This window comes from Rhodococcus sp. NPDC003348 (assembly GCF_053589375.1).
Map to the genome: position 1 here is coordinate 1 of NZ_JBSFRT010000015.1, position 115343 is coordinate 115343.

At 68.3% G+C, this 115343-nt stretch carries 97 protein-coding genes and 3 pseudogenes (1 of these 100 running past the window's edge); 52 read left to right on the forward strand and 48 right to left on the reverse strand.

Annotation, left to right across the window (positions count from 1 at the left end; all coding sequences use genetic code 11):
- Nucleotides 1-378 precede the first annotated feature (378 nt).
- Together ACWDU4_RS12200 and ACWDU4_RS12205 are read right to left on the reverse strand one after the other, a co-directional pair.
- Complete coding sequence (locus ACWDU4_RS12200) at nt 379-1410, reverse strand: phosphotransferase family protein (protein WP_450114166.1); 1032 nt, start codon at nt 1408-1410, stop codon at nt 379-381.
- A gap of 176 nt (nt 1411-1586) precedes the next feature.
- The gene (locus ACWDU4_RS12205) at nt 1587-1994 is read right to left on the reverse strand and encodes a hypothetical protein (protein ID WP_450114167.1); all 408 of its coding nucleotides are present in this window, start codon (nt 1992-1994) and stop codon (nt 1587-1589) included.
- A 220-nt stretch (nt 1995-2214) separates the two neighbouring features.
- Here ACWDU4_RS12205 and ACWDU4_RS12210 point away from each other — a divergent pair, with 220 nt between their 5' ends.
- From ACWDU4_RS12210 to ACWDU4_RS12230, 5 genes are all read left to right on the forward strand, one after another.
- The gene (locus ACWDU4_RS12210) at nt 2215-3600 is read left to right on the forward strand and encodes a cytochrome P450 (protein WP_450114168.1); all 1386 of its coding nucleotides are present in this window, start codon (nt 2215-2217) and stop codon (nt 3598-3600) included.
- A 103-nt stretch (nt 3601-3703) separates the two neighbouring features.
- Nucleotides 3704-4789 (forward strand): pyruvate dehydrogenase (acetyl-transferring) E1 component subunit alpha, encoded by a 1086-nt coding sequence (gene pdhA / locus ACWDU4_RS12215; protein WP_450114169.1) that lies wholly within the window; start codon nt 3704-3706, stop codon nt 4787-4789.
- Nucleotides 4789-5766, forward strand: coding sequence for an alpha-ketoacid dehydrogenase subunit beta (locus ACWDU4_RS12220; protein WP_450114170.1), 978 nt, complete (start codon nt 4789-4791; stop codon nt 5764-5766). Before pdhA ends, ACWDU4_RS12220 begins: the two co-directional genes overlap by 1 nt.
- 11 nt (nt 5767-5777) lie before the next feature.
- A complete protein-coding gene (locus tag ACWDU4_RS12225) occupies nt 5778-7076 on the forward strand; it encodes a dihydrolipoamide acetyltransferase family protein (RefSeq protein ID WP_450114171.1) in 1299 nt (432 codons plus the stop codon).
- A gap of 108 nt (nt 7077-7184) precedes the next feature.
- The gene (locus ACWDU4_RS12230) at nt 7185-8366 is read left to right on the forward strand and encodes an MFS transporter (protein ID WP_450114172.1); all 1182 of its coding nucleotides are present in this window, start codon (nt 7185-7187) and stop codon (nt 8364-8366) included.
- 160 nt (nt 8367-8526) lie between these two features.
- Here the strand turns inward: ACWDU4_RS12230 and ACWDU4_RS12235 are convergent, their stop codons facing one another.
- The 3 genes from ACWDU4_RS12235 to ACWDU4_RS12245 are packed head-to-tail and all read right to left on the reverse strand — an operon-like array spanning nt 8527 to nt 11398.
- Complete coding sequence (locus ACWDU4_RS12235) at nt 8527-9951, reverse strand: NAD(P)(+) transhydrogenase (Re/Si-specific) subunit beta (RefSeq protein WP_450114173.1); 1425 nt, start codon at nt 9949-9951, stop codon at nt 8527-8529.
- Nucleotides 9951-10283, reverse strand: coding sequence for an NAD(P) transhydrogenase subunit alpha (locus ACWDU4_RS12240; protein ID WP_378427185.1), 333 nt, complete (start codon nt 10281-10283; stop codon nt 9951-9953). Before ACWDU4_RS12240 ends, ACWDU4_RS12235 begins: the two co-directional genes overlap by 1 nt.
- Entirely contained in the window at nt 10283-11398 is a 1116-nt protein-coding gene (locus tag ACWDU4_RS12245; protein WP_450114174.1) for a Re/Si-specific NAD(P)(+) transhydrogenase subunit alpha, read from the reverse strand. Before ACWDU4_RS12245 ends, ACWDU4_RS12240 begins: the two co-directional genes overlap by 1 nt.
- A gap of 369 nt (nt 11399-11767) precedes the next feature.
- Here ACWDU4_RS12245 and ACWDU4_RS12250 point away from each other — a divergent pair, with 369 nt between their 5' ends.
- The 4 genes from ACWDU4_RS12250 (at nt 11768) to ACWDU4_RS12265 (ending at nt 13928) form a co-directional block, all read left to right on the forward strand.
- The gene (locus ACWDU4_RS12250; RefSeq protein ID WP_450114175.1) at nt 11768-12142 is read left to right on the forward strand and encodes a DUF488 domain-containing protein; all 375 of its coding nucleotides are present in this window, start codon (nt 11768-11770) and stop codon (nt 12140-12142) included.
- Nucleotides 12143-12213: 71 nt separating this feature from the next.
- The gene (locus ACWDU4_RS12255; protein WP_450114176.1) at nt 12214-12363 is read left to right on the forward strand and encodes a hypothetical protein; all 150 of its coding nucleotides are present in this window, start codon (nt 12214-12216) and stop codon (nt 12361-12363) included.
- Between the two features lie 27 nt (nt 12364-12390).
- The gene (locus tag ACWDU4_RS12260) at nt 12391-13287 is read left to right on the forward strand and encodes a maleylpyruvate isomerase family mycothiol-dependent enzyme (protein WP_450114177.1); all 897 of its coding nucleotides are present in this window, start codon (nt 12391-12393) and stop codon (nt 13285-13287) included.
- Entirely contained in the window at nt 13287-13928 is a 642-nt protein-coding gene (locus tag ACWDU4_RS12265) for a Type 1 glutamine amidotransferase-like domain-containing protein (protein ID WP_450114178.1), read from the forward strand. The genes ACWDU4_RS12260 and ACWDU4_RS12265 overlap by 1 nt, the downstream gene beginning before the upstream one ends.
- 72 nt (nt 13929-14000) lie before the next feature.
- Here the strand turns inward: ACWDU4_RS12265 and ACWDU4_RS12270 are convergent, their stop codons facing one another.
- Together ACWDU4_RS12270 and ACWDU4_RS12275 are read right to left on the reverse strand one after the other, a co-directional pair.
- A complete protein-coding gene (locus tag ACWDU4_RS12270) occupies nt 14001-14324 on the reverse strand; it encodes a hypothetical protein (protein ID WP_450114179.1) in 324 nt (107 codons plus the stop codon).
- 217 nt (nt 14325-14541) lie between these two features.
- Nucleotides 14542-14856: a hypothetical protein gene (locus ACWDU4_RS12275; protein ID WP_450114180.1), complete on the reverse strand. Its 315-nt coding sequence runs from the start codon at nt 14854-14856 to the stop codon at nt 14542-14544.
- 425 nt (nt 14857-15281) lie between these two features.
- Between ACWDU4_RS12275 and ACWDU4_RS12280 the strand changes: the two genes are divergently transcribed.
- The 5 genes from ACWDU4_RS12280 to ACWDU4_RS12300 are packed head-to-tail and all read left to right on the forward strand — an operon-like array spanning nt 15282 to nt 21494.
- Nucleotides 15282-16763: a wax ester/triacylglycerol synthase domain-containing protein gene (locus ACWDU4_RS12280; RefSeq protein ID WP_450114181.1), complete on the forward strand. Its 1482-nt coding sequence runs from the start codon at nt 15282-15284 to the stop codon at nt 16761-16763.
- Nucleotides 16764-16803: 40 nt separating this feature from the next.
- Nucleotides 16804-19089 carry a glycerol-3-phosphate 1-O-acyltransferase gene (locus tag ACWDU4_RS12285; RefSeq protein WP_450114182.1) on the forward strand — a complete coding sequence of 762 codons (2286 nt, stop codon included), beginning with the start codon at nt 16804-16806 and terminating at the stop codon, nt 19087-19089.
- Nucleotides 19086-20519 (forward strand): HAD-IB family hydrolase, encoded by a 1434-nt coding sequence (locus ACWDU4_RS12290; protein WP_450114183.1) that lies wholly within the window; start codon nt 19086-19088, stop codon nt 20517-20519. Before ACWDU4_RS12285 ends, ACWDU4_RS12290 begins: the two co-directional genes overlap by 4 nt.
- Nucleotides 20516-21133: a DUF4232 domain-containing protein gene (locus ACWDU4_RS12295; RefSeq protein ID WP_450114184.1), complete on the forward strand. Its 618-nt coding sequence runs from the start codon at nt 20516-20518 to the stop codon at nt 21131-21133. Before ACWDU4_RS12290 ends, ACWDU4_RS12295 begins: the two co-directional genes overlap by 4 nt.
- Nucleotides 21134-21143: 10 nt before the next feature.
- Nucleotides 21144-21494 carry an iron chaperone gene (locus ACWDU4_RS12300; RefSeq protein WP_450114185.1) on the forward strand — a complete coding sequence of 117 codons (351 nt, stop codon included), beginning with the start codon at nt 21144-21146 and terminating at the stop codon, nt 21492-21494.
- A 234-nt stretch (nt 21495-21728) separates the two neighbouring features.
- On the opposite strand, the gene pip is transcribed toward ACWDU4_RS12300, so the two are convergent.
- The 3 genes from pip to ACWDU4_RS12315 all read right to left on the reverse strand — a co-directional run bounded on the left by pip (nt 21729) and on the right by ACWDU4_RS12315 (nt 26214).
- Entirely contained in the window at nt 21729-22739 is a 1011-nt protein-coding gene (gene pip / locus ACWDU4_RS12305; protein WP_450114186.1) for a prolyl aminopeptidase, read from the reverse strand.
- Between the two features lie 381 nt (nt 22740-23120).
- Nucleotides 23121-24356 carry a threonine--tRNA ligase gene (gene thrS / locus ACWDU4_RS12310; RefSeq protein WP_450114187.1) on the reverse strand — a complete coding sequence of 412 codons (1236 nt, stop codon included), beginning with the start codon at nt 24354-24356 and terminating at the stop codon, nt 23121-23123.
- Between the two features lie 319 nt (nt 24357-24675).
- Nucleotides 24676-26214, reverse strand: coding sequence for a DUF222 domain-containing protein (locus ACWDU4_RS12315; protein WP_450114188.1), 1539 nt, complete (start codon nt 26212-26214; stop codon nt 24676-24678).
- Nucleotides 26215-26582: 368 nt separating this feature from the next.
- Between ACWDU4_RS12315 and ACWDU4_RS12320 the strand changes: the two genes are divergently transcribed.
- Nucleotides 26583-26897: a hypothetical protein gene (locus ACWDU4_RS12320; protein ID WP_450114189.1), complete on the forward strand. Its 315-nt coding sequence runs from the start codon at nt 26583-26585 to the stop codon at nt 26895-26897.
- 226 nt (nt 26898-27123) lie between these two features.
- Complete coding sequence (locus ACWDU4_RS12325) at nt 27124-27975, forward strand: PHP domain-containing protein (protein ID WP_450114190.1); 852 nt, start codon at nt 27124-27126, stop codon at nt 27973-27975.
- Between the two features lie 374 nt (nt 27976-28349).
- Here the strand turns inward: ACWDU4_RS12325 and ACWDU4_RS12330 are convergent, their stop codons facing one another.
- Complete coding sequence (locus ACWDU4_RS12330) at nt 28350-29096, reverse strand: DUF429 domain-containing protein (protein ID WP_450114191.1); 747 nt, start codon at nt 29094-29096, stop codon at nt 28350-28352.
- A gap of 61 nt (nt 29097-29157) precedes the next feature.
- On the opposite strand from ACWDU4_RS12330, the gene ACWDU4_RS12335 reads away from it, so the two are divergent.
- Entirely contained in the window at nt 29158-30552 is a 1395-nt protein-coding gene (locus ACWDU4_RS12335) for an FAD-binding oxidoreductase (protein WP_450114192.1), read from the forward strand.
- Between the two features lie 3 nt (nt 30553-30555).
- On the opposite strand, the gene ACWDU4_RS12340 is transcribed toward ACWDU4_RS12335, so the two are convergent.
- The 5 genes from ACWDU4_RS12340 to ACWDU4_RS12360 form a co-directional block, all read right to left on the reverse strand.
- Nucleotides 30556-32025: a hypothetical protein gene (locus ACWDU4_RS12340; protein WP_450114193.1), complete on the reverse strand. Its 1470-nt coding sequence runs from the start codon at nt 32023-32025 to the stop codon at nt 30556-30558.
- Between the two features lie 151 nt (nt 32026-32176).
- On the reverse strand, nt 32177-32566 hold the full coding sequence (locus ACWDU4_RS12345) for a hypothetical protein (protein WP_450114194.1): 390 nt from the start codon (nt 32564-32566) through the stop codon (nt 32177-32179).
- Between the two features lie 18 nt (nt 32567-32584).
- Complete coding sequence (locus ACWDU4_RS12350; RefSeq protein ID WP_450114195.1) at nt 32585-33130, reverse strand: DUF3558 domain-containing protein; 546 nt, start codon at nt 33128-33130, stop codon at nt 32585-32587.
- Nucleotides 33130-33507 carry a hypothetical protein gene (locus tag ACWDU4_RS12355; RefSeq protein WP_450114196.1) on the reverse strand — a complete coding sequence of 126 codons (378 nt, stop codon included), beginning with the start codon at nt 33505-33507 and terminating at the stop codon, nt 33130-33132. Before ACWDU4_RS12355 ends, ACWDU4_RS12350 begins: the two co-directional genes overlap by 1 nt.
- A gap of 7 nt (nt 33508-33514) precedes the next feature.
- The gene (locus tag ACWDU4_RS12360) at nt 33515-34039 is read right to left on the reverse strand and encodes a DUF3558 domain-containing protein (protein ID WP_450114197.1); all 525 of its coding nucleotides are present in this window, start codon (nt 34037-34039) and stop codon (nt 33515-33517) included.
- 166 nt (nt 34040-34205) lie between these two features.
- On the opposite strand from ACWDU4_RS12360, the gene ACWDU4_RS12365 reads away from it, so the two are divergent.
- The 6 genes from ACWDU4_RS12365 to ACWDU4_RS12390 all read left to right on the forward strand — a co-directional run bounded on the left by ACWDU4_RS12365 (nt 34206) and on the right by ACWDU4_RS12390 (nt 41512).
- Nucleotides 34206-35276 (forward strand): TY-Chap domain-containing protein, encoded by a 1071-nt coding sequence (locus tag ACWDU4_RS12365; RefSeq protein ID WP_450114198.1) that lies wholly within the window; start codon nt 34206-34208, stop codon nt 35274-35276.
- Nucleotides 35277-35310: 34 nt separating this feature from the next.
- Nucleotides 35311-36249, forward strand: coding sequence for a GTP pyrophosphokinase (locus ACWDU4_RS12370; protein WP_450114199.1), 939 nt, complete (start codon nt 35311-35313; stop codon nt 36247-36249).
- Between the two features lie 136 nt (nt 36250-36385).
- Nucleotides 36386-39616 carry a DEAD/DEAH box helicase gene (locus ACWDU4_RS12375; protein WP_450114200.1) on the forward strand — a complete coding sequence of 1077 codons (3231 nt, stop codon included), beginning with the start codon at nt 36386-36388 and terminating at the stop codon, nt 39614-39616.
- A 375-nt stretch (nt 39617-39991) separates the two neighbouring features.
- Entirely contained in the window at nt 39992-40123 is a 132-nt protein-coding gene (locus ACWDU4_RS12380) for a hypothetical protein (RefSeq protein WP_450114201.1), read from the forward strand.
- Between the two features lie 462 nt (nt 40124-40585).
- Entirely contained in the window at nt 40586-40864 is a 279-nt protein-coding gene (locus ACWDU4_RS12385) for a GNAT family N-acetyltransferase (protein WP_450114202.1), read from the forward strand.
- Between the two features lie 78 nt (nt 40865-40942).
- Nucleotides 40943-41512, forward strand: coding sequence for a DUF4334 domain-containing protein (locus tag ACWDU4_RS12390; protein ID WP_450114203.1), 570 nt, complete (start codon nt 40943-40945; stop codon nt 41510-41512).
- Nucleotides 41513-41601: 89 nt separating this feature from the next.
- On the opposite strand, the gene ACWDU4_RS12395 is transcribed toward ACWDU4_RS12390, so the two are convergent.
- On the reverse strand, nt 41602-42675 hold the full coding sequence (locus tag ACWDU4_RS12395; protein ID WP_450114204.1) for an AAA family ATPase: 1074 nt from the start codon (nt 42673-42675) through the stop codon (nt 41602-41604).
- Nucleotides 42675-43304: a nicotinamide riboside transporter PnuC gene (gene pnuC, locus ACWDU4_RS12400; protein WP_450114205.1), complete on the reverse strand. Its 630-nt coding sequence runs from the start codon at nt 43302-43304 to the stop codon at nt 42675-42677. Before pnuC ends, ACWDU4_RS12395 begins: the two co-directional genes overlap by 1 nt.
- 181 nt (nt 43305-43485) lie before the next feature.
- On the opposite strand from pnuC, the gene ACWDU4_RS12405 reads away from it, so the two are divergent.
- The 6 genes from ACWDU4_RS12405 to ACWDU4_RS12430 all read left to right on the forward strand — a co-directional run bounded on the left by ACWDU4_RS12405 (nt 43486) and on the right by ACWDU4_RS12430 (nt 48285).
- On the forward strand, nt 43486-44181 hold the full coding sequence (locus tag ACWDU4_RS12405) for an SIMPL domain-containing protein (protein WP_450114206.1): 696 nt from the start codon (nt 43486-43488) through the stop codon (nt 44179-44181).
- Nucleotides 44182-44242: 61 nt separating this feature from the next.
- The gene (locus ACWDU4_RS12410; protein ID WP_450114207.1) at nt 44243-45013 is read left to right on the forward strand and encodes an 8-oxoguanine DNA glycosylase OGG fold protein; all 771 of its coding nucleotides are present in this window, start codon (nt 44243-44245) and stop codon (nt 45011-45013) included.
- A 34-nt stretch (nt 45014-45047) separates the two neighbouring features.
- Nucleotides 45048-45350, forward strand: coding sequence for a hypothetical protein (locus ACWDU4_RS12415; RefSeq protein WP_450114208.1), 303 nt, complete (start codon nt 45048-45050; stop codon nt 45348-45350).
- Nucleotides 45351-45402: 52 nt separating this feature from the next.
- Nucleotides 45403-45783: a hypothetical protein gene (locus ACWDU4_RS12420; RefSeq protein WP_450114209.1), complete on the forward strand. Its 381-nt coding sequence runs from the start codon at nt 45403-45405 to the stop codon at nt 45781-45783.
- A 301-nt stretch (nt 45784-46084) separates the two neighbouring features.
- Nucleotides 46085-46273 carry a hypothetical protein gene (locus tag ACWDU4_RS12425; protein WP_450114210.1) on the forward strand — a complete coding sequence of 63 codons (189 nt, stop codon included), beginning with the start codon at nt 46085-46087 and terminating at the stop codon, nt 46271-46273.
- Nucleotides 46274-46404: 131 nt separating this feature from the next.
- Nucleotides 46405-48285 (forward strand): DNA/RNA helicase domain-containing protein, encoded by a 1881-nt coding sequence (locus tag ACWDU4_RS12430; RefSeq protein WP_450114211.1) that lies wholly within the window; start codon nt 46405-46407, stop codon nt 48283-48285.
- 166 nt (nt 48286-48451) lie between these two features.
- Here the strand turns inward: ACWDU4_RS12430 and ACWDU4_RS12435 are convergent, their stop codons facing one another.
- A complete protein-coding gene (locus ACWDU4_RS12435; protein ID WP_450114212.1) occupies nt 48452-49609 on the reverse strand; it encodes a DNA cytosine methyltransferase in 1158 nt (385 codons plus the stop codon).
- Nucleotides 49610-49858: 249 nt separating this feature from the next.
- Between ACWDU4_RS12435 and ACWDU4_RS12440 the strand changes: the two genes are divergently transcribed.
- From ACWDU4_RS12440 to ACWDU4_RS12460, 5 genes are all read left to right on the forward strand, one after another.
- The gene (locus tag ACWDU4_RS12440) at nt 49859-52459 is read left to right on the forward strand and encodes a Z1 domain-containing protein (RefSeq protein WP_450114213.1); all 2601 of its coding nucleotides are present in this window, start codon (nt 49859-49861) and stop codon (nt 52457-52459) included.
- A complete protein-coding gene (locus ACWDU4_RS12445) occupies nt 52456-53448 on the forward strand; it encodes a PD-(D/E)XK motif protein (RefSeq protein ID WP_450114214.1) in 993 nt (330 codons plus the stop codon). Before ACWDU4_RS12440 ends, ACWDU4_RS12445 begins: the two co-directional genes overlap by 4 nt.
- Nucleotides 53445-55319, forward strand: coding sequence for a hypothetical protein (locus tag ACWDU4_RS12450; RefSeq protein ID WP_450114215.1), 1875 nt, complete (start codon nt 53445-53447; stop codon nt 55317-55319). The genes ACWDU4_RS12445 and ACWDU4_RS12450 overlap by 4 nt, the downstream gene beginning before the upstream one ends.
- A gap of 284 nt (nt 55320-55603) precedes the next feature.
- Nucleotides 55604-56209 carry a hypothetical protein gene (locus ACWDU4_RS12455; protein WP_450114216.1) on the forward strand — a complete coding sequence of 202 codons (606 nt, stop codon included), beginning with the start codon at nt 55604-55606 and terminating at the stop codon, nt 56207-56209.
- An 89-nt stretch (nt 56210-56298) separates the two neighbouring features.
- Nucleotides 56299-57000 (forward strand): DUF6339 family protein, encoded by a 702-nt coding sequence (locus ACWDU4_RS12460; protein WP_450114217.1) that lies wholly within the window; start codon nt 56299-56301, stop codon nt 56998-57000.
- A gap of 199 nt (nt 57001-57199) precedes the next feature.
- On the opposite strand, the pseudogene ACWDU4_RS12465 reads toward ACWDU4_RS12460, so the two are convergent.
- Nucleotides 57200-57457 (reverse strand): annotated as a pseudogene (locus tag ACWDU4_RS12465) (integrase core domain-containing protein); the annotation flags it as partial.
- Between the two features lie 699 nt (nt 57458-58156).
- Here ACWDU4_RS12465 and ACWDU4_RS12470 point away from each other — a divergent pair.
- Nucleotides 58157-58377: pseudogene (locus ACWDU4_RS12470) on the forward strand (ISL3 family transposase); the annotation flags it as partial.
- A 122-nt stretch (nt 58378-58499) separates the two neighbouring features.
- Here the strand turns inward: ACWDU4_RS12470 and ACWDU4_RS12475 are convergent.
- Complete coding sequence (locus tag ACWDU4_RS12475) at nt 58500-60083, reverse strand: sigma-70 family RNA polymerase sigma factor (RefSeq protein WP_450114218.1); 1584 nt, start codon at nt 60081-60083, stop codon at nt 58500-58502.
- A gap of 147 nt (nt 60084-60230) precedes the next feature.
- Between ACWDU4_RS12475 and ACWDU4_RS12480 the strand changes: the two genes are divergently transcribed.
- Genes ACWDU4_RS12480 through ACWDU4_RS12490 form a run of 3 tightly spaced genes read left to right on the forward strand, consistent with a single transcriptional unit; the run spans nt 60231 to nt 66471 of the window.
- Nucleotides 60231-63512, forward strand: a complete 3282-nt coding sequence (locus ACWDU4_RS12480) for a helicase-related protein (protein WP_450114219.1) — start codon at nt 60231-60233, stop codon at nt 63510-63512.
- Nucleotides 63509-65386: a DrmB family protein gene (drmB, locus tag ACWDU4_RS12485; protein WP_450114220.1), complete on the forward strand. Its 1878-nt coding sequence runs from the start codon at nt 63509-63511 to the stop codon at nt 65384-65386. Before ACWDU4_RS12480 ends, drmB begins: the two co-directional genes overlap by 4 nt.
- The gene (locus ACWDU4_RS12490; RefSeq protein ID WP_450114221.1) at nt 65383-66471 is read left to right on the forward strand and encodes a hypothetical protein; all 1089 of its coding nucleotides are present in this window, start codon (nt 65383-65385) and stop codon (nt 66469-66471) included. The genes drmB and ACWDU4_RS12490 overlap by 4 nt, the downstream gene beginning before the upstream one ends.
- A gap of 645 nt (nt 66472-67116) precedes the next feature.
- Here ACWDU4_RS12490 and ACWDU4_RS12495 read toward each other — a convergent pair.
- On the reverse strand, nt 67117-67269 hold the full coding sequence (locus ACWDU4_RS12495; RefSeq protein ID WP_450114222.1) for a hypothetical protein: 153 nt from the start codon (nt 67267-67269) through the stop codon (nt 67117-67119).
- A gap of 149 nt (nt 67270-67418) precedes the next feature.
- Between ACWDU4_RS12495 and ACWDU4_RS12500 the strand changes: the two are divergent.
- The 3 genes and pseudogenes from ACWDU4_RS12500 to ACWDU4_RS12510 form a co-directional block, all read left to right on the forward strand.
- A pseudogene (locus tag ACWDU4_RS12500) lies at nt 67419-67733 on the forward strand (IS30 family transposase); the annotation flags it as partial.
- 213 nt (nt 67734-67946) lie between these two features.
- On the forward strand, nt 67947-69233 hold the full coding sequence (locus tag ACWDU4_RS12505) for a T3SS (YopN, CesT) and YbjN peptide-binding chaperone 1 (RefSeq protein WP_450114223.1): 1287 nt from the start codon (nt 67947-67949) through the stop codon (nt 69231-69233).
- A gap of 147 nt (nt 69234-69380) precedes the next feature.
- The gene (locus ACWDU4_RS12510; RefSeq protein ID WP_450114224.1) at nt 69381-69977 is read left to right on the forward strand and encodes a T3SS (YopN, CesT) and YbjN peptide-binding chaperone 1; all 597 of its coding nucleotides are present in this window, start codon (nt 69381-69383) and stop codon (nt 69975-69977) included.
- A gap of 138 nt (nt 69978-70115) precedes the next feature.
- Here the strand turns inward: ACWDU4_RS12510 and ACWDU4_RS12515 are convergent, their stop codons facing one another.
- Genes ACWDU4_RS12515 through ACWDU4_RS12530 form a run of 4 tightly spaced genes read right to left on the reverse strand, consistent with a single transcriptional unit; the run spans nt 70116 to nt 74116 of the window.
- Nucleotides 70116-70859, reverse strand: a complete 744-nt coding sequence (locus ACWDU4_RS12515; RefSeq protein ID WP_450114225.1) for a glycerophosphodiester phosphodiesterase — start codon at nt 70857-70859, stop codon at nt 70116-70118.
- A complete protein-coding gene (locus tag ACWDU4_RS12520) occupies nt 70859-72226 on the reverse strand; it encodes an ABC transporter substrate-binding protein (protein ID WP_450114226.1) in 1368 nt (455 codons plus the stop codon). Before ACWDU4_RS12520 ends, ACWDU4_RS12515 begins: the two co-directional genes overlap by 1 nt.
- Nucleotides 72227-72272: 46 nt before the next feature.
- Nucleotides 72273-73136 carry a carbohydrate ABC transporter permease gene (locus tag ACWDU4_RS12525; RefSeq protein ID WP_450114227.1) on the reverse strand — a complete coding sequence of 288 codons (864 nt, stop codon included), beginning with the start codon at nt 73134-73136 and terminating at the stop codon, nt 72273-72275.
- On the reverse strand, nt 73136-74116 hold the full coding sequence (locus ACWDU4_RS12530; RefSeq protein ID WP_450114228.1) for a carbohydrate ABC transporter permease: 981 nt from the start codon (nt 74114-74116) through the stop codon (nt 73136-73138). Before ACWDU4_RS12530 ends, ACWDU4_RS12525 begins: the two co-directional genes overlap by 1 nt.
- A gap of 311 nt (nt 74117-74427) precedes the next feature.
- On the opposite strand from ACWDU4_RS12530, the gene ACWDU4_RS12535 reads away from it, so the two are divergent.
- Complete coding sequence (locus ACWDU4_RS12535; protein ID WP_450114229.1) at nt 74428-75258, forward strand: DeoR/GlpR family DNA-binding transcription regulator; 831 nt, start codon at nt 74428-74430, stop codon at nt 75256-75258.
- The gene (locus ACWDU4_RS12540) at nt 75255-75932 is read left to right on the forward strand and encodes an HAD family hydrolase (protein ID WP_450114230.1); all 678 of its coding nucleotides are present in this window, start codon (nt 75255-75257) and stop codon (nt 75930-75932) included. The genes ACWDU4_RS12535 and ACWDU4_RS12540 overlap by 4 nt, the downstream gene beginning before the upstream one ends.
- 194 nt (nt 75933-76126) lie before the next feature.
- Here ACWDU4_RS12540 and ACWDU4_RS12545 read toward each other — a convergent pair whose 3' ends face one another.
- From ACWDU4_RS12545 to recC, 5 genes are all read right to left on the reverse strand, one after another.
- The gene (locus ACWDU4_RS12545) at nt 76127-77209 is read right to left on the reverse strand and encodes an ABC transporter ATP-binding protein (protein ID WP_450114231.1); all 1083 of its coding nucleotides are present in this window, start codon (nt 77207-77209) and stop codon (nt 76127-76129) included.
- A gap of 141 nt (nt 77210-77350) precedes the next feature.
- Entirely contained in the window at nt 77351-77833 is a 483-nt protein-coding gene (locus ACWDU4_RS12550; RefSeq protein ID WP_450114232.1) for a hypothetical protein, read from the reverse strand.
- An 82-nt stretch (nt 77834-77915) separates the two neighbouring features.
- Nucleotides 77916-79748 carry an exodeoxyribonuclease V subunit alpha gene (recD, locus tag ACWDU4_RS12555; RefSeq protein WP_450114233.1) on the reverse strand — a complete coding sequence of 611 codons (1833 nt, stop codon included), beginning with the start codon at nt 79746-79748 and terminating at the stop codon, nt 77916-77918.
- Nucleotides 79745-83209 (reverse strand): UvrD-helicase domain-containing protein, encoded by a 3465-nt coding sequence (locus ACWDU4_RS12560; protein ID WP_450114234.1) that lies wholly within the window; start codon nt 83207-83209, stop codon nt 79745-79747. The genes recD and ACWDU4_RS12560 overlap by 4 nt, the downstream gene beginning before the upstream one ends.
- A complete protein-coding gene (gene recC / locus ACWDU4_RS12565; RefSeq protein WP_450114235.1) occupies nt 83209-86493 on the reverse strand; it encodes an exodeoxyribonuclease V subunit gamma in 3285 nt (1094 codons plus the stop codon). The genes ACWDU4_RS12560 and recC overlap by 1 nt, the downstream gene beginning before the upstream one ends.
- Nucleotides 86494-86931: 438 nt before the next feature.
- On the opposite strand from recC, the gene ACWDU4_RS12570 reads away from it, so the two are divergent.
- Entirely contained in the window at nt 86932-87933 is a 1002-nt protein-coding gene (locus ACWDU4_RS12570) for an MBL fold metallo-hydrolase (protein ID WP_450114236.1), read from the forward strand.
- 101 nt (nt 87934-88034) lie between these two features.
- Nucleotides 88035-89573 carry an acyl-CoA synthetase gene (locus ACWDU4_RS12575; protein WP_450114237.1) on the forward strand — a complete coding sequence of 513 codons (1539 nt, stop codon included), beginning with the start codon at nt 88035-88037 and terminating at the stop codon, nt 89571-89573.
- A gap of 40 nt (nt 89574-89613) precedes the next feature.
- Here the strand turns inward: ACWDU4_RS12575 and ACWDU4_RS12580 are convergent, their stop codons facing one another.
- Nucleotides 89614-91023: a plasmid pRiA4b ORF-3 family protein gene (locus ACWDU4_RS12580; RefSeq protein ID WP_450114238.1), complete on the reverse strand. Its 1410-nt coding sequence runs from the start codon at nt 91021-91023 to the stop codon at nt 89614-89616.
- Nucleotides 91024-91103: 80 nt separating this feature from the next.
- On the opposite strand from ACWDU4_RS12580, the gene ACWDU4_RS12585 reads away from it, so the two are divergent.
- A complete protein-coding gene (locus ACWDU4_RS12585) occupies nt 91104-91889 on the forward strand; it encodes an enoyl-CoA hydratase/isomerase family protein (RefSeq protein WP_450114239.1) in 786 nt (261 codons plus the stop codon).
- Between the two features lie 470 nt (nt 91890-92359).
- On the opposite strand, the gene ACWDU4_RS12590 is transcribed toward ACWDU4_RS12585, so the two are convergent.
- From ACWDU4_RS12590 to ACWDU4_RS12605, 4 genes are all read right to left on the reverse strand, one after another.
- Nucleotides 92360-97369, reverse strand: a complete 5010-nt coding sequence (locus ACWDU4_RS12590; protein WP_450114240.1) for a putative T7SS-secreted protein — start codon at nt 97367-97369, stop codon at nt 92360-92362.
- Nucleotides 97366-97902: a hypothetical protein gene (locus ACWDU4_RS12595; protein ID WP_450114241.1), complete on the reverse strand. Its 537-nt coding sequence runs from the start codon at nt 97900-97902 to the stop codon at nt 97366-97368. Before ACWDU4_RS12595 ends, ACWDU4_RS12590 begins: the two co-directional genes overlap by 4 nt.
- Nucleotides 97899-98276 (reverse strand): SseB family protein, encoded by a 378-nt coding sequence (locus ACWDU4_RS12600; RefSeq protein WP_450114242.1) that lies wholly within the window; start codon nt 98274-98276, stop codon nt 97899-97901. The genes ACWDU4_RS12595 and ACWDU4_RS12600 overlap by 4 nt, the downstream gene beginning before the upstream one ends.
- Before the next feature lie 70 nt (nt 98277-98346).
- Nucleotides 98347-98970: a GntR family transcriptional regulator gene (locus ACWDU4_RS12605; RefSeq protein WP_450114243.1), complete on the reverse strand. Its 624-nt coding sequence runs from the start codon at nt 98968-98970 to the stop codon at nt 98347-98349.
- A gap of 190 nt (nt 98971-99160) precedes the next feature.
- On the opposite strand from ACWDU4_RS12605, the gene ACWDU4_RS12610 reads away from it, so the two are divergent.
- Genes ACWDU4_RS12610 through ACWDU4_RS12630 form a run of 5 tightly spaced genes read left to right on the forward strand, consistent with a single transcriptional unit; the run spans nt 99161 to nt 103671 of the window.
- On the forward strand, nt 99161-100006 hold the full coding sequence (locus tag ACWDU4_RS12610; RefSeq protein WP_450114244.1) for an ABC transporter permease subunit: 846 nt from the start codon (nt 99161-99163) through the stop codon (nt 100004-100006).
- Nucleotides 100006-100761 carry an ABC transporter ATP-binding protein gene (locus ACWDU4_RS12615; RefSeq protein ID WP_450114245.1) on the forward strand — a complete coding sequence of 252 codons (756 nt, stop codon included), beginning with the start codon at nt 100006-100008 and terminating at the stop codon, nt 100759-100761. Before ACWDU4_RS12610 ends, ACWDU4_RS12615 begins: the two co-directional genes overlap by 1 nt.
- 26 nt (nt 100762-100787) lie before the next feature.
- Nucleotides 100788-101867, forward strand: coding sequence for an NrtA/SsuA/CpmA family ABC transporter substrate-binding protein (locus tag ACWDU4_RS12620; RefSeq protein WP_450114246.1), 1080 nt, complete (start codon nt 100788-100790; stop codon nt 101865-101867).
- A gap of 14 nt (nt 101868-101881) precedes the next feature.
- A complete protein-coding gene (locus ACWDU4_RS12625) occupies nt 101882-103246 on the forward strand; it encodes an LLM class flavin-dependent oxidoreductase (protein ID WP_450114247.1) in 1365 nt (454 codons plus the stop codon).
- Entirely contained in the window at nt 103243-103671 is a 429-nt protein-coding gene (locus ACWDU4_RS12630; RefSeq protein ID WP_450114248.1) for an OsmC family protein, read from the forward strand. The genes ACWDU4_RS12625 and ACWDU4_RS12630 overlap by 4 nt, the downstream gene beginning before the upstream one ends.
- A 54-nt stretch (nt 103672-103725) precedes the next feature.
- On the opposite strand, the gene ACWDU4_RS12635 is transcribed toward ACWDU4_RS12630, so the two are convergent.
- From ACWDU4_RS12635 to ACWDU4_RS12645, 3 genes are all read right to left on the reverse strand, one after another.
- Nucleotides 103726-104190 (reverse strand): MaoC/PaaZ C-terminal domain-containing protein, encoded by a 465-nt coding sequence (locus ACWDU4_RS12635; protein ID WP_450114249.1) that lies wholly within the window; start codon nt 104188-104190, stop codon nt 103726-103728.
- A gap of 45 nt (nt 104191-104235) precedes the next feature.
- Nucleotides 104236-105384, reverse strand: a complete 1149-nt coding sequence (locus tag ACWDU4_RS12640; RefSeq protein WP_450114250.1) for an acyl-CoA dehydrogenase family protein — start codon at nt 105382-105384, stop codon at nt 104236-104238.
- Between the two features lie 95 nt (nt 105385-105479).
- The gene (locus tag ACWDU4_RS12645) at nt 105480-105845 is read right to left on the reverse strand and encodes a VOC family protein (protein ID WP_450114251.1); all 366 of its coding nucleotides are present in this window, start codon (nt 105843-105845) and stop codon (nt 105480-105482) included.
- 73 nt (nt 105846-105918) lie between these two features.
- On the opposite strand from ACWDU4_RS12645, the gene ACWDU4_RS12650 reads away from it, so the two are divergent.
- Nucleotides 105919-106215, forward strand: coding sequence for a DUF2470 domain-containing protein (locus ACWDU4_RS12650; protein WP_450114252.1), 297 nt, complete (start codon nt 105919-105921; stop codon nt 106213-106215).
- A gap of 17 nt (nt 106216-106232) precedes the next feature.
- Here ACWDU4_RS12650 and ACWDU4_RS12655 read toward each other — a convergent pair whose 3' ends face one another.
- From ACWDU4_RS12655 to ACWDU4_RS12695, 9 genes are all read right to left on the reverse strand, one after another.
- The gene (locus tag ACWDU4_RS12655) at nt 106233-106997 is read right to left on the reverse strand and encodes an ABC transporter ATP-binding protein (RefSeq protein ID WP_450114253.1); all 765 of its coding nucleotides are present in this window, start codon (nt 106995-106997) and stop codon (nt 106233-106235) included.
- Nucleotides 106970-107797, reverse strand: a complete 828-nt coding sequence (locus ACWDU4_RS12660; RefSeq protein WP_450114254.1) for an ABC transporter permease — start codon at nt 107795-107797, stop codon at nt 106970-106972. Before ACWDU4_RS12660 ends, ACWDU4_RS12655 begins: the two co-directional genes overlap by 28 nt.
- The gene (locus ACWDU4_RS12665; RefSeq protein WP_450114255.1) at nt 107794-108828 is read right to left on the reverse strand and encodes an ABC transporter substrate-binding protein; all 1035 of its coding nucleotides are present in this window, start codon (nt 108826-108828) and stop codon (nt 107794-107796) included. Before ACWDU4_RS12665 ends, ACWDU4_RS12660 begins: the two co-directional genes overlap by 4 nt.
- Nucleotides 108829-108935: 107 nt before the next feature.
- Complete coding sequence (locus tag ACWDU4_RS12670) at nt 108936-110426, reverse strand: aldehyde dehydrogenase family protein (RefSeq protein ID WP_450114256.1); 1491 nt, start codon at nt 110424-110426, stop codon at nt 108936-108938.
- Nucleotides 110423-112042: a GMC family oxidoreductase gene (locus tag ACWDU4_RS12675; RefSeq protein WP_450114257.1), complete on the reverse strand. Its 1620-nt coding sequence runs from the start codon at nt 112040-112042 to the stop codon at nt 110423-110425. Before ACWDU4_RS12675 ends, ACWDU4_RS12670 begins: the two co-directional genes overlap by 4 nt.
- 47 nt (nt 112043-112089) lie before the next feature.
- Nucleotides 112090-113037 carry an ABC transporter substrate-binding protein gene (locus tag ACWDU4_RS12680; protein ID WP_450114258.1) on the reverse strand — a complete coding sequence of 316 codons (948 nt, stop codon included), beginning with the start codon at nt 113035-113037 and terminating at the stop codon, nt 112090-112092.
- A 24-nt stretch (nt 113038-113061) separates the two neighbouring features.
- On the reverse strand, nt 113062-113769 hold the full coding sequence (locus ACWDU4_RS12685) for a class II aldolase/adducin family protein (RefSeq protein WP_450114259.1): 708 nt from the start codon (nt 113767-113769) through the stop codon (nt 113062-113064).
- Between the two features lie 11 nt (nt 113770-113780).
- Complete coding sequence (locus ACWDU4_RS12690; protein ID WP_450114260.1) at nt 113781-114938, reverse strand: LLM class flavin-dependent oxidoreductase; 1158 nt, start codon at nt 114936-114938, stop codon at nt 113781-113783.
- Nucleotides 114935-115343, reverse strand: the 3' portion of a protein-coding gene (locus ACWDU4_RS12695) for an LLM class flavin-dependent oxidoreductase (RefSeq protein ID WP_450114261.1). Its footprint extends 635 nt past the window's final position; the window shows 409 of its 1044 coding nt (coding positions 636-1044); its start codon lies beyond the right edge, outside the window; it ends in the stop codon at nt 114935-114937. Before ACWDU4_RS12695 ends, ACWDU4_RS12690 begins: the two co-directional genes overlap by 4 nt.

A 115343-nucleotide genomic window follows, 5' to 3' on the forward strand; every position in this document is an offset into this window, starting at 1 on the left:
CTCCGGCCACCCCCTCTATCTACAGGGGACTGACCACACTCTTTCCCACACGCCTCTCTTCCGATCTGCGGGGCGGACGTAACATGGTTGGGGTCGGGGCGCGCCCCGAGCGCGAGACCTACTCCGTGGTGGTGGGGGTCTCGGTGGGCGTCTCCCCCGCGTCGGCGGAGAAGCTGCTGAGGAGGCCGGTGAGCAGGGCGACGATCTGATCCATGACGATCTCCATTCTGTCCTGATGTTCCCGATAGCCGGATTCGGCTGCGAACGAGTGTGCACCGCACTTCCGTACCGCGCGTCCGGTTTCGAGAATCAATTTTGCAAGACCGAAAAGAACACGATTCCGCAACTATCCCGGCGTTGCGTCTGCTAGCGGCTCGTTCAGTGCAGCCCGGCCGAACGCGCCGTGTCCACCGCGCGGGCGACGATGTCGTCGATGATCTTGATCGACGGTGCCCCGACCTCGGCGGTGTTGCGCGGATCCTCCATCGTGCGACGCAGCACGCCCTCGGCGATGATCGCCAGCTTCCACAGGGCCAGCGTGTGCCAGAACCCGAGCGCAGAGCGATCTCGCCCGGTCTCCCGGAAGTACACGTCCGCGAGCTCGGCACGCGTCGGGAAACCCTCCATCGTCGACGCGACGAACGGTCCCGGCAGCTCGTCATCGGCCTGCGACCAGTAGGCGAGCAGGGCGCCGACGTCGGCCATCGGGTCGCCGAGCGTGCACAGCTCCCAGTCGAGGACCGCGACCACCCGACCGTCGTCACGTGCGGTGATGACGTTGCTCAGGTGAAAGTCCCCGTGCACCAGTGTTACTTCGCTCTGCTCCGGAATCGAACGTGACAGCAGCGCCGTCAACTCCTCCACTGCCGGCACCTCACGAGTCTTCGACTTCGCCCACTGCCCGGACCACCGCCGAATCTGCCGCTCCGCGAACGGCGAACGACTCGACAGGTCGTCGAGCCCGGCGAGTTCGAGGTCGACGCGGTGAATGCTGGCCAGTGCCTTCGGCATCGACAGGCCGGTGGCACGTCGCCGTTCCGGTGTCAATTCCTTGGCCACACCGATGCTGTCGACGACGACACCGTCGACGTAGCTCATCAGCATCAGCGGCGCGTCGGTCACCGCCGGATCCTCGGTCAAGGCAAGTGCTTTCGGAACCGGAACGCCCGTGCCCTGCAGGGCGGAGATGATCCGGTACTCACGGGCGACGTCGTGCGCGGACGCGAGCAGATGACCGAGCGGGGGCCGACGCAGCACCCAGGCGGAACCGCCCGAGTCGGTCACGATGTACGTCAGGTTGGACTGGCCGTTGCCGATCCGCTTGAAATTCAGCGGCGCGAGGGCACCGACCCCCAGATCCGCGATCCACGCGGAGACCGCACGCTCGTCCAGACCCACGGCGTTGCTCATCGGCTGCTCCCTTCGCTGCTGCTCCAGCGGACCCGTCCGCGCGGACGAGGCCCGACGGTGACGTACCACTGGCTCCGACCCGTCGATGCTAGTGGTTACCCCGCCTGCCTGGGCCGATTCGGCGTCACCGCAACAGGATCGGTAGGGTTCGCACCCTCCGATCCGGGCGGACCGGGTTACGAGGAACTCCCACCCGCCAGCGGGGAGGGGACCGCATCGAACCGAAGCGTCGCCTCGGCGTGATCACCGCCGGGCGGGTCGAAGGTGAATGTGGCCACGTATCGGCCGGGCTCGTGGACCGGCGTCGCAGCGGTCGCCACCCCCAATGTCAGCGGCATCGTGACGGTCCGCTCGTCGCCGTCGGGTTCGGTCACCGTCAGCACGACCGGGGTGGTGGCGTCCGCTCCGGTCGGGACCGGACCGACCGAGACACCGAGAGTCACCAGGTTGTTCGCGTAGACCGTGCCGATCGGCGGCACGGTGGCGATCTGGTAGACGGTCGCGGCGGACGCCGTCGGCGCCAGGGCGAGGGTCACGGCCCCCGCAAGCACTCCCGCGGTCACAAGTCCCTTGCTGCGCAACATGGACAATCCCTCCGGGTCGACTGATCACATTCCGAGTCCGATCACACTCCGAGTCGGGCTCCCGCCAGACTAGGACGGACCGACTCGAAACCTGCGGTACCGAATCGCCCTCGGTGCATCACGAATCGGCAGCAGACTTCCACCGACGACCGCGGGACAATTGCAGCGGGACAACTGCAGACGCACGCGCCACCACGATCCCGAATCGAAGTGAATCGCGATGACCACAACACTCCCGCACCCGCCGCACCGACTCCCGCTTCTCGGCGATCTGCTCACCGCCGACCCGAGCAGACCCTCCCAACATCTGGCCGAACAGGCGCGGGCCCTGGGCCCGATCTTCGACACCCAGGTGTTCCGGCAGCACCTCACGGTGGTGTCCGGCACCGACCTGTACGCGGACCTCTGCGACGACAAGCGGTTCGGCAAACGTATCGGGTTCAGCACGGCGTACACCCGCGAAATGCTCGGCGACGCCCTCTTCTCGGCGTACACGACGGAGCCGAACTGGTCGCGGGCGCACAACATCCTTCAGCCGGCCTTCTCGCTGTCCGCGATGAAGAACTATCACGACACGATGGTCGAGACGACACGTGAACTGATCGCGTACTGGGACGAGAACTCCCGGTCGGGGCCGGTGGACGTGCACACCGACACCAGCAAGATGACGCTGCAGACGATCGGGCGGATCGGCTTCGGCCACGACTTCCACTCGTTCGAGTCCACCGAACCGGATCCGTATGCGGCCGCAGTGATGCGCGTGTTCGCGTACATGGGACGGTCCGGGTACCGGATTCCGGTGCACTGGCTCGACCACCTGGTACATCGTCAGGCGATCGCCGGCGTGGACGCCGACCTCGCGTATGCGCGCGGCGTCGTCGACGACGTCATCCGGACCCGGCGCGCACACCCGGACGATGCGCCCGACGACGACCTGCTGGCGCTGATGCTGACCACTTCCGACCCGGCGACCGGGCGATATCTCAGTGACGAGAACATCCGCAACCAGGTGCTCACCTTCTTCGCAGCAGGACACGAAACGACCTCGGGCACACTGTCGTTCGCCCTGCACATCCTCTCCACCCACCCCGAGGTCGCGACCCGCGCCCGGGCGGAGATCGAGTCGATGTGGCCGGCCGGGACCGATCCCGATCCGGCGTTCTCCGACGTCCACAAGCTCAAGTACCTGCGGCGGGTCGTCGACGAGACGCTGCGCCTGTGGCCGATCGGGCCGGGGTTCCTCCGGGAACCGCTGCAGGACACCCTGCTCGGCGGTCGCTACCTGCTTCGAGCCGGGCAACCGGTGCTCGCGCTCACCTTCGCCGTGCACCGCGACCCGGTGTGGGGGCCGAACCCACTGGCCTTCGACCCCGACCGCTTCCTGCCGGAGCGTTCCCGCACTCGCCCGCCGGGGATCTACAAGCCGTTCGGCACCGGACTGCGGCAGTGCATCGGACGACAACTGGCCCTGCACGAGTCGGTGCTCGCACTGGCGCTGATCCTGCACCGTTACGACCTCGAACCCGACCCCGGCTACACCCTCGAGGTCGCAGAGGAGTTCACCCTCAAACCCGCGAACCTCCGCCTCGGACTGCGCCGCCGCTGACCCTTGCGCCGCCACGCCAAAAGGGGATGCTGGTGGGTGAGGGCACAGCGCGTCGGGGCCTGTCTCACGAGGACCTCCCCGGCGACAGCACGAGGAGGTCCCGGTGGCCGACAAGAAGGTCTACCCGGTCCAGCTCGTCCAACCGGACGGCAGACGGGTGCACGGTGCACGGTATGCGGAGGTCGTCGCCGACGTCGGCGCACAGCAACTCCGCGCAATGTACGAGGACATGGTGGTGGTCCGGCGCGTCGACGCCGAAGCCACCGCGCTGCAACGCCAGGGCCAGCTCGGGATCTGGGTACCCAGCCTCGGCCAGGAAGCCGCCCAGGTGGGGTCGGCGCACGCGCTCGATCCCGACGACTACGTCTTCACCAGCTACCGCGAGCACGGTCTGGCGTACTGCCGCGGCGTCGATCCGGCGCAGTGGCCACGCCTGTGGCGCGGTGTCGCGCTGTCGTGCTGGGATCCGAACGCGCTCGCGCTGACGAATCCGGCGATCGTCGTCGGCGCGCAGGGCCTGCACGCCACCGGCTACGCGATCGGCGCGCACTTCGACGGCGCCGAGATCGCCACCGTCGCGTACTTCGGCGACGGCGCGACCAGTCAGGGCGACCTGTCGGAGGCACTGGGATTCGCCACGAGCTTCAACGCCGGGGTGGTGTTCTTCTGCCAGAACAACCACTGGGCGATCAGCGAACCCGTTCGGCTGCAGAGCCCGAACCCGCTGGCACAGAGGGCAGCCGGCTACGGCATGCCGTCCGTGCAGGTGGACGGGAACGACGTGCTCGCGGTCCTCGCCGTCACCCGGACCGCGGCCCGGCGGGCCAGGGAGGGCAGCGGTCCGAGCTTCGTCGAGGCGCTCACCTACCGGATGGGTCCGCACACCACGTCCGACGACCCGACCCGCTACCGGACCGGCGCCGACCTCGAGCCGTGGCGGGCGCGCGACCCGATCGATCGGATCCGTCGACTCCTCGAACGCGAGGACGCGTGGGACGGCGAGTTCGACGGCCGGGTCCGGGAGAAGGCCGAAGGCGCGGCCGCCGCTTTCCGGGCCGGTACCCTCGCCCTGCCCGACCCGGAACCGCTGCGCCTGTTCGACCACGTCTATGCGCACGGGCACACCGTCCTCGACGAGGAACGGGACAGCTACGCCGCCTACCTGCACGACATGGAGGGGGCGCGCTGATGACCACCATGACCCTGGCCGGTGCGATCAATGCCGGACTGCGGCGCGCACTCGACCACGATCCGAAGGTCGTGCTGATGGGCGAGGACATCGGTGCCCTCGGCGGCGTCTTCCGGGTCACCGACACCCTGCAGAAGGACTTCGGTGACGCCCGCGTCATCGACACCCCCCTCGCCGAATCCGGAATCGTCGGCACCGCATTCGGACTCGCACTGCGCGGCTACCGCCCGGTGTGCGAGATCCAGTTCGACGGCTTCGTCTACCCGGCGTTCGACCAGATCGTCTCGCAGGTCGCCCGGATCCACTACCGCACCGAGGGGCGGGTCCGGGCACCGTTGACCATCCGCATCCCGTTCGGAGGCGGAATCGGTGCGGTGGAACACCATTCGGAATCCCCCGAGGTGTACTTCGCGCACGCCGCCGGACTGCGCGTGGTCAGCCCGTCCACCCCGTCCGACGCCTTCACGATGATCCAGCAGGCGATCGCCGACGACGACCCGGTGGTGTTCTTCGAGCCGAAACGCCGGTACTGGGACCGCGGCGAGGTGGAGCCCGACGCTCCGCCCGCGCTCGACCTGTATTGCGCCCGCGTCGCCCGCCCCGGCACCGACGCCACGATCGTCGCGTACGGACCGATGGTGGCGACCGCGCTCGCCGCGGCCGCCGCGGCCGAGACGGAGGGGCATTCGTTGGAGGTGATCGACCTGCGGGCACTGTCCCCGATCGACTTCGACACCGTCGAGGCATCGGTCCGCCGCACCGGGCGGCTCGTGATCGTGCACGAGGCACCGGTGTTCGCCGGACTCGGCGCCGAGATCGCCGCCCGCATCACCGAACGCTGCTTCTACCAACTGGAGGCGCCCGTGCTGCGGGTCGGCGGGTTCGCCACCCCGTACCCGCCGGCGAAACTCGAGAAGTACTACCTGCCCGACCCCGATCGCATCCTCGATGCGGTCGACCGGACGCTCGCCGCCTGACGGGGACCACCGTGACCGGCGAGGTGCACGAGTTCCGGCTGCCCGACCTCGGTGAGGGCCTGACCGAGGCGGAACTCATGTCATGGTCGGTGACCGTCGGCGACACGGTTGCACTCAACCAGGTGATCGCCGAGGTCGAGACCGCGAAGGCCGCCGTCGAACTGCCGTCGCCGTTCGCGGGCACCGTCCTCGCCCTGCTCGCCGCCCCCGGTGACACGGTTCCGGTCGGTGCGCCACTGATCCGGATCGGGGATGCAGGCGCCACCTCCGAACCCCTTCCTCCCGCACAGGGTTCGGTGCTGGTCGGGTACGGCCCCGCCGCCCAGCCTGCGAGCCGACGACGCACACGACGGCGCGACGGCGGCGCCGTCACCGCGGACACCGACGGCGGCGCCGTCACCGCGGACACCGATGGTGGCGCCGTCACACCCGGTGGCACCCGGGACGAGGCGGCCCGGCCGGACGCGAAACCGTCCGCTCGTCGACTCGCGCGCGAACTCGGCGTCGACCTGGCGACGGTGCCGGGCACCGGTTCGGGCGGGGCGATCACCGTCACCGATGTCGAAGCCGCCGCGACCGGGGGCGGCCGGGATTCCGCGCCTCGGGCGGGCCGGGAGTCCCGGACCCCGATCCGGGGCGTCCGCAAGCAGACCGCCGCGGCGATGACGCGCAGCGCGTTCACCGCACCACAGGTCACCGTATTCGTCACCGTCGACGTGACGGCGTCGATGGAACTGCTCGACCGGCTACGGAAAACGGCGCCGTTCGCCGGCCTCACCCTGACGCCGCTGTCGCTGGTGGCGAAGACGATGCTGGTGGCACTGCGGAGTCGCCCGGAACTCAACGCGAGCTGGGACGAGGTCCGCCAGGAGATCGTCACCAAGCACTACGTGAACCTCGGTGTCGCGACCGCGACGGAGCGGGGGCTGCTCGTGCCGACGGTCAAGGACGCGCACGACATGACACTCGTCGACCTGACCCGCGCGATCGGTGAGTCGACGGCGACCGCCCGAGCCGGTCACGCGACGCCTGCGGACCTGACCGGCGGCACGATCACGATCACCAACGTGGGGGTGTTCGGAGTCGACGCGGGCACGGCGATCCTGACGCCCGGGGAGGCGGCGATCCTGTGCCTCGGCGCGATCGCCCGCCGTCCGTGGGTGGTCGACGACGAGGTGGTCCCCCGCTGGGTGACGACGCTGGGGTTGTCGTTCGACCACCGTCTCGTCGACGGCGAGCAGGGTTCGCAATTCCTCGCCGACGTCGCCGCGATCCTCACCGACCCCCTCACCCTGCTGGCCCGCAGCTGAGCGACTCTCCTGGCCCGCAGCTGAGCGGCTTCGCCGCCCGTGAGTACTTTTGGCCCGCGTGGGGACCAAGAGTGCTCACGGGCGGCGGTGCCGCCACAATGGGACCCGATGCTGCTGACCACGCTCGACGCCGCCCGTCTCCGCCGTGCCCGTGCCGCCGTCTTCGGCGTGTTCGCCGTCAACGGTTTCCTGCTCGCCGCGTGGGTGGTGCACATCCCCGCCATCTCGGAGCGGACCGCCATCAGCCACGCCACGCTGGGCTGGTTGCTGCTGGTCCTCGCCGGCGGCGCCCTGATCGGCATGCAGATCGCCGGACCGCTCGCGGACCGGTGGGGCAGCCGACGCATGATCGCGGCGGCGGGCCTGCTGCTGTCCGCGGGTGCGATCGGACCGGCGCTGGCCACCGACGCGGTGAGCCTGGGCGTGGCGCTCACCGTCTTCGGGCTCGGCAACGGCGCGCTGGACGTGTCGATGAACTCGCAGGCGGTGCACGTCGAGCGGGCCTACGGCCGACCGATCATGTCGGCGTTCCACGCCCTGTTCTCCCTCGGTGGGGTCGCCGGGTCGCTGCTCGGTGCGGCGACGCTGGCCGCGGGCGTGGCGCCGTCGACGGCGCTGCCGGGGGCGGCCGTACTCGGCGCCGTCACCATCCTCGCCTGCCTGCCTGCGCTGCTGCCGCACGAAGTTCACGAACCCGATGAACGGACGGCGGCCACCGGTTCGGCGAGGTCACACGAGCGACCGGCGACCGCGAAGGTCCTGGCCCTCGGCGCGATCGCGTTCGCCGTGTTCCTCGCCGAGGGGGCCGCGAACGACTGGAGCACGCTGCAGGTCAAGGAACACCTCGGCACGTCCGACGCGACCGCGGCGCTGGCGTTCGGCGCGTTCGCGGTGATGATGACCGTCGGCCGGTTCACCGCGGACCGGGTCGCGGCGGCGCTCGGACCGGTCGCGGTGGTGCGCTACGGCACCCTGATCGCGGCCGTCGGGATGGGTGCGGTGATGGCGTCGAGTTGGGTTCCGCTCACCCTGTTCGGCTGGGCGCTGTTCGGACTCGGGCTCTCGGGCTGCATCCCGCAGATCTTCACCGCCGCCGGCAACCTGAACGCGGGCTCGCCGGGCGTGAACATGTCCCGGGTGGTGGGCATGGGGTATCTCGGGTTGCTGGCCGGTCCGGCACTGCTGGGATGGTTGACGCAACTGATGCCGTTGACCGCGACGCTCGCGGTGCCACTCCTGTGCGTCCTGCCGGCGTGCCGGTTCGCCGGACTGCTCCGGCCCACCCCGTGATCAAGGCCTACGCCGCGGCGAACGGCGTCGATCCGGCCCGACGACGAGGGACGGGCACCCTCGCGCGGTCCAGCCGCGCGAGGGTGCCCGTGTCATTGCCGAGCCGGTGGTGTCACAGCGCCGTTGATGTGACACCACCGGTGGTGTTGCAGCGCCCGTGTTACAGCGCCTTGAGTTCCTCGGTGACCTCGGAGACCATCTTCTTCGCGTCACCGAACAGCATCGAGGTCTGATCCGCCGTGAACAGCGGGTTGTCGATGCCGGCGTAGCCGGACGACATGGACCGCTTGAGCACGATGACGGACTTCGACTGGTCGACGTTGAGGATCGGCATGCCGTAGATCGGGCTCGACGAATCCTGACGCGCGGCCGGGTTGGTGACGTCGTTCGCGCCGATGACGATGGTGACGTCGGTGCGAGAGAACTCGCCGTTGATGTCGTCCATCTCCTTCATCGCGTCGTACTCGACGTCGGCCTCGGCGAGCAGGACGTTCATGTGACCGGGCATCCGGCCGGCGACCGGGTGGATCGCGTACTTGACCTCGACGCCACGCTCCTCGAGCATGCTGGCCATCTCCTTGACCGCGTGCTGCGCCTGCGCGACCGCCAGACCGTAGCCGGGCACGACGATGACCTGGTTGGCGTACGCCATCTGGATCGCCGCGTCGGAGGCGGAGGTGGCCTTGACGGTGCCGCCCGCGGCGGAGCCCGCGGCGCCACCCTCGTCACCGCCACCGAAGGAGCCGAAGATGATCGCCGGGATGGACCGGTTCATCGCCTTCGCCATCAGGTTGGTCAGAATCGAGCCGGACGCGCCGACGATCATGCCGGCGACGATCATCGCCTGGTTGTTCAGGGCCAGACCCGCCGCGGCGGCTGACAGGCCGGTCAGGGCGTTGAGCAGCGAGATGACGACGGGCATGTCGGCGCCGCCGATCGGCAGCACCACGAACAGGCCCATCACACCGGCCGCGACGAGCAGCCCGACGATCAGCCACGGCGACTGCGGGTCACCGTCGGCGCCCACACCGATGTAGATCGCGAGACCGATCGACACCACCGCGAGGACGATGTTCGCGAGCTGGAACAGCTTCGCCGAGGCGACGACCTTCTTTTCCAGGTTCTTGTTGAGCAGTTCCTGCAGCTTGGAGAACGCGACCAGCGAACCCCAGAACGACACCGAACCGATGATCGCGGCGAACAGCGACCCGACGATGAACGGCGCCGACGGCACCGCCTCGACAGCGGTGAAGCCGTCGGAGTTGAGGAACTCCGCCCACGCGATCAGCGCGACCGTGCCGCCGCCGACGCCGTTGAACAGCGCGACGAGCTGCGGCATCGCGGTCATCTTGGTGCGCAGCGCGGGCGGGACACCGAGGATGACGCCAACGGCCAGGCCGCCGATGATCAGGCCCCAGTTGTCGGTGTCGCGGATGTCGATCAGCACCGCGATCACGGCGACGAGCATGCCGACCGCGGCGATGTAGTTGCCGCGCACCGCGGTCTTCGGGCCGGTCAGACCCGAGAGACCGTAGATGAACATCGAGAACGCGACGATGTACAGGATCGTGACGAGGTAGCCCATCAGGCGTCAGCCCCCTTCTTCTCGACGACCTTCTGGGCGTCCTTCTTGGGCTTGAACATCGCGAGCATGCGGTCGGTGACCACGAAACCGCCGACGACGTTCAGGGTGCCGAACACCAGCGCGACGAACAGGATGATCTTGATCGACCACGGCGCGTCGCCGGGCAGATGCCCGAGCACGACCAGCGCGCCGAGCACGACGATGCCGTGGATGGCGTTGGTGCCCGACATCAGCGGCGTGTGCAGCGTGTTCGGGACCTTGGAGATGACGGCGAATCCGACGAACCCGGCCAGGACCAGGATCGCGATGTTCGCCAGCAGTTCGTTGTACATCAGGCGTTCGCCCCCTCACGGGTGACGCAGGCGGCGGCGAGGATCTCGTCGTCGAAGTCGGGCGCGAGCGCACCGTTCTCGTCGAGCATCAACTCGATGACGGCCTGCAGGTTCTTCGAGTACAGCTCCGAGGCGTGCTCGGGCATCGTCGCGGGCAGGTTCAGCGGCGAGCAGATCGTCACGCCGTGCTTGACGACCGTCTGACCGGGCTCGGTCAGCTCGCAGTTGCCACCGGTCTCACCGGCCAGGTCGACCACGACGGAGCCGGGCTTCATGCCCTGCACCGCGGCGGCGGTGACCAGACGCGGCGCCGGACGACCCGGAACCAGCGCGGTCGTGACGACCACGTCGAAGCCCTTGATGGCGTCCTCGAGCGCCTGCTGCTGCTGCGCGCGCTCGTCCTCGGTCAGCTCGCGGGCGTAGCCGCCCTCACCGGCGGCGTCGATGCCCAGGTCGAGCCACTGCGCACCGACCGAACGCACCTGGTCCGCGACCTCCGGACGCACGTCGTAACCGGTGGTCCGGCCGCCGAGCCGCTTCGCCGTGGCGAGGGCCTGCAGGCCGGCGACACCGACACCGAGGACCAGCACGGTCGCCGGCTTCACGGTGCCCGCGGCGGTGGTCAGCATCGGGAAGTACCGGGTGGACTCCGATGCCGCGACGACGACGGCCTTGTAGCCGGCGACGTTCGCCTGCGACGACAGCGCGTCCATTACCTGAGCGCGGGAGATGCGCGGAATGGCCTCGACCGCGAACGCGGACACGCCCGCGGCCTTCAGTGCGGCGATCCCGTCGGGGTTGGTGCGCGGCGCCAGGAAACCGATCAGGACGGATCCCGACTTCAGCTTCGCGGTTTCGGCGTCGGTGGGCGGCGCGACCTTGACGACCAGGTCAGCCGACCACGGGTCGCCGATGGTGGCACCGGCCTCCTTGTACAGCTCGTCCGGGATCAACGCCCCGAGACCGGCACCGGCTTCGACGACGACGTCGAGGCCCTTGCCGATCAAGGTCGTCACGACCTTCGGGACCAGCGCCACCCGCCGTTCACCGTCGTTCGTCTCTCGAACGACGCCGACCGTCGGGCGCGCCTGGGGCGTGCTCTTCGATGTGTCCAATGTGACTACTTCCTGCGATTGGTGGTTGTCGGGCCGGGACGGGCGGCGGCCCGCGTGCGACGAGCGGACGATGGTCCGGGTAGCACGAAGTAGCCAATGCTGACACGCTTTCGCTCACGGATACATCTCAAAATCCCCAAAACAGGCACTGAATCGAATCCGATCAAGGGCAAGTGGCGTAGATTCCTACGGAATTGTGTCACCGGTCACAGCATTGTCGGGGCGTCAGCGGCGTTCCACGGCGCCCGTGAGGCCCGAATTCCCGCACGCGCCGACCGCCCACCGCTCGTTCATCCCGCCTCGCCGACCGGCCGTCGAACCTAGACTGGGCCACAGGGCCGGGTCACTGCTTCTGCCGCGGAGGTGACGATGACCAGTCGGACGACACCGGACGTCACGGTCGAGCGCGTGTACGACCACCCCGAACCGGAACCGGGCGCGGTCCGCGTCTTCATCGACCGCCTGTGGCCGCGGGGCGTCCGCAAGGACGATTTCCACTACGACGACTGGGCCAAGGACCTGGCACCGTCGACGGAACTGCGGCGCTGGTACAGCCACGACGCCGCGCATTTCCGCGAGTTCCGGGCCCGCTACCGTGCCGAACTCGAATCCGACGAGGGCCGCGAGGCCATCGCCCGCGTCACTGCGCTGGCGAACGGCAGGCCGCTGGTGCTCCTGACCGCCACCCACGATCTGGAACACAGTCACGCGGACGTGCTGGCCGAGGTCCTGAACGAGGCGTGAGCACCCGCCGCGGGAACGACGAGAACAGCAGCGAACAAGAAAAGTGGCGAACAAGAAAAGTAAGGAGAGACGTGGGCGACGACGTCGGGGGCGACCCGGCCTGCTGGCTGGACCGGGTGTGCCCGGAGTGCGGCGCGTTCCTGCCCGACGGCCCCGACCACGACTGCCCCCGCTGCGAGTTCGGGACCGCCGAGATCGGCGATCACGAGATCGGCACCTGAGCTCCCCTACGCCTCTACAGTGGCCGAATGAGCGACAGTGGCCGGAAGAGCGAGACCAGGACCCCGACGCTGCTCGACCGGGAGCCGCTGACCGCAGCCCTGATCGAACAGTGGGACGTGATCGGCGCCCTGCTCGCACGGTTGACGCCGGAGCAGTGGGCGCAGCCGTCGGCGCTGCCGGGCTGGTCGGTGCATGACGTCGTCGCGCACCTCATCGGTACCGAGTCCATGCTCGAGGGCATCGACCCGCCGGTCGAGGCGGACGCGGTCCCCGACTCCCCGCACGTGCACAACCCGATCGGCGCCTTCAACGAACGCTGGATCCACGGCCTGCGGGACCGATCCCCCGCGGAGATGCTGGCCGCGTACCGGGACATCACGGCACGCCGGGCCCGGGCCCTGGGTGCGATGTCGCAGGACGATTTCGACGCGCCCGCGATGACCCCGGTCGGGCCGGACAGTTACGGGCGGTTCATGCGTACCCGCCTGTTCGACTGCTGGTTCCACGAACACGACATCAGGGACGCGCTCGCCCTGCCCGGCGACGAGGGCGGTCCCCGCGGCGAGTACGCGTTCGCCGAACTACTGAACGGTGTCGGGTTCGCCGTCGGGAAGAAGGGCCGGGCGCCGCAGGGTTCGTCGGTGACGTTCGCACTGTCGGGTCCCCTGGCGTTTGCCGACGACCGTCCGCGGGAGGTCCACGTCGTGGTCGGCGACCCCGCGCACCCGGAGCGCGGCGGCCGCGCGGCGGTGGTGCCTACTCTGCCCGGGCCACCGACCGTCACCCTCGGCCTGGACTCGCGGCTGTTCACCCGGTTGTGCGGCGGCCGGGTCTCGGGCGCCGACCGGATCGACGAGATCACCTTCGTCGGGGACGAGGCCCTGGGCAGGCAGATCGCGACGAACCTCGCGTTCACCATCTGATGCGGCTGTTCCTCGCGTCGTACCGTTTCGGCGCCGACCCCGACCGACTGCTCCGGTTGGTGGGACGCCCGGGCCGCGTCGCCGTGATCGCGAACGCCGCCGACTCGTGGGGATCCGCGCGGAAGTCCGCGGTGGTCTCGGACCTGGTCCCGTTGCGACGGCTGGGTTTCGACCCGCGGGAGGTGGATCTGCGGAAGTTCGTCGGGGCACCGGACCGGCTGCGGGCGGAATTGTCCCGCCACGATCTGGTGTGGGTGCGAGGAGGCAACACCTTCGTGCTGCGCGCCCAGTTCGCGCGCAGCGGCGCGGACGAGGTTCTGACGGATCTGCTGCGCGAGGACGCTCTGGTGTACGCCGGCTACAGCGCGGGGGCGTGTGTATTGACGCCCAGCCTGCGGGGCCTCGAACGCGTCGACGACCCGGCCGAGGTCGCATCCGCGTGCGGGGTGCCGGTCATCTGGGACGGCCTCGGACTGGTGGACCACGCGATCGTCCCGCACTACCGGTCACCTGGGTACACCGCGACCGAGTCCGCCCTGATCGAGGAGATCGCCGACGGCTACCGGCGCGACGGTGTGAAACACCGAACCCTCACCGACGACGAGGTGATCGTTGTCGATGAGGGTTCAGCGGAAGGGTGACTGTGTCCCGAGGGTGACTGTGCACCGAGGGTGTCCCGCAGGGTGGACTCCGCGTTCCGGCGGAGAACCGGCTCAGCCGAAGACGACCCGGCGGTCGGACCGCAGCGCCGGCAGGAGCGAGAGCCGGCGCGGCGTCTTGAGGCGACGCCGCGAGACCTCGTCGGCTCCGGCGAGGAGGGCGTCCACGAGCAGCTCCGGGTCACGACGCCAGGCTCCGACGATCGCGACCAACGCCTCGTCGGTGAACAGGCCGCTCTCCGAAAGGGCTTCTTTCCACTCGGCCATCTCGCCGTCGCGCACCTGGTCGATGGCGTGGACGTCGATCTCGCCGCCCTCCCATTCACAACACAGCACCGCGTTGACCAGGTCTTTCGTCGGGGATGCCAGATCGTTCATGGTGCCGGTCCCTCCGTCGGGTGCGACTTCTCGCGCCGGTGTAACACTTTGGTGCGCTCGAGCGATTGGAGCCCAACCTAGCCGGAATCGAGGGCGGTGGCGAGGACCAATCACCACAATCAGGTAACAGAGTGACAGTTGTGACTGCTGTGACAAACGAGACGACGAGTGGCGCCCGGATCGGACACCGGGCCGACGTGCTCCGTCACCCCCACGGTCAGACCGCGGACACCCGTTCCGCCGCGACAGGCAGGGACGCCACGCGCGAGGCGGTCAGGCGACGGCGGGTGATCTCGTCGACACCGTCGAGGAGGGCGTCGACCAGCAGTTCCGGGTCCGCTCGCCAGGCCGACTCGAGGTCGCGGACGGCACCGGCCGACAGCATCCCGGAGTCCGCAACCGCGGACACCCAGTCACCGAGTAGTCCCGCGCGGATCGCGGCGACGGCGGCGGCGCCGTCGGTGTCGAGGTCATCGAATTCGTACGCGAGGATCGCGCGAACCATGCCGTCTGCGGCTGTGGGGTCGCTCATCTCGTAACTCCGTTCACGCATGCCGTGCGCGCACGCCCGGCGGTAACACCCTGTCCGTCACTCGACGGACATGCCCGCTCGACCTGTAACGCCTCCGCGATGTCGAGCGATAGACGCGAATCTAGCCCCTGGCGAGGGATGTTTGTATAGCTAGGAGCGAAACATCGCGTTAACTCGCCTGTGGGTTGCCCCACATTGACGTGCCTGGAAATGTAATCTGCGTCACTACCAGCACCCTTGCGATTCCGCTTCACTCTCGGGCGTGTCGCCACCCGTCCCGCCCCCGGTCCCGCCCAGTGGGACCGGGGGCGGGACGCCACGACACGACCGCGACCCCGAAGCCGGAAACGACCCCGACAGTCAGGGGCCGGGTACAGACTGGGAGCCGACGACCGCGGGCAGTGGACAACCGTAGGGAGTGCGACATGGGCAGCGTTGGCGACACCGGCGGCCAACCCCTGGTTCCACCGAGTGCGGTCGACGTCGACCTGTCCGGGCTCGCGCAGGGCTGGAACCGCACGATGTCGGACCTCGAAGCCGGCATGTGGCGGATGGAAGAGGCACAGCCGAAGCTCCGCTCCCCGATCGTCGCCGTGGACGTCCTCGACGGCCCACCGGACTGGGATCGCCTGGTCCGCGCGCACGAATGGGCTTCGCACATCGTGCCCCGGATCCGCATGCGTGCGGTGGAACCCGTGTTCGGACTGGGCAATCCGGTGTGGTCGGTCGACCCCGAGTTCGATCTCGACTACCACCTGCGGCGGGTGCGGTTGCCCGAGCCCGCGACGTTCGATCACGCGCTGCGGATCTGCCGGCACCTGGCGACCGAGCCGTTCGACAAGGCCCGTCCACCGTGGACGGCGATGCTGATCGAGGGCCTCGAGGACGGCCGAGCCGTGTACGTGGTCAAGACCCACCACAGCATGACCGACGGTATGGGCGGCATCGGCCTGATGACGCTGCTGCACAGCCGGCGCCGCGAGCCGACCCCCGACAAGCCGGACCGCCTGCCCGCGCCCCCGGAGAACCTCAACACCGTCACCGCGTTCGGTGAGGAGGTCGCGACGCAGCTGCGCCGGGCCCCGGGCCGGATCGCCGGACTCCTCGGCGGGGCGGTGCGGACCGCCACCGCGACCGTGACGAACCCGCTCGGTGCAGCCACCGAGGCTTTCGAGTACGCGAACTCGCTTCGGCGGGTGGTCACTCCCCCACCCGCGACCGGGTCGCCGTTGCTGCGCGACCGTGGGCTCGGCCGCTGGTTCGGTGCGCTCGAGGTGGGCCTGGACGAGCTGAAGGCCGGCGCGAAGGCGGCGGGCGGGTCTCTCAACGACGCGTACGTCGCGGCGTTGCTCGGCGGCTTCGCGCGCTACCACGACCGGCACGGTCAGCAGATCGGCGCGGTCCCGATGGGGATGCCGGTGAACATGCGGACCGCGTCGGATCCGTCCGGGGGCAACAGGTTCACCGCGGTGCGGTTCGCCGGCCCCGCCGCCGAACGTGATCCGGTCGCGCGGATCGCGAAGGTCCGCACGATCGTCCTCGGGCTGCGGGAGGAGCCTGCGCTGGACGCGCTCGACCTCGCGGCGCCTCTGCTGTCGCGGCTCCCGACGTGGCTGCTGGCGAACTGGTACCTCTCGCAGTCCACCGGACTGGACCTGCAGGCGAGCAATGTCGCCGGGGTGCCGGTCCCGGTGTATCTGGCCGGGGCCCGGATCGAGCGGATGTTCCCGTTCGGTCCGGCACCGGGATGTGCGGTGATGGCGACGCTCGTCTCGCACAACGGGGTCTGCTGCATCGGCGTCAATCTCGACACCGCCGCGGTCACCGCGCCGGCGATGTTCATGGAGTGTCTGCAGGAGGGGCTCGACGAGGTGGTGGCCCTGGGCACGGCGAAGGGCTCCGAGTGACGGTGACGGGCGTGGTCACGGCGAGGATGGGAGTGTCACGATGACGGCGAACACGGCACGGCCCCGGGTGTACCTGACCGAGGCGATGACCGAGACCGAGTCGGGGGTGCTGCACACCTGGCTCGGTGAGCGGATGAGCACCTCCTCCGTGCCTGCGAGCGCGGTGACGATCACCGATCAGACCCTCGCCGAACTGACGACGCGGGAGGACGACCCGCTGCTGACGCCGGTGCGGGTGGTGTGGCTCCCCCGCGACCCGCACGAGCCGGGATCGACACGACTGCGCGAGGCTCTGTCGCCGCGGGATCCGCTGCACCCCGGCCGGGGTGCGCAACGTCGGGTGCTACGCACGGACCCGTCCCGCTGCCGGGTGATCGAGGGCGAACCGGCGCCGCTCAGCGACCTCGAACGCCGTCTCTCCGAGGGCGGTGGCGGGTCGTTGCCGGAGTTCATCCGCCGCCAGGCCGCCCTCGCCCTCGAACGCGCGGAGCGCACCCTGCTCGGCGACCAGTACAAGGTGTCCCGGTTCGTCGTCGACGAGATCACCGACAGCCGGCGCTATCGCGACGGCATCCGAAATCTGGCTTCGGACCTGCGTACCGATGTCACCCAGGTGGACGAGCAGGCCCGTGAGGCACTGGACGAACTTGTCGCCACGCAGAGCCGACGGGCGATCGCGGTGTGGGATCGCCTGGGGCGCTATTTCTCCCGCGCGTACCGGCTCGACGTCGACGCCGCCCGGTTCGACGAGTTGCGCGAACTGAACCGCAGGCACTCGCTGGTGTTCCTGCCCAGCCACCGCTCGTATCTCGACCCGCTGGTGCTGCGGCCTGCGTTGCTGGCCAACGATCTTCCGCTCAACCACGTGATGGGCGGCCTGAACATCAACTTCTGGCCGATCGGCCCGATCAGCAAGCGCAGCGGCACCGTGTTCATCCGCCGCAAGTTCGGCGACGACGAGATCTACAAGTGGACGTTGCGCGAGTACATGCGCTATCTGGTGACCAAGCGGTTCAACCTCGAGTGGTACATCGAGGGTGGCCGCACCCGCACAGGGAAGCTGCGGCCGCCGCGGTTCGGTCTGCTGACGTACCTGGCGCAGGCGTTCCACAGCTCCGTCGCCTCCGACGTGTACCTGGTGCCGGTGTCGATCACGTACGACCAGTTGTACGAGGTGAAGGCGATGGCCGCCGAGGCGCACGGCGAGGTCAAGCAGAAGGAGGGACTGCGCTGGTTGGTCGGATACGTGCGCGCGCAGGGCAACCGGCGTGGAGTCGCGCACGTGACGATCGGCCGGCCGTTGTCGCTGGCACAGGCGCTCGCCCAGGATCCCGACCAGCGCCTGGCTATCCAGAAGACGGCCTTCGAGGTGTGCCACCGGATCAACGAGGTCACTCCGGTCACCGCGTCGTCGCTGGTGATGCTCGCGTTCCTCGGCATCGAGGACCGCGCGCTCACGGTCAATGAGCTCGAGTTCATCCTCACCCCGCTGATCGAGTACATCCTGGTGCGCAAGCTGCCGACCGCAGGCGACGTCGACCTGACCAACCCGCAGGTGATCCGCACGGCACTGCAGACGCATCTGGACTCGGGAGTGCTACGCCGCTTCGACAAGGGCGACGAACGCGTCTACTACCTCGGTTCCGACCAGCATCTCGTCGCGGCGTTCTACCGCAACAACAGCATTCATTTCCTGATCGTGAGGGCGATCGCCGAACTGGTTCTCGAAGCGGCGGTCGAGGAGCGGTTCACCGACCCGGTAGCGGACGGATGGGCGGAGGCGCAGCGGATCCGGGACCTGCTCAAGTTCGAGTTCTTCTTCTCGGACAAGGACACCTTCCGGCAGCAGCTGCGGGACGAGCTGCAACTGATCTGCCCCGGATGGGAGGACCTGCTGAAGGACCCTCACCAGGTGGAAACCATTCTCGGCGCGGTGCGGCCATACCTCGCGCACCGAGTGCTGCAGCCGTTCCTTGAGTCCTACGAGGTGGTCGCCGACCGGTTGATTCTCGCCCCGGTCTCACCCACCTTCAACGAGAAGTCGTTCGTGACGGACTGTCTCGCGATCGCCAAGCAGCGCCGGTTGCGACAGCAGATCTCGAGCAGTGAATCCATCTCGGGTGAACTGTTCGGCACCGCGCTGGCCCTGGCGCGCAACCGCGGTCTGGTGGAGGCCGACGACGGCGACGTCGCGCAGCGCCGGGCACGGTTCGCCGCGGAGATCGGGGTCCTGGTCCGCCGGGTGCGACGCATCCGCGATCTTGCCCACGACCGCCTCGACAGCCTCGCCGAACCGGTCATCGAACAGAAGGGCCCAGAGCAGTGAACGCCCTCGACGCGCTGTACCGGTCCATCGCGGAGGCGCCGCCGGGACCCGGCACCCTCGCCGCGTTCGACCTCGACGGCACCCTGATCGCCGGGTACTCGGCGACGGTCGTGTACCGGAACCGGTTGCGCACCCTCGACATCAGCGTCGGCGAACTGCTGAGGACGACCGGCGCGGTGATAGACACCCAGTTCCGCGGCGCCGATGTCGGCGGGCTGATGGACATCGCCGTGCGGGCGCTCGCCGGGCGCCAGGACGACGAGCTGCGCGAGTGGGGTCTGCGCCTGTTCCGCCAGGAGATCGCGGGCATGATCTACCGCGACGCACGCGCCATCCTCGCCGCACACCGCCGGGCGGGGCACACGGTGGTGATGGCGACATCCGCGACGCCCTATCAGGCCCAGTTCGTCGCCGACGACCTCGACATCACCGACGTGCTCTGCACACAGCCGGAGGTCCGCGACGGCATGCTCACCGGGAAGCTCGCGACCCCGCCGCTGTGGGGCGCAGAGAAGGCGAAAGCCCTCGCCGCGTATGCGACCGAGCGTGGCGCGGATCTGGCCGACGCGTTCGCGTACTCCAATGGCGCCGAGGACGTTCCGATGCTCGAGTCGGTGGGGTATCCGGTGGCACTGAACCCGGACGGCGAACTGACCAAGCAGGCGCGCAGACGCGGATGGCCCGTGGTTACCCTGCCGAAACCGCAGCGGGGCGCCACCCCGCTGTCGACCGCGCGGACGGCGACCGCGATCGGCGCGCTGATGACCACGGCGGCAGCCGGGGTGGGTGCGGGATTGCTCACCCGGAACCGGCAGACGGCCGCGAACCTGGTGGGCTCGGTGGGTCCGGACGTCGCGTTGGCGATCTGCGGGATCACCGTCGATGTGCAGGGCCGGGAGAACGCGTGGCGCCAGCGACCGGCGGTGTTCATGTTCAATCACCAGAGTTCTCTCGACGTCCTAGTGCTCGGCAACGTGATTCGCCGCGACGTGACCGGGGTCGCGAAGCAGGAGGCCTCGCACGATCCCCGGTTCGTCCCGGTCGGTGCGTTGCTGGACGTGGCGTACATCGACCGGTCGAACACCGTGAAGGCGAAGGCCGCGCTGGCGCCGGCGGTCGAGAAGCTGCAGTCGGGGACGTCGCTGGCGATCGCACCGGAGGGCACCCGGTCCCCGACCCCGAAGCTCGGCCGGTTCAAGAAGGGCGGGTTCCACCTGGCGTTGCAGGGTCAGGTGCCGATCGTCCCGATTGTCATCCACGACACCGGCGAGCTGATGTGGCGCAATTCGCTTGTCGCGCACCCGGGCACGGTACACGTCGATGTGCTGGAACCGGTGCCGACGGACGACTGGACCGTCGAGACGTTGGACAAGCACGTGCAGGAGGTGCGCGAACTGTTCGAGGCGTGCCTGCACCGGGGGCCGCAGTGACGCGAACGCTCCGGACGTGGCACGTGCTGGTGACGGTGGGCGCTGCGGCGATGCTCGCGGCGTGCGGTTCCCCCGGTGCCCCCGACTCGCCGACCACGGTGTCGCCGCCGGCCGCGACGACGGCAGGGCCGACTACCGGGGGCGCCGCGTCCGGAGGCACCACATCCGGAGACACCGCGGCTGCGGTGGCCGACCAGGACCGGTGCACCACCCAGGAACTGTCGGTGAACGAGGGCCGGGTGGAAGGTTCGGCGGGATCGGTGACGATTCCGCTGGTGTTCACCAACACCGGGAGCCGCACCTGCACCCTGTACGGGTTCCCGGGGGTCTCGTACGTCGACGGTGCGGACGGCGTCGAGATCGGAGCTGCCGCGACCCGGGCCGGCGGCAGTGGCGAACCGGTCGTCCTGGCACCGGGCGGACGCGCGACTGCCACGGTCCGGGCGGTCCAGGTGCTGAACTATCCGGCGGAGCAGTGCAACCCGACACCGGTCGCGGGTCTGCGGGTGTACCCGCCGAACGACACCGCAACCCTCTTCGTGTCCCGCGCGGGCACCGGCTGCGCGCAGCACGGGGTGGACCAACTCGAGGTGACCGCGGTCGACGGTCGATGAAAGGATCATCATGGCAGTCGATTTCGAGTCCGTGGACGCCTATCTGGAAACGTTCTCCGGGGAGACGCGCGCCGTCCTGGACAAGGTGCGGACCACCCTTCACGACGCGATTCCCGGCACAGGCGAGAAGATCAGCTACCAGATTCCCACCCTCACGCTCGACGGCAAGAATGTCGTGCATTTCGCCGGGTGGGCGAAGCACGTCAGCGTGTATCCCCTGCCCGCGGGCGACGAGCAGTTCACCGCGGACCTCGCGCCCTACCGGTCCGGGCCGGGCACCGCGAAGTTCCCGCTGAACAAGCCGATCCCGTACGAGCTGATCGGACGCATCGCGTCCTTCCTCGTCGCCGAGCGGGCGTGACGGTGGCACGTGGGCCCTGGCCCGCACGACGGATCCATCGGCCGGGCGCGCTCGATCCGTGCGCCGTCCACTCGACGACAACTCCCGGTCGGAGGCTTCCCCGCCTCTCCCCATCTCCTCCGCGCATGTGGGACAGCGCTCCCGACAGTGCGTGCCCGGTCAACACTGCGGACCTCGGGTTCCGCTGCGTCGATGGGCTGAATTCTCCAGCAGGTTGACGGCGGTCGTGGGCGGTCAGCCCAGAGGGTCCGCCCTCACGCATTCGGCTCGATCTGGATCGGCTTGGTGTGTCGTGGCCGTCTCGGCGAATGAGTTGATCGCTTCGACGAGCCGGCCGGTGAAGCTGCCGCCGCCGTGGCCCGCATCCTCGATGACAACGAGGCGGCTGCCTTCCCACCGGCGTGAGAGTTCCCACGCGGTGTCGAGCGGACCGGAGATGTCGTATCGACCGTGAACGAGAATCGCTGGGATTCCCGCGAGGCGATTCATGCCGTCGAGCAGTTGGTTTTCGGCTAGGAAGTGGTCGTTGCCCCAGTAGTGGGTGACCAGGCGCGCGAACACCATCCGGAACGTGGGGTCCCGGTATCTGCGGGAGGGCGCCCATCCGGGAACGAGCGAGACGTGGGTGTCTTCCCACTCGCACCAACGTAGTGCCGCGTTCTCACGGACAGCGGTATCGGGGTGTGCGAGTAGGCGTGCGTACGCCGACGCCAGGTTTCCGTCGCGCTCCGCTTCCGGCACCGGTTCGACGAACCGCTCCCACTCGCGTGGAAATATGCGCCGCATGTCGCGGGTGATCCACTCGACTTCCATGCGGCGACCGGATGTGATTGCACCCAAAGCCATCCCGACAACCCGGTCGGGGTGCGCTTGCGCGTAGGCCAAGCCGAGACACACGCCCCAGGACACACCAGCCACGACCCATCTTTCGATTCCGAGGTGTTCGCGAAGGCGCTCGATGTCGGCGATGAGGTGGTCGGTCGTATTTGCGGAAAGGTCGGTCGCCGGATCATCAGCGCGGGGCGTGCTGCGCCCGCAACCACGCTGATCGAACAACACAGCGCGGAATACGCTCGGGTCGAAGTACCGACGCATGCCCAAGGTGCAACCCGACCCCGGGCCTCCGTGGAGATACACGACAGGAAGGCCCGTCGGGGTACCGATGGCCTCCCAGTACACAGTGTTTCCGTCAGATACCGCGAGATGGCCCGAGTCGTACGGTTCGATCACTGGAAACAGATCCATTCGGGTGAGTCTGTCACGGCCACACCCACCCCATCGAGAGACCGGCAAGCATTGGTCCTCAATTAGCGAAAGATCCTGCGGTCTCGGATGAATCGGGCGAGTGCGGCTCGGGTAGCTGTCGCGACGACCCCGTGTCCGACGACAGCAACGTTCAGCTGGGTGCATGCGGCCATGACGCTGGTGACACCGGTCGGGTCGTTGACGGCCGGTCCCCGGCGGCAGTGAGCTGCCGTCTCGCGATCGAACGCCATGCGACCCTGGCCGGAGGTGCTGGATTCGAGGGTTCCGGGCGTCTTCGATGATGCCGGTGGATGCACGCGAGCGTGTGGGGTTCTTCTCGGCGTACTCGCTCGGCACACCGCCGAGCGAGTACGCGACATTTCAAAGGGACCAGTCGAGGGCTGTTCGGCGGTTGCGGTAGGCGTCATCCATCAGCTCGAGAAGACGTTCCGGCGTGACCTCGGTGCGGATGCCGCTGGCGATGTCGGTGATCTGAACACTGTTCCGTGCGATTTCGGTCGGACCGATGGCCGCGATGAGGTGGTCTCGCGTCTTGCGAGCGTTTCGAACGCGCGCTCCCAATGACCCGTCGTGGTCGACTCGGCTGCGAAGTCCTAGGTGGCGAGCCCTTTCGGCGAGTGTGCGCGCTGCTCCGTCCTGGTCGGGACTTACGGGCAGGACTGTGATGTGGATCGGAGAGAGCCAGAACGGGAGGCGACCTGCATAGCGTTCGAGTAGTGCTGCAGTGACGCGCTCCATCGACCCCACCGTCCCTCGATGGATCATGACGGGGCGGTGTTCGCCGCCATCTGCGCCGACATAAGTGAGACCGAATCGTTGGGGCTGATTGAAGTCGAGTTGCACGGTGGCAATGGTTTCCTCGCGGCCGCGTCCGTCCTGAACTTGCAGATCGAACTTGGGGCCGTAGAACGCGGCTTCACCCGGGGCTTCGACCAATTTCAGTCCGCGCTCGGCGAGGACGGACTGCCCGGCGGTGCGAAGGTTCTCCTGGGCGTGCTCCCACTGTGCGACGGTGCCGAGCCATGTCGAGGAGTTGTCTCTCGTCGACAGTCGGACGTAATCGACGGGAAGCCCCAAGATTTCCTGAGCACGCAGTGCTGCACGCAGCCCAAGTTCAGCTTCGTGCAGGACCTGGTCCGGTCTGCAGAAGACGTGAGTGTCGTCGAGGTTGATCTGCCGGACGCGACTCAAACCAGAGACAACACCGGAACGTTCGGCCCGGAACATGGAGGCGAGTTCGTTGAATCTGAGAGGCAGTTCACGATATGAGCGTTGAGTCGATGCGTAGATCAACGCGTGATGAGGACAGTTCGCTGGCCGCAGCATCAACTCGTCGTCGCCCATGCGCATGGCGGGGAACATGTCCTGGCTGAACTTGCTCAGATGACCGGAACGCTCGTACAGTGCCCGCTTCCCGAGCACCGGCGAGAACACACCGAGGCAGCCATCGGCTGATGCGAGTTCCTTGGCCAGCTTCTGCAACTCCTCCCGAATTACGGCCCCGGCGGGGAGCCACATCGGAAGACCGGAACCGGCAAGCGGATTGGTGGCGAATATGTCCATGTCGAGATTGAGATCTCGGTGGTCGGCGACCATAGGTGTCTGCTCCTGTTGGTTTGTACCGGAACAGGCGGGGAAAGGACGAAGCCCCGGAAACTGTTCCGGGGCTTGAGATGTCTGAGGGAGGTCAGTCCATCGCGAAGGCGCCGGAAGTGTCCGGCGTCGTCGTGGAGATGCGGCGGCCCTGCATGGGGCAGGAGTCTACCTGATGGGCGCACGGTTGCGCGTTCAGTTACAACGTCATGACCCGCAACAGCCAGGCACGGCTATCGATATGTGCACGTTTCAGCGAGCGGGCACGCAGGGACCCGGCAGGGTGGTGACCAGCATTTGCTGCGAATGACACACTGCGGTGTCACGGGCCGCCGTCGCCCGGCTCTCGCGTTCCACGCGCTCTGCCGTGGCTCGCGTTCGCTCCCTTGCGGTTACGGCTGCCATCGAAGGTGGGATCCCACTTCGTCCGCCATTCATGCAGTTCTCGTTCGTCGCGGGCACGGATCGTGCCATGCAGGATCCCGAACAACTCGTCCAGGTGATGGCGATGATTGATCCGCGGCGTGCGGGTGGAGTCGATGTGCGCCGGCGGCGTCCACTCCGTTCGACCGGCATGCGCCGAACCATCAGGGACGACCGTGGTTTTCCAGCCGCCGGGCCCGTCGTGGATCAGGGCGTGACAACTGTCGCACGCCAGATCCAGGCCGGCGATGTCGGTGCGGCCACCCTTGTCCCACTCACGAATGTGATGGACCGCGGTCATCGACGCCGGCGCTTCACACCCGGGTCTGGTGCAGCCCTTCGATGCCGCAATGAGCGCGAGGCGTTGGTCCGGAGAGGCGAGGCGTTTCGTTCGACCGAGATTCAAGGGCCTGCCGTTGTGGTCGAACACGACGAGTATCGGATGGGCCCGCTCGGCCAGACGCAGCGCGTCCGCGATCGGAACGATCCCACCAGATGCCGTCGTCACCACACCCGAGGCATCCTCCAACTGGGACAGAGTCATGGTGATAATCGCCGTCACCGGCAAGCCCCGATGCGAACCCAGGACCCCAGAGCCCAACAGGTACCGCAGCCCGACCTTGAGCGCATCATGGTTACGCTGCGCCGTCGTACGAGTGTCCCGGGCCGCGGCCTTCGCCAACGCGTCTCGATCGACGGCAGCGGATTCGCAGTCCCCCGACGGCGATTCCGGATCATCCGGGTTGTTCATCCCCGGCCGCGCCATCTTCGCCAACAACGGCTCCAACAGCGCTCGCGCCTCCGGATCCAGCAGGCCGGCCACCGGAGTCATGAGATCAGCCCGCTGCCTGCCGATCCGCAGCCCGCGCTGCCGCCGCCGATCCGACTCGGAGAAATCACCGTCCGGGTTCAGATACGCCAACAGATCCAGTCCGGCGTTGATCACGTACTTCGGATCGGCATGCCGCGCCAACAGCGCCAGGATCGACTCCGCCGTCTCCCGCTGAGCGTTGTCGACGTGGGCGGGAATCTGCCGCATGATCTCTCGCACCGCCTCCACATGCTTGAGCCCGATCGCGCCCTCCCGCAAGGCTTTCGCCGTGTGGGGATGGTCCGCGGGCAGATCCTCACCACGAAAGTCGTGCCACGTGCCGGTCCGCTTCGCCGACCGCAACCGTGACTGTGCCTGCGCCTCCGAGATCCGCACCGTCTTCACCAGGAACTCGACTGGCGACTTCAGATCGAACACCCCGTGCAACGACCGCTCCACGGATTCGACGACCACTTGCTGGTCGACCGCCACCAGCTTCCGCATCGAGCACTCGAGGCGCTGCAACACCTCCACCACGTCATCGTTCGACAGCCCGCCGAGCCGATCCGAAAGCAGGGCATCGACGGCAGCATCCAGGGCGGTCAGGTGCTCGTCCACCAGCGTCATTCCCGCCGCTGCCGCATGACCCATCCCCGTCACCCCCGTCGCATCCTCAGTCACCCCTACCTCGAATGTTTGTTCGAATTCTACTACCAGCCGCCGACAAGTTTCGGAGAATTGGGATCTCAGGGTGAGTCGTGGCCCACCCACCGCTCGCACCATCTACACCGGGTGGCCACCCACCCTCACCGCAGTCGCCGATCCGTCAGCGGCGCGCGCCGCCAGCGCCTGAAGGTGGGACAGAAATCGGACGTCGTGAGATCTTGAGATCGTCAAACAGGACAAGCCCGAGTGAACATCCGGTCTCGCTGGTCGCCGAACGTCGACCTTCTCCTTCAGTCGGAGTGGACAAACTCATCGGTATGCTCGCGGACATGGGTGGGGACCTGGCACTTCTGCTCGTTACGGTCGGACCGCTGATGGTGTTCGGGTGGGCAGCTCTCCGGGCGAAGCACCGTGGGCTCGGAGGGTCGTTCGTCGGGCCGTTTCAGGAAATGTTTGATCCCGGTGGGGCGCGCGCACAGATCGTCATCGAGGAGATGGCGGAACTGCCGGATCCTTCGGATTCCGGCGATCCGGATAACGACGACAATGTGCCCTATGTCGTGGTGTATGACACCGTTCGGCTGTACATCAGTCCTGGCAAGAATCGACGGCGCGAAGGTGGCGGGACCACCGGCCGTGCCTGAGTGAGCGCCCACCTGGAAGCCCCGGCAATACCGACCCTGACGCTCTCACATTTCTTGAAGACCCCTGCCAGCCTGAACCTCTGTCCTCGACCGCGACCCGTCCAACTCAATGATCCCTCAAACAGGACACGCCCTGTATGTCGCGGCAAGCGTCTATCCATGAAGATGAACCGGCCAAGGACTCCGGGAGATCCGCGAACGAGTTCACACATGCAAGCATCGAGCCATGCCCCTGCCTGCAGACAGCCACGTCCACAGCGAATGGTCCTGGGACACCGGCGGCCCGACTTCGTTCGCCGCCGGCCGGATGGAGCTGATGTGTGAACGTGCCGTCGCGATCGGCCTCCCAGCAGTGGTCTTCACCGAACACCTCGACTTCGACGATGCGTGGCGCACCACACCCGACGACCTCATGTCCCACCAACAAGCGATGCTCGATCCCGACGGGTACCTGCGGCCACCACCGCTGGAAGTGGCCGGCTACCTCGCGAGCATCGATCGATGCCGTCATCGGTTCCCTGACCTGACAATCCTCGCCGGAGTCGAGTTCGGCCAACCCCACCTGTTCGGGCATCAGGCATCGATGCTGGTCGACCTGTCAACCCTCGATCGGATTAACGGGTCCCTTCACACCCTGAAGGTCGGTGACGACCGCTACGAGCCCAACACCCTCTTCCGCATGTGGCCTGCCGACGAGGTGATGTGGGCGTACCTCGAGGAGATCCCCCGGATGGTCGCTGGATCCGATCAGTTCGAGGTGTTCTGTCACATCGACTACGCGGTCCGTGCGTGGCCGAGTGTCACGGAAGGCCCGTTCGATCCCCGACGCTTCGAGGAGGGATTTCGAGCGGCGATGCGATCACTCGCCAACAGTGGGCGCGCTCTGGAGATGAATACTCGCAGGTTGTGGCCGTGGATACCTCAGTGGTGGACCGAGGAAGGCGGACGTGGGGTCACTTTCGGTAGCGATGCGCACGTGCCGGAGGCTCTTGCCGAGAACTTCCCCGAAGCTGCAACGATGGTGGAGCACTTCGGGTTCCGGCCCGGACGGCGCCCAGAAGACATCTGGACCCTATAGCGAGATCCGTCCGTCTCAACCATCCTCCTGCAGGACGGATTTCCGGCACTCGGCTCGATACTCGACGGCACGACTCGAGGAGATCCCCGGATGAATCCAGACTCTCGGGCGATCCGCACCGTCTCCGCCAGTCAGAGGGAGCACCACGTCGGTGGTGGTGTCGGGGCCGAAGGCGCCGTCAGAAAGTTCGGCGGCCGCACCGAGTTCGAGCCGGGGTCGAAGAGGCCACTCTGACTGATGTGCTTGTCCACGCCCCGGCCGTACGCTCCGAGGCCGACCATCACCCCGATCACGGTGAACGCAGTCGGTAGGTTGTCAGTCCAGGCACTCGTCTCAGATGTCCACGCCAGAGGCAGCGCGCGGTTCGAATCGCATCAGCCCGACACGAGGTCGCCGAGATCCCCTGTCGGGAAGTGGATCCACCCCTCACGCTCGGCGACGTCCCGCTCCGCCGGGTCGGGTCGTGCGGTCAGCCCGAGTGCCGCGGCCCGCGCGATCACGGCCGCGATGACGGCATCGAACGCGTCGTCCGACACGACGCAAAGCCCGCGATGCACGCCGAGGTCGAACCCCGGCACATCCTCCTCGAATCTCCGCACCAGCGTGGCCAGCCCTGGCGCGTTCACCATTCCCTTGTATCCGCGAAACGGCAGGCCCCAGCGCTTCAGGGCCGCCGCGGGGTACACCTCGACCACCGTTCCGTCGACGCGACCGACGTCGTGACCCGCGTCCCCGAGGTCGGCGAGCAGTCCGGCGCAGCGCATCGCCACGTGCGCGATCAGGTCCGCCGAGACGCTCAGCGGGACCAGACCCGTCGCGGCGTGCACCACCCGATCCGTGTGGCGGCGCACCAGCGGTAGCCGCCCCGGCCTGGTGTCGAGGCCCAGGTTTCGGACGTGATCGCGCCGATGGTGTGCGGCGATGAAATCGACGAAGGCGTCCGGCCATCCGAACGGGGCGTCGATGCCGATGCGCTCCGCACCCGCCGCGGCCGCGACGATGTCGGCGTCGGCGGCGCCGAGCCTCAAGTCGACCAGACGGGCCGAGCCAGCGCGCCAGTCCACCGTCGCGACCGCCGTCTTGCCCGGCTCGGCCGCGAGATCGACCCCCACTGTTCGCATTGGTGCACCGTACGTCGCGCGCCTCGTGGTCGCGTGGCGCCGACGGGCGAATGATGGGGGCATGACCGCCGATCTCACCGCGCTCGCCGCCGAACTGCCCGACGGCGCCCTGCTCACCGACCCCGACATCGTCGCCGGGTACCGCCACGACTGGGCCGCCGACCCCAACGCGGGCACCCCGCTCGCCGTGGTCCGCGCGACCCGCACCGAAGACGTGCAGGCGGTGTTGCGCTGGGCGAGCGCACACCGGGTTCCGGTGGTGCCGCGCGGCGCGGGGTCCGGGCTGTCGGGCGGCTCGTCGGCGGTGGACGGCGGGATCGTGCTGTCCACCGAGAAGATGCGCGCGATCGACGTCGATCCGGTGACGCGGACCGCGGTCGTGCAGCCAGGACTGTTGAACGCTGAGGTGAAGAAAGCCGTCGCCGAGCACGGGCTCTGGTATCCGCCGGATCCGTCGTCGTTCGAGATCTGTTCGATCGGCGGCAATGCCGCCACCAACGCGGGCGGCCTGTGCTGCGTCAAGTACGGCGTCACCACCGACTACGTCCTCGGATTACAGGTGGTGCTGGCGGACGGCACCGCGGTCCGGCTCGGCGGTCCGCGCCTGAAGGATGTCGCGGGTCTGTCGCTGACGAAGCTGTTCGTGGGTAGCGAGGGCACGCTCGGCGTGATCACGGAGATCACCCTGAAACTGATTCCCGCGCAGCCGCCCGCCTCGACGATGGTCGCGTCGTTCACCACGGTCGACGCGGCCGCGGAGGCGGTGCTGGCGATCACCCGGACGATGCGGCCGGCGATGCTCGAGTTCATGGACCAGGCGTCGATCAACGCGGTCGAGGACTCGCTGCGCATGGGTTTGGACCGGGACGCCCGCGCGCTGCTGCTGGCGCAGTCCGACGCGCCCGGCGCGGCGGCGGAGCAGGAGATCGCGGCGATGGTCGCGGCGTGCGAATCCTGCGGCGCCACCGAGGTGTTCGCCACCGACGACCCCGCCGAGGGCGAGGCGTTCACCGCGGCGCGGCGGGCGGTGTTCCCCGCGGTGCAGGCATTGGGGACGCTGTTGCTCGAGGACGTCGGGGTGCCGATGCAGGCGCTGCCGACGCTGATCTCCGGGGTCGAGCAGATCGCCGCCGACTGCGGGGTGCGCATCTGCGTGGTCGCGCACGCCGGCGACGGCAACACCCATCCGCTGATCGTCTTCGACAAGGACGACGCCGACGAGACGCAACGGGCGCACCGCGCGTTCGGTGCGGTCATGGACCTGGCGATCGGGTTGGGCGGCACCATCACCGGCGAACACGGCGTCGGCCGGCTCAAGCGGGACTGGCTGCCGAATCAGCTCGGCCCGGACGTGATGGAGTTGACCCGCCGGATCAAGACCGCGCTCGATCCGGACGGGATCCTCAACCCCGGCGCCATCCTGGCGGACGTGCCGGCGCCCCCGGCGCAGCGGTAACTGTCAGGCCCCGAGCACGGGCGGCGCGACCAGCGGCAGGTTGCGGACCAGGTCGTTGCCGTTGTCGACGTTGACCAGGTAGCCGGGAGTGGCGTGTTCGGTGTCGTCGTCACCGCGACCTCGCGCGCCGGCGGGCATCATGCCCGCGCCCGGCATCCCGGGCCGGCCCGCCGCGCCCGCGGCGGCGGCCGGGGCGGCGGCGCTTCCCGCCGCGGCGGCTCCTCCGGGGACGCCGACCATGCCGGTGCCGCCACCGAACGATCCACCACCCGCCCCCGAACCGGCCCCACCGGAGCCGACGCCTCCCCCACCGACGCCGCCCGACCCGACACCTGCGTGGGCGCCGCCCGATCCCGCCCCAGCGGCCCCTGGTGTTCCCGTTCCGGCGCCGTACCCACCGGATCCGGGCACCGCACCGTCCACACCGGCCCCTGCGGGCCGCGTCCACACCGACGACGGATCCGTTTGTGCGAAAGCAGAATCCGCATCTTGAACGCCTGCGAAGGAGTCGGCGTTGCCGGGATTCGAGGCGGATTCGGCGTACGGATCGGATGCGGCGGCATCCGCGGTCTCAGCGCCAGTGCCGGGCGTCGTACCTCCGGCGGGTGCGAACGTTTCCCCGGCGTCGGCTGCACCGGGAGTGCCATAGCCGGTATTGCCGTAACCGGCGGAACCTGTCGTGTCGGTGACGTCCCCGCCGGGGTTGCCGGTGGCGGCCCCGTCGGTGACGCTCGTCGGTGATGGCAGCGTCGGCACCTGGGTGTCCGCCTGCCGCATGACGGGGCTGTAGACGGTCTTCATGATCTGCACGGCCTGTTCGCGGGCCTCGTTGCGCTCGTGCAGGAGACCCTTGATCATGGCGGCTTCGGGGCTGACGAAGTTGAACACCTTCTCCGCCAGCGACGTGTGCTCGGGCGGCGGCACCGTCGCCTTCACCTGCGTGATCCCCGTCGCCGCCTCGGCCACCTTGGAACCGACGAGGCTCCCGGCGGCCGCCAGCTGGTCGGACGCCTTCACGTAGGCATCGGTCGCCTTGGCCGCGCTGGCCGCGGCGACGCCTTCCCAGCCGGCCCCGATCTCATTGAGTATCGCGGACTTGAATCCGTCGAGGCCTTCGGCGAGCGCGGACCCGATCGCGGTCCACCCCTGCGCGCTCGCGCTGACGGCTGCGGGATCCATCCGGTCCACCGACGCCATGATCTGCTCGTGGGACATCGAGTCGAAACTCTCCTCGACGAACTGCTGAGCGTCCCAACCGCCGGCGAACCTGCTCCGCAGATCGGCCTGCTCGCCGTAGATACCCTCACGCTGCTCGTTGCCCAACGCCTGCGCATCACCCACCCGGCTGCGCTCGGCGAGGTCGAACCCGGTGGATAGTTCGATCACCGAGTTGCCGACATTCAGTGCCGCGTCCCCGAGCCCGTCGGCGATGCTCCCCAACTTCTCCGCGACCTCGTCAAGGCTGATGCCCATCCCGATCCCCCCATGTCATCTCGAAAGTTCAGCCATCCCGACCGTTCAGTCACCCCGGCAGTTCAGCCATCTCGGCAGTTCAGCCATCCCGGCAGTTCAGCCATCCCGGCAGTTCAGCCATCCCGGCAGTTCAGTCATCTCGGCAGTTCAGTCATCTCGGCCAGTCCAAGCCGGAACCCACACTCGTGATCCCCTGCACCGCAGAGTCTTCCGCGGCGCCGTACATCGCCTCGATCTTCTCGAACACCTGCTGCATCCGCTGCACTTCCACAATGTGATCGGCCAGCGCCTGATCCATCGAATACGCCCCACCCGACGCCTTGAGCCCGAACTTCGCCGCCAACGCGATGCCGGACGGGAACGTCCCCATGCCCTCCACTGTCGCGAGTTGGCGAGTCTTGGCCCTCAGCACTTCAAGGTCGGCCACAAACTCGGCGCAACGCATCGCACAACGTCCGGCAGTACCCGCCTCGAGGTAGAGATCCCCTGCATCGACACGGTTGCCGAGTTCTGCCCAACTCATCTCGGGGTACTCAGGCATTTCCACTCCCACCAAAGGTCATTCCGGAATCACCGAACTGATAGTGCGCATCGCCCGTTCCGCAACCTCACAGGACTCCTGTGCATCACGAGCGGGCGTCAATACATGGAATCCAATCGAAACCAGAACCGCTCCCGCCGCAGACGGAACCGCGACGTCGCATCCTTCCCGTTTCTCATCTGCCACCTCACGAAAACCCACACCTCCCCGTCCGTTCACGTCCACATCCACGAACTCTTCGTAGCGCTCATTCGCTCGAAAATCGTCGACTGCGTAGGTGGTCGCGAACACGCTCAGTGAGTATCTGTCTCCCTGCCACCCGCAGATGTTCCATCGCGGCTGCTTTACCCCGAGGATGTCCCGATCCTCGGTCGCCGGATCAACCCCGATCTGCCGCAGCGCATCATCCGGAATGTCGTCACACGGACTGAACACCGGCTCCCCCACCACCGCCCCCTCGGCACCCGCCTGCCCCGCCACCGACTCCGAACCACATCCCACGACGGACACCACAGCAACCACGCCTGCCAGCGTCGCCGCGAACCGCACCCCAGTCCTGCTCATCAGAACCCGGCACCCGCACTCACGATCCCCTGCACCGCAGACTCTTCCGCGGCGCCATACATCGCCTCGATCTTCTCGAACACCTGCTGCATCCGCTGCACCTCCGCAATGTGATCGGCCAGCGCCTGATCCATCGAATACGCCCCACCCGACGCCTTGAGCCCGAATTTCTCCGCCAGCGCGATGCCGGATGGGAATGTCCCCATCCCGCTGACCTTGCTCATGTACCGGACCGACTTCTGTATGTCTTTCAAAACCGCCTCGAACTCACGGCAGTGCTGCGCGCATCGTGCCGCTGCACCCGGCTTGAGGTAAAGCACTCCCGATTCGACGGCAGTCGCCAGCTCGCCCCACGACTCTTCACCAAGCTCGATCATGTTTTGCCTACTCCGGTATGTACGAATCGAGTTGATTGGCGGTTCGGACTGCGATCGCACACGGGTCCTCGACAATCGGGTCCACGCCGGCGAACATGATCGTCACCAACGCGACCCCGCCGCTAGCGTCGACCGCGACGTCGCATTGCCTGCGGTCCCTGTCGGCGACCTCTCGGTATGACAGCGCAGAGCGCTCACCGACGGTCACCTGCACGAACTCTTCGTTGCGTGTGTTCGCGCGAATGTCATCCATCGTCTTCGTGGTACCGAAGACTCCAACGAAATAGCCGGGCCCGTCCCAGCTGCAAATCTTGAAGCCGGGTTGCTTCACCCCGAGAATCTCCGGCGACTCGGTGGCCGGGTCAACGCCAACACCGCGCAGCGCCTCGTCCGGAATGTCGTCGCACGGGCTGAAGGCCGGCTCCCCTGCCGCCGCCCCTTCGGCCCCGGCCTGTCCCGACACCGATCCGGACCCACAACCTGCGACGACCAGCGCCGCGCACGCCATCCCCACTGCAACGCCGACGCGCATGCCACCCCCTACTGTCGCCCGGCTCACCCTGGTTTGGACGCACCGGCTCCGCCGTCGGTTCCACCTCCGACGAATCTTCGCTCGAACACCCCGTCCGGCTCCCAGCTTGTGGGCCTTCTGCGCGCTAGCGTGGAGTCGACAGGCGACACGACGGATTGGGGGGAGTATGTCCGACTTCGAGGACTTCGACGCCGGCGTGGATCGTGCCTGGTCCGAGCACCAACAGCGGCTAGCGGACGTGATCGCGGCGATGCGGGAGGACGACCTGCTGGCGCTGGAGTTGGGCGAGGAGTCCAGCGTCGACGGGTTCGTGCCGTGTGTGCAGTTCCTGGCCTGGGGTGACGGGCAGATCCGCTGCGAGGTGCCGTCGAACGACTACCTCGATCCGCGGTACCAGCTGTCGGAGGAGGACGAGGCCCGGCTGGTCGAGCTCGGCTGGCAGCGTCCCACCCGAACCCCGGACGACGAACCCGACGCCGGGTCTCCCGCGTTCTTCGTCGACAAGCCCTCGAACTGGGCGGATCAGCTGGCGGCGATGGCGGTCGCGGCGTTCCGCGAGGTGTGGTCGGTGCCGCACCCGACGTTCCTGCGGATCGACGCGTCGGAGGCGAGCACGCACGACACCCTGGCGCCGACGGAAGACGAGGGCGACGACGGGTACAGCCTGGACCTGCAGCGGGCGGTGACGCCCCGCGACGACGCGCACCTGCACGACCTGGTGGCGTCGACCCTGTCGGAGCTGTTCGACGAGCCGAGCGGCGTGGACGACACCGGCGACGAGGACGACGACTTCATGCTGGCGATCGGGCCGCTGGTCGGGTTCGTCGGTCCGCATCTCGACGGCGGCGAGGTGCAGGTGCGGATGCCGCTGCTGCGCGACATCAGCGACCGGACGCGGGCCAGTGAACTGCTCAGCGACCTGAACCGGCGCTGGCCGCACCTGAAGTTCACCCTGGTCGCGGACCGGGTGGACGTGTGGGCGGCGGTGCTCGCCAACCCGTACGTGCCGCAGCACCTGGTCGACACGCTGCAGCAGTTGTTCGCGTTCGTGCGGACCATCGATCCGCGTTTCGCGTCCCGGTTCGGTGGGCATCTCGACGGGTTGGCCGACGACGATCCCGACGTCGTCGAGGTGGAACGCGGCGAGTTGCTGCCGCCCCCGTCGTCGGCGCCGCGGCGCCAGCTGGAGTTGTTCACCGATCCCGGCGAGCAGACGCTGTTCGACGACCCGAGCTGAGCCGCGGGCGCGATCGGGTCGTATTCGAGTGGTCATGCGGAGATCGAAGAGGGCGGACGCCGTCGAGACGCTGGTCGACAGGCTGTACGACCAGCGCGAACGCGCGTGGGCGGCGGCGCTGGTGACGACGCAGACGTTCCTCGACACCTTGGCCGATTCGGTTCTCGAGGGTCAGGATCGGGACCGGTTGAATGCCGAGTCGGCGCGCATCAAGGATCGGGCGCGCACGGTCGACAAGATTCTCCGCAAGGTGGCGTCGGGGCAGATCACCCGACCCACCACGCCGGAGGGGGTCGCCGAGGCGATCCACGATCTGCTTGGCGTCAAGGTGCTCTGCAAGACCCCGAGGGACCTGACGGCGTTCACGGAGAAACTGCAGCGGGCGTGCGTGTCTCCGACGTGTTCGGTGCGGTTCGCGCATCCGCCCACCGACTACGTGGCCGACCCCAAGGACAGCGGGTATCGCGCCTTCCACGCGGTGCTGCTCGTCAACGTCGCCACCCACGAGGGCGATCTGCCCGTCAAGGTCGAGGTGCAGGTCAAGACGCGGCTGCAGGACGCGTGGGGTGAGCTGACCCACGAGGACATGTACAAGCCGGGCAAGGCCCTCAAGCCGAACGAGTTCCACCGCGACGTGGCGCGGCGGATGGCCGAACTGCTCGACAACGTCGACACGATGGCGGACCTGCTGGCGGCGGAACTCGACCGGCAGACCGCGCCCGAGAACGACATCGGTCCCGGGCCCGACGCGTCGACGGTGTACGCGCGGGTCACCCGGACCGGCCGGCGGTACGCGCTCGCGATCGCGCCGGACGGGCGGCAGGGTCTGATTCCGGCGCGCTCGGTGCGGGCGGCGCTCGGGTCCAGCACCCGGATCAACGTCGACGATCATCTGCATGTCGGGGACACCGTGGACGTGCGGATCGAGGAGACCGACTCCGCGCTGTACTTCCACCCGGCGGCGCTGGGGTGAGTGCAACGGCCCGGCCGCGCAGCGGAGCCCCTACCAGCGGCGGGGCGCAGCACCCCGGCCGCCGGGAACGCTCCGTGCCCTCGCCCGTCCGTCGGCGCCGACCCGTGTCCCGAGGCCGCCCCGGTACCGTCGACTCATGAGCTCCGATGCCCATTCCGCGTACACCCTCGCCTCGTTGGCCCGGGTGGTGGGGCAGGCGGCGTTCGAGCGCGGCTCCCGGTACGCGCGGTCGGGGGCGGTCGCGGGCATCGACTGGCATGCGGACGACCTGATGGCCGTCGGGACGGTCGAGGGCACCGAGTCGTACCAGGCGATCGCCCATTTCCAGCAGTTCGGGGAGGAGCTGGAGTTCACGTTCGGGCGGTGCTCGTGTCCGGTGCGGATGAACTGCAAGCACGTGGTGGCGTTGACGGTGGTGCTGGTCGAGTCGGCGGCCTCGGACGCGGTGACGGCGCCGCCGAATTGGGAGTCGGTCCTCGACGCGGCGCTGCCTGCCGACACCGAGCCGACCGCCTCGATGCCGTTGGGTGTGCAGTTGTCGCTGCTGCGCGGGCCGCGGTCGGATCGGTGGGGGCTCAGCGCTCGGCTGGTCCGTCCCGGCAAGACCGGCTGGGTGAACGGCAACATGACGTGGTCGAGCCTCGGGCACCAGCCGGGAGCCGACCCGCGGCACCTGCTGCTGCTCTCGGAGCTGTGGTCGACGTACCAGGTGGGCCGGCGCGGCTACTACGGGTACGGCAACGACAAGGACATCGACCTCACGTCGGTCACTCCGGCGCGCCTGTGGTCCCTGCTCGACGAGATACGCGGCGCGGGAATCGAATTCCTCTACGCCCGCAAGGGCATGGGCGCGGTGCCGCGGCCGTCGGAGGCGGAGCTGGTCGTCGATCTGGACCGCACCGACGGCGGTCTGGAGCTCACCCCGACGGTGCACGCGACGGACTCGGAGCGGCCGGTGGTCGTGCTGGGGTTCTTCGGGTCGGACCCGCACGGCGTGCTGTACCTGCGGCCCGAGGACGCCGGCGACGTGGACCCGGACCGGTGGCCGTTCCGGATGGCCAGGCTCTCCGGTGATGCGCCGCGCGCGATGCAGGACCTGCTGATCGGGAACGGGTCGGTGACGGTGCCGCCGCAGGACGCGGATCGCTTCGCCGCCGAGTATTACCCGCGGCTGCAGCGCGCGGCGACGATCCGCTCCGCCGGGGACGGGTTCACCCCACCGACGGTGGAGGGCCCGGACCTGGTGCTCGAGGTCACCTACTCCCCCGATCACCGCGCCGACCTGGCCTGGTCGCTGCGCTACCGCATCGACCGGGCCGAGCGGTTGTTCCCGCTCGACGGCACGGTCCGGGCCGCGTACCGGGACGCCGACCGCGAGCACGCCCTGTTCGCCGGCCTCGACGCGCCGCTGGAGGACTACGGCCTGCGCGGCGGTCCGGACGGGCGCCCGCACCCGAGGGTGACGCTGCACGGTCTCGACACCGCCCGGCTGACCGGTGAACTGCTGCCGCTGCTGCGCGGCCGCGACGACGTGGAGGTGCGGGTGGTCGGCACGCCCGCCGAGTACCGCGACGCCGGCGAGTCGCTGCAGATCGGTGTCGGCACGGACTCGACCGACGACGGCGACTGGTTCGACCTGTCGATCACCGTCCGTGTCGAGGACCGGCCGGTGCCGTTCAAGGACGTCTTCACCGCGCTCAGCGCCGGCGACTCGCACCTGCTGCTGCCCGACGGTGCGTACCTGTCGCTGGACAAGCCGGAGCTGCAGCGTCTCAAGTCCCTGATCTCCGAGGCCCGCGACCTGCACGACCAGGATCCGAACCGGTTGCGGCTGAGCCGGTTCCAGGCCGGGCTGTGGGAGGAGCTGGCGGCGCTCGGGGTGGTGGAGCGGCAGGCCGCGCGGTGGCGCGAACAGGTGCAGGGGCTGCTGGACCTGACCGAGACCGCCGAACTGGACCCGCCCGCCTCCCTCGGGGCGACGCTGCGGCCGTATCAGCTCGACGGGTTCCGCTGGCTGGCGTTCCTGTGGTCGAACCGGCTCGGCGGCATCCTCGCCGACGACATGGGCCTCGGCAAGACGGTGCAGTCACTGGCGCTGATCTGCCATGCGCGGCAGGAGAATCCGGCGGACCACCCGGTGCTGATCGTGGCCCCGACGTCGGTGGTCCCGAACTGGGCGTCGGAGGCGGCCCGGTTCGCGCCGCACCTGCGGGTGGTCGCGATGTCGGAGACGGCGATGAAACGCGGTGCGGCGCTGGCGGAGTCGATCGACGGCGCGGACGTCGTCGTGACCTCGTACACCCTGGCCCGCCTCGACGCCGACGAGTACCAGGCGCTGCCGTGGTCGATGCTGCTGCTCGACGAGGCGCAGTTCGTCAAGAACCATCGTTCCAAGGCGTATCAGGCGATGCGGCAGATCGAGGCGCCGACCAAGGTCGCGATCTCCGGCACCCCGATGGAGAACACCCTGATGGAGCTGTGGTCGCTGCTGTCGATCACAGCGCCGGGGCTGTTCCCCAACCCGACGAGGTTCCAGGAGTTCTACCGCACCCCGATCGAGAAGAACGGTGACGCCGACCTTCTCGCGCAGCTGCGCCGCCGGATCCGGCCGTTGATGTTGCGCCGCACCAAGGAGCAGGTCGCCGCGGACCTGCCCGCCAAGCAGGAGCAGGTGCTCGAGGTGGAACTCTCGCCGCGGCACCGCCAGCTCTACGACACCCGCCTGCAGCGGGAGCGGCAGAAGATCCTCGGCCTGGTCGAGGACCTCGACTCCAACCGGTTCACGATCCTGCGGTCGCTGACCGTGCTGCGCCAGCTGAGTCTGGACCCGGCGCTGGTGGACGACGGGCACGGTGCGGTCGGGTCGGCGAAGGTGGACGCGCTGCTCGAGCAGCTCGAGGACGTCGTCGCCGGCGGGCACCGGGCGCTGGTGTTCAGCCAGTTCACCAGTTTCCTGGACCGGGTGCGCCAGCGGCTGGACGCCGAGGGAATCGGCCACGCCTACCTGGACGGCAGCACCCGCGGCCGCGCGAAGGTGCTCGACGACTTCAAGAACGGGGACGACCCGGTGTTCCTGATCAGCCTGAAGGCGGGCGGGTTCGGGCTCAACCTCACCGAGGCGGACTACTGCTTCCTGATGGACCCGTGGTGGAACCCGGCGACCGAGGCGCAGGCCGTGGACCGCACGCACCGGATCGGGCAGACCCGCAACGTGATGGTGTACCGGCTGATCGCGAAGGACACCATCGAGGAGAAGGTGATGGCGCTCAAGGCCCGCAAGTCGGAACTGTTCTCCTCCGTCGTCGACGACGGCGGCGCGTTCACCACCGGCCTTACCGCGGACGACATCCGCGAGCTGCTGGCCTGACCGACCCCGAAACCTGGCGTCCCCACCCGGACGATCAACCTGTTAGCATGCCCTTAGTTCCCGGGCACCCCGCGCGAGAACACCCCGAAAGCCTTGCCGCTCACCGTATTCACGGTGAGCGGTAGCTCTTCATGCGAAGGAGAACATCATGGGATCGGTCACGGACCTCCTGGAGCAGAGCGAGACCCTGTCGGCGCTCGAGCACCTGCTCGGCGTGCTGTCCGGCGTCTTCGGCAGCTGATCACCGAGCCGCTCCATCGATTGAGCGGCTCGCCGCGGCTCTGACGTCGCGGCACCCGGCCCGAACGACCCCACGTCGGGCCACATACTCGCAGGGCTCGCCGTCGCGCCCTGCCACTTCACGGAGGTATTTCCATGGGTTCCCTCGAGACTCTCGTCATGATCCCCGTCGGCAGCGCCGACCTGGTCGGCGCCGGCGTCGTCAAGTCGATCACCAACACCGTCAACAGCCTGGTGCTGATCGTCGGCGAGCTCGGCCTGAGCTGATCTGATCACCCCGAAGGCCCGTGCGCACCCTGTGCCGCACGGGCTTTCGTCGTATTCGCTTCACCCGGCCGCGCGAGCCCACCCGACCGTGCCGACCCCTCGACGACACCCCCAGGTGGGACAGCTCCCGGTGCGGGGTGTCGCTGACATGCACTCGCCACAAGCCTGAGCCGCATCTCCCTGTTCCCGGGCGCCCTGCAGGTCAACGGCTTCGCCGATGTCGACGACGGCGACCAGGTCCCCGCTGCGGTCGCCGTGCACCGACCGCGGGTCGTGCTGATGGACCTGGAGATGCGCCGAGCGCATCTCGTCGCTGTTCACCACGATCGGGGCACGGAAACGTGGAGGCCGCGCGGGGCTGGTCACCCGACCGGAATAGCGGCGCCTGCCGGGCGGTTGGACCGGGCAGTGCTTCGCATCGGTAACGTGCGGGGCAATCACGCAGACGAAGGGACACAGGCCGTGGCGCACACCATCGAGCACAAGCCGGAGCAGAACCGTTTCGAGATCCTCGTCGACGGCACCGTCGCCGGGCACGCCGACTACACGGTGATCGGCAACGTCCGCGACTTCGACCACACCGTCACCGATCCCGCGTTCCGCGGTCAGGGCCTGGCCGGCAAGCTCGTCGCCGCCGCGCTGGACGCCACCCGCGCCGACGGTGCGCAGATCGCCACCTCGTGCTCGTACGTGGAGAAGTTCGTCGCGCAGAACCCCGAGTACCAGGACCTGGTCGCCTAGTTTCCACCGCTCGATCCCTTCCGCCGAGCCCCACCGCTGTGGAGAATGGCCGTTAACTACGGCCAGGAGGACAACAGCATGTCGGTAGCGGAACGGATCATCGCCGAGCAGCGCGCAACAGTCGACGAGGCACGTACCGTCTTCGACGACGCCGCCCCCGCCACCCCGGATTTCATGATCGGGACGTGGCGGGGCGCGGAGCTGCGGACCGGCAACAAGATGGACGGCATGCTGGACGCCAGCGGCTGGTGGGGTAAGCAGTTCGTCGACGCCGAGACGGTGCACCCACTGCTGTTCCCGTCCGCGGGCGGTGCGTCGCTGTGGGCGCTGGATCCGCGGCGAGTTCCGTTCAACCTGCTGATGAGCAGCGCGGTCCCGTCGTTCGAGGGCCGGGATCTGTCCCGTCTCGTCACCACTGCGCGTCCGCTGGTTGCGACGCGGAAGCCGAAGGCGCGACTGCGCAACACCGCCTTCCGCGGCGTCGACACCGCCACCATGATCTACGACGCACACCCGATCAACGACGTGTTCCGCCGGATCGACGACGACACCGTCATCGGGTGGATGGACCTGCGCGGTTCGGATCGCCCCTACTTCTTCTCCCTGCGCCGCGACGAGTCGCTGCCCGTCACCGCCGGGACGCGCTGACCGCTCGCCTACTTCTGACCGAATGTGGGATCCGGTAATTCCGACTGACCGAATCCCACATTCGGTGAGCCCGTGTGGGATCCGGTCGGTCACATCGGGTCGGCGAACCTGAAGCTCAGCCGCAGCGCCTGGTCGACCACCCGCACCGCCAGCGCCACCCGCTTCTCCAGCGTGCCGGTGAGCAGCACCCACGACCGCCCGGATCCGGTGAGGGCGTCCTCGAACCAGCCGGTCATGTCGGCGCGCAGGTGTTCCCCGTCGCGAATCCCGTCCTGCACGAACGGGACTCCCACGTGGTCGGTCAGCAGATACAGCGCCCGGCGGTCCGGTTCGACGGCATGTCCGTGCGCGGCGCCGAGGTAGCGACGCTCCCACACCGTCGTCGCGAACGCGTCGGTGTCGCAGATCAGCACCGGTGAACCCGCCCGTGCAGCCCGCTCCTCCAGTTGCATCTGCCTGGCGGCAATGGCGGCGAAGTCGGCTCCGGTCCAGACGATGTCGTCCATCTCGGCGTCGGATCGACGACGACGGAGGGCGTCGAGCCTGTCGACAGTCGCCTGCCTGCCATACTCGGGCACCCACCGCGTTCGCTCCCACACGCCGCCGCGGTCGCGGTAGTGGTGGGCGACGGCGCGGCTGACGGTGGTGGTGCCGGTGGATTCGGCGCCGAGGAAGACGATCCGCGTGGTCAACCCGGCGCGGGTGGCGGCTGCGAGGTCGTCCCAGTGACCGGCGAGTTCGGCGCGGCACGCGGTCCCGGAGACGGGGTGCGCGACGCGCCCGGGGTCGACACACACATGGGTCGCACCCATTCGAGCGGCGAGTTCGTCACCGTACTTCTCACTGGAGACCACGGCGTCGACCGGTTCGGCGGTGACGGCGCGGACCGCCGCCCGCATGCAGGCGACCTGCGCCGCCCACACGGTCTCCGACTCGAGGTCCATCGGCGCGTCGCAGGTGACGCCGGTGACCGCGACACCGGTGTCGGCGCGGTGGGTCTCCCGCATCCAGGACACCCTGTCCGCCAACGGGATCGACTCGGCCGCCGACGCCATCACGAGGACGGTGACCCGGTCCGCGACCGCGGCAGCGGAGCGCACCAGGTGGTGATGTCCGACGTGCGGTGGGTAGAACTTGCCGATCACCAGGGCATGCCGGTACATCAGATCACCTCCACGAGAGCCGGTTCTGCAATGAGGCGCGAGCGGCGCCATGCGATCAGGCCGCGCACGCAGAGCAGCAGGAAGCCGGCGTACAGCATCGCGGTCAGCGTCAGGCCCTTGTGCAGGTAGAGCGGAACGTAGATCAGGTCGGCGGCGATCCACAGCAGCCACGACTCCCAGCGCTTGGTCGCCTGCCCCCAGGTGGCGAGCAGTGACAGCACAGTGGTGACGGCGTCCCAGAACGGGACGGTCGAGGAGGTCGCGGTGTCCAGCAGGACGGTCAGCGCGGCGGTTCCGGCGACGCCCGCGGCCACGAGGCACGCCCATTCGTGCGCGTTGGTTCCGGTGACCGGCAGCGTCGCGCCGTCCGTTCCGCGCACCCAGTTCGACCATCCCCACACGGCGAGAGCGATGTACACGATCTGCAGGCCGGAGTCCGCGTAGAGGCCGGCGGTGGCGAACAGCAGGATCCACACCAGGTTGTTGGCGATGCCGACGGGCCAGTTCCACGCCGACTGCCGGGCCACCAGCCAGACGCACACCGCGCCGGTGACGAAACCGAGGACCTCAGCCCACGTGGTCGGTGCACCGAACGCGGTGAATGCCGTCGAGTTCAAGAAGGTGATCATTGCGGTCCCTTTCCGTTGCGAGCCTGATTAGATCATTTCTGCGCTAATCGACGCAATCGGCGAGGCTCACGCTGGCGGGGATGCTTCCCCGGCTGCGGACTCACTCCCCCGCGCCACCGGACCCGCGCGACGCGCGCCCGAGCGACACCGGAACGTCCGGCCTGCCTGGCACACTTTGCTGATGACCTCTCACTCCGTGACCATCACCGTCACCGGCCATGCCGAACGCGAGTTCGTCCCGAACCGCTGCACGGTGATGCTGCGGGTGCACGCGGACGGCGCCACCCGAGAGGCGGCGGCCGAGCCCGCCCAGACGGCGATCACCGCGGTCACCGACCTGATCACCGCGCTGCGCGAGCACGAGAACAGCCCCGTCAAGCGGTGGACGCTGGACCAGGTGCAGCACAACCGGCACCGGCCCTACAACCCGGAAGGCAAGAAGCGGCCCTGGCTGTACCAGTCGTCGGCGGCGATCACGGTCACGTTCACCGACTTCCGCGCCGTCGGCGCGTTCGTCAATCGGGTCACGGAGGTGGAGGCCGTGAGCGTCGAGCACCTGCGCTGGTGGATGAGCCGCAAGGCGGAGGCGAAGCGCGTCGCGAAGGTCCGGCACCTCGCCGTGCTCGACGCGCTCGCGAAGGCGCAGGGGTACACGGAGAGCCTGGGTTTCAGCATGTTTCAGGCCGTCGCGATCGCCGACCCCGGCATGCTGGGACCGCCGACCACTCCGACCCCGGTTGGCGGCGGAATGCTGCGGTCGGCGATGCCGATGAAGGCGATGGCAGCCTCCCTCGACGGTGCCGGCCCCGAACTGGTCCTCGAACCCGACCGCGTCACGATCAGCGCCGATGTGGAGGCACGGTTCGAGGCGTCGTAACCGTCGGGATTCTCGCCGCGCCTCCCCGATCCTGGCGACACGCGCTGCCATCATGAGCGGCATGCATTCGTTCGACGAGGGGTTTGAGCCGCCCGAGGACTGCGTGCTGTGGTGCAAGTCCCGGACTTACGACATCCACATCCTCGATGACGGCGCGCTCGTCGACCTGGACTGGTGGAACCGGCACCTCGAGGACGACGAGCAGGAGATCCGACTCAAGGGGCGCGACCTCGACGGCCGGATCGTCGAAGGCGGCAAGGCAACGGTGCTGCGCAACGACCTGCGCCTCGGGAGCGAGCTCGTCGACGCCGACCACAAGGGTCTTGGCCTGCTCTACCTGTGCGCGGCGTGGCGGAGTGGCCACCCGAAGCGTCGTGCGGCGAAACGGTTCCCGGACGTGTCGAACCGGTTCACCGCGCCGAACGTGCATCGGCACGCCGCGGTCAAGGCCACCATCGACCAACTCGTGCACGACAGGCGACTCCCCAACTATGACTACACGTCGGGCACCGGATGGCCCGAGCTACCGAACGTCGGGGTCCCGCTGACGACGGTGTTCCTCTGGGCCGTCGGCGTCAAGGTCTCCGGCATGCGCGCGCAGATTCTCGACCAGTACGGCGTCTCGACCCTCCTCCACCAGGGCTGGCTCGAGGATCCGGCGGTCAGCAGCTTCACTCGCCGGCGGTACGACCGCTACCTCGAGCTGATCCAGCACTGGGCGCGGACGGCCGAGACGTTTCCCGAGATCGTCGAGCGCTGGCTGGTGGAGCGCTGGAACGCTCGCGTGGAGGAAGCGCGCAGCGGGGCGCTGGCGGAGCCGACGCTATTCTGACGCAGGGGAATTGCGGTGAACTCAAGGGGGAAGCATGAGTGAAACGGTCATGTTCGGTTCGGAGCACGAGAGATGCCGTGAACTGAGCGACTGGCTGCAATCCATCACCAGCGACCTGTCCGACGATCTCGGTGCGGTTGAACTCGAAGCACGTGCAGCGACCTGCAGCCGGGACGGCGCTGCCTCCAACACTCTCCTGGCCGTTGTGGACACGCTCGAGGCCAGCGGGCACCACCTGATCGAGGCCTTGAGATCGGTCACTGCGGCCCTCCGCCAGGCTGCCTGGGATTTCGCGGCCCACGACAGCTTCGCGGCGATGTCCTTGTTCGGATCTTGACCTGTTTCCCAACGTGTTCCGACAGATCCAGATCGTCCTGATAGGGGCTGGCATGACAGGCCATTATGCAGATCTTCCCGAGTTGGTCGAGGTGTATCTCGAAGACAGCTACGTCCTGTCGATCGAGGAAACAACGCGCCAGTTCTCGTTCACGCTCGACGCAGTGCTGAGGCCCGAACACCCGCGCTTTCGCCCGCCAGCGCCGGGCGAACAGTACTGCTACACGCGAGCCCGCATGATCTTTGACGACGCAGCCGAGGTTGTGTGGCTGTCGCGCTCACCGAACCGGTTCACCGACGCCACCGGTGAACCGGACCTCGGCAATATCGACAGCCTCACAGTCGAAGGCGAGGACCGCTACCGAGCAGAAGGTGACTGGGGCCAAGTCCAGATCCGGTGCCCACACCCGCCACGGCTTGTGATCACCGGATGAGTCATCGACGCCGCACTTCATCGTCGCAGCGTCGGTGTTACGGCCTCGTGCTCGACCAACGGATCACCCATTCCCTGTCGCCATTCTGATATTGCTTCGGAACGGCTGCCTCTTCCTCGGTCTGACCGACGAGGCCACATCTACTGGAAACGGCGCCAGGTGTTCGTGGAGAACACCGACCTCCAGGGACGGGCAAAGTGGATGTCGCTCCCCGACGGCGCGTCGTTCGAGATCACCCATGGCGTGCTTGAGGTCCTGCTGGGCACCCAGCCGGCGGGGGATGACCCTCACCCGCCGAGCCGTGGCGACACTCAACGAAGTGTGGCTGCAACGCGCCGACCATGTCACCGCGGGCGCATTCGTCATCGCACGCGACGGGCGGGACGACTGGCGCTGGTGGACGTGGGCAGGCGCGAAGGCCAACCACACCCCCGCCCCGTGGGCACCGGATCAGCTCTTCGACGTCCTAGAACTGCTTGCTGCAAGGTGACCGCGACCGTGCGCTGTCGGCAGTGTCCGATATTCTGCTACTCGCGGCCCGACGGACTTCCGCTGTGATTCACAGCCACGGACATGCCCCCACCCGCACGACTGGATTCGTGCTGCCCGGGGGACCCCACTGTGACCTTGCTTCGTACGTCGGCGAAACGCGTCGCCGGCATCGCTCACCCTGACTCACTGGTCGAGCAACTACTGGAGCAGATGCTGTTCACCACTGGACGACGAGCGAGCGAGGCCGAGCAGAAGTCATGGGGCCGCAGCCTCCCCGTCTTCGCTCGAGATCTCGTCGATGCTGGTCTCGGCGACGTCGAGATGCTCATCGAATATCACCTGCCATTGACGTCGCAGCGCGCCGACGTGGTGCTCGCCGGGGTCCACCCCAACACCGGCGCACCGTCGTACGTGGTCGTCGAGCTCAAGCAGTGGTCGTCGGCCTACCGTTTCGAGGGCAGCCCCGAGCTCGTCGAGGTTCCCGGCATGCCCGGCGGACCGAAGCTGCACCCCGTCGCCCAGGTGAAGGGCTACTGCGACTACCTCGCCGACTTCGCGAGAGCGATCGAGAATCAGCCGGATGCGCTGGCAGGCATGGCATACCTCCACAACGCCACGGATCCATCCATGGTGTCCGACCTTCGTAGCTTCCCGACTGGTGTCACCGGTCGCCTGTTCACAGGCGCCGACCGCGCGGACATGTTCGCGTTCCTCCAGTCGCGCCTGTCCCACGACTCCGCCGGCCACTCCGCCGGGGACACCTTGATGCGGTCCGCGGTTGCGCCGTCGCAGCAGCTGCTGAAGGTTGCCGCGGCCGAGGTCCGGGACCGTCCCCAGTTCCACCTGCTCGGGAACCAGCAGCTGGCTGTCGACCTCGTCCTCCATTCGGTCGAGCAAGCACGTTCTGCCGACAGCAAGCGGATCGTGGTCGTCACCGGCGGCCCCGGCAGCGGCAAGAGCGTTATCGCCCTGTCCCTCGTCGGCGAGCTCGCCCGCAGGGGCCGAACCGTGCTGCACGCCACTGGCTCCCGCTCCTTCACCCAGACGCTCCGCAAAGTCGCCGGCTACCGAGCGCCACGGGTGCAGAAGATGTTCAAGTATTTCAACCAGTTCATGGCGGCGGAACGGAACGGTCTCGACGTGCTGGTGCTGGACGAAGCACACCGCATCCGCGAGACCTCGGTCGACCGGTACACCAAGGCCGAGCTCCGCACCGATCGGCCGCAGATCGACGAGTTGATCGCCGCCGCCCGCGTGCCGGTGTTCCTGCTCGACGAACACCAGATCGTGCGGCCAGGCGAGATGGGCTCGCTCGAGCAGATTCAACAGCACGCCCGGTCACTCGGACTCGACGTCCAGCACGTGCATCTCGGCGAACAGTTCCGGTGCGGCGGCAGCGAAGAGTACGTGCTGTGGGTCAAGCGGCTGCTGGGCCTCGTCGAAGGCGACCCGTACAAGTGGAAGGACGATCCGCAGTTCGCGGTCCGTGTCGCCGATACCCCGCAGGAGCTCGAGCACCTGCTGACCCAGCAGATCGAACGCGGCTACGGGGCACGCATCACCGCCGGCTACTGCTGGCCGTGGAGCGATGCTCGGAAGGACGGTACCCTCGTCCCCGACGTCGCGATCGGCGACTGGGCACGTCCGTGGAACAGCAAGAGCGACAGGCGTATCGGCGATGTGCCCCCGGCGCCGCTCTGGGCCACCGAGGACGGCGGGTTCGATCAGGTCGGCTGCGTCTACACGGCGCAGGGCTTCGAGTACGACTGGAACGGCGTCATCCTCGGACCTGACCTGGTGTGGCGCGGCGGACGCTTCACCACCGTTCGCGCGGCCAACCGAGATCCCGACTTCAAGAACTCGAAGAAGATCAGCGACGTCCGCTTCGACAAGCTGGTCCGCAACGTCTACAAGGTCCTGCTGACCCGCGGCATGGTCGGCACCGTCATCTACTCGACGGACGAGCAGACAAGGGATGCGCTCCGCGCATTGATTGACCAATCCCCCTGATCGATCGGCGAAGCAGAACAGGACGACGTCCGAGCAGACGGCTCACGCTCCACTGCTCTACATGTTCTCCACCCCGAGGCCATGCTGGCCAGGAGCAAAGGCTGTGGATTCGGCGACGGGCACACCTCCGGACTGAATCATCAGCCACGTGTCATAGCTGACACGATCATGAATCAAGCTCGTGTGCGAGGACCTCTCCAATTGCACGTCCGAGTGGAATGGGTACAGCATTGCCGATTTGTCTAGCGATTGCAGTCTTGGAGCCGACCCACTGATGATCCTCCGGAAAGCCTTGGATTCGCGCCGCTTCATAGTGCGTGATCGCCCGATTCTCCGACGGATGGAGATAGCGCCCCTTTTCCGGCTTGAAGAACTCGGTGCGAATCGTGACCGAAGGTCGATCCCAATTCAGTCGGCCCATGACGTCTGCGGAGCCGGTTTTGTGGTTGCGCCAGCAGTTCGCCAGTAGCGCATCCGGGATGTCGAAACGGTTTCCCCCAGACGGGATGTAGCCAAACCTCTTCAACGAAATCTCCTCGTACCGTCGAGTGAGGTGAAGCTGGGATGACTTGAAGGCTCCGGGTAGTTGCTTCCCATTGAACTCGACGAAGGATTCAGGAAGCTCGGTATCACGGACGGTCGGCACCACGCCGTCGAGGGCCTCTCGCACGGTCACGGGGGTGTCGACATGCGTTCGTTTGGGCGTCCCGGGCTTGGCGAGGTCACGATGCCATCCGATAACGATGGTTCGCTTGCGTACTTGGGCGGCGCCGAAATGCGCAGAGTTCAAGACGTCGACGTCGAAGGTGTAATCCTGCAATTTTCCGCCGGCCTCCGTGCTACGACTGAAGAGGCCCATCTCGGGAGACTTCATGAACTGGGGGACGTTCTCCATGATGAAGTACTTAGGCTTCGCACGACGGACCGCTTCGGCATAGTGCGACCACAACTTGTTTCGTGCATCTGCGGCGTCTTGCCGCCCCAGGGATGAAAACCCCTGGCAGGGCGGTCCGCCGACCACCACGTCGACTTCAGGTACGTCTTCCTCGATTAGCCAGTCCTCGATCTTGCCGGCATAGACGTGCGTGCGGAAGTTGGTGGCGTATGTCGCAGCTGCAGCTATATCCATCTCAACTGCGGTGACTGGCTCAAAGCGCGTGCTGGCAGCGTGCAGACCTGCGGAAAGACCCCCAGCTCCGGCAAAGAGGTCAAGAGTCCGGAAGGCTGGCGCGCACGACATGGGACAGACCCTAGCGTGAGACGGCGACAAGAACCGAGGCGCACATCGGGCCGCCACGAATCGGTGTCTGCTTGCGGGAACCATCAGCTACCACCAGCACTGGATACGGGCAGCACGAATGCCAGCAGACGATACGCCCCTCTGCGTATATCCCAACCTCATCGGAAGCGTTCGATAAAGTTCTTCCCTGAAGCGAAGCCGGCCGCCAAGATCAGGCTTTGAGCTGCGACAAACCTCTGTCTGTTGCTCGAAGACGACCATCGCGACCGACGTGGTGCACCTCACCGTAACCGCGGTGGAGGTATGTGACGAGAACGTGCAATGGGGGAGCAAGTGACAACCGAGGAGATCTCCGAAGATCAGGTCGATCACCTCTACAAGGTGTTCCTCAAGTTCGCAGAATCCATGACTCCGCACGACGCCGTGAAGAACCTGAGGCTGTTCGGCGCAGACGAGGCCGTCATCAAGATTGTCCGCGCGAAGCACGACGCGGAGAGTCTCCGGATCCGTGAACTCGACGAACCGCCGTCAGTGTTCCTCAATGGTCGCCCCACCTGGTACACGGGCCCGGACATGGAGAACGACAAGAACTGGCCGGCGCTCGTAGCAACCATGAGGAAGAAGTCCTTCGGCGACGAGAACATCCTGTCGGTAGACGAGTCGTCGACGAAGGTCGTCGCACTGCTCGACCACCCGAAGCAGGATGAGTTCCGGACTCGAGGTCTCGTGGTCGGCTTCGTACAGTCCGGAAAGACCACCAATTTCACCGCAGTCATGGCGAAGGCCGCAGACCGGGGCTACAAGCTGTTCATCGTGCTGTCCGGCATCCATAACGCGCTGCGTCGGCAGACGCAGATTCGACTCGTCAAGGATCTCGTTGACGCGAATCCAGGTCAATGGCACCAGGTCACCAGTGAGACCCACGACTTCGTTCCGCCACCGAACCCGAAGGCATTCTTCGCGGTGAAAGACCAGTGCCTGCTGCTGGTCGTCAAGAAGAACGCGACGGTGCTCCGCAAGCTCAGCAAATGGCTGGGGTCAGCCGGGGAGTATCTCGAGAAGTGTCCCACGCTGATCATCGACGACGAGGCCGACCAATCGACTGTTGCGACCGCCAAGATCAATCCGCTGCTGTTTGACGTTCTGAACAAGTTTCCACGAGTCGGGTATGTCGGGTACACCGCCACCCCATTTGCAAATCTCCTCATCGACCCTTCGGTGGACGAGGACTTCTACCCCCGCGACTTCATCGTCAACCTTCCCCCACCTGTGGGTTATCACGGAACCGAAGTCCTCTTCGGGCGGGATCTCCTCGACGGTGAGGATCCGGAGGATCTGCCCGGCGGATTCGACATGATCCGGGAAGTTCCGGAAGACGAGGTGCACGACCTCAAGCCCAAAAACAAGAAAGAAGCCGCCTATTTCGAGCCTGCGATCACCCACTCCCTCCGTGCTGCCGTCGAGTGGTTCTGGCTGGCCACCGCCGCACGCCGGGTTCGGGGCGGCGGAAACCCGCATTCCACCATGCTCGTACACACGACAACCGAGACGCGCGTGCACGAGGCGTTCATGGAGCCATTGGAGTCTCTGCGCACCAGGACGCTGCAGCGCCTGGATTCCAGCGACGCCGCGTTCCTGCATCGCCTTCGGTCCACCTGGGACGAGGAGACCTCTCGGGTCCGCGCAGGTGATTTCGGTGAGGAGAAGGTACCTTTCGACGATATTCTCGGGCAGTTGCGCGAGGTGGTGCGCGATACCCGAGTCATCATCGACAACTACCGCAGCAAGGATCGGCTGAATTACGAGGCCGGTCCGGTTACTGCGATCGCTGTGGGTGGCAGCACCCTCTCTCGCGGCCTCACACTCGAGGGCCTCGTCTCCAGCCTGTTCGTCCGTGCAGTGTCTGCCTACGACACGCTCTTGCAGATGGGACGCTGGTTCGGCTACCGAAATCACTACGCGGACCTTCCTCGCATCTGGATGACCGAGGAACTCGCGGGGTGGTTCAAACACCTCGCGACGGTCGAAGCAGACATGCGCCAGGACATCAACCGCTATATGACGTCGAACGAGACTCCGATGACCTTCGCAGTCCGTCTTCGGTCACACCCGAAGATGAGCATTACCTCCAAGGCGAAGATGACAAGCGCCGTTCTCGCGCATGCCGCGTACGGCGGGCAGCTCGTGGAGTCACGGTTCTTCGATGTCTCCGGCAGCGGCCGCGAATGGCTGGCTGCGAACGCATCGGCCGCCCGAGCACTCGTTGCTGCTGCGGCCGCGGACGGGGTACGGCACGAGGAGGTCCGGAAGCAGACGGCACTCTTCACCGATGTGCCGTACAGCAGCATCATCGATTTCTTGAAGACCTATGAGTTCCACAAGGATTCGTCTGACGGCGATCGCGCCCGCCTCATCGACTACATCACGAAACGTGTGCGTACCGGCGCACTGGGACTGTGGAGCGTCGCCGTGATCGGGAACAGCAGGGACACCACCGCTGCCTGCCAGTTGGGCAGCGCGGTCACCGTCCGCATGGTGAAACGAGCCAAACTCGGGCAGAAGGGCCAGGATCCGAGCGATGTCGCCGACATCAAGACCCTGAGCAGCCGTCGGGACGAAACCATCGACCTCGATCTGAGCGGTTCGGTACCGAAAACGCACGGTGAGATCCTCAAGACGCGGCAGGAACAACGACCCGATCAAGGACTTCTGTTGATCTATCCGATCGAACCGCTATCCGATACCGGCACCAGCGGTCGACTGCCGCTGGCTGCACCGACCGACGACGTGGTCATCGGTGTCACGATATTGTTCCCCGAACCCCGGTCAGACGATCAGGACTCCGACGTCGAGTACTGGAGCGCAGACCTGTCCAATATCGCCGTCGAGGTTGAGGACGACTCTGTTCTCGAGCAGGACGACGAAGCGGCATGACGGTCGACGGGGTTCAACTCGAGGACCTGTGGTCCGCGGTCACCAAACAGCCTGCGACGAAGCTGTTCCGGACTACGGAGGTAGGTGTCACCTGTTCGCGCGGCCCGCTTCTCGCCGCAGTCGACCGCTCTGGCAGTCACGCACTCCTCGTCCCGATCATGGCAAAGCAATCGCTGCAGGAGGATCTCGACGGCCGCGCGGTCGTCGTCCGGCGTCGCACGCTGGAGGACGAGGACACATACCGCGCGTACGCGTGCCTCGAGCTGGTCGAGTCAGATCAGAGCGATCTGTTCACCGCACTCTGCGTCGAGGTGATCGAGCGGGTAGCTGCTCATCCGGACAGGGCCGTCGCGGCTCTGAAGAAGGTGCTCGCCGATTGGAAATCCCTTCTGGCCGGGGCGTACGAGGCGCTGTCTCCGTCAGCATTGGCCGGACTGTTCGGTGAACTGTACGTACTGCGCGAGATGCTGGCGTACGACTCCGGCGCGGTGATGTTCTGGACCGGGCCACAGCGCGCGGCACAGGATTTCCACCGCGGAGTCGATGCTATCGAGGTCAAGACCACCTCAGCGGCCGAAGGTCGCCTCGTGCGAATCAACGGTGCAGCCCAACTCGACCTCGCGACGCCGGGTCGACTGATCATGAGGTGGTTCCGGCTGGCGACGGGCCAGGGGATTCCGGTCCCCGCTCTCGTCGACGAGATCAACGATCTCACGGACGACCCGGCCGAGTTCCGCAAGCTGCTACTCGAGTACGGCTACCGCGAGTCCGAGCGTGAGTTCTACGCACGGCGAGCTTTCGAAGTGGTCGAACATCGCGCCTACGAGGTCGGGCCTCAGTTCCCGCGTGTCGTCGCAGGAAGTTTCGTGGGAGATGCGGTGCCGACAGGCATCGAGGACATCACCTACGTTGTCGATCTGGACAGCGCACCCGCGGCGGCTTCCCGCCTCGACGACCATGCACTCGCGACCTTCATGAGGCAGCCATGACGACACCAAGATGGTGGTCGCAGCCATTCCCGCCGACCGGCGCCATCGCCTCCGAGGGCATTCGCAATCAGCTCGGCAGACCTCCGGTCGATCCCCTGACCGTCTTCGTCCGAGAAACCGCCCAGAACTCTTGGGATGCACGCCTTCCCGCAGTACCGACGACATACCGGCTCGAGCTGACCACTGTGTCGCCGACTCACCGGCCGGCTTGGGAGCGCCTGCTGACCCCACCTCCACAAACGCAGCCCTTTCTCGGCGTAGGCAAGGTCGTCCGGACTCCTAATCTGAGGCTGCTATCCGTCGTCGATCGGGGTACGAAAGGGCTCGGCGGGCCAACGCGCGCGGACGAGCTCGCGGAGGGCCGGCGCGACTGGATCTCGTTTGTCCTCAATGTCGGCGAAAAGCGCGACACTTTCCAAGGAGGCGGCACCTACGGCTACGGCAAGGCGGTCTTGTACCGATTGTCCCGCGTCGGAACCATTCTGGTCTACACGCGCACCGAAGTGCCCGGCGTCGGCCTGACGTCCCGACTGATCGGCATCGCGTTGGGTGACTCGTACGACAGCAAAGTGCGCACAGATGCGGATGCCAGACCGTACACCGGACGTCATTGGTGGGGCGACGTACAGGGTGAACATGTAGAACCGCTCATCGGCGCAGAGGCGGACAGCGTCGCGCGGACATTGGGGCTTCGGCCTTTTGCGGAACAGGAATCAGGTACGACTTTGACCGTGCTCGATCCCGATCTCGACGACTTCGAGGACATCGCTTCCGCGGCAAGACACCTCGCCAACACGATCGCATGGCACGTGTGGCCGATCATGCTGCCTGAGCGGGGTAATCAGCGGCTCATTCCCGAGGTTTCTGCAGGTGGCGAAACCTTTGAAGTTCCAGATCCTGCCAAGGTCTATCCACTCCGGATGTTCGTTTCCGCGCATCGACGGCTGCAGTCGGAACGGGCGATGACACTCGAATGCAAGAATCCACGGAAGCCATTAGGACGTTTCGCTCTCGAAAAGACAGTGGTCGTCCCGATGTCCGCTGACTCAATTCCGCTCGCATCAAGCTACGCCGGAGTGGATGGCGATCCACACCACGTGTGCTTGATGCGCTCGCCTGAACTCGTCGTGCAGTACTACGAAGGACCAAAGCCGGGGTCTGTCAACAAGGCATATGCGGGTGTCTTTCGTGCTGATGACGAACTGGACGACACGTTCGCCGCCGCTGAGCCACCCACACATGACCAGTGGGTTCACGAGCAATTATCCGGGCATTCTCGAACATTCGTGAAAGTCACCTTCACCCGGATCCGAGAACAGCTTTCGGCATTCCGCACTCCTGTCACGACTGCGACTGCATCCACCAGTGGAGTCGCGCTCGGCGCTGCAAGCAACTTCCTCGGAGGTTTGGTCGCAGCTGCCTTCACAGAACCTGAACTACCTCATCCCGCCAACAAAACTCCTGGCTGCGGCAATTCCAGCGGTGCACGAGAAACAACCAGCTCGGGTCGACCGGGCCGACGCTCGTCTACACCAAGCGATCGAGTTCGTGTCACCACCGTGGACGACCCCCGCGTGGAGGAACGAAATGGCGAGGTCGTCATAGTTCAGCGGTTCTCAGTTGCCGGCCCTGGCCCCGTTCACCTCTCCGCGCGCCTGACGGTAGCAACGTGGGAAGGCACTGAGGACGAAGCTCCCGCCGGCGCAGCCCAACCCTCGGTTCACTGCTGGTTGACGCCCACAGGCGAACACAACGAGGAAACTTGCATCGTGGACAGTCCGTCCGAGTTCGAAATTGTCGTGAATCCGGTACCTGACACGGTCACCGACGTAACCGTCGTCGGCACGACCGTAAAGGAGGACGCAGCATGAGTCGGGCGTATCCGTACCTCCGGCCCCCTACTGACATCGTCATACCCGGCCCGTGGTCACGCGTAGCAGTGGACGGCACGGAGGAACTGCCACGGGAGCTGCCAGATTGGGACTACGACTCCCGCCTGTCGATTTGTAGGCCTGTGATCATTGACGGGTTGCGAGCAAGGCGACTCAGTGGCCTCCCCGAAGATGCAGAGGTCGATCTGACTGTCCGCTGGGCTTCGACGAGTTCAGCGTTGAGAGGAAGGGCGTGGCGCGCCGAGGTGCCCGCTCGTGACGGGGTGGAACTGAACGTCGAGTTCGAACTCGACGGAGACGAGCTCGGCGGTGTTCTCGAACTCGCGACTGTGTTGACGCTGAGACGACCAACGGTGGGTGGATCCGTAGCGGCGGCCCGCCGCCCAGGAAGCGTGCTGTGGCAGGACAGGTTTTCAGTTCTCTTGCAGGGCGATGCCGTGTTGTTCCCCCTGGCGATCGCCGACTTCCACGACCTCCCCTATCCGACCAAGGCCAGCTGGTACCTCGAGATCGGTGAGGACTTGGAGGCGGCCGCGCTGGGCTCTGTCCTGCTGCTCGCCAATGAACGCCGAGAGGTTGTGGTCAACTCATTGGCTGCCGCGGGATCTCCCTCGGACTCCGACCTGCGGGTCCTCTCCACGCTCCGAACCGATGTGCAACGAGCACTGATCGAACGGGCGCTGACGCATGAAGACTTCGACGAAGACGTCGACTACCCAGCGGGATCGCTGGGTGCACTCCTGGCTGCCGTGCTCCGAATGACCTTCCCAGCCTTCAGTGTGGAGGCGCTTCGGCGAGAACGGCTTTCCGAGCCCGCGCTTTTCACGAGCCGAATGCAGGATGCGACAGATATGTTGGCGGCCCCATGACCAGCGTTCTGTACCCCCGACTCCTTGATCGAGCAGCTCACGAACTGCACCACCAGTACACTCGGTCAACCCCGGCACAGCTTCAAGACATGGCTGCCTTCCGTCACAGGTCTGCGGTGTTCGCCGCGACAGGCGGACGCCGTGTCACTGAGGACGAGCTTCAGGACCTGCGAGAACGCATCGTCAAGGCCGCGGAAAACGCAGGGTTCCCGGACGAAGGCCGGCGTGCGGAGCGCGCCTCGTTCGACCTGGAGGTAGCCCAGCTTCTTCACGAGCGATCTGGACTGGTGGCGGCCGAGGCTTCTGTGCGCTCGATCTGGGCATTTCTTGCGCTGGTATTGCTACCCGACGTCTCATACTGGCGCTACCCAAATCCACCCACCGACCGAATTCTGGGAACCGACATCACCCGCCATGTCTGGGGTCGACTGTGGTGGCGTGCCCACCTACTCTCAGTACCGCAGTCGGCAGAGCCGTACCGCCTTCTCGACGCATTCGGCGAGGCAGCGTTCGATCAGATCTTTGCCCGACGCAGGTCGATCGGCGGAAGTCGCGCACTCGTGCGGGCGCTCGCCGATGCGTGGCCGGACATCGACCGAGGTGGGGTGAACGACCGCCAGCTGCTTCGCGATGTGCTCAAGCGAATCCTACGTTCCAGCGCGATCATCGAATTCGAAGCGCTTGATGAGGATGAACTGCGGCGTCAGATCACCGAGGCCGCTGTCGAATCAGCAACTATCCTGTCTGCAGATGCTCCTCCGACGAGACGCCAGCGCGGCGATGATGAGTGACCCTCCGGTTGCCCGTGCACTCGCCACGGCCGGATGATCAGCACCTCGCACTGCTTTCGCTCCTAGCCACGTCAGGGCACACGCAACAGACCCGCGGTCACACCGGCCATGCCGCAACACTAAGGATCCGCAGCCGGGTGGCAGGTCCCCGATAGTCGGTCCACCCGGATTCAGAGCCAGGTTGTGATTGATACCGATCTCAGTTCATCTCGCAGGCCACGGGATGGTGCTGGTGGCTGCATCGCGCAGCGTACTCGACCGGAGTCAGGTAGCCCAGGCCCGAATGACGGTGCCGGGTGTTGTGCTCATGCTTGAAGTCGCCGATGACGACCCGAGCCTCGAGCATGTTCGTCCAATGGTTGCGGTTCAGGCACTCTCGTCGCAGTCGGTTGTTGAACGACTCGATGTAGCCGTTGTTCCACGGCGTACCCGGAGGGATGTACGACAACCCGACCCTCCCGGCGCAGAACGATTGCAGTTCGGCGGCGATCTCATCGTTGGTCTTGCCTGCGGCTGCGAGCTCGTCCGCGCGGCGCAGTTTGCGCACGACGTCCTCCGCGGAGTGCTTTTTCCGGCCAGCCATGTTTTTCATCGTCCCTTCCGGCCCGGTTTCGGGCCACAGGACTCTAGATCAGGGTGGACCTATCCACTGGGGACACGCCAGGACGAGCCGTCCCCTTCTGGAGATCGCGCCCGAAGAGATCGCCAACGCGATGCAAATGGTTGCGCAGGACAGAATTCGCCGCGACGAGTTGTTCCGCGGAACCGCCGCACAATTCGGTGTCGCACGAATCTCGGCGCAGGCTTCCGACCGACTACATGCCTGTCTCGACCTACTTCTCGAGTCGGGCAGGGTGAGGTCGGATGGCCTCATTTACTCGTCAGTTCACATTGACGACGACCCCTCGACCAGTCCAAGGTCCGCATCGCTTCCAGATTGCGATAGTGCAGGGCGATAGAGGTCGGGTAGCGCTGCAGTCGTCACCGCCACGCAGTTCACTCACCCGCGTGGGTCAGCGCCCGTCCACGGGATATCGCGATGACCCGGACCAACCGAGCCTGATGTGGCGCAAGCGGGAAGTGGTTTTGCACCAACACCTTCTGCGACTCTCCCCAACCGGGAGTCGATGACGCCGGTTTTGTGGCGATGGGTGAGAAGTTCTGTGCCGCATGCTCGGTGCCCGAGATCGCCGCGTGCACGAACACGACGCCACGTGGCGGGACCCATGATCTCGCCGGCGAGACCGGCCTGTCGAACGCCTTCGGCGAGGGCCATAACCGGATCGTCAAGTGCGTCGACAGGATCGCGTTCGGTTCCGCAACCCGGAGAATCAGCAGCGGCGGCTACGGTGGGCCTGCTGCACCCGCCAGTCTCGGTGGGACTTATCCAGTGACAGGCCGCTCCCCCTGCCAACTCGGAAGAGCCCCCTTTGTCGATCCAGCTACCAGTTGGCGCCGCCTATACGAGGCTGCTCATTCGGGATTGGGAACAATAACAGTTACGACGCAATCCTGTAGATGTATCCGCGTCGCGATTCGTAGCCTGTTTCGATCTCGCCCTTCCGAGCGAGCCTTCGGATGCTGGCCTTGACCTCGGCCGTTTCCACCCCAGCGGCACGGGCAATTCTGGAGAGGTCGCCCGACGCGAGTACACGTTGACTGGCCCAGTCAAGGATCATCCGTTCGACGACGGCGATTTCGCCTTCTTTCGAACTGGTTGCGATCCGGGGCCGAGGTGACATCTCCGGGAGGGTCGGCGAATCAGGTGCCGCGGTTGACGACTTCTTCGACGTCTTCGGACGTGCCTTTCGTCCCCGCAGCTTCGCAAGTTCCTCCTCGTCGAGTGGTACGTAGTCGAAGCAGGACATTCGTTCGAGGGACTCTCGCAGTACTTTGATCACCTTCGACTCGATCTGCCGGATCCGTTCCCGGGTGACGCCGTGATCGCGGCCGATCTCGTCGAGTGTCCGCGGGACTCCGTCTGCGAACCCGAAGCGGAGGTGAACAATTTCTCGCTCACGCTGATCACAGTATTTCAGTGATTCGAGGATATCGTCGTAGGAGATGTTCCGATCGATGATGTCCCAGCTCCATCCCCGGTTGCCGGAGCCTTCCCACGGCGTCGAGCAGTGCCTGTCGCTGAGGGTGGCGGCGAGGTCGAAGTCCTCCCCGAGCGGCGTGCTGAGGGAGATGGGTTGTCGGTCGAGCTTTCGTGCTTCGTCGATCGCCGCGGTGGTGAGGCCGGTGAGGTTGGCGAGTTCGCTCAGGGTGGGTGGTCTGCCAAACTCTGATTCGAAGGCGGCCGCTGCTCGGTGGATCTTGGTCAGCTTTTCGTAGAAGTGGACCGGTGTGCGAATGAGCTGTCCGTAATCTGCGATTGCCCGGGTGATGTGTTGCGTGATCCACGTCGTGGCGTAGGTCGAGAATTTCAACCCCTTCTGGTAGTCGAATTTCTTGACCGCGTGAATGAGTCCGAGGTTTCCCTCCTGAATGAGATCCTCGAAGGGAAGGCCTCGATTCTGGTAACGCCGCGCAATCGACACAACCAGGCGGAGGTTCGCGGTGATCATCGTCTCGTTGGAGCGGTTGCCTTCGAGTTCGATGAGACGGAGGTATTCCGCATCGAGCGATGACGGGTTTGCTTGGAGGTGGTGTTGCGCGATGAGGCCGAGTTCGATTGCTCGTCCGAGCTGCACTTCCTCCTCCGGGTGGAGGAGGCGGAATCGGCGCATGTCGGCGAAATAGTGGGTGAGGGTATCCCCTCTGTGACCGTCGGCGGAGTACTTCGGCCGGGCGGCGATGTAGGCGTCGAAATCGAAATCGTCGTCAGCCTCGGACGGGTCGGTGCGCGACGCCGAAGTGACGGGTGGCGTTACGACGGGTGGCGTCACGACGGGTGGCGTTACGACGGGCGCCGGTGGTGGCTGCTGATTGAGGAGCTTCTCCACCTCGGACCGCGGCACGCGTTCGGCGCCGAAGAGGTCCGCGAGCGTGTCCGCGAAGCCGGCGTGGTTGGCAACGGTCGGCAGGTGCGCCCCGAGTAGCGCTGTGAGTCGTGACGAGGTGGGTGGTGCCACGGTCATGTGCATCTCGTTTCGGTGTGCCAGCATCAGCGTTTCGACGCCTGATGATGACAGCCGGCACTGACACCCCGGGCACGGTGTTATGCCGATCGGGGTGCGGCGGCACCGTAATGTGCACGGGTACTGATGCAGAGAGGTGTGGCGGAAATGAGTGAGCGCGAGACCGAACCGGACTTTGCGTCGGTCCGAAACGAGCTGGTCAGCTACCTTCGTCGGGAGCTTGTCGGCCCGGCGGGCGGCGCAGGCGAGGTCATCTGGGAGCCGCCGAACCGCCGGTATCTGATGGGCACGCTGTTTCCCGAGTCGGGCGGTCGAGATTCATCTGTTCGGACGACGGGGCTGGTTGACGATGTTGAGGAAGATGGCACCGGCGACTTCAATCGCACGCTGAATCCCGCCACGGCCGTTGAGGACTTGGAGCCGGAGCGCACCCCGGCCGCAAGCTACCTGCCGTCGTCGCTGGGGTTGACGGCGTTCACCACCGCGTCCTCCCTCTCTGTTGGTGTGACGGCGTCGCGGTATCTGACCGTGGTGGGTTCGGCGGGGCAGCACACCGGTCCTGGTTCGACGAGTCCCGATGATGTCGCGGTGGAGTCGTCGCGTGCGGGTGTCGGCAACGATGGTGCGGCTCGGGATGCCGGCGGGAAGAAGCGGCGATGGGTTCATCAGCCAGCCGAGCATGAGGTTGTCTCGGTGTCGGGAGTGGGGTCTCTTCCGGTTCTCGGCGGCGCCGGGATTGTTGATGTGCAGTGGCGGCCGGTGCCGGCGGGAGCGCTGGTCACGATTACCCTGCGCAATGGCCATCGGACCGCGAGTGGAGGCAAGCCGGAGGGGTTGTGGGACAAGCAGTTGTTTCAGTGTGGGCTGTCCATTCGGTGCGATGATGGAGAGTTTCTGGAGTATCCGTCGGCGAGTGCTGTCGTCGCCGACGAGGAGGCGGACGAGCTTGCGTTGAGGTTTCGTGCGCATCGGACGTTTGCGGTGGGCCACGGTTGTGCCGCGATGTGGGGGGACGGCGGCGACGGTGTGGACCATGTGTGGGCGGATGTGCTGCCGCAGTACACGGTTCCGTCGGTGGCACCGGCCGGTGATGTCGATGTGAGAGCTGTGGATCAGCGTTACCTCGCGTACGCAGACGATGATCGCGATGCGGTGCGCGCCGCCCTCCTTGGTCTTGTCGATTCGTACGAGCGGTGGTCGAAGAATCTCGCGGTGGCTGCGGCGGACCTCGGGGGCCGTGATGCAGCGGCCGCGGGCCGCATCCTCGGCCGTGTTTCGTCGACGCTCGGCCGGATGCGTCGTGGGGTGGATGTGCTGACGAGCGGCCCGGACGATCGGCCGTTCGAGGCGTTCGTGCTCGCGAACCGTGCCATGTTGTTGCAGGCCGTTCATGGTGGCCCGGCGCTGGCGGGGGTGCGGCGTTCACTGTCCGAGCCTGCCGACCTCGCCGCGCCTGATCGCCGGGCGCGGAGCTGGCGTCCGTTCCAGATGGGCTTTTTCCTGACTGTCGTCGGGAGTCTCGTCGACGATCAGGACGAGGATCGCGAGACGGTGGATTTGCTGTGGTTTCCCACCGGTGGCGGTAAGACCGAGGCGTATTTGTTGCTCGCGGCGTTCGAGATGATCCGGCGCCGCTTGATCGAAGGTGCCGCGGGTGCGGGCACGGCTGTGCTGAGCCGGTACACCCTGAGTCTGTTGACGACGCAGCAGTTCCAGCGTGCGGCCGGGATGGTGATGGCGTGCGAATGGCTCCGACGGCAGGGTGATCGTGAGCTTGGGGAGCGTCCGTTCTCCATCGGGTTGTGGGTGGGTGATGCGACCACTCCGAACAAGCTCAGCAAGGCGGCTGAATTGTTCACGGACCTGCGGCACGCGCAGGAGACGGAGGATGTGTTCCTTCTCGAGCGGTGCCCGTGGTGTGGAACGGAGATCGTGCCGCGTACGCGTAGTCGGCGCGACGCGGACTACGGCATTGTCGCGGACGACAACAAGTTCACTTTCAACTGCCCGCGGGTCGATTGCGAGTTCCACGATGTGCTGCCCGTTCACGTGGTGGATCAGGATCTGTATCAGAAGGTGCCGTCATTCGTCCTCGGCACTGTGGACAAGTTCGCTGATCTCGCCTGGGAGGGTCGCGGTGGGTGTTTCTTCGGTAGTGGTGGGGAGTTCTTGCCGCCGAGCCTGATCATTCAGGACGAGTTGCATCTGCTGACCGGGCCGCTCGGTACGACGGTGGGTGTGTACGAGCATGCGATCGGCATGTTGTGTGAGACGGGTGGGCGGCCGTCGAAGGTGATTGCGAGTACGGCGACGGTGCGGCGGGCGAGTGAGCAGGTGCTCGGCTTGTACGGTCGGCGAACTGCGGTGTTCCCGCCGCCGGGTCTCGACGAGAGCGACAGTTTCTTCGCCCGCACCGACCCGTCTGCGGCGGGCCGGACGTATGTCGGGATCATGGCGCAGGGGCACACATCCGATTCGGCGACGGTGCATACGTCGACGGCGTTGCTGCAGGCTCCGATCGCGCTCGGTCTCGAGGGGCCCGAACGTGACCTGTTCTGGACTCAGGTGGTGTATCACGGGTCGCTGCGGGAGCTTGGTCGCACGGTGACGATGGCGGGTGATGACATTCCGGCGCGGCTCGCGACGATGTTCGATACGGGGGCACGCCGGGTCGAGGTGGAGGAGCTGACGTCGAACATCCGGCGCAGTGAGCAGCCGGCGTTGCTCGAGCGGCTATCGAAGACGTTCGGTGAACCGGGCTGTGTGGATGTGCTTGCGTCGACGAACATGATTTCGGTGGGTGTGGATGTGCCGCGGCTGGGGTTGATGTTGGTCAATGGGCAGCCGAAGGGGACGGCCGAGTACATTCAGGCGACGAGCCGTGTGGGGCGCCGTGATCCTGGTCTTGTGGTCGGGTTGTTCCGGCCGACGCGGCCGCGGGATCGGTCCCATTACGAGGGGTTTCGGGCGTATCACAGTTCGCTGTACCGGTTCGTCGAGCCGTCCAGTGTGACGCCGTATTCGGCGCCGTCGCGGGCGCGGGCGTTGCACGCGGCGTTTGTCATCGTCATGCGGCACAAGGTCGGGCTGCGGGACGGTGTCGATGCCAGTCGGATTCGGGAAGTCGAGGGGGATGCCCGGGCGATGATCGATCAGCTCGTGGAGGTTGCCGATCGTGTCGATCGGAGGGAGTCCGCAAGTGTGCGTACGGAGCTCGAGCGTTTCCTCGAGGAGTGGTGTTCGGCGGCTGCGACGGCGGAGGTGTCGGGTCGTCGGTTGCATTTCACGTCAATGGTCGATGACGATGCGCGGCTGTTGAGGGATTTCTGGAAGGGCAGTCACGGGGTGCCGACGATGCGGTCGATGCGCAATGTTGACCGGCAGGGTGAGGTGTACGTGCTGGGGACGCCGAAGAGGAGCCGCAAGTGAAGCGCAATCTACGTCTGGCGCAGACCGTGTCGCCGTATGGTGTGGGCGCGATTCTCGACATCAACGGTGAGTCGTTCGTTGCCGCGGACACCTCGCACTGGTTGAAGGCGCTCGACGAGGTGGCTTCGGAGCGGTTGCGTGCGCTGCTCGGTGGTCCGAAGTTGGTGACGCCGAGGACGGATGAATCGGAGAGAGTGTACTCGACCGGCTCTGGTGATGTACCGTTCATCCGATTCCCGGCCTGGTTGTTCTGCAAGTCGTGTCGGCGAATGGTGCAGTGGCACAAGGGCATGGAAGAGCGGGGGAAAGTGCCGCGGTGTTCGCGGTGTCCATCGCACCCGCAGCTGGTGCCGATGCGGATCGTCCAGGCGTGCTCGGCGGGGCATCTCGACGACGTCGACTGGCAGTGGTATGCGCATTTCCGGGGAACCGAGGCGCACCGGCGGTGTGAACGGCGAACGGAACTGTATTTCGATGCGGTGGCCGATTCACTGTCGGCGGGCCTCGAGGGGGTGGCGGTTCGATGCGGGGCGTGCGGGGCATCCAACACCCTCGCTGGCATAACTGCGTCGAATTCGCTTGGTAGCATGGGATTTTCTTGCCGCGGCGGCAATCCATGGCAGCGTGGCGACAGCGAGCCATGCGGTGAGACGCCGCGGGCGTTGCAGCGTGGGGCGAGCAACCTGTACTACCCGACCCTGTGGACGTCGATCGAAGTTCCGTCCGATAACTCGGACATCGGCGAGTCGGAGGCGGCCGAGGCGATCCGACGATCCCTGTACTACGGAGTAATCGCGAACCTTCTCGAGGCCGGCCACGCCCTCGACGAGGACGTCGTGGTCGGCATGGTCGATCGGCTCGTCGTAGACGTCGAGCAGCCGCGGGAGTTTGTCCTCGGGGTGCTCTCCGGGGAGGCGAGCACCCCGGCGACGACGACTGACGCGCATGGGCTGATTTCCGGGGAGTGGGCTGCGTTCTGCGCCCCGGACGGGTTGGTGACGGAGGATTTCGTTTCCCGTCGGGTCGGGCTCGGGACCGGTGGCGGCAGAGATGCCATCGGCGAGCTCGCCGAGGACCATTTCGGGTCGGTGGTCCTCGTGGACAGGTTGCGTGAGGTTCGGGTCCTCGAGGGGTTTCATCGGCTCGCCCCGGGCCGCCTTGACGGGTTCGTCCGCGCAGACGGGCGGCGCGGCGTCGAGGGAGGGGCGGCGTCGAGCAGGTTGCCGGCGAGTGAGGTGTTCGGTGAGGGCATCTTCCTGTCGTTGAACACTGACCGTCTTGCCGTCTGGGAGGGTCAGCGGGAGGTTCAGCGGAGGGTCCGGCGCCTCGCCGACAATCTCGACGATTCTCATCTTCGTGGGTACCTCGAGCGGACGACCGGTCCGGTGTTGTCGCCTCGTTTTCTGCTGCTGCACACGCTCGCGCATCTGCTGATTCGACGGCTCGCCTTCGAATCCGGTTATGGGGTCTCGTCGCTGCGGGAACGGTTGTACTCGAGGTCCGGCCCTGACGGTTCCGCGGAGATGAGTGGGGTGTTGATCTACACGGCGGCGGGTGACTCGGAGGGCACGCTCGGTGGCCTCGTCCGGCAGGGTGAGGCCCCCAACCTGCTGCGGGTGCTGCTCGAAACCCTGCAGGAGGCTGCCTGGTGTTCGTCGGATCCGTTGTGTTCGGAGCAGTTCGGGGCGGGGTTCGACGGGCTCGGGCATGCGGCGTGCCACGCGTGCAGCTATGTGTCGGAGACGAGCTGCGAGTGCGGCAATCATCTCCTCGATCGGTTGCTGGTGGTGGACGCGAACCGGACTGTCGGCTACTTCGATGGGCTGTTCGACGCGTCCGAGGCTGCGGCCGCGGGTTTGGTGGGGCCGCGATGAGGCCGACGTACGCCGAGCTTGTCGCCGAGCAGGACGCTGTGCTGGCGTTGCCGATGACCGGGGCGCAGCTCGTGACCGGGGGCCCCGGGACGGGAAAGACCGCGATGGCGGTCTATCGTGCGCTGCTGCACCGGGCCGCCGGGGACACTCCCCTGGTCGTGGTGCCGGATCAGCTCCGCAAGGTGTGTATGGTCCGCCGGTTCTCCACCAAGAAGGACACCGCTCGCATCATGACGCAGTGGGAGTTATTGGACCTGATGGTGCCGGGGCTGCGTGGCAGCGGCGCCGAGGGGCCCGAGTTCTGGATGCAGGCGCTCGTGGCGGTGGCGAAGCGACGCCCGAGCTCGGCGGCGACCCCGGGCGCCTGGGCGTTGATCGTCGATGATGCACACGACATGCCACCCGAGTTCCACCAGGTCGCAGCGATGTTCGCGAAGAGGTCCACGATTCTGCATGACCCGAGCGTGGTCGTCGATGCCGGGCAGGCGACGGTGACAGCGGTGGAGAAGGCGTACCAGCCGCAGTCGCGGGCGACGCTGACCGTGGGCCATCGGTGGAACGGGCCGAAGGCGCAGCTCGCGTCCTCACTCGTCCCCGACCGAATTCTCCCGGATGCGGTGCAGGGTGTGAGTGAGCGGGGCGCGGTGACCGCACAGGGGGTTATCGACGAGCGGGAGCTTGTGCGGCTCGTGGCAGCGTTGGCACGGGTGTCTCGGGGGCAGCGGATCGCGGTGACGTGTCGCACCGAGGGCCGGTTCCAGTTGTTGAGTGAGTATCTCCGTCGGGCGGTCGAGGAGAAGGCCTTCACACCGATCTGGCCGAAACGGACAGGGCCGCTGAAGCAACGCGCCTCCGGGGCCGGGGTGACCTTGATTCGCGAGAATCTGGTCCGCGGAGTGGAATTCGACAAGATCGTGGTAGCTGAGCTCGATGCGGTGGTCGATGACGTGACTGCGCCGGCGCAGCGTGTCCCGCTCTATCGTGCAGTCGCGAGTGCGCGAGGAAGTGTTCACCTGACGTGGTTCGACGACGGCGCGGCGGAGCAGTTGCTTCGGACACTCGAGGGCGTCACCTACGTCTCGTGACTTGCTCGTCCGTGACACTGTCGCGCGATGCAACGGCACCAGGTGGGTTCTGCGGCGGGTATCCACTGTCGGCGGTCATGTAGTCCGGCTCTTCCCGATCGGGAGTGTATGACGCCGGTTCTTTGGGTGATGAGGTAAGGCCTCCGAAGTAGGCGAGTCCGGCCGTATGAGGATGAAGGTTCCGACACCACCCATCGCACAACCACAGGAGGCATGACCAACACTACGGGCCTGGTCGCCGACACAATCCGCCATACCGTCGAACTCAAGGTCACTTGTAACCGGCGCCGCCATCAGCGAGGACCTGACCTGGATCGAATGCCAGCCCGTCGCGGACGATCCACGCTGTCGGACCTGCCTGCAGCCCGGGCGGTTGCGCGATCGCTTTGACCGGACTCTGCCTGACCTGCCCAGGGTCGGGCACCCGAACCAGGTTGCGAGTCCGCCTACCCCACGTCACCTGCATCGACGACGGCCTATGGTAGTTCGATGAGTCGGCGATGGCGACAAGTCCCACGCCGTGCATACGGTCCTTCTTGTCAATGGCCACGGCAGTCCCCTCCGCGACGGATAGGGCGAATATTACGTGTCCCGACACGAACTGCGCGGCAACTGCCACCGCGCCGTGTCGACCGTGGCCGTCTGTCAGGCGTCGGACCGTAGCCCCAACCGCACCTGCTCGGCTCGCACGAAGTCCTGCTCCGTCGGCGCGACGCCAGCGTCCCACGCCGCATCGGTCGCGGCGGAATCCGACTCCTTGGCATAACTCCGCCGCGCGAACTCGTCGAACAGGTCCACTTCTTGGCGAGGACGGAACGCATCAGCTCGTCGACGCAGCCAACATCGAATGGTTCCGCACATGTGGGGACTGTGCGAACAGTCGTTCCCTCCCGAGTCGACCGATCCACGAACACCGTTCGCCTCGGGTGCGCTCTTCGAGCTGATACCCGAAAAATGTGCGTTGGACGATCACCTGGGATCAGGGTTCGGAGATGGCGCGCCACGATCTTGTCGGTCACCTGTTCGCCGAGGGCGTCTATTTCGCCCACCCGGCGTCACCCTGGCCGCGCGGCACGAACGAGAACATGAATGGTCTGCTTCGTCAGTACTTCCCCGAAGGCACTGACCTGTCCGTCCACGGCCCCGAGGTACTTCGCGATGTTGAGCACCGTTTGAATAACCGCCCCCGCAAGATCCTCGACTGGCACACACCGCCACAGGTTTTCGCCGAGGGTCTGGCACCAAAAACGACTATGTTGTGACGACCACTCGAATCCGCCCCACGTGCGTCAGTCGTCGACATTCCCCGCCCACGGCTCGAGCTCCGCGTATAGGAATTGCCGCCGACCGGTCCTACATCCCGCGGCGCGGTCCAGGATGTCGGTGCCTCGCGATAGCGTCACTGCAAAGGACGCGAGGCACTCCACCGAGTGCATCGATCGTCCGGGGAAGTCGCAGCACGACAGGGGGTTCTGGTGTCCGAGGTGGAAGTGTTCGACGAGGCCGTCGACGCGTCGTGGCGGGTGTTTCGCTCGGCCCTGGCCGACCACCTCGCGACGATGAGCGCCGACGACATCTTCATCGTCGGTGCGGCGTCGGCGGACTACTCGAAGCTGTCCGTGACGCTCGACTACTGGCTCGCCCAGGATCACCTGGTGTGCTTCGCCCGGGTCGACGGCCTAGCCGACAACCGGGACCTCCTCGACCTGGCACGCACCGGCGATTGGCGGCCCGTCGGCTCGGACGAGCCCGACACGGTCCACCTCGGCATCCCGCAGCGGCTCGTGGACCTCGCCGCGGTGAAGGCGGTGGCGATGCTGCGCGACGTGGCCGGCATTCCACACCCCAGCTTCGTGCACGCCCGCACGTCGGCGGGCCCGTTGGCGTTGACGCCGGCGATGGCCGATGCTCCCGAGGAGCCGGCGCCGATGGTGCTGCCCGAACTCGACCATCCGACCAACCCCACCGAACTGCACGAGGCGGTCGCCCGGGCGCTGGCGTGGAAGTTCGGCTCCCCGCCCGTCACCGACGAGGACAACGACTTCCCCGTCATTCTCGACGGATTCGCGGGGTACGTGCTCCCCCACGCCAAGGATCCACAGGTCCGGATCCTGGTGCCGCTGCTGCGCGACGTCACCGGACGCACCCGCGCCGCCGAGGTGCTCGCCGACCTCAACTCGCAGTTGGCGTTCATCCGGCTGACGCTGACCGCCGATCAGGTGAACGCCGTCATCGACGTGCCGGGGCTGCCGTTCTCCCACGAACAGTTCGGCGACCACCTCGACCGGATGACCACCTTCCTCCGCGGCCTCGACGACCAGTTCGCCCACCGACTCGGCGGCCGATTCTGCGACGAGTCCCGCGCCACGGAACCCGAGGCCGCGTTCTCCGACCACGAATGCGAACCCGACCTGCCCGCCGGACTGCTGACGTTGATCCATCTCGACCCCGATGGAGTCGGCGCGCTGGACGCCGAGCAGGTCGCCGAGGTGTGCGACCGTGACCGCGACACCATCCTCGAGTACATCCGGATCAGCGAGGAACAGGTCGTCGAGTGGCGGGGCAACACCGTCCGCGCCTACGAATCCGACGACGCCGATGACGACGAACGCGAGATGTGTGAGGACGAGGCCGCCGGGTGGCAGCAGACCGTCGACTCGCTCCGCGCCGCCCTCCGCTTCGTTACCCTCGGCGCACCCCGCCGACCACGGCAAACGGAACTCTTCGACCACGGACCCGACCAGCCCGACCTGTTCGACTGAACCGGTTCCCACCACAGACCTCGAGGTCCGGAAAGCCGCACACCAACCCGGCCACCCCGCCCGCCCGTGCCGCGCTACGGTGTACGCGCACACCCGCACCAGACAGCGCCTCGCCCCACACCCGGCCGGCGCCGGAAAGAGGACGCAATGACCGAGCACGACCACACCGACGACCAGCCGCTGCAGCTCGACGGCACCTACGCCGTCGCCACCGAGGACCGCGACCAGCTGCACGCGCTGTGCGTGCGGGCGCTGACCGAACTGCTCGGTGAAGCCCCGGAGACCGACGAGGACGGCGACATCGTCATCCCCGTCCACGGCTTCGGCGTGTTCGTCACGGTCGCCGACGACGGCCCGCAGCTGCACGTGTGGTCCTCGCTCCTCGACGGGCTCACCGACCGCGCCAAGGCCGCCGAGCAGCTCGTCGAACTGGCACACGAGTGGCCGCGGCTGCGGTTCGTCCTCGACGACGGGCACCTGCTGGCGTCCACCATCGTCGACGCGGACCCGTTCGCGCCGCAGCACCTGCTGAACCTGGTCGACGAACTCCACGACCTCACCCACGAACTCGACGACGACTTCGCCGACCGCTTCGGCGGCACCCTCGACTGCGACGCCGACGACGACAGCTACGCCGGCGAATGCGGAGCCGGGGGCTGCGGCTGCGGCGACTGCGGATGCGGCGACGCCGGTGACGCCGGAGACTTCGGTGACACCATCCCCGTCGGAGCACCGCAGGCCTAGCCACCTCCGAAGCCGACTCCCGGCTTCTGCCGGACGAGCGGATCGTCCCCCATCGCAACGCCGAACCGGCGCCGACACCCATGGGTGACGGCGCCGGCGGCGTCTCAACTCAGGAACCTGACGTGGGATGCGAGCTGTCTAGCCCTGCCGCACGAGCTGTCGCGCCTCCGCCAGCCACGCGACCCCCGCGCGCGGGTCGTCGACGGTCCCGCTGACCAGACCCCACTCCAGGCCTTGCCGCACGTCGCCGATGCTGCGGACCGGCCACGCGCCCACCGCGTAGCCGGCGTCCTGCAGCCGCCGCACGACGTCGACGGTCAACCCGTCCCAGCCGCTGTAGAACGTCGACGCCCCGATCGCCTCGAGCACCGCCTCGATCCCGTCCGGGTGCCGCTCGGCGGCCGGGTAACCCATCGTGATGAGCCCGCGCGGCACGTCCGGGGCGAGCTCACGCAGCCGCAGCAGCGCCTCCGGAAGGAAGCTGGTGAACTGGATGCGGCGGGCGTCGTCGGGACGTGCCGCGACGATCCGCGCCACCTCGTCGACCGCCGAGGTGGCCTTGATCTCCACCTGCAGGGTCACGGTGGTCGCGTCGAGCACCTCCTCGAACGTCGGAACCCGCTCCCCCGCACCGACATCCACGGCGCGGATCTGCTCGAAGGTCAGGTCCGCGACCGGGCCGAGGCCGCGACCGGACTCGTCGGCGGCCCGGCGGTCCATGGTGGCGTCGTGCACGATGATCGCCACGCCGTCGGCGGAGAGCCGCACGTCGAATTCGAGCTCGTGGACACCGATCTCCTCGGCGAGTCGGAACGAGGCGATCGTGTTCTCGGGGGATTCGGCCATCGCGCCGCGATGACCCACCACTGCATACGAGGTCATCACGCCACCAACTCCTGGTACTGGGCACGGATGTCTTCGGTGTCCTTGCGGATCACCTTCGCGGCGGCGGACAGCGCCGTCGCCGGGTCGGCGTTCTCGGTGTACATCTTCTGCATGGCGTTGCGGGCCTCGATGATGGTCGAGGACACGTACCGGCGGACCGGGTCGGGCTGCCGAGCGATGTCGAGCTGCTTCACCGCGAGCCCGTAGTTGGGGCTCTCCGCGATCTTCTTGGTCACCACCGCCGACGCGGTCGCGCCCGGCGTCGCCGGCAGGTATCCGGTGCCGACGGCCCAGTCCGCCGCCTGCTGGTCCTGCGCCAGGAACTCGATCAGCTTGGCGGCGGCCGCCTTTCGCTCGGGATCCGCGTTCTTAAGAATCGACAGACCGGCGCCACCCGTCGGGACACCGGGCGCCTGCGCGGTGGGCATGAAGCCGGCACCGACCTCGAAGTCGGCCTTCATCAGGCCGGTCAGCGCGCCGGTGGAGTTGGTGATCGTCGCGGCGAGGCCGTTGGTGAAGTCGGTGGCGTAGTCCTGGGCCAGGTAGCCCATCTTGTCGTTGTTGATCAGCGCGCGGTCGAATTCCGCGGCAGCGACCGCGGCGGGCGAATCGATGGTCACATCCAGGCCGTTCGACATGGCGGCGCCGTAGTTCCACAACAGGCCCTGCAGGTACCAGTCGTCGGCGCCGGTGTAGGCACGCATGGCGACCTTGTTGCCACGGTAGCTGCGGCCGTTCACCTTGTGCCCCCACTCGCGGAACTCGTCCCACGTCTGCGGCGCCCGGTCCGGCAGGCCTGCGTCGGAGAAGATCTGCTTGTTGTAGTAGAACAGCGGCGTCGACCGCCCGAACGGGACCCAGTACGACGCGCCGCGCACCACGCCCTCGTCGAACAGGCGCTGGTGGTAGGTGCCACCGTTCCAGTTGCTCGTGAAGTAGCCGTCGAGCGGTTCGATCATGCTGGAGAGGAAGAACTTGTTCCACGACACGTCGGAGAACACGGCGATCTCGGGAATCTGCTTCGCCTGCAGGCCCGCCGACAGCTTCTCCGTCACCCCGTCGTAGCCCTTGAACTGCTGGACCTCGGCGTAGATGTCGGACTGCGACTCGTTGAAGCGGGTGACCAGGCCGGTGAACGCGTCGTGGTTCGTGCCGGACCACGGGCTCCACACCACGACGTTGGTGCGGCCCGCGAACTGGGCCGGGGGTGCGACGTCGGGCTGCGCGAAGCCGCCGCCGGAGCCGGACCCGCCGGGTGAGCCGCACGCGGCGAGGACGGGGACCGCGGCGGCGGTCATCCCGGCCAGGGTGAGGAAGCGGCGGCGGCTCAGCGACACCGCGCCGGGACGCGAGAACACGGACATGAGGGAACTCCTCGGGATCGTGAGGGTGGGGGTTGAGGGGGTGGTGTCAGTTCTTGACGGCGGCACCGGCCAGGCCGGCAATGATGTACCGCTGCGCGAACAGGAACAGCAGGAGCATCGGCAGCACCACGAGGACGGTGCCTGCCATGATCGGGCCCCACTGGTCGACGCCCTCGGATTCCTTGAGGAACATCAAACCGATGGGGAGCGTGCGCATCTGGAGCGAGTTGGTGACGAGCAGCGGCCAGATGAAGTCGTTCCACTCGTCGATGACCGCGATGAGGGCGACGGTGACGACGGCGGGCTTGGACATCGGCAGCACGAACCGGGTGAGCCGGCGCAGGTGCCCGCAGCCGTCGAGTTCGGCGGCCTCGAGCACCTCCTTCGGCAGGGCGAGGAAGTGCTGCCGGAGCAGGAAGGTGCCGAAGGCGCTTGCGAGCCCGGGCAGGAAGATGCCGGCGTAGGTGTTGATCAACCCGAGGTTGCCGATGGTGATGTAGTTCATCAGCAGGGTGACGTGCCCGGGCACCATGAGCGCGCCGAGCACCGCCAGGAAGATCACCCGCTTGAACGGGAAGCTCAGGAACGCAAAGGCGTACGCGCTGAACACGGCGAGGAGCACCTTGAGGGTGGCGCCGCATGCGGTCACGATCACCGAGTTCACGAAGATCTGCCCGAACGGCACCGCGTCCCACGCTCGCCGGAAGTGGTCGAGAACCAGTTCGGACGGGATCCACTGCAGCGGCCACCGGTAGATCTCGTCCTCCGGTTTGAACGCCGAGCTGAACATCCAGTAGAACGGGATCAGGAACAGCAGGCCGACGACGATCAACACCAGCAGCCCGGGAAGGCCGCGGAGTCGCCGCCTGGTGGCGACGCTACGCCGCTCGGCGGTGGTCGTGGTGGCCATCAGTAGTGCACCTTCTTCTCCACGTACCGCATCTGGACCGCGGTGACCACCAGCAGCAGCACGAACATGATCATCGCGCCTGCCGCGGCGGTGCCGGCCTTGAACTGCATGAAGCCCTGCGAGTAGATGAACCAGCTGAGCGTCGTCGTGGCCTCGCCGGGTCCGCCGCTGGTCATCATCGCGATCAGGTCGAACGACTGGAAGGCGCCGATGACCTGGGTGACCGCGAGGAAGAAGGTGGTCGGTGACAACAGCGGGAAGATGATGTGACGGAACGTCTTCCACTTCCCCGCCCCGTCGAGGCGGGCGGCCTCGAGAACGTCGCCGGGCAGCGACTGCAGCGCCGCGAGGTAGACGATGGCGACGAAGCCGACGCCCTTCCACACGGCGACGATGATCAGGGCGGGCAACGCCCACTGGCTCGACGTCGTCCAGTGCGGGGAATCCATCCCCAGCGCGGAGAACACGACACGGGAGAGGCCGTAGTTCGGGTCGAACAGGAACAGCCAGATCGCCGCGACCGCGGCGCCGGACAGGATGTGCGGCGAGAACGCCAGCGCGGAGACGACCCGGCGCCCCGGGATCCGGGCGGCGAAGAGTAGCGCGAGGGCGAGGCCGCCCGCGAGGCTGATCCCGACCACCGCGACCACCCACACCGCGGTGATCCGCAGCACGCGCAGGAACGACGGGTCGGTGAGCAGCGTTGCGTAGTTGTCGAATCCGACGAACGTCGGACTCGGCGCGATCATGTCCCAGCGGGTGAGGCTGAGGTAGGCGTTGCCGATCACGGGCCAGTAGGCGAACACCGCGATGAGGGCGAGGTTGGGGAGGGCGAACAGCGCGAACAGCAGGTACTCGCGCCGGCGCCGCCGGGAGCTGCCGCCGCGGCGCCGCACGGACGCCCTCGCACGCTCCGGCTCACGCGCGGGCGTCGGCATCGGTGTCGGTGCCGCCGCGGGGCGCTGCATTGTCAGGGACACGGCCACAGACCTTTCCTGGGTATCACTCGGGTGTTATCTACGAGCTCGGCCACCGCAGATGTTGGCACTCGTCCCGGGCGCGGTCAAAAGCACCGACGGCGCCGATTTCGCGCCGCGAAAGCAACGATGATGACGCCGAATAGCAGTGCTGTGCAGGCAGTTTGACGCCTACACCGACAGCGGGAGGCGACGGTGGACGCCCACGGTTCCACGGTCGTCGGGGAAAGCTTCGCGGCGCGTTCACCGACCATTCATCACAGTCGCGTTGTTATGAACGGGTGCCCACCACAGACGACAAGTGAGGACGATTGATGGCGCAGCGGTCGATCAGCGACACCCGGCAGGAACGCCTGGACGCGATCCTCGAATGTCTACTCGCGCAGCAGGATGCGTCGGCGCAGGCGCTGGCCGCCCGGTTCGGGGTGTCGCTGATGACGGTGCACCGCGACCTCGACGAGCTCCAGCGCCGCGGCGTCGTCCGCAAGTTCCGGGGCGGCGTGAGTGTCCAGCGCACCAGCACGTACGAGATCGCGGCGACGCTGCGCCGGCTGATCGCGGTGCCGCAGAAGCGGGCCATCGCCGCGGCCGCGTCCCGCCTGGTGGAGCCCGGCCAGTCGGTGCTGCTGGATGATTCGACGACCGCGGCGTCGATGCTGGACCACCTGCTCGACGTCGAGGACCTGCACATCGTCACCAACTACCTGCCGGCGATGTCGCGCATCGCGGCGGACGGGCGGGCGGCGCTGACCGCGATCGGCGGCACCTACGACGTCGGCCACGAGTCGTTCCTCGGGGTGGCCGCCGCGTCGGCCATCCGCGGCGTGCGGGTCGACACGGTGTTCTTCTCCACGACGACCGCCGACCCGGACGGCACCTACCACCAGGAGGAGTCGATCGTCGCGGTCAAGACCGAGATGATCCGGTCCGCGCGCCGCCGCGTGCTCCTGATGGATGCGAGCAAGCTCGCCGGGACGTCGCTGCGCCTGGTGTCGGACTGGTCGTCGATCGACGACCTCGTCACCGACACCGCCGCCCCCGCGGGCCTGCTCGACGCACTGCGCTCCCGGGGCGTGACCGTGACGGTCGCCGACCCGGAGGACACCGTGTACCAACTGTTTTCATCAGATGAGGAGAAGAAGTGATCGAGCTCGACACCGCCGTGCAGGCGGTGCTGTGGGACATGGACGGAACGCTCGTCGACACCGAGCCGTACTGGTTCCGGGCGGAGACCGAGTTGATGGCCGCGCACGGGATTCCGTGGAGCCACGAGCAGGCGACCGCCCTCGTCGGGAACGCGCTGCCCGACTCGGCCGCCGTGATCCGGGCGGCGGGGGTCGACCTCGGGATCCGCGAGATCATCGACACGCTGCTCGCGTCGGTGATCGCCCAGGTGCGGGCCGAGGTGCCGTGGCGTCCCGGGGCGCGTGAACTGCTCGCCGACGTCCGCGCCGCCGGCATCCCCTGCGCGCTGGTGACGATGAGCGAGCGTCCCCTGGCCGCGGAGATCGACCGTCTGCTGCCCGCGGGCACGTTCGAGTTCCTGGTCACCGGCGACATGGTCACCCGCGGCAAGCCGCACCCGGAGCCGTACCTGCTGGCCGTCGAGAAGCTCCGCGGCACGCGGGGCGCCGTCACCCATGACCGGGTCATCGCGATCGAGGACTCCCTGCCGGGGCTGGCGTCGGCGAAGGCGTCCGGGGTGGTGACGATCGGCGTCCCCAACATGGTTCCGCTACCCGCGGATGCGGGGCACACCCTCTGGCCCACCCTGGCCGGCCGCACGGCCGCGCATCTGCACGAGCTCGTCGCCGGCTGAGCCCGGCACTTCGGCCGCCCGGCGCCCGACCGCCCCTCTCCCCTCCCCGCCTGACCGAATGTGGGACTCGGACAGTTCAACTGACCGAATCCCACATTCGGTCAGCAAAAAGGGGCGGTCGGTGAAGGGGTGGTCGGCGAGGGAGGGGCGGACGCAGGAGGGGCCGCCCCGCTCGGGACGGCCCCTCCCCTCGTTCACGCGCTCAGGCGCATCCCGCTCTCGTGGTCGAACACGTGTACCGCGTCGGGTTCGGGGCGCACCCGGATCGTCGAGCCGATCGGCATCGACCGATGGCCCTCCATCCGCACGGTCAGGTCGTGGCGCGTGTCGCCGGCGCGGACGTGACCGTAGACGAAGGCGTCGGCGCCGAGTTCCTCGACGACGTCCACCCGCATCTCCACGCCGGTGCCGTCGGTGCACAGGCGCAGCGACTCGGGCCGCACGCCGACGGTCACCGACCGGGCCGAGGAGGCGCCGAGGACGCCGCGCGCGATCGGCACCGTCAGCCCGGCGAGGTCGGCGCCGCCGTCGGTCAGCGGCAGGTCGAGCAGGCTCATCGCCGGGGAGCCGATGAAGCCGGCGACGAACCGGTTCGCCGGACGCAGGTACAGGTTGCGGGGCGTGTCCACCTGCTGCAGGACGCCCCCGTCGAGCACCGCGACCCGGTCGCCCATCGTCATCGCCTCTACCTGGTCGTGGGTGACGTACAGGGTGGTGACGCCGAGCCGCCGGGTGAGCTGCGCGATCTGATTGCGGGTCTGCACACGCAGTTTCGCGTCCAGGTTCGACAGCGGCTCATCCATCAGGAACACCTGCGGCTGCCGCACGATCGCCCGTCCCATGGCGACGCGCTGGCGCTGACCGCCCGAGAGCGCCTTGGGCTTGCGGTCCAGGTACGGCTCGAGGTCGAGCATCTGCGCCGCCTCCCGGACCCGGCGCGCGATCTCGTCCTTCGGCGTCCGGGCGATCTTCAGGGCGAAGCCCATGTTCTCCGCGACCGTCATGTGCGGGTACAGGGCGTAGTTCTGGAACACCATCGCGATGTCCCGGTCCTTCGCGTCCACGTCGGTGACGTCGCGGTCGCCGATCAGCAGGCGGCCGTCGTCGACGTCCTCCAGCCCGGCGAGCATGCGCAGCGAGGTGGTCTTGCCGCAGCCGGAAGGTCCGACCAGGACGAGGAATTCGCCGTCGGCGATGTCCAGGTCGAGGGCGTCGACCGCGGGGCGGTCGGCTCCGGGATAGCGGCGGGTGAGGCCGTCGAAGGTGACGGTGGCCATGAGCGGTGTCCTTTCACGGGCAGGAACGTGCCCGACGATCCGTGGTGAAGGGGCGAGATGCCCGGCCGCCATTGCATCGCGCCGACGTGAACGCCATCTGGTCGCGAGGGGTCACGGGGGCGAACAACACCAACCGACCGCTCACACCGCTCCCCGGACGTGGCGCCCGTCGGGTTCAGTCGAGTGGCCCCGGATCAGGGCGATCGCGCCGTCCCGGTACGCCTCGGTCGGTCGCACCGCGACGCGCTGGGCGGGATCGAACGCGATCCACCCGAGGGTCACGGTCAACGCGGCCACCAGACGCTGCACCAGGCCGACGGTGTACTCGGCGTCCGCCGGCGCCGGGTCGGCGAGCAACCCGATCCGCACGGCGTCGCCCATCACCGTGACGCGCAACCCGATTCGCTCGTCGACGAGCGAATCCGCGCCGTCGAACGAGCCGGGTGTCAGGTCCGCGTGCACCAACCGCACGCAGTTGTGGACCACCCTGGTGAAAGTGGTGTCGTCGCCGTCGAGGCGTGCGAACTGACGGGCCTCGAGGTCGAAGGCCGCGTCGAATTCGCGGTCGAGTTGGTGATCGCGGTGCCGCGGCACGACGAAGACCACGTACTCGGTGTATCCCATGTGCGTCTCCCCAGTTTGTCTGTACCTGGTTCGATGCAGCCACCACGCCAAAGGTTCCCGTCGAATCCCACGCTGTGGACAGCTACCCCAACCGCAGCCCGCTCGCGCGGCGCACGTTCCGGGTCACGGCCGCCCGGACGGCGTCCTCCGTGCCGATGATGCGGACCTTCTTCCTGGCGCGGGTGATGGCGGTGTAGAGCAGTTCCCGGGTCAGCAGCGGAGAGTTCGCGTCGGGCAGGATCACGGACACGGTGCCGTACTGGCTGCCCTGGCTGCGGTGGATCGTCATCGCGTAGACGGACTGCACCGACGAGAGCCGGCTCGGGTGGATCAGCAGCGGCCGGCTGCCCCGGGCGAACGCGGCGATCAGTTCCCCGTCGTCGCGGCGGACCACGACGCCGGTGTCGCCGTTGTAGATCTGCGCGTCGTAGTCGTTGGCGGTCACCAGCAGCGGCCGGCCTGCCGACCAGCCGTCGGGGTCGAGGCGGTGTCCGGTCGCGGCGCCGATCCATTCGAGAGACGCCCGCTCCCACCAGGACACGCCGTACAGCGGCCGGTCGCGGTGGGCGCAGAGCAGCCGATGCTGCTCCGACAGCTCCAGCGCCGCCGCCACGTCGCCCGCCTCCGCGGCCGCCGTCACCTCCGCCGCGTTCGCCACCACCTGACGCCGCAGCGCATCCAGGTCGTCGGGGGCCAGGAACTCGATCCCCGTGCCGCCGGTGCGGAGCAGGTCGATCACCCGGTCCGGTTCCTCGTCCCGGACCGCGTCCGCGAGGGCGCCGATCTCCTCGTCGAACCGCCGGTTGCGATCGAGCCGGACGATGCCGCCCCGCAGCCGGTCCCGCTCGCCGGCGGCCCAGCGCGCCGCGCCGAGATCGGGGCCGACCGTCTGCTCGAGCAGCGGGTTCTCGGGCACGGTGACCGGACGGTCCACGAGGTCGGCGAGTACCGCGCCGGCGTCGACCGACGCCAGCTGGTTCGGGTCGCCGACCAGGATCAGGCGGGTCTGCGGTCGCAGCGCCTCGAGGAGCCGGCACATCATCGTCAGCGACACCATCGACGTCTCGTCCACGACGATCACGTCGTACGGCAGGTGGTTCCCGGCGTGGAACTTCGGACCGTTCCGGCCCCAGCCCAGCAATCGGTGCAGGGTGGACGCCGCAAGGGTGTCGGGGATCCCGAGGGCCGCGCCCTCACCCTGCACCGACTCCTGCAGGCGCGCCGCCGCCTTCCCCGTGGGGGCGGCCAGCCCGATCCGCAGCCCGTCGCCATGCAGCCGCCGCAGCATCGCCAGCACCCGCGCGACGGTGTACGTCTTGCCGGTCCCGGGACCGCCGGCAATCACCGCGGTCCGGTGGGTGGCCGCGACGGCGACCGCCACCCGCTGCCGGTCCGGCGCCTCCTCGTCCCGGAAGATGTCGGCGAGACCCGCGCGCAGCACGTCCACGTCGACCTCGGGGTGGTCACCGGCCCGGGCATCGAGCACGCGGCGGACGGTCTCCTCCTGCCGGTGGTACTTCTCCAGGTACAGCAGCGGACCGATCGGGGTGTGGACGAGCCGCAGCGGTCGCAGCGGTCCGGCCGCGCCCCCGACGACCAGCGGGCTGGCGTTCAGCGCGTCGAGCAGTGCCGCCGGTTCCGGCCACGGCAACGCGTCGAGGTCGACCTCCGTCTCCTCCTCCGCGACCAGCGCGTCGACACCCATGTCGCGAATCCGGTCCAGCTCCAGGCACACCGAGCCGGACCGCACGGCCCGCACCGCGAGGGCCGTCGCCAGCACCGTGTCCTCGGACCGCTCCCCCGCCAACTGCGCGAGCCGCAGCGCGACGTGCACGTCCGCGGCGCCGAGCACCCCCGCCTCGTTGAACGCCCGCAGCGCCCCCTGCCCACGCTGGGCCACCCACGCCTCGGTCACGGCCGCTCCTCCCCCGCCGGGTGAAGGGCACCTTGGTTCGGATCAACCGCACGACGGTGCCCTTCAGCCACCTCGGGTGCGGGGGCGCCGGCCAGCAGATCGGACAGGTCCGTCACCAGCGCGGCCGGCGGATGCCAGTCGAACACCCCGCAGCCGGCGGGGGTGTCCGGACCGGCCATGCCGCGAACGAACAGGTACTGGATGCCGCCGAGATGCACATCCGGGTCGTAGCCGGGCAGCCGCCAGCGCAGGTAGCGGTGCAGGGCAACGGAATACAACAAGGCTTGCAGCGGGTAGTGCGAGCGCATCATCTCTGCGGCCATCGCGTCGCGGGTGAACTGTCCTGTGGTCAGGTCACCGGGCGCGATCCGGTTGGTCTTGTAGTCGACCACCACGAACCGCGGCTGCTCGGAATCGACTCCGGGCAGTCGCAGCACCGCGTCGATGCTGCCGGTGAGGTAGCCGCGCAGCGGGGCAGGCCCGAGTTCGGCGAGCTGGTCGGCGTACGGGGCGAGGATGTCGTCGGCGGGCAGGTGCCGGCGCAGCAGGGCGACCGCGGCGTCGAGCGTCACCCGGTCCGATGCGGCGTCGCCTCCCGCCAGTGGCAACTCGAAGTCGAGTTCCGGCAACCGATCCGCCGGCGCGATCGATGCGAGAGTGTGCTCGGCCCCTCCTCGGGCGAAGCCTCGGGCCGAAGTGTCGGCCAGCGGTGTCGCGAGGACCGGGAGCAGGGAGGCGGCGAGTGCGTCCGGGTCCACCCCGGCGAACCCGGCGGCCACCTCGTCGCGGCACCGCTGCCGGACCTCGGCGGCGAGGTCGGGGGCGGAGGTGTCGACGTACTCGAGGACGGCGTGCACGAGGGTGCCGAACGCGGCGCCTGCGGGCAGCCCGTTCATCGGGGAGGGCAGGTGGCCGTCGCCGGTGTCGACGCCGACCGCGGTCAGCGGCGGTTCCTCCGGTTCGTCGTCGAGTTCGGGGGTCTCCGCCTCGCTGGCAACCGGCGCGAGCGCGTGCGCGGCCGCGGTGATCGCCGTGTAGGAGGTGCGCCGCCAGTCCGCGTCCAGGATCCGGTCGAACCGGGCCGCGACGAGCTTCTTCGCCTGCTCCTGCGGGGCGTTCCAGGTTCCGACGACGATCGGGTCCGGCGCGACCGGTTCGATCTCGATGCCGTCGACGCCGTCGGCCCAGCGGAAGAACAGCTGCGTGACTTCGGGATCCGCGGGAATCGGCAGCATGCGCGGCACGTCGGCCGCGCCGGGGGTGCGGGCGAGCAGCATCCGGTGCAGCGGCGAGGACGCCGTCGAGGAGGACGGCGCCCACCACAACACCAGCGCGCACTTGGCCCGCGTCAGCGCGACGTACAGCAGCCGCAGTTCCTCCCCGGCCTCCTCCTCGTCGTGCCGCTTCCGGCGTTCGGCGTAGCCGGGGCCGTCGGGCCCGCCGACGTCGAGGATCCGGGTGTGGGCGTCGTCGTGCAGCAGCAGCCGGTCCGGGGTCGGGATCTTCGCCGCGTCCCACCCGTACGGCACGTAGACGATGGGGTACTCGAGCCCCTTGGTGGCGTGCACGGTGGCGATCTGCACCGCGGCGGCATCCGAGTCGAGGCGGCGGCTGCGGTCGACGGTGCCGGACGTGGGGTCCCGCATCCGGTCGGTGAGCCAGCGGGTCAGCGCGGTCAGGCCCAGGCCCTGCCCCACCGCGACCTCGCCGAGCAGTTGCGCGATGTGCCGCAGATCCGTCAGCAGGCGTTCGCCGCCGACCCGGCCGAGCAGCCTCGCCTCGAGCCTGCTCCACGCGGACAGCCGCTCCACCATCGCCGCGAACCCGGCCGTCGCGAACACCCGCGCGAGATCCCGGATCCCGCCGCCGATCTGCGCGACGAGCTCGTCACCGCCGGCGTCCAGCTCGCTCGCGGTGCGCCCGAGCAGCGACGTCAGCGCCGCCAACCGCACGCGGTCGGCGCGGTGCGGCTGTTCGAGGGCCTGCAGCACCCACAACCAGTCCCGGGCGGCAGGAGTGACGAACACGCTGAGCCCGCCGACCGTGACCGCCGGGATGCCGGCCCGGTCGAGGGCGTCGTGGACGAGAGTGATCTGCTTGTTGGTGCGCACCAGCACGGCGACGTCGCCGGGCGCGACCGGCCGCGGTCCGGCGCCGAGCGGGTCGTCGGGGCCGAGGTCGATCGTGGCGGCACCGCCGCCGTGATCGATCGTCGCACCCCCTTCGACGAGCCGCACCACGTCCGCGGCGACGTCGTCGGCGACACGCGACCGCAGCGCGGCCACGAAGGGAAAACCGTTGCGGCCCAGCGGTCCCGCACCGGCGCGGGTCAGGTGCCGCAACCGGATCGGTGGCGTCCCGGACACCCGCGCGGTGGACCTCGCCGCCGACACGGGGTGCACGACGATGTCGGGGTGCCCGAGCGCGGCACCGCCCTGGACGTGGGCCAGCGCGTCGAGCAGCGGCTTGTCGCTGCGCCAGTTGGTGGTCAGCTCCAGGGTGCGGGCCTCGGTGACGGCGTCGAGGTACGCGAAGACCTCGGCGCCGCGGAAGGCGTAGATCGCCTGTTTCGGGTCCCCGACCAGGATCAGGGTGGCGTGCTCATGAAAGGCGGCCCGCAGGATCCCCCACTGCAGCGGGTCGGTGTCCTGGAACTCGTCGACGAGCACCACCTCGAACCGTTCGCGCACCCGGCGCCGCGCGTCGGCGCCGTGCTCGGGATCGGTGAGCACGCCGTGCAGCAGGGCGGGCAGGTCGTTGAAGTCGCGGATGCCTGCGGCGCGTTTGCGCCGTTGCACCTCGACTCGAACAGCCTGCGCGAACGCGACCGCGTCACCCGCGGTGGTCCCGTCGGCGCTCTGCGGTGCGAGCACGGCCTGCGGGTCGAAGATGGCCCCCCGCGCCGCCTTTCGCGCCTCTTCGGGGGTCAGCGACGGGTCCGGGTCGCGGCCGAACCGGTTCAGGTACAGGTCCGAGATGGTCTCGGCGATCAACTCGGTGGCTTCCTCGACCAGTTCGGTGTCGGGGTCGCGTTCCCCTGCGATGCCGATGCTGTCCAGCATGCGTTGGCAGAAGCTGTGCGTGGTCGCGATGGTGGCAGCGTCGAAGTTCGACAGCGCCTGCAGCAGCCGGCGGCGGCGCAAGGCCACCGTGTCCGCGTCGGCATCGGCGAGATACCGCACCAGCCGGTCGTCGGTGGACGCCGGGTCGGCGAGACCGGCGGCGACGTCGGCGAAGCGTTCGCGGGTGCGCTCACGCAGCTCCTTGGTCGCGGCGCGGCTGAACGTCACCAGCAGCAACCGCTCGGGGTCCACGCCGCGTTCGGCGACGTACCGCACGGCGAGACCGACGATGGCGTACGTCTTGCCGGTCCCGGCACTGGCCTCGAGGACCGTCGTCTCCGACGGCAGCTCGCCGAGCAGATCGAACGCGGCACGATTCGTGGTCGTCGCGGGCGCCATCACACCGTCCCCACCGTCTCGGCGGCGAGCAGTGGCGCCCACAGGATGCGGGCCTGCTCACCGAACCGGGTGCCTTCCGACCCGGCGGCGACATCGGCGGTGAGCACCGACAGCGGCGCATCCGGCCCGTACAGGTAGCTCACGTGCTTGTCCTTCCCGTCACCGAACGGGCTGTCCCATTCCTTCTGGGCCGCGTCGACGGCGATCGCCACCGAGTCGCCCTGCGCGCGGCACTGCGCGTACATCGCGGTGGCCGCGGTCGCGATCGGCAGCGGTGCGCGAAGTCCCTCGTACCGCAACGCGATCAGCGCGGCGAGCTGCTCGCGGGCGTCGCCGGGGGCGACGATGTGCGACCGCCACGCCGTCGGCCTGCGGGACCGCCCCTTGCCGGTCGTCTCGGCCCGCCACCGGCGGTCCGGGTTGGCGGCCGCCAGCGCCAGCACCTGCACCCACGCCGTGAGCCGGTGCTTCGGGCCGAGTTTCGAGAAGGTGGTGCGCGCGACGACGTCACCGTGGACCCCGTCGACGCTGCCGGTCAGCCGGAGTCCGCCCCCGAGATCGACGTCGACGTCGAGTGTCTCGGGCGGCCCGGGCATCCGGCCCGCGGACGCGAGCACCCGCACCGTCTCCTCCACCTCACGCAGCGCCCGCTGCCCGAGCTCCGCGGGCGGCAGGGTTCCGCGACGCCATTCCGCGGCGCGGAAATCGGCGACGGCCGTGGTGATGTCGCGGTCGTCGGCGAGGATCGCGGCGAGCATCCGCTCCCCGATCGCCCATTTCGCGAGCGAGTCGAGTTCCAGGTCGAGTGCGTCGGCGATCTCCTCGTCCAGGTCGGCCAGCCGAACGCCGAGGCGCTGTTTGAGGAACCCCTGCGTCGGATGCACGACGAAGGCGATCAGGTCGGCGAGGTCCACGTTCCCCCGCTCCCGCTCGGTCAACGGCGACGGCAGCAGCCCCGGGTCCCGTTCGGCGGGATGCTGCGCGGCGAGTGCCCCGGCGAGGGCGGCGTTGTCGAAGCTGAACGGGGCGGAGAATCCGAGGGGCGTGTCCTCCCGGAAGTTGCGGGCATCGAACGGCTGCAGCGGATGTGCAGTGACGGCGGCGCCGGGACGGCCGACCATCTCGTCGAGCACGTCCCGCACCTCACTGAGCGGGATGGCGGGCGGGCGCACGGCGCCGCTGACCGGATCCCTGCCGGTGTAGAACAGCAGCAGCCGCTCCCCCGCCGCGCCGATCGCGTCGAGCAGCAGCTGACGGTCCTCGCTGCGCGGATCCCGTTCCCCCGGAAGCGGGTTGCGACCGAGGACGTCGTCGCCGTCGACGCCCGGACTACGCGGAAACGCCTCGTCGTCGAGGCCGAGCAATGCCACCACCCGGTGCGGGACCGATCGCATCGGCACCATCGTGCACACCGTCAACTCCCCGGTCCGGAAGTTCGAGCGGGTGGGCCTGCCGGCGAGCCGGGACGCTAGCATCGCGCGCACGTCGGCCAGCCGCAGCTGCGCGGTGCCGTGTTCGACCGCGGCGGCCAGTTCCCGCTTCGCCTGCCCGAGCTGCCAGGCGTCGCGCTCGCGCACGTCGACGAGCAGGTCCAGCGACAGATCCAGCGCCGCGGCCCACGCGTCGACGGACTGCGGTCCGGCGAGGCCGTACAGCGACTTGTCGAGCCGGTCGACGAACTCGGCGAGCCTGCCTGCGAGGTCGATGTCGCCGCTGTCCACCCCGCCGAGGGGCAGGGCGAGCCCCAGCCAGTCGCCGTCGGCGTCGTCGGTGGCGGCACCGAGCAGGATCCGGTCCAGCGCCGACCGGACGGTGTTCTGCCGGAATTCGGGCAGTCCGTGCGCGGCACGCTCCCTGGTACCGATGCCCCACCGGGCACCGGCGACGGTGATCCACTCCCGCAGCCGCTCGAGGTCGTCGTCGGAGAACCGAAACCGGCGGCGGACCGGTTCCGTGGCGGCGAGGTCGTGGACCTGGCTGGCGGCGACCCGGCCGTCGGCCAGCTCGAGCAGCGACGCCACCACTCCGAGCACCGGATTGGTCTGGTGCAGTGCGCGATCCGCCAGCCGCACCCGCAACGCGTGCCCGGGGTGCCCGACACCGTCCTGCCCGAACGCCGCGCGGATCAGCGGCGCGTAGGTCTCCACGTCGGGGCACATGATCAGCACGTCACGGGGTTCGAGGTCGGATAGTTCGGTGAACAGGTGCAGCAACGACTCCCGCAGCACCTCCACCTGCCGGGCCGGACCGTGGCAGGCATGGATCTGGACCGAGCCGTCGAGCGGGCGCCGGGTTGGTGCCCGGTCCGCGGCGAGGTCGGACTGCAGCGCGCCGAGCAGGGTGTCCGGGCGCGGCCGTGCCGGATGGTGTGCGTGCGCGACGGCGTCGAGTCTCAGCCGGCCCTGCAGTTCCCGCACGTCCCGCCCGAGGCTCGCCAGCAGCGGATGCCGGACCGCGAGGCCGCGCTCGTCGGCTGCGCGGGTGGCCGGTGGGTCGAGACCGGCGAGGGCGTCGAACATCGCCGGACTCGGATGCGGAATCCACAGGTGTACATCGCGATTGACGGACAGGGCGTCGAGGACCTCGAGCTGGGCGGTCGTCAACCGGGTCGGCCCGAACACCGAGATCCGCTCGGGGAGGTCGACGATGTCGGGGCGCTCCCGCAGCGCGGCGCACGCCGGAGCGAGCCGTTCGGCGGGGCTCGGCGCGCCGAGGCGGTCGCGGAGCCGGCGCCACAGTTCGGCCTGCCACGCCAGGTCGGGCGGGAGTATCGCACCGGCGCCGTCGCTGTCGCGCCCGGCCGCCCAGTCGACGAGCATCGCGGGTCGCTGATCACCGTAGGCGCGGAACAGTTCGGCCAGGTGCGCGGCGGTGCCGTAGCGGCGGCCGGCGCGATGCCCGTCCGGGTCGTCCTGGCCGAGGTGTCGGGCCAGCACCGCCGCCCACGACTCGTCGAGGCTCGCGTCGATCACGTCCAGCAGCGTCCACAGGACCCTCGCGGGCTGCCACGGGTCGGCGTCGGCGGTGGTGCCGGTGGCCGCGGCGAGCGTCTCGTCGACCAGCCGGGCCGGCGACGGGAAGTCGATGTTCGCCGCGACCCCGTCCGCCGCATTCGGTGCCGCGCCGAGCACAGCCGAAAGCCGTTGCGTCAACCAGCGTTCGACCCCTTTAGCCGGGACGGCGATCACCTCCCGCGCGAACGGATCCGCGAGCGGGGCGGCAAGGGTGCGCGCGAGGGTGTCGGCGAGCGTGTCCGACCGCTCGGCGCGGTGCAGTGTGAGCACGATCCCCCCATCGGTCGGTGTGCGGGTCGAGTCAGGCTTACCACAGGCCCCGGACACGACAGCGCCGCCGCGCGCCAGGTCAGACGGGCATCCGACCCGATCCGGGTACTCGCCGCACCGCGACTCCGCCTCGGGTGCACACACCCTTTCCCTCGTCCACACCCCATCTGCACGCCCAATCTCCGTGTACACGCGGCAACGCCTGTGTGCACACGGCCGATCGCGGGCGCACACACCTTTTCCGGCATCCACCCCTCGGCACGCGCAACGCCCCAGCACACAGGCGAAAACCCCTGCGCACACCCCACGACAGGTCCAGTTACTTATGTCACAGATCGTCCTGCAAAGCGGGACCCGGGGTGTGCTCCAGGCCACTGCGTGAGGTAGTGATGAACGAAAGGATTTGAGGCGTATTTCACGGGTACAGAGGTAATGACTATGTCTGACGCAGTGGCCATCGGCGATGGCATCTTCCAGATCACGGTTCCGATGACGCACAACCCGCTGGGCAGCACCTTCGTGTACGCGATGGAGTCGCCGGGTGGAATCGTGCTTGTCGACGCCGGATGGGACGGCGACGAGGGCTGGGAGGGACTGACGCAGGGACTGGAGTCGGTCGGACACTCGGTCACCGAGGTCGAGGGCGTCGTCCTGACCCACTTCCACCCCGATCACACCGGCCTGTGCGGGCGCGTGCGGGAGGCATCCGGGGCGTGGATCGCGATGCACGAGGACGACCACGAACTGTTCCGGCTGATGTCCTCGAACCACGACGAGGCGTGGCTGGCGGACCAGCTGGTGAACATGGCTCGGGCCGGCGCCTCCGAGGAGGATCGCGACGCGTACGCCGAGGCGGTCCGCGGCATCAGCTCCCCCGCAGGCCCCGAGTCCACCCCGGACCGCACCCTGGTCGGCGGGCAGGTCATCGCACTGAAGGGGCGCGACCTGCGGGTGGTGTTCACCCCCGGCCACACGCCCGGCCACGCGTGCTTCCTCCTCGAGGACGCCGACGTGATGTTCACCGGCGACCACGTCCTGCAGAAGACGACGCCCCACGTCGGGAACTTCGTCTACCCGCTCGAGGAGCGCGACGCCCTCGCCGAGTTCATGGACTCGCTGCAGCGGGTGCAGTCGATGGGTGTCACGCGCGGCCTCGGCGCCCACGGCCTGCCGATCACCGATCTCCCGGGCCGCGCGAAGGAACTGATCGAGCACCACGAGGAGCGCCTCGATCACCTGTACGAGGCGTTCGGCGATGACGAGATCACCCTGTGGCAGGTCGCCGAGCGGATGAAGTGGTACCGCGGGTGGGACGCGTTCTCTCCCCAGGCACGCGGGATGGCGGTGTCCGAGGCCGCCGCGCACCTGCGGCATCTGGTGGCGCGGGAGAAGGTCGCCCAGGTTCCCGGCAGCGAGCCCGCACTCTTCGCCCGGCGCTGATCTGACGGTCTCCGCCGGTGCGGAACCCTCGACCGGCCCGCCCGGTCGAGGGTTCCGCAAAACCCTTCCCAATTAGTTGGACGTCCCATAATCTGACGTGCATGAGTCTCGATCCGCGCACCCACACCGTCGACGGCGTCCTGCGTCGCTCGGCGGCGAAGTTCCCCGACCGCACCGCGCTGGCGTTCGACGGTCGCGTCCGCACCTACCGTGAACTCGACGACGCGGTGACACGCGCCGCCGCCCACCTGCTCTCGCTCGGCCTCGCACCGGGCGACCGGGTCGCCGCCTACGGCACCAACTCCGACGCCTACGTGATCGGGTTCCTCGCGAGCGCCCGTGCCGGGCTGGTGCACGTTCCGGTGAACTATGCCCTCAAGGGCGAGGAGCTGACCTATCTGGTGTCCCAGTCCGGGGCTCGGGCCGTGCTGGTCGACCCGGCGCTCGCCGGCACGCTCGACGGCGTACGGGCCGACCTGACCGGCGTCGAGCACGTCCTGCCACTGCGTGACGCGGACGGATCGCTGCTCGAAGCGGCCGAGGCCGGCGAGGTGCCCGACCTGACGCCCCGCGCCGCCGCTACCGACCTGGTGCAGTTGCTGTACACCTCGGGCACCACCTCGAAGCCCAAGGGCGCCATGATGACCCACGAGGCCCTCGTCTACGAGTACGTCTCGTCGGTGATCGCGCTGGACCTCAAGTCGGACGACAATCCGCTGATCGCGATGCCGCTGTACCACTCGGCGGGCATGCACGTGTTCATGCTGCCGTACCTGTCGGTGGGCGCGACCGTGAATCTGATGGCGGCACCGGACATTCCGGAGATCCTGCGCCGCGTCGAGGCCGAGAGGATCGGGTCGCTGTTCCTCGCGCCGACGGTGTGGGTGCCGCTGGCGAACCACCCGGACCTCGAGACCCGCGACCTGTCGTCGCTGCGCAAGGCGCAGTACGGCGCGTCGATCATGCCGGTGACGGTGCTGAATCGGCTCCGCGAGAAGTTCCCCGACCTGGGGTTCTACAACTGCTTCGGCCAGTCGGAGATCGGTCCGCTGGCTGCGGTGCTGCGTCCGGAGGAGCACGCGGAGCGGCCGTCGTCGTGCGGGCGCGCGGTGTTCTTTGTCGAGACCCGGGTCGTGGACGCGGAGGGCAACGACGTCGCCGACGGCGAGTCCGGCGAGATCCTCTACCGCTCCCCGCAGCTGTGCCAGGGCTACTGGGAGAACCCCGACGCGACCGCGGAGGCGTTCCGCGACGGCTGGTTCCACTCCGGCGACCTGGTCAGCCGCGACGCCGAGGGCTTCGTGACCGTCGTGGACCGGATCAAGGACGTCATCAACACCGGCGGCATCCTGGTCGCGTCCCGCGAGGTCGAGGACGCGATCTACACCCATCCGGCTGTCGCGGAGGTCGCGGTGATCGGCACCCCGGACGAGAAGTGGATCGAGGCGATCACCGCGGTCGTGGTGCTGCGCGAGGGCCAGGAGCTGACCGAGGAGGCGCTGGTCGGGCACGTCAAGGAGCGGATCGCGCCGTTCAAGGTGCCCAAGCAGGTCCGCTTCGTCGAGGCGCTGCCCCGCAACCAGAGCGGCAAGCTGCTCAAGCGGGAACTGCGGACGCCACTGGGCTCCTCCCAGGGATGACATCGGGCGCGGGTCACGGGGACGGCTCCGTGACCCGCCCCTACATCGACAGGGCCATCCGCGCGAACCCCCGCGCCCAGTCCGGCGGCCGCCCGGCATCGCGCGGGGAGTACGCAGTCACCGCGCCGATCAGCTCGAGGAAGTCCGCGGTCGCGGCGGCCACCCGCCATGCGTCGGACTCGTCGAGAACCCCGCCGTCCTCGAGGCACCACCCGAGCGCCTCCAAGCCCTCGGCCAGCGCGGCACGCTGCTCGCCGCGGGTGGCCCCGGCGGCGACACCGAGCAGCAGCAGGCGGCCGGCCTCGTACTCGATCTGCTCCCTGCCGAGCGGCACCGTGGTTACCACGTGCTCCCACAGGTCGGAGTCCCGGCGCAGCAGCGTCGCACCGCGCTTCGTCAGCAGGAGCGCGCCCTTGTACTTGCGGGTCAGGCCGAACGCGCGGCCCGCGTCCAGGAGCCGCCGAAAGAGCGGATTGTCGGCCTCGCGGGGGCCGGTCCACCGTCCGCCCCAGTCGAGTTCGTCGCGGGCGGCCGCGACATGCTCGGACGGAACGTAACCGGCCGCGGTCAGCGCGATGCCTTCGGTGCCGATCCGGCGCAGCAGCCACCGCAGCTGGGCGAGTGCGGCGGACTCCATCTCCTCGAACGGCACCACCAGCCTGTCCTGCAGGTCCGCGCGCGCCACCAGCGCGTGCACCCGAGGGGCAGCCTGGTGCGGAATCCGCGCCAACAGCGCGGCGAACCGGGAGTCCAGGACGGGCGGGTGAAGTCGCACGGCGTCGCGCGCGGCCAGATTCACGTTCACCGCGTCGACGTCGAACGCTTCCGGGTCGAACTCGCCGCCGAGCCAGCCCAGCAGGTCCTCGCGTTCCGAATGCGCCCGGTCCGCGAGCACCGCCACCAGGTGCCGGTAACCGGACGCGCCCCCGCAGTCCTCCGGTGGACAGGCCCGTTCGCCGGCGATGCAGTGCGATTCGTCCGGGGAGGCGTCCCGATCGATCGCCTCGAGCACCACGGTGTGTTCCCAGCCGTCGCCGAAGTCGTACTCGTACTCCAGGACGTCGCCGGGCGCCCTGAGCACGTCGTCGAGCCGGACCTTCTCCTCGCAGCGGGCGCCCTCGTCGAAGCCGTCCTCGATGCTCGACCGCATGGCATACCGGTCACCGTCACCGAACCCCTGCGGGTCCGGACGGAGCCATTGGTGCAGGTGGGTGTCCTTCCATCCCATCGCGGACTGCAGTACCGGGTGCAGCTCGTCGAGCCTGAGCGTCGACGGCACCACCAACCGCCGCCACACCGCCGGAAAGACTCCGTCGAGGTCGATTCGCAACCGGTAGGCGACGGCGCCGAGCGGCTCCGTCCAGGCGCGGGTCTCCTCGACGAACGACCGCAGAGCGTCGGGGTCGGTGGGCACGGACCGGAGGCGTCGACCGGATGCGGAAGCTCCCATTGCGCCAGCCTAGGACAGGTCACGGACAACGGCCTCCGGAGACCTTCCCAATTTCTGCAACACGTTCTAGGGTGCTGGGCATGAGCATCCTCATCGACGACCGCGCCCGCGTCCGGACGCTGACCCTCGACCGACCGGACGCGCTCAACGCGTTCAACGAGGCGCTCTACGACGCGACCACCGAGGCGCTGCGTGAGGCCGCCGCGGATCCGTCGGTGGCGGTGGTGCTGCTCACCGGCAACGGCCGCGCCTTCAGCGCGGGCACCGACCTACGCGAGATGCACGCGCGGGCAAGCGATCCGAACTTCCAGCCGGGAAAGCACGGCTTCCTGGGCCTGATCGACGCGCTCGCCGAGTTCCCGAAGCCGCTGATCTGCGCGATCAACGGCCTCGGCCTGGGCATCGGCACCACGATCATCGGGTTCGCCGACCTGGCGTTCATGTCGACCGCGGCGAAGCTCAAGTGCCCGTTCACCGGCCTCGGCGTGGCCCCCGAGGCGGCGTCGAGTTACCTGCTGCCGACGTTGATCGGGCGGCAGAACGCAGCCTGGGTGCTCATGAGCTCGGAATGGATCCACGCCGACCAGGCCAAGGAGATGGGCCTGGTCTTCCAGGTGTGCGAGCCCGACGAGCTGCTCGACGTCGCCCGCAGGCACGCGGAAACCCTGGCCGCCAAGCCGATCTCGAGCCTGATGGCCGTCAAGCGGACGATGACCGAGCCGCTCCGCGCCGAGATCGCCGCGGCACGGGAGCGGGAGAACGCCTGCTTCGCGGAACTGATGGGCGGCCCCGCGAACATCGAGGCGCTCGTCGCCTTCGCGGAGGGCAGGGAGCCGGACTTCACGAAGCTGCCGGCGGGAGCCTGACGCTGCAACGACCCACGTTCACTGTCGGCCCCCGGCTCGCGCCGCTACGACGGATGCGGCGCCTCGTGGCCGGGGGCGCCGCCGGCACCACTCACTACGCACCCCAGCATCTCATCGCTGGAGTCGAACCAAATCGACAAGCTTCGTCCCTCATGTTGAAGAGCGGCTGTCCACACCGTCGTACCCTGACTCTCCTCGAGGCGAGACAGAAGCTCCCGCATACCCGGGAAGACTTCGCCCCGCTGATCTGCGCGCCGTAGCCTTCTCTGGAAGGTCGTCACAACTGCACGCCTCTCAATCGCGTGCAGTTCGATACGTCCCGACCGGGTACAACTCTGCAAAATGACACCGAGGCCAGCCGCAATCGACGGCTCCAATCCCAGCCGATCGAGTTGTCGCCGAACATACTCGGCCCCCAACAACCGCGGAAGTGCGCTCATGCCTGATCCTTGCGTCCTGGTCTTGTGCGGTCAGCGTATCTCGGCATTGCGAACCGGCCCCGCAATCAGTACTTCGAACTCGCCAAAGGCATCCGGCGATGGGACCCGAGTGTAGGTTGGGCCATCAACGTTGGGTATCTGCAAGACAACTCCCGGACCGTTTCCGCTGCGCGCGAATTCCTGCGCAATCGACTCGTCGACGGTCCACGAAGTGAAAATGCTGTTGTTGTCACCCTGGTTGTGGAGATGTGGGTCGTGGTGGCCGCCCCATGGCACGGCAACACCGTCGAGCGCATCGGCATGTGCGGGATGTCCGTAGTAGACGCCGCGATAGAGGTACTCATAGGTGCTGGAGTCGAGATACCCCATTCCAGCAACGCCAGCACTCCCACACGCCTCCGGCGTCAGCCCCAGCGGGTCGATCCATCCGGTCGGGTTGTGTGGGTACGCACTGGGATTCGCCGCCGGCGCCAGGCCGAGGGGATCCTGCGTGACGTACCGCCCGAGCGCGGGATCGTAGTAGCGGTGCAGGTTGTAGTGCAGGCCCGACTCGTCGTCGAAGTACTGCCCCGGGAACCGCAACGGCGTGGACTCCCCCTGCCAGATGGTCCGTCCCCACAGGTCCGCCGATGCCGAGCCCACGACCTCGCCCGCGCCGGGGTCGACCAGCTCCACCGGCGAGCCGACGAGGTCGGTGACGATCGCGAAGAACTCGGCATCGACCCGCGACTGTGTCATGGGTGCGAACCCACCCGGCCGATAGGTCCATCGCGTCACCTCACCCGCGACGTCCTGTTCGACGAGTTGGCTTCCGTCCCAGACGAACCGGGTCCGCTCGACCACCGTCCCGTCGTCCGCCACCCGCGACTTGGTGGTGCGGCGGCCGTACGCGTCGTAGGTGTACCGCCAGCGCCGCCCGTCCGGGGTGACCACCTCGACGAGTTGGTCGAACGCGTCGTACCGGTACTGCCAGACATCGGGTTTGCGGGACAGCCTCGTCACCGTCTTGCGCACCAGCCGCCCCGCCGCATCGTGGTGGTAGCGGCTGCGCCCGTCCCGGACGATGAGGTTTCGGCGGTACTCGCGTCGATCGTCGCCCGCCCTGGTGAGGTTCCCCAGTCCGTCGTATCCGTACCGCTCGCTCGGCTGCGCGCCGCGCGTCAGTTCGGTGATCCGCCCGGCGGGGTCCAGTGTGTATTCGGTCTGCAGACGCGCATCGCCCGCCAGTGCCAGGTGCCGGACCAGGTAGCCGTCCGGCCGGTAGTCGTAGGTGTCCTCCCGCAGCATCGCCGGGGCAGCACCCGACCCGCCTCCGAGTCCCAGGTTGAGCGCGGACGCGGGGTGCGCGGTGACGGAGCGTCGGGCGAGCCGACCGGACGCGGTGTGGGTCTGCGCGACCGCGATCTCACCGATCCGCCACCCGGTAGCGGCGCCGCGTGCGTCGTGGGTGAACTCGACCCCACGCCCGTCGACGGTCAGCGCCGACAGTCGTCCCGCCGAATCCCATCGCCACGTCGTCTCGCCGCCGGTCGCGCTCATCCGCCGGGTCCGCCGACCGGCCAGGTCATGCTCGAAGGCCGCGCGGCGTCCGTCCACCGTCTCGCTCACCGCCAGACCGTGTGACGTGTAGTCGAATTCGACGGTGTGCGCGGCACCGTCGGCGGCGAGCGACTCCGCGAGCGTGACCCGTCCGGCGAGATCGTGGACGAAGCGGCGACGCTCGCCGGTGTCGGCGCGCACGTCGGTGAGCCGGCCGATCAGGTCGTACGTGTGGGTGCGGGTGACGCCGGTCGCGGCGGTCACCGTCGCGGGCCGGCCCATCGGGTCCCGGGTGTAGGTGGTCGTGGCTCCGGTGAAGTCGGTCTCGGAGATCAGGCGCCCGGCCGGGTCGTACCGGTAGGTCCAGGTATCGCCGAGCGGGTTGGTGACGGCGGTGAGCCTGCGCTCGGTGTCCCACTCGTACCGGGTGGCCGTGCCGTCCGGCTCTGTGCGCGCGGCGAGTAGATCGAACGGCCCGTACTCGTACCGAGTGATGCCGCCGACCGCGTCCGTGTAGGCGAGCAGGTTGCCTTCCCCGTCGTACGACCAGGTTTCCGTGGCGCCGTCGGGGTCGGTGCGGCTGAGCAGGTGCCCGCTCGGGGACCAGGTCTGGACGGTGGTGGCGCCGGTCGAGTCGACGACGCGGACGGGGCGGCCGAATCCGTCCCGGTCGATCCTGGTGACCGCGCCGGTCGGGTCAATGTCCCCGACCGGCAATCCGGCGGCGTCGCACTCGACGAGGGTGGTGGCGCCGGTCGGATCGGTGACGCGGGCGATCGCACCGGTGCTGTGGTGACCGTACGAGGTTCTGGCACCGGACGGGTCGACGACCGCGACGAGTCTGCCGTGTTCGTCCCACTGCTGCCGGGTGGTGGCGCCGTCCGGATGATGCACGGCCGCCGGCTGTTTCGGTGCGGAGTACTGGACGGTGACGACCGCGCCGTCGGGCCGGGTGATGCGGGCGACGTCCCCGTCTGGCGTGTACGCGTATCCCGTGGTGGCGCCGTCCGGGGTGCGGACGCGCAGCGGCTCGCGCCGACTGTTGTAATCCGTGTGGGTGTGCCCGCCGACAGGACCGATCAGGTCGCGCAACCGCAGATCGGCGTCGAAACCGTGGGTGGTGGCCGCCCCGGTGGAGTCGGTGACGACGGTGACCCGCCCGCTCGGCAGGTCGGTGTACTCGAAGCGGCAGTTCATGATTCCCGCGGTGCCCCGCTGGAGCACGACGCGGCCGTCCTCGTCGTAGGTGTTGTCCATGCGGGTGCCACTGTCGTCGACCCACGCCAGCATCCGGCCGGCCGCGTCGTACTCGTATCGGGTGACGCCCCCTTCCCCGGTCGTCACCGAGGTGAGGTTGCCGCCCGTGTAGCCGAACCGGCGCACTCGCACCGTCTCGTCGCCGTCCACGACGGACAGCGACGTCACTCGGCCCGCCACAGCGGAGACGAGCACCCGGTAGCCACCGGAATGCGAGATCTCCCGCGGCGCCCCGTCCGCGTCGTACCGGAACAGGATGCGGTTGCGATGCCGGTCGGTGATCGCACTGATCGCCAGGTTGCCGAGTGCGGCATCCACCCCGCCCAGTTCGGGATTCGGCGCGAAGTGCCAGGTGATGCGGCGGTCCGGGTCGTGGATCCGGTAGCCGCCGGTCTCGGTGCGGGTGAGCGGCCAGCGCTGCCCGGACGTCGGCAGCACCTCGGCGTCGACCTCGGGGTGCGGGTAGGTGAGCATCACGCCGTCCTCGGCGAGGAACGTGACGCCGTATTCCTCGACCACCACGCGCAGGTCGAGGGTCGCGGACCAGCTCGGCCCGAACCATCGGCCGAATCGATGGTTCGACCGGTGCCGACGTCCCAGGACGAGGGGAAGCACACCGGGGAGCGCGAGATCGGTTTCCGGGAGCAGGAATTCTCCCGTCGCCACATCGACCGGGTCGCCGCCCTCGGTGTTCTGATGTCCCGTGCGGTCGGCTTCGACCCCGTTGTCCGCCGCCGCCTGGTACGCACCACTGTCCGCGTCCGCGAGCTCGTGGGGTGTGGGTGCAGCGTCACCGCCCACCTCGGGCGCACCCGCGCCGCCCGAATCCGGTTGGCGGGTGGCCGGTTCCGTGTCGTGGTCCGGTTGGCCTGCCCCATCGGAGGTGGACTCGGCGGACCCGTGACGTGTCGAGTCGGAGGCCGGGACCTGTTCTCGGTCGGCGGGCGGGTTCGGGTCGCCGCTGTCTGCACGCGGTGACGCCGCTGGATCGGTGTCCGCTGTCGAGTGCATGTCCGCGGGCTCGGTCCGGGGTGCAGCATGGGCTTCCGGGATCTCCGGTCGCGCTGCGTCCGGAATCACTCCGGGCCGATGTACCTCCGGGACGTGCTCCGCGAGCCGCGCCGCATCGGCGATCCCGTCGGTGACGGCCGCGACCCGCTCCGCCCCGCGCACGGCGGCGACGCCCGCACCCCCGACACCACCGGTCGCCACGGTGAGAACCGCGTCGCCGGTGAGGCCGCCGAGCACCTCGAACGGGTTCTCGCGGAAGTCTGTCAGCATTCCCTCGACGATGGCGCCCGGATCCGAGGCGGCGACGAACAGGCCGGCCACCAACGCCGACATGGACTCCGCGTACTCCGCGGGGTGACTGAGGTTGTAGGGGTCGGTCGGGTTGACCTGGCGGACGAACCCCACGATGCCGGAGAACGAAGTGACCAGTCCGGAGACGAAGTTCGCCTCCGCCATCTGCGCCGCGCCCTGCAGGTCCATGACATCCGCGAAAAGGCGTTCGGTGAAGGGAGGTTCGGTCGGCGCGGACTCGGTGGCCGCCGCCAACTGGGAGGCGATCCGGCCGGCGGCGCCGTCACGTTCGGCGCGGGCGCCGCGAAGGATCTCGGTGGCCGCGTCCTTCGCCTCGCTCCACGTGTCGGTGACCTCGCGACCCGCTGTTGCACTCGCGGCCCGAGCCAACTCGGCCTCTCGCCACAGCACCACGGCATCCGCGGCGCGCGCCTGTGCCGCCGCGACGGCGTGCCCCCACGAGGTGAGGCAGTTCCCTGCCGTCGTCATGGCGTCGGATGCCGCGCGCCAGAGTCCCGGCTGCCGGTCGTACACCGAGTCGAACGCATCCGCGGCGCTCCCCGTCCACCCGGCGGTGTCGATCGCGGCGAGGGAGTCGCCCGTCAGTGCGATGCCGGAGGCCATCTCGGCCAGCGTCGAGACGGCCTCGCCGATCGCGGCCGGATCGCCGCGGACGAGTTCTCGGGGGTCGTCGGTCTGGCCGAGTTCGAGTTCGTCGACCGCCCCACCGGTGATGTCGGCGACGCGGTCACCGAGTCCTGTCAGGGTGTCCGCAATCGTGTCCGCACCCAGGTCGCGGGCGAACCGCGCGGCTCTGTCCAGTCCGGAGTCGACCGCCTGGCCGAGGGTTTCGGTACCGGATTCCGCGGTGTCGGTGAGGAAGTCACCGGCGTCATCGATCGTTCCCTTCGCCGCCTCCCAGGTGTCGCTGAGCCAGCTCATTGCGGGCGCCCGGATCCGGGACCCGCATCCGCTCCGGTCACGGCAGATACGGCCGTGGCCCCGTTTGCCCGTATCTCCCGGTGGGCATCGGTGAACGACCCGACGCTGTACTCGGGGTGCAGGACATTGTTGACCGGATTGTCCGCGAGGGTTTCGCCCCAGTCGCGGTCGGCGATCTCCTCGCTGCTGAGGTGTGGGTTACCTGCGATGTCGGTCCACACCGTCTTGAACATGGTCTCGGTGGTCTGCTCCATGTCGTGGTAGCGGCCGGCGTTCAGGTCCAGGGTCTGCGCGATCGAGTTGGCGGCCTGCACCAGATGCCGCACACCCCACGACCAGCGCTCGACGAACTCCTCGAACGCGGCCTGCACGTCGTGCGCGCCCGCTTCCAGCGGCGACAGCGACAGCAGAGAGAAGCCGCGGCCCATCGAGGCGATCTCGCCGATACCGAGGTCGGCGAGGGAACCGGTGATCGCGTTGATGCCCTCGGCCGCCTGGACGAGGACCTGCGGGTCGACCGCGAGTTCGCTCACGACGCCACCCGCTCGAGATCCGGTGGGAACGCCATCGGCGCCGCGCCGGCGGCGTCGATCACGACACCGGTCGGGCGCGGCAGCGCCGGGACGATCTCGTCGAGGAGTCGGCGGCCGAACAGCGCCCGGTACCGCACCGACGCCGCCTCCCGCCGGGCGTGGAGATACGCCGTGTACTCCGCCTCGTCGGTGAACGCGCAGACCCAGTCGACGCCACGAACCGTGCTGATCAGGATGCGGTCGTCGTCGGTGACGGGAAGCAACACCACCGCGGCGCGTAGCGCGGCCGTCAGCAGATCCGGCTGGCCGAACCCCTGCCGGAATGCCTCGATCTCCGCGCGCAGCACCGTACGGCCGTCGTCGTGCTCCCCCACCTGCAATCCCCCCGGATCGTCCCCCGCGTCCCCCGACGCGCCGGGCAAGGATAGCGTGCGGTCGGCGGAGCTAGCGCGACGCCATCGCCGCGATCCGGATGTCGCGGGTGCGTTCCTGGTGCGCGATCATCAGGGTGCGGGCCCGCTCCCCGTCCCCTGCGACGACGGCGGCATGGATCTCGCGATGCTCGGCTTCGATCTGGGTCAGGTTCGACGGCGCCTTCGACTCCTCCGCGTCGTAGACGGCGAGTTGGGCGTCGAGCCGGTCCATCAGCTCGGCGATGGTCGTGTTGTGGGCGGCGATGCGCAGCGCCGCGTGCCATTCGTTGTGCAGCCGTAGCGCCAACGCGGGATCCGGTGCCGCCACGGCGCTCTCGAGCAACCTGCTCAATCGCGCCACGTCGATGTCGGACCGCCGGCCGGCGGCCGAGTGCGCCACCGCGGACTCGAGCGCGATGCGCGCGTCGCAGATCTCGAGGACCTCCTCCTCGCTGCGTTCGCGCACCATGTAGCCGCGGGTCACCTTCGTGACCAACCCCTCGTTCTCCAGGCGGTGCAGCGCCTCGCGGACAGGGGTGCGCGACAGTCCCAGCTCGACGCCCACCGTGGCGGGTACCAGCATCGAACCCGGTGGGCAGTGCCCGCCCGTGATCCGTTCGCGCAGTTGCGTGTACGGCGACACCACGTTCCGCACCGACCCTCCCCATTCCCGTGACGACTGAAACCGAACGGGGCAACGCTTACCAGGGTCGTGAACACAAGTAAATAGTTTGAATCCATGTGTATACATATGTCGTCACATGCGTGCACTCGTATTTATCGTGCTCTCCGCAACACACTGCGAGGAGAACGATGCACACCCCAGCACCCACCACGGTCCGGCCATGACCGACACGACCCTCGCGCCGGTTCAGGCGCCGGAATCGACAACTCCCCCACGGCGCCAACGCCTGCGCCCCCGACCGAGCGGCCGCGCGCTGCTCCCCTGGGTGGTGCCGGTGCTGGTCCTGCTCGGCTGGCAGTGGGCCTCGTCGACGGGTGTGATCTCCGCGGCGATCCTGCCGCCGCCGAGCAAGGTCCTCGACACCGCCGCGAACCTGTGGAGCACCGGAGAACTGCAGACCCACCTGCTGGTGAGCGTCCGCCGGATCGTCCTCGGCTTCGTCATCGGCGCCGCGATCGGGCTGGCCCTCGGGTTCGCCGTCGGGCTCTCCCGGATCGCGGAAGGCCTCGTCGACCGGACGCTGCAGATGCTGCGCGCGCTGCCGCATCTCGCGCTCGTGCCGCTGCTCATCGCGGCGTTCGGCATCGGTGAGGTGCCGAAGGTCGTGCTCGTGACCCTCGGCGTCATCTTCCCCGTGTACCTGAACACCGTCGCAGGCATCCGCACCGTCGACCCGAAGCTCGTGCAACTCGGCCGGTCCTACGGACTCGGACGCGGCGCCCTGATCCGGCAGATCATCGTGCCCGGCGCGATGCCGATGATCCTGACCGGCATCCGCTACGCCCTCGGTGTCGCCTGGCTGACCCTCGTCGTCGCCGAGACCATCGCCACCAGCGAGGGCATCGGCTATCTCGCACAGAACGGCCGCGACCTGCTCCGCAACGACCGCATCGTCCTCGCGATCGTGCTCTACGCGCTCGCCGGCCTGCTCGCGGATCAGCTCATCCGGTTCGTCGAGGCCCGGGTTCTGCGGTGGAACCCGAACTACCAGAAGGGAGATCGCTGATGGGCGGCAACGAGCACCGACGCGCCGCGCCCGAGGACGCCCTCGTCGGCCTGGACCTGCTCGGTGTCGGGCACAGCTACCGCGACAAGAAGGTCCTCGACCGCATCGACCTGTCGATCGCGCCAGGCGAGTTCGTCACGTTCCTCGGCCCGAGCGGCGTCGGCAAGTCCACCCTGCTCCGCATCCTCGCCGAACTGGAGGAGCCCACCGAGGGCCGGGTCGAGCCCACCGTCGACCGGCCCGTCGTCTCCCGCATGATGTTCCAGGAGGACCGCCTGCTGCCGTGGCGCAGCGTCCTCGACAACGTGCAACTGGGCACCCGGGGGCGCCGCAACGAGGCCGCAGCGCTACTCGGCGAGGTCGGCCTGGCCGGACGCGAGAACGACTGGCCCTCCGAGCTTTCCGGCGGACAACGCCAGCGTGTCGCCCTCGCGCGGGCCCTGCTGCACCAGCCCGACGTGCTGCTCCTGGACGAGCCGTTCGGTGCGCTCGACGCGATCACCCGGGTCACCATGCAGCAGCTGCTCGAACGCGTTCTCGCCGAGCACCCCCGGACGGTCCTGCTCGTCACCCACGACGTGGAAGAGGCGCTCGTCCTGTCCGACCGCGTCCTGCTGCTGACCGAGCGCGGCATCACCCGGGACCTGCGGATCGACCAGGCCCGCCCCCGCCATCGCGGCGACGCCCGGCTCGCCGGATGGAAGGAGGAGTTCCTCGACGGGCTCCTCGACGCCGACCGCGCCCTGCACTCCTGACACACCGAAGGAAGGTTCGTTCCCACATGTCCCCCCTGACCACCCCCGCCCTGAACCGGCGCGGCTTCCTCAAGGCCACCGGCGCCGGACTGCTCGGGCTGACGGCCCTCTCGCTGGCGGGTTGCGGCACCGACGCCGCCGCGTCCGAGGGCGGACCCCTCACCGAGGTCCGGTACGCGCTGATCGGCGACGGCAACACCGAGCCCGGCGCGGTACTGCGCAACGGACTCGGCGGATTCGACCTCAGCGCCGACCTCGGCGGGGTGCCCGTGCAGTGGCCGTCCGGCTTCCCGGCGTCACTGCCCGTCATGGAGGCGATCAAGTCCGGCAGCGTCGACTTCTCGTTCGCCACCGCGACCGCCGTGATCTACGCGATCGGCGGCGGGGTGCCGATCGTGCCGCTGGTGGCGTACCCACTGCCGAGCGACGAAGTGGAGGTCCTCGTCCCGCAGGGCTCGACCATCCGGTCGGCCGCGGATCTCAAGGGCCGCAGGGTCGCCGACCACCGCGGCACCACCGGCACCTACAGCCTCGTCAAGTACCTGGAGTCGGCGGGCCTGACGATGGACGACATCGAGTACGTCAACCTCACCGCCGCGGACGCCGAGGCCGCGTTCGCGCAGGGCAAGGTGGACGCCTGGATCACCTGGCAGCCGACCGCCGAGCTGGCCAAGCGCAAGCACAACGCCGCGACCCTGCCCGACGTGAAGACCTACGACTACGCCTTCTTCGTCGCCAGCGAGTCTTTCGCCGACAATCACCCGCAGGCGGCGGCGACGCTGGTCCGCAACGTGCGCGACGCGCAGCGTTGGATCGAGGCGAACCCGGAGGCCGCGGTCGCCGAGTTCACCCGGCTCGGCGGCTTCGCGGGCAGCGAGCTCGAAGCCCAGGTGTACCTCGATCTCGTCAAGACCGGCCGGCTCTCCTATTCCGGTGCGGGACAGTTCACCTCGGTCGGCGCGGACGCGATCACGGGGACTCAGGACCTCGCGGACAACTTCCACCGCCTCGGCATCTACCCCGACCAGGTCGACGTCACCTCGTGGCTGCAGGACCCGCGGTTCGACTCGATCAAGTCCGCCATCGACCAGGAACTCTCGAAGTAGGTATCAGCACCCTCATGTCCGACTCCCAGATGCATCTCGCCGCGTTCATCACCGCAGGCCCCGGACGTCCCGGTGGCTGGCGCTACCCCGCCTCCGTTCCGGGTTGGCTGTCCGCGGACTACTACCAGAACATCGCGCGCACCCTCGAGGACGGCCGGTTCGACCTCGCGTTCTTCGCCGACATCCTGTCCGTCCCCGACCGATTCGGATCGAGCACCGACACGCAGCTGCGCAACGGCGCGCTCGGGTCGATGCGACTCGACCCGCTGCACGTGCTCTCGTCGATGGGCGCCGTCACCGAACACCTCGGCCTGGCCGCCACCGTGTCCACCACGTATGCACAGCCGTTCACCGTCGCCCGCTCGCTCGCCAGCCTCGACCACCTCACCGCGGGACGCGCGGCGTGGAACGTGGTCACCTCCTTCCAGGAGTCCGAGGCCCGCAACTTCAACCGCGACGAACAGTTCCCCCGCGACAAGCGATACGAACGCGCGGACGAGTTCCTCGAGGTCGCCGCGAAGCTGTGGGACAGCTGGGAGGACGACGCCCTGGTGCTCGACACCGAGGCGCCGCTGTTCGCCGACCCCGCCAAGGTGCACGCGATCGACCACAAGGGCGAGTGGTTCACGGTGCAGGGTCCGCTGAACGTGCCCCGGCCTCCGCAGGGCTACCCGGTGGTCATCCAGGCCGGCGCCTCCGCCAAGGGCAAGGACTTCGCAGCCCGCTGGTCCGACGTGATCTTCTGCAGCCACGCCTCGCTCGAATCCGCACAGGCGTTCTACCGGGAGATCAAGGAACGCGCCGCCGCGCACGGCCGCGACCCGCGCCAGGTGAAGATCCTGCCGTCCATCGCCCCGGTCATCGGCGCCACCAACGCCATCGCACAGCAGACGTTCGCGGAGCTGTACGAGCTGGTGCCACCCCTCGGCGGCCTGTCCACCCTCGCCTACCACCTGGACGTCGACCTCTCGACGTTCCCGCTCGACGAACGCCTGCCCGACGTCGAGGTCCCCGGCGTCGAGGGCCACTACCACGAGGTCCGCGAGATCACCGAACGCGAGGGGCTGACCCTGCGCGAGCTCGGCAAGCAGTACGGCGGCCGCGTCGAGGGCGGATTCATCGGCACCGCAACCGAAGTCGCCGACGGCCTCGAGCAGTGGTTCACCGAGGGCGCGTGCGACGGCTTCATGGTGCAGGCCCCCTACCAGCCCGGCGGGTTCGAGGACTTCACCCGCCAGGTCGTCCCCGAACTGCAGAAGAGGGGCCTGTTCCGCACCGAGTACGAGGGCGCAACGCTGCGCGAGAACCTCGGCCTCGACCGGGCGGCCGCCGGCGAGTGGGAGAACCGGATCCCCAAGTCCGCGAGCATCACCGGATGAGCAGCACCACCATCACGCCGCCGAACGTCGCCCGGGTCTCCGGGCACACCATCTCGGGTGTGCCCGGGCGGTTCGTGGTCGACGCCCGGACCAACCATCTGGTCACCGACTCGCGCCTCGGTCCGGGCGAGTCGATCCAGGCCGGCGAGCTCCTGCTGTCCGCGCTCGTGTCCTGCGCGATGGCCAACTTCGAGGCCAACGCGCGGGAGCTCGGACTGCCGGTCACCGGGATCACAGTCGACGCCGAACACGCCCGCGGCAGCGTGGATCCGACGCGCTATGACTTCACCCGGATCACGATCACCGTGCAGGGGGCGGATCGGGCCGCGGCGGACAGCCTCGCGGAGCGGTTCGTCGCAACCTGTCCGATCTACAACACGATTCGGCGCGGCAGCGGGATCGACCTCGCGGTCGCGACGGCCTGAGCCGAGCCCACGTGAACGGATCGTTCGGGACCTCATGCGTCCCGAACGGTCCGTTCACACCGAGGTTCGGTCGCCGGCGGGTCGACGTCGCACGTACGCCTCGGTGACCGCGTCGAGCACCCGGTTCCCGTCGCGGTCCCGCAGCTGCCCGGTCGAGGTCACCAGTCCCCGGCCACGGTCGTCGAGCACGACGTCGTCGATCCGCATCGTCGCGGTGAGTGCGTCACCGGGACGCACCGGACGCCAGAACCGCACGTCCTTGAGTCCCCGGCCACCGATCACGCTCAGGTGCCGGTACGCACCGTCCACCGACAGCCGCTGCAGCACCGCGATGGAGTGGATCCCGCTCGCGATCAGCCCGCCGAAGTAGCCCCGCTCCGCGACGTCCTTGTCGACGTGGAAATCCTGCGGATCCCACGCGGTCGCGAAGTCGACCAGCTCGGTCTCGGTGACGGTGTGCGACCCGAGGTCGATCACCTCGCCGACGGTCAGGTCCTCCGCGTACTTCACATCGCTCATGACCTCGATGCTGCCAGTGGCACGGAGGACCACCACCGGCGGGGACTACAGCGCCTTGGCGATGATGCCCTTCATGATCTCGTTGGCGCCGCCGTAGATCCGTTGGACGCGCGCGTCCTGGTACATCCGCGCGACCAGATACTCACGCATGTAGCCGTATCCGCCGTGCAGCTGGACGCAGCGGTCGATCACCTCGCACTGCTTGTCCGTCAGCCAGTACTTGGCCATCGCGGCCTCGGCAGCGTCGAGCTCGCCGGCCAGGTGCTGCCGGATGCAGTGGTCGAGGAACGTCTCACAGGTACGCGCGATGGTCTGACACTCGGCGAGTTCGAACGCGGTGTTCTGGAGCTCGAACAGGCTGTGCCCGAACGCCTCCCGCTGCTTGGTGTAGGCGACGGTGTCATCCACGGCGCGGCGGGTGGCGCCGACGGCCTGCGCGGCGATGATCAGCCGCTCCTGCACCAGCTGCGTCATCAGCTGACCGAAGCCCTGCCCCTCGCGCTCGCCGAGCAGGTTCGTCACCGGCACCCGCACGTCGGTGAACGACAGTTCGGAGGTGTCCGCGCCGAGCTGACCGACCTTGTCGAGTACCCGCCCGACCGCGAACCCGGGCGTCTCGCGCAGGTCGACGATGAGCATCGAGACGCCCCTGGCGCCTGCCTTCGGGTCGGTCTTGACCGCCATCACGATGACGTCGGCGGACGAGCCGTTGGTGATGAACGTCTTCGACCCGTTGACCACGTACTCGTCGCCGTCCCGGATCGCCGTGGTCTTGATCGCCTTGAGGTCCGAGCCGGCTCCGGGTTCGCTCATGCCGATCGCGCCGAGGATCTCGCCGGTCGCCATACCGGGCAGCCACGCCCGCTTCTGCTCCTCGGTGCCATACGCGAGGATGTAGTGCGGCACGATGCCGCTGTGCACGGAGATGCCGAACGACAGGTCGCCCGCATAGCCTTGGGCCTCGAACACGGCGAGGTCGTGGGCGAAGGTACCGCCACCGCCGCCGTACTCCTCCGGAATCGAGCAGCACAGCAGGCCGAGTTTGCCGGCCTCGAACCACACCTCGCGGTCGATGCGGTGCTGCGCGTCCCACTTCTCGTTGTGCGCGACGATCTCACGTTCGAAGAATCCGCCCGCGAGCTCGGACAGGGCACGAACCTCGTCGTCGTGCCAGGTGGGGACGTACTTCTTCATAGAACAACCGCCTCTTCGGATCCGGGTACACCGGGCGCGCCCATGCGCACCACTATCGGACGCCATGCTAACGATGCATCCGTACTAGCGATCGCTCAGTTGCGGGCACAGAGACAGAAGTGGTGCCCGACGGGATCCCGGAAGACCCGGAAGGTCGGATGGTCCTCGCCGCCCTCGACCAGGTGCGCACCCAGCCCGACGACCCACCGCTCCGAGGCATCCATGTCGTCGACCACGAAGTCGAGGTGCATCTTCACACCCTCCGCAGGCCACGAGATCGGAGTGAAGTCGGGGGCGAGCTGAAACGCCAGGCGGAAGCCGCCCGGCCCCTGCAGGACCGCCCAGTCGTCGTCGGACAGCGTGATCTCCCACCCGAGGACGTCGCGATAGAACTCGGCGAGCACCACCGGGGCCGGACAGTCCAGGACGGTGTAGTCCACCGCGATATCGGGACGCGTCATGGCATCGAGGCTAGGCGGACGAGGCCACTCCCGCTCCCCTCACGAGGTGCGCGGCGCACCGTACCCTGTCGGGATGAGCGACTTCGACGACGCGGTCATCGCCGCGGTCACCGGCCACATGAACGGCGACCACTCCGCCGACAATCTCGCGATTGTCCGTGCATTCGCCGAACCCGACGCCACCGCGGCCCACATGACCGGACTCGACACCGAAGCCGGCGAGTGGACGGCGACGGTCGGCGGCACCGAGCGTGCCGTACGGGTGCCGTGGCTCGGAACGGTCACCGACCGGGCGTCGATCCGCACCGAGGTCGTCGCGCTGTACCACGCGGCGTGCGAGCGACTCGGCATCGAGCCGGGCGGGCACTGAGCACTCTCGAGCGCCGGTCACAGCTGGTGTTCGGAGTCCACTCCGAGTGCGTCGAGCAGCACCGCTCGCAGTGCGATCAGATCGGGGTCGGACCGACGCCGGGGTCGCGGCACATCCACGACGTGATCGACGGCGATCGCGCCGTCACCGAGGACCAGGACCCGATCGGCGAGGGCCAGCGCCTCGTCGACATCATGGGTGACCAGCAGTACCGCGGGCCGGTGCAGCAGGCACAGTTTCGCCAGGAACTCGTGCATGCGGATCCGGGTCAGGGCATCCAACGCACCGAACGGCTCGTCGAGAAGCACCAGGCGCGGCTCACGCACCAGCGCTCGCGCCAGCGCCACGCGCTGCGCCTCCCCACCGGAGAGGGTCGCGGGCCACGCATCGGCGCGGCCGGTCAGGCCCACCTCCTCCAGCGCCGTCATCGCCAGCGCCCGATCGGGCCGCCGGCCGAGACCGGTGACGACATTGCGCCACACCGACTTCCAGGGAAACAGGCGCGGCTCCTGGAACACCACCGAGCGGGCGGCCGGCACGGCGACCTCCCCCGTGTAGTCGGTGTCGAGGCCCGCGAGGACGCGCAGCAGCGTCGACTTGCCGCCCCCGCTGCGCCCCAGCAGCGCCACGATCTCGTCGGGCCGGATCTCGAGATCGACGCCGCCGAGCACCGCACGCTCCCCGAAGCTCTTGCGCAACCCGCGCACCCGCACCGCCGGGCCGTCGGCCCTCGACTCCGGGGCCGTCTTCGCGCTCACGCTCCCGCGAACGTCCGCTGCCATCGCAACACCCTCCTTTCGATCAGGCTCACCAGCTGGTCGGATGCCAGTCCGAGGAATCCGTAGATCACCAGGCCCAGCACGATGATGTCGTTGCGGAAGTACTGCTGCGCCTCGGTCATCATGAAGCCCAGCCCGGAACGCGCGTTGAGCTGCTCGGTGACGACCAGCACCAGCCAGGACACGCTCAGCGAGAACCGGAAGCCCGTGAAGAAGGACGGCAACGCCGACGGCGTGACGACCTGACGGATCAGTTCCCACCGGTTGAGGCCGAGGACCGCGGCGGCCTCGACCAGCTTCGCATCGATCGAGCGAATCCCCTTGAACGTGTTGAGGTACACGGGAAAGAACGTGGCGTAGGCGATGAGGATCAGCTTGGGAGCCTCGTCGACGCCGAACCACAGGATGAACAGGGGAATCAGGGCCAGTGCGGGCAGCGGCCGCAGCATCTGCAGTGTGGTGTCGAGCAGGTCCTCCCCGGTGCGCCACAGGCCGGACAGCAGCGCGGCGCCGACGCCGAACACCGTGCCGATCGTCAGCCCGACCAGCGCCCGCGCGACGGAGGTGGCCAGGTTGGACTGCAGATCGCCGCTGGCGAGCAACTCACCAGCGGTCGTGACGACGCTGGAGGGTGCCGCGAGCAGGCGCGTGTCGATCAGCCCGGTCCGTGCGGCGAGCTCCCACAGTGCGAGCAGCACCACGGGAACGATGCTGCGGCGCAACCACTGTGGCACCACCGGCGGAGTGGGGGTGACCGAGATCGACAGCCGTGGGGCGCCGATCTCGCTGGTCGCCTCGCTCACTGCCGGGCCGCCTCGACGACGTCGTCGTAGCGATCGTCGACGATGTCGGAGATCGTGACCTGGGCGTCGGTGAGACCGAACTCGCGCGTGAGGTCGGCCTCGGCCTGCAGCCGCTGCACCACGTCGGCGGTCAGCGGGAAGTACTCGAGTGGCAGTTCGGCCTGTACCGCTGCGAGCGCGGTCGCCGCGGGCAGCTTGGTGACCTCGGCCTGGACCTTCGCGTAGGCGTCCTTGTCGGTGTTGGTCCACACCTGATTGCGGATGAGCCTCGACTGGAAGTCCGCGATGGCCGCGTTGAGCTTCGGATCACCGAGGGACTTGTTGTTGGCGGTGGTCACCAGGAAGTTGTCGGTGTGCTCGGACGACCACGCGATCACCTTGCCGCCGGCCTCCTGCACCCGCGTGAAGCTCGCGCCGCCGCCTGCCCACGCGTCGACCTGTCCGCTGAGCAGTGCACCCAGCCCCGCCGCACTGTCGAGGAACACCGGATCGACCTCGTCGATACCGATTCCGCTGTCCTTCAACGTCTTGGCCAGGAAGTAGTGCGGTGACGAGGCCTTCGCCGGTGAGACCGCGATCCGCTTGCCGACGAGGTCGGCGGGCGAGGTGATGTCGAGTCCGGGCCGGGTGGCCAGCCAGAAGGTGCCGTGGTTCTCGGGATGGTCGGTGGGGTTCTTGCCCGCGATCCCGACGATCTTGAACGGCACCGCACCCGCGGCCGCCGAGAACAGGGCGGGGTCGACGCCCTGCACGGACACGTTGACCGCGTCGGATCCGAGGGCCTGGAACATCGGGGCGCCGCCGCCGATCTTCTTCCATTCCACCGTGTACGGGATGCCGTCGAGGGCACCGGACGCCTCGAAGTACTGCCGGGTGAAGCCGCCGATCTCGCCGACGTTGAGTGTGACGCCGGACATGTCGACGCCGGCCGTCTCCGGTTTGGCGGCCGCGCCACCGGCCGTGTCGGAGGAACCGGAGTTGCCGCAGGCGGCGATCGTCGTCGCGGCGAGGACGGCGGCCAGAGCCGCCACGGGGCGTCGGAGGAGGGAACGCGCACGCATGTGGGGAGGTGCCTTTCTGCTCCGCGCCCGGTGCGGGCGCGGTTGGGGGGTCGAACGTGGTGGGGTGGGGTGGCCGTTCAGGTGGGTATCTGCACGGTGACGGATTTGAGTTCGGTGTAGGAGTGGAGCCACTCGTCGCCGCCGTCGCGACCGAGCCCGGACTGCTTGAATCCGCCACTCGCCGCGACGGCGCCGCCGGGCCCGAATCGGTTGACCCAGACCGAGCCGGCGTCCAGTCGGGCCGCCACGCGGTGTGCCCTCGCGAGGTTGTCGGTCCAGATCGAGGCGGCCAGGCCGTAGACGGTGTCGTTGGCCAACGCGATAGCCTCGTCTTCGGTGTCGAACGGGATCACGGTGAGGACGGGCCCGAAGATCTCGTCCTGCGCCACGCGCGAGGAGTTGTCGACACCGGTCAGCACCGTGGGGCGCACGAAGTACCCGGGGCCGTCGACGACACCGCCGTCGAGAGCGAAACCGGCGCCCGCGGTTCGCGCCAGGGCCAGGTAGTCGGCGACCCGGTTCCGCTGACGGGCCGAGATGAGCGGCCCGAGGTCGACGCCGTCGACGAATCCGTTGCCGATCACCAGGTTCCGCGACCCGTCGACGACGGCGTCGACCACCCGGTCGTGCACCGTCCGTTCCACGAGCAGCCGGGTGCCCGCGAAGCAGATCTGACCGGAGTTCGTCCAGACGGCTCGCTGGGCGGCGAGCGCCGCAGCGTCCAGGTCGGCGTCAGCGAACACGATGTTGGGTGACTTCCCGCCGAGTTCCAGCGAGACCCGCTTCACGGATGTCGCGGCGCGGGCCAGGATCTCCTTGCCGACGCCGGTGGACCCGGTGAAGCTCACCTTGTTCACCAGAGGATGCTCGACCAGGGGGACACCGACACCCGGCCCGCTGCCGGTGACCACACCCAGCGCCCCGGCGGGCAGCCCGGCCTCGCGGCCGAGTTCCGCCAGCCGAAGCGCGGTGAGCGGGGTGTCCTCGGCGGGCTTGAGGACGACGGTGTTGCCGGCCGCGAGGGCGGGTGCCAGCTTGTTGACCGCCATGATCAGCGGCACGTTCCAGGGCGTGATCGCGGCGACCACCCCCACGGGTTGCCGCACGCTGTAGGACAACACGTCGGACTGTCCGGGGTTGACTCGTCCCGCGATCCGCTCCGGCCATCCCGCAAATTCGGCGAGGATTGCCGAGGATCCGTGCGCCCAGCCACGCGTCAGCGCCAGCGGCGCACCGTTTTCCAGCGTCTCGAGTTCCGCCAGCACCTGCGAGTCCGCGGCGACGAGGTCACTCCAGCGTCGCAACACCGCAGCGCGCCGGGCGGGTGCCAGGCCCCGCCACCGGTCGTCGCGATGTGCCGCCGCCGCGGCGGCGACCGCGTTCTCGACGTCGGCGCCGGTGCCCTCGGCGACGCGGGCGATTTCCTGTTCGGTGGCCGGGTCGACGACGGCCCGGGTGCCTCCGTCGGACGCCGCTGCCTGCGTGTCGTCGACGAAGTGCCCGTGGGTCCGTCCCAGGAACTCGACCGTCGCGGGCGCGAGCCGGGCGTGGACGGTGTCGACGCTCATGCGAACGCCTCCTCTCGACGCGTGTTTCTTCCCTGCAGGAGATCGATGCCGCGGTGCGCGATCACCGCAGTCGGCGCCATCGTGTGTCCGCGGGTGACGGTCGGAATCGCGGACGCGTCGAGCACCCGCAACCCGTCCACGCCCCGTACCCGCAGGTCGCCAGTCAGCACGGCAGCGGGATCACCGTCGCGTCCGATCCGCGCGGTTCCGACCGGATGGAAGATCGTCGACGCGTGTGCCCGCACGAACTCCGCCACCTCGACGTCGGTCGCATCGCCGCGGAACCCGGGATGCACCGGCTCGCCGACGGTGCCGCGCAATGCATCACTGTCGACCAGACGCCGGGCGATCCGGAACCCGCGCACCAGCGTCGCCAGGTCGCCGGCGTCGGGGTCGGTGAGGTAGCCGGGATCGATGCGCGGCGCGTCCGCGGGATCCGCGGACGCGAGCGAGATCGATCCACGGCTGTCCGGTTGCAGCAGAACCCATCCCACTCCGAAGCCGTCGACCCGGCGACCGGCATAGCCGGTCACCGAGGTCGTCAGGATGAACTCGAGGTCGGGTGCCGCCAGCCCTGTGCGGGAGCGGGCGAATCCGATCGAACCGGTGGTCGCGAGGGAGCCGGTTCCGTCAGCGCGCCACTGCGCGAGGGCACGCCGGTGCGTCTCGGCGGTGGCAGCGCTCGCCTGACCGTCGGCGAGGTACGCGCCCGTCCAGACGACCAGGTGGTCGTGCAGGTTCGCGCCGACTCCGGGAAGGTCGGCCACCACGTCGATGCCCCAGCGGGCCAGATCCCCGGTGGGACCGATGCCGGAGAGCAGCAGCAAGTGCGGGGTGCCGATCGCGCCGGCCGCGAGCAGCACGGTGTCGGCGGCCAGCACCGTCGACTGCGCACCGACGGTCGCGGCGACTCCCACCGCGCGGGTGCCGTCGAACAGCACCCGATCGACGCGCACACCGGTACGCACGGTCAGATTCGTTCGTGCTCGGACCTTTTCGTCGAGGTAGGCATCGGCAAAACTGACCCGGCGCGCGCGACGGGTGGTGCTGTGGCCGAGATCGACGCCCTCGGGATCCGGCCCGTTGACGTCCGTCCTCGGGAAACCGGACTCCTCGGCGGCCCGGATCAACAGCTCGGCCCGCGGCTCCGAGTGTTCGCGTCGCTCGATCGGCAGCGGGCCACCGACTCCGCGCCACGGCGCGGCGCCGTGAGCACTGTCCTCGATCGCGCGGAACGCCGCGAGGGCGGCGTCGTTGTTCCAGCCGTCCGCGTGTGTTTCCCAGCTGTCGTAGTCGGCTCGGTGCCCCCGCACCCATGCCTGCACGTTGACCGCGGACGACCCACCGACGACGCGTCCCCGCGGCCACGGCACCGCTCGGCCGTCGAGCCCACCCTGCGGCGCCGTCGTGAAGTTCCAGTCCAGGGGGCCTCCCCACAGGGTGTGCGCGAGGGCGGGCACCCGCACCGCCTCGTTTCCCGGCAGCGTGTCGTCCGGGAACTCCGGGCCGGCCTCGAGCGCGAGGACGCGCACGTCAGGATCCTCGGTGAGCCGGGCCGCCGCCAGTGCCCCGGCGACGCCCAGTCCCACGATCAGGTAGTCGTACTCCTCAGCCATCGATCTCGTCCCCTTCTGTTCGATCCGCAGCATTCGATCCGCACGGTTCAGACCGCGACATCCGAACGGCTCCCCGCGACCACGTTGCCGATCCACGGCAGGACCGCGTCGCGCACGGTGACCCGCCGCGGCAGCAGACCGTTGGCGTGCAGCAGGTCCGCGGCGCGCTGCTGCTCGTCGAGGAAGTCCTCGGTGACCGGGCGGATCCCGAAGGGGCGTCCCCGCAGCGCCTCCTCCCATCGATCCAGATCGGCTGTTCCCCCACGCCTTTCGGCGTCATCGACGAAGAAGCGCGCGGCCTCGCGAGGGTCGGCGACGATCCGCGCATCCGACTCCTGCAGGGCCGCGACGATCGCCTCGAGCTCCGGGCGGTGGTTCTCCGCGAACTCGCGCCGGACGAACCACAGCGACGGGTGACTGAAGAGACCGTCGGTGTCGACGAGAGTGTGCAGCCGCGCCGCGGCCTCGACCTCCGCAAGGCGCGGGTATGCACCCACCCACGCGTCCAGGTCGCCGCGCAGCAACGCCGCGCCGCCGTCGTTCACGTCGACGTCGACCGGCACGATGTCGGACCAGCTCAAACCCTCCCGGTCGAGGGCGAGCAGGGCGAGCGTGGTCTGCCACGAGCCGTGTGCAACGCCGACCCGCTTGCCGCGCAGGTCCGCGACGGTACGAACACCGGGGTCCGCGAGGCTCACCAGCCTCCCGTTCTCGACGCGGGGACCGGAGATGCCGACGTAGACGAGATCCCGGTTCTGTCCCAGCGCGGTGATGGGCGGGGTGAAGCCGGTTCCGATGAAGTCGTAGCCACCGGCTTCGAAGAGCCAGTCCGAGTGCAGGGTCGGCAGTGCCGTCCGCGGATCGACCGCGGGCCCGGCCGGCAGCGCGCGCAGATCCACCCACTCGACATCGGGGAGGCGGGATTCGAGCAGGCCGGTGTGGCGCAGCACGAACAGCGAGTTGTTGTTCGGGAAGTACCCGACACGAATCGTCATGAAAAGCTCCTGATCGGTCCGGGCTCAGACGAGTCCGCGGCGGCGGGCCTCGTCGAGCAGGCCGCTGCGACCCCACTGCGCCACGAGGTTGGTCTTGTCGAAGTCGACGGTGCCGCCGACGAGTTCGCCGATCGCCTGGTACTGCGCGCCCTCCTCGAGCAGGACGACGAACTTCGCGAGCTCGAGCAGGCCGGCGCGACCGATGACGTTGACGCCGCCGTTGGCCTCGAAGATCGCCACCAGATCCGGGTCGTCGACCAGGCGGTCGAGGATGAAGTCGCCGGGCGACTGGCTGCGGTCGATGTGCGGCGGGATGTCGCGCGAGAGCGTCAGGCGCTGCGAGGCCGCGTACTTGATGCGCAGAGTGCGGTGGGTCTGGGCCCAGCCGCCCAGCCACGGGGTGTGCACGTGGACGATCGACGTGATCTCGGGGTGCTGGCGGAACACCTTGGCGTACCCGGTGACGAACCCGGCCGGTCCGGCACCGGCGAGGACCTCGCCGTCGAAGGTCGCGAGGGTCGGCTTGGCGCTGCGGTCCTGGGTCCACGGTCCGGGCTCGTTGAGCGCGACCGCGAGTTCCTCGCCGGGGACCCGCTCGACGAAGTTGACGGTGCCGTTGGCCGAGACGGTGCCGGTCTCCCGGAACACCCGGAAGGCGGTGTCGGCGGCGCGGCGGGCCTCGTCGACAAAGGCCTCGACGGCGGGGCTGATGCGAATTTCGGTGCTGGTCACGGTAATTGCTCCTATCGGACGGAAAGACTGCGGACCTGGGTGGGAGTGGTGCGACGCAGCAGCGGCAGCACCTCCTCGCCCACGCGATAGGCCTCTTCGAGGTGGGGGTTGCCGGCGAGGATGAACGCGTCCACGCCGAGATCGATCAGCTGGTCGAGCCGCTCGGCGACCTGCTCGTAGCTGCCGACGAGGCCGAACGCGGGCCCGCCGCGGATGAGGCTGAAGCCGCACCACACGTTGGGCTGGACCTCGAGGTCGCGGTACCCGGTGATGTTCTCCGGCACCCAGCCGGCGATGCGGGCGGCGCCGACGGAGTCGCCCTGCGCGGCGCGGTTGGCCGCGTCCCGGTCGACGAAGGCCCAGCCCTTCTCGATCTCCGCCCACGCCGCTTCCTCGGTGTGCCGGGCGACGATGTCGATGCGGACCGCGAACTTCGGTGTGCGGCCGATCTTCGCGGAGTGCTCACGGACGCCGTCGAACTTGGCCCGCAGGTCCGCGAACGGCTCGAGCCACGACAGGTAGTGGTCGGCGTGTGCTCCCGCAGCGGCGACCGCGGCGCCCGACGACCCCGAGAAGTACACCTCGGGGAACGGCTGCCCCGCCAGCAAGGGCGACAGCGCGGCGCCCTCGGTCCGGAAGAAAAGGCCGTCGTAGTCGAGCGGGGTACCGTCCCACACCCCGCGCAGCACGTCGAGGAATTCGGTGGTGCGGGCGTAGCGGTCGTCGTGCGCGACCTTGTCGCCCCACCACAGCTGCGGCGCTCCCCCGCCGCCACTGATGATGTTGTAGACGAGTCGTCCGCCGGTGGCCCGCTGCAGGCTGGCCGACATCCGCGCCGCCTGTACGGGATGCAGGAAGCCGGGCTGGAACGCCACCATGAACCGGTAGGTGTCGCTCTCGCGGGCCAGCGCCGAGGCCGCGGCCCACGGGTCCTCGGTGATCGGGAACGAGGGCAGCAACCCGCCGACGAATCCGGCCGACTCCGATGCCTTCACCACCGCGGCCATGTGGTCGATGTAGCTGTAGCCGTCGAGTCTGCCTGCGCGGATCGCGGGCGCGATGTTTCCGGGGCCGTGCCCGCCCGCGTGACCGCGGTTGTAGCGACGAGGGGTGCGCAGCGATGCGTGGTCGCCCTCCATCCCGATGCGCCAGTAGAAGTCGGTGCTCATGCGTGGGTCTCCGTCCCGGTGAGTGTGCGGCCGGCGGGGTCGACGAGGTGCAGCAGGTGCTCGCCCGCACGGTGCAGTTCCTCGATGTGTGGGTGCCCGGTGAGCTCGAAGACCTCGAACCCGCGGTCCCGGTACTCCGAGAGCGCCTGTGCCACTTGCTCGTAACTACCGACGAGCCCGGTCGAGTGCCCGTAGCCGATGTGGTGGAATCCCGCCCAGCGGGGGCCTTGCCCCGCGAGTGCCCGGACCTCGGCGTCGGGCGCCCCGGGATGCACCTCGCGCCACTGTCGCAGCACGCGGGCCCACGCCTCGTCCTCGGTCTCGCGGGCGACGACGGGCAAGGCGAGGCCGGCCCGGACGGTGCGGCCGTGACCGCTCGCGGCCTCCAGCAGCGACGCCAGCGCC

Excerpts from the sequence above, each read along its gene's own strand:
- ACWDU4_RS12625 (WP_450114247.1), top strand. The coding sequence starts at position 101,882 with ATGTCCGACTCCCAGATGCATCTCGCCGCGTTCATCACCGCAGGCCCC.
- ACWDU4_RS12325 (WP_450114190.1), top strand. The coding sequence starts at position 27,124 with ATGCCCCTGCCTGCAGACAGCCACGTCCACAGCGAATGGTCCTGGGAC.
- ACWDU4_RS12420 (WP_450114209.1), top strand. The coding sequence starts at position 45,403 with ATGACAGGCCATTATGCAGATCTTCCCGAGTTGGTCGAGGTGTATCTC.
- ACWDU4_RS12405 (WP_450114206.1), top strand. The coding sequence starts at position 43,486 with ATGACCTCTCACTCCGTGACCATCACCGTCACCGGCCATGCCGAACGC.
- ACWDU4_RS12615 (WP_450114245.1), top strand. The coding sequence starts at position 100,006 with ATGGGCGGCAACGAGCACCGACGCGCCGCGCCCGAGGACGCCCTCGTC.
- ACWDU4_RS12570 (WP_450114236.1), top strand. The coding sequence starts at position 86,932 with ATGTCTGACGCAGTGGCCATCGGCGATGGCATCTTCCAGATCACGGTT.
- ACWDU4_RS12645 (WP_450114251.1), bottom strand. The coding sequence starts at position 105,845 with ATGACGCGTCCCGATATCGCGGTGGACTACACCGTCCTGGACTGTCCG.
- ACWDU4_RS12380 (WP_450114201.1), top strand. The coding sequence starts at position 39,992 with ATGGGTTCCCTCGAGACTCTCGTCATGATCCCCGTCGGCAGCGCCGAC.
- ACWDU4_RS12650 (WP_450114252.1), top strand. The coding sequence starts at position 105,919 with ATGAGCGACTTCGACGACGCGGTCATCGCCGCGGTCACCGGCCACATG.
- ACWDU4_RS12335 (WP_450114192.1), top strand. The coding sequence starts at position 29,158 with ATGACCGCCGATCTCACCGCGCTCGCCGCCGAACTGCCCGACGGCGCC.
- ACWDU4_RS12490 (WP_450114221.1), top strand. The coding sequence starts at position 65,383 with ATGAGGCCGACGTACGCCGAGCTTGTCGCCGAGCAGGACGCTGTGCTG.
- ACWDU4_RS12510 (WP_450114224.1), top strand. The coding sequence starts at position 69,381 with ATGACCGAGCACGACCACACCGACGACCAGCCGCTGCAGCTCGACGGC.
- ACWDU4_RS12240 (WP_378427185.1), bottom strand. The coding sequence starts at position 10,283 with ATGTACAACGAACTGCTGGCGAACATCGCGATCCTGGTCCTGGCCGGG.
- ACWDU4_RS12275 (WP_450114180.1), bottom strand. The coding sequence starts at position 14,856 with ATGAGCGACCCCACAGCCGCAGACGGCATGGTTCGCGCGATCCTCGCG.
- ACWDU4_RS12200 (WP_450114166.1), bottom strand. The coding sequence starts at position 1,410 with ATGAGCAACGCCGTGGGTCTGGACGAGCGTGCGGTCTCCGCGTGGATC.
- ACWDU4_RS12480 (WP_450114219.1), top strand. The coding sequence starts at position 60,231 with ATGAGTGAGCGCGAGACCGAACCGGACTTTGCGTCGGTCCGAAACGAG.
- pip (WP_450114186.1), bottom strand. The coding sequence starts at position 22,739 with ATGGATCTGTTTCCAGTGATCGAACCGTACGACTCGGGCCATCTCGCG.
- ACWDU4_RS12315 (WP_450114188.1), bottom strand. The coding sequence starts at position 26,214 with ATGACGCTGGTGGACGAGCACCTGACCGCCCTGGATGCTGCCGTCGAT.
- ACWDU4_RS12670 (WP_450114256.1), bottom strand. The coding sequence starts at position 110,426 with ATGAGCGTCGACACCGTCCACGCCCGGCTCGCGCCCGCGACGGTCGAG.
- ACWDU4_RS12235 (WP_450114173.1), bottom strand. The coding sequence starts at position 9,951 with ATGGGCTACCTCGTCACGATCCTGTACATCGTCGCGTTCTCGATGTTC.
- ACWDU4_RS12560 (WP_450114234.1), bottom strand. The coding sequence starts at position 83,209 with ATGGCGCCCGCGACGACCACGAATCGTGCCGCGTTCGATCTGCTCGGC.
- ACWDU4_RS12280 (WP_450114181.1), top strand. The coding sequence starts at position 15,282 with ATGGGCAGCGTTGGCGACACCGGCGGCCAACCCCTGGTTCCACCGAGT.
- ACWDU4_RS12550 (WP_450114232.1), bottom strand. The coding sequence starts at position 77,833 with ATGGGATACACCGAGTACGTGGTCTTCGTCGTGCCGCGGCACCGCGAT.
- ACWDU4_RS12690 (WP_450114260.1), bottom strand. The coding sequence starts at position 114,938 with ATGAGCACCGACTTCTACTGGCGCATCGGGATGGAGGGCGACCACGCA.
- ACWDU4_RS12640 (WP_450114250.1), bottom strand. The coding sequence starts at position 105,384 with ATGAAGAAGTACGTCCCCACCTGGCACGACGACGAGGTTCGTGCCCTG.
- ACWDU4_RS12630 (WP_450114248.1), top strand. The coding sequence starts at position 103,243 with ATGAGCAGCACCACCATCACGCCGCCGAACGTCGCCCGGGTCTCCGGG.
- ACWDU4_RS12250 (WP_450114175.1), top strand. The coding sequence starts at position 11,768 with ATGACCAGTCGGACGACACCGGACGTCACGGTCGAGCGCGTGTACGAC.
- ACWDU4_RS12575 (WP_450114237.1), top strand. The coding sequence starts at position 88,035 with ATGAGTCTCGATCCGCGCACCCACACCGTCGACGGCGTCCTGCGTCGC.
- ACWDU4_RS12370 (WP_450114199.1), top strand. The coding sequence starts at position 35,311 with ATGCGGAGATCGAAGAGGGCGGACGCCGTCGAGACGCTGGTCGACAGG.
- ACWDU4_RS12445 (WP_450114214.1), top strand. The coding sequence starts at position 52,456 with ATGACGGTCGACGGGGTTCAACTCGAGGACCTGTGGTCCGCGGTCACC.
- ACWDU4_RS12300 (WP_450114185.1), top strand. The coding sequence starts at position 21,144 with ATGGCAGTCGATTTCGAGTCCGTGGACGCCTATCTGGAAACGTTCTCC.
- ACWDU4_RS12590 (WP_450114240.1), bottom strand. The coding sequence starts at position 97,369 with ATGAGCTGGCTCAGCGACACCTGGGAGGCGGCGAAGGGAACGATCGAT.
- ACWDU4_RS12365 (WP_450114198.1), top strand. The coding sequence starts at position 34,206 with ATGTCCGACTTCGAGGACTTCGACGCCGGCGTGGATCGTGCCTGGTCC.
- ACWDU4_RS12610 (WP_450114244.1), top strand. The coding sequence starts at position 99,161 with ATGACCGACACGACCCTCGCGCCGGTTCAGGCGCCGGAATCGACAACT.
- ACWDU4_RS12635 (WP_450114249.1), bottom strand. The coding sequence starts at position 104,190 with ATGAGCGATGTGAAGTACGCGGAGGACCTGACCGTCGGCGAGGTGATC.
- ACWDU4_RS12580 (WP_450114238.1), bottom strand. The coding sequence starts at position 91,023 with ATGGGAGCTTCCGCATCCGGTCGACGCCTCCGGTCCGTGCCCACCGAC.
- ACWDU4_RS12320 (WP_450114189.1), top strand. The coding sequence starts at position 26,583 with ATGGGTGGGGACCTGGCACTTCTGCTCGTTACGGTCGGACCGCTGATG.
- ACWDU4_RS12450 (WP_450114215.1), top strand. The coding sequence starts at position 53,445 with ATGACGACACCAAGATGGTGGTCGCAGCCATTCCCGCCGACCGGCGCC.
- ACWDU4_RS12210 (WP_450114168.1), top strand. The coding sequence starts at position 2,215 with ATGACCACAACACTCCCGCACCCGCCGCACCGACTCCCGCTTCTCGGC.
- ACWDU4_RS12390 (WP_450114203.1), top strand. The coding sequence starts at position 40,943 with ATGTCGGTAGCGGAACGGATCATCGCCGAGCAGCGCGCAACAGTCGAC.
- ACWDU4_RS12410 (WP_450114207.1), top strand. The coding sequence starts at position 44,243 with ATGCATTCGTTCGACGAGGGGTTTGAGCCGCCCGAGGACTGCGTGCTG.
- ACWDU4_RS12435 (WP_450114212.1), bottom strand. The coding sequence starts at position 49,609 with ATGGTTCCCGCAAGCAGACACCGATTCGTGGCGGCCCGATGTGCGCCT.
- ACWDU4_RS12350 (WP_450114195.1), bottom strand. The coding sequence starts at position 33,130 with ATGAGCAGGACTGGGGTGCGGTTCGCGGCGACGCTGGCAGGCGTGGTT.
- ACWDU4_RS12375 (WP_450114200.1), top strand. The coding sequence starts at position 36,386 with ATGAGCTCCGATGCCCATTCCGCGTACACCCTCGCCTCGTTGGCCCGG.
- ACWDU4_RS12340 (WP_450114193.1), bottom strand. The coding sequence starts at position 32,025 with ATGGGCATCAGCCTTGACGAGGTCGCGGAGAAGTTGGGGAGCATCGCC.
- ACWDU4_RS12520 (WP_450114226.1), bottom strand. The coding sequence starts at position 72,226 with ATGTCCGTGTTCTCGCGTCCCGGCGCGGTGTCGCTGAGCCGCCGCCGC.
- ACWDU4_RS12680 (WP_450114258.1), bottom strand. The coding sequence starts at position 113,037 with ATGACGATTCGTGTCGGGTACTTCCCGAACAACAACTCGCTGTTCGTG.
- ACWDU4_RS12265 (WP_450114178.1), top strand. The coding sequence starts at position 13,287 with ATGCGGCTGTTCCTCGCGTCGTACCGTTTCGGCGCCGACCCCGACCGA.
- ACWDU4_RS12475 (WP_450114218.1), bottom strand. The coding sequence starts at position 60,083 with ATGACCGTGGCACCACCCACCTCGTCACGACTCACAGCGCTACTCGGG.
- ACWDU4_RS12585 (WP_450114239.1), top strand. The coding sequence starts at position 91,104 with ATGAGCATCCTCATCGACGACCGCGCCCGCGTCCGGACGCTGACCCTC.
- ACWDU4_RS12395 (WP_450114204.1), bottom strand. The coding sequence starts at position 42,675 with ATGTACCGGCATGCCCTGGTGATCGGCAAGTTCTACCCACCGCACGTC.
- pnuC (WP_450114205.1), bottom strand. The coding sequence starts at position 43,304 with ATGATCACCTTCTTGAACTCGACGGCATTCACCGCGTTCGGTGCACCG.
- ACWDU4_RS12260 (WP_450114177.1), top strand. The coding sequence starts at position 12,391 with ATGAGCGACAGTGGCCGGAAGAGCGAGACCAGGACCCCGACGCTGCTC.
- ACWDU4_RS12545 (WP_450114231.1), bottom strand. The coding sequence starts at position 77,209 with ATGGCCACCGTCACCTTCGACGGCCTCACCCGCCGCTATCCCGGAGCC.
- ACWDU4_RS12515 (WP_450114225.1), bottom strand. The coding sequence starts at position 70,859 with ATGACCTCGTATGCAGTGGTGGGTCATCGCGGCGCGATGGCCGAATCC.
- ACWDU4_RS12330 (WP_450114191.1), bottom strand. The coding sequence starts at position 29,096 with ATGCGAACAGTGGGGGTCGATCTCGCGGCCGAGCCGGGCAAGACGGCG.
- ACWDU4_RS12415 (WP_450114208.1), top strand. The coding sequence starts at position 45,048 with ATGAGTGAAACGGTCATGTTCGGTTCGGAGCACGAGAGATGCCGTGAA.
- ACWDU4_RS12460 (WP_450114217.1), top strand. The coding sequence starts at position 56,299 with ATGGCTGCCTTCCGTCACAGGTCTGCGGTGTTCGCCGCGACAGGCGGA.
- ACWDU4_RS12535 (WP_450114229.1), top strand. The coding sequence starts at position 74,428 with ATGGCGCAGCGGTCGATCAGCGACACCCGGCAGGAACGCCTGGACGCG.
- ACWDU4_RS12285 (WP_450114182.1), top strand. The coding sequence starts at position 16,804 with ATGACGGCGAACACGGCACGGCCCCGGGTGTACCTGACCGAGGCGATG.
- ACWDU4_RS12270 (WP_450114179.1), bottom strand. The coding sequence starts at position 14,324 with ATGAACGATCTGGCATCCCCGACGAAAGACCTGGTCAACGCGGTGCTG.
- ACWDU4_RS12230 (WP_450114172.1), top strand. The coding sequence starts at position 7,185 with ATGCTGCTGACCACGCTCGACGCCGCCCGTCTCCGCCGTGCCCGTGCC.
- ACWDU4_RS12220 (WP_450114170.1), top strand. The coding sequence starts at position 4,789 with ATGACCACCATGACCCTGGCCGGTGCGATCAATGCCGGACTGCGGCGC.
- ACWDU4_RS12360 (WP_450114197.1), bottom strand. The coding sequence starts at position 34,039 with ATGCGCGTCGGCGTTGCAGTGGGGATGGCGTGCGCGGCGCTGGTCGTC.
- ACWDU4_RS12345 (WP_450114194.1), bottom strand. The coding sequence starts at position 32,566 with ATGCCTGAGTACCCCGAGATGAGTTGGGCAGAACTCGGCAACCGTGTC.
- ACWDU4_RS12205 (WP_450114167.1), bottom strand. The coding sequence starts at position 1,994 with ATGTTGCGCAGCAAGGGACTTGTGACCGCGGGAGTGCTTGCGGGGGCC.
- ACWDU4_RS12525 (WP_450114227.1), bottom strand. The coding sequence starts at position 73,136 with ATGGCCACCACGACCACCGCCGAGCGGCGTAGCGTCGCCACCAGGCGG.
- ACWDU4_RS12355 (WP_450114196.1), bottom strand. The coding sequence starts at position 33,507 with ATGATCGAGCTTGGTGAAGAGTCGTGGGGCGAGCTGGCGACTGCCGTC.
- ACWDU4_RS12655 (WP_450114253.1), bottom strand. The coding sequence starts at position 106,997 with ATGGCAGCGGACGTTCGCGGGAGCGTGAGCGCGAAGACGGCCCCGGAG.
- ACWDU4_RS12620 (WP_450114246.1), top strand. The coding sequence starts at position 100,788 with ATGTCCCCCCTGACCACCCCCGCCCTGAACCGGCGCGGCTTCCTCAAG.
- ACWDU4_RS12675 (WP_450114257.1), bottom strand. The coding sequence starts at position 112,042 with ATGGCTGAGGAGTACGACTACCTGATCGTGGGACTGGGCGTCGCCGGG.
- thrS (WP_450114187.1), bottom strand. The coding sequence starts at position 24,356 with ATGGTCGCCGACCACCGAGATCTCAATCTCGACATGGACATATTCGCC.